This window comes from Alteromonas ponticola (assembly GCF_012911815.1).
GTDB lineage: Bacteria > Pseudomonadota > Gammaproteobacteria > Enterobacterales > Alteromonadaceae > Alteromonas > Alteromonas ponticola.
Genome location: NZ_JAATNW010000001.1, coordinates 346,030 through 461,372 on the forward strand (window position 1 = coordinate 346,030; position 115,343 = coordinate 461,372).

Annotated in this window: 107 protein-coding genes and 4 tRNA genes (2 of these 111 only partly in view); 40 read left to right on the top strand and 71 right to left on the bottom strand. The window is 46.6% G+C overall.

The window, feature by feature from the left end; all coding sequences use genetic code 11:
* Both rne and HCJ96_RS01430 read left to right on the top strand, forming a co-directional pair.
* On the top strand, positions 1 to 1,659 hold the 3' portion of the coding sequence (gene rne / locus HCJ96_RS01425; protein ID WP_169209241.1) for a ribonuclease E. Its footprint begins 1,281 nt before the window's first position; the window shows 1,659 of its 2,940 coding nt (coding positions 1,282–2,940); the start codon falls outside the window, past its left edge; it ends in the stop codon at positions 1,657 to 1,659.
* Positions 1,660 to 1,695: 36 nt separating this feature from the next.
* Positions 1,696 to 2,682 carry an oxidoreductase family protein gene (locus tag HCJ96_RS01430; protein ID WP_169209242.1) on the top strand — a complete coding sequence of 329 codons (987 nt, stop codon included), beginning with the start codon at positions 1,696 to 1,698 and terminating at the stop codon, positions 2,680 to 2,682.
* Between the two features lies 1 nt (position 2,683).
* On the opposite strand, the gene HCJ96_RS01435 is transcribed toward HCJ96_RS01430, so the two are convergent.
* The 14 genes from HCJ96_RS01435 to HCJ96_RS01500 all read right to left on the bottom strand — a co-directional run bounded on the left by HCJ96_RS01435 (position 2,684) and on the right by HCJ96_RS01500 (position 11,923).
* On the bottom strand, positions 2,684 to 3,415 hold the full coding sequence (locus HCJ96_RS01435) for a substrate-binding periplasmic protein (protein ID WP_169209243.1): 732 nt from the start codon (positions 3,413 to 3,415) through the stop codon (positions 2,684 to 2,686).
* A gap of 225 nt (positions 3,416 to 3,640) precedes the next feature.
* Positions 3,641 to 3,811: a KOW motif-containing protein gene (locus tag HCJ96_RS01440; protein WP_169209244.1), complete on the bottom strand. Its 171-nt coding sequence runs from the start codon at positions 3,809 to 3,811 to the stop codon at positions 3,641 to 3,643.
* A gap of 326 nt (positions 3,812 to 4,137) precedes the next feature.
* On the bottom strand, positions 4,138 to 4,374 hold the full coding sequence (locus tag HCJ96_RS01445; RefSeq protein WP_169209245.1) for a hypothetical protein: 237 nt from the start codon (positions 4,372 to 4,374) through the stop codon (positions 4,138 to 4,140).
* Between the two features lie 125 nt (positions 4,375 to 4,499).
* Positions 4,500 to 4,814 carry a DUF6122 family protein gene (locus HCJ96_RS01450; protein WP_169209246.1) on the bottom strand — a complete coding sequence of 105 codons (315 nt, stop codon included), beginning with the start codon at positions 4,812 to 4,814 and terminating at the stop codon, positions 4,500 to 4,502.
* Between the two features lie 354 nt (positions 4,815 to 5,168).
* Entirely contained in the window at positions 5,169 to 5,927 is a 759-nt protein-coding gene (locus HCJ96_RS01455; protein ID WP_246261053.1) for an alpha/beta hydrolase, read from the bottom strand.
* A 627-nt stretch (positions 5,928 to 6,554) separates the two neighbouring features.
* Positions 6,555 to 6,917 carry an MmcQ/YjbR family DNA-binding protein gene (locus HCJ96_RS01460; protein ID WP_169209247.1) on the bottom strand — a complete coding sequence of 121 codons (363 nt, stop codon included), beginning with the start codon at positions 6,915 to 6,917 and terminating at the stop codon, positions 6,555 to 6,557.
* An 89-nt stretch (positions 6,918 to 7,006) separates the two neighbouring features.
* Positions 7,007 to 7,546 carry a thioredoxin-like domain-containing protein gene (locus HCJ96_RS01465; protein WP_169209248.1) on the bottom strand — a complete coding sequence of 180 codons (540 nt, stop codon included), beginning with the start codon at positions 7,544 to 7,546 and terminating at the stop codon, positions 7,007 to 7,009.
* Between the two features lie 47 nt (positions 7,547 to 7,593).
* Positions 7,594 to 7,791, bottom strand: coding sequence for a hypothetical protein (locus tag HCJ96_RS01470; protein ID WP_169209249.1), 198 nt, complete (start codon positions 7,789 to 7,791; stop codon positions 7,594 to 7,596).
* Positions 7,792 to 7,896: 105 nt separating this feature from the next.
* The gene (locus HCJ96_RS01475; protein ID WP_169209250.1) at positions 7,897 to 8,109 is read right to left on the bottom strand and encodes a hypothetical protein; all 213 of its coding nucleotides are present in this window, start codon (positions 8,107 to 8,109) and stop codon (positions 7,897 to 7,899) included.
* A gap of 129 nt (positions 8,110 to 8,238) precedes the next feature.
* Entirely contained in the window at positions 8,239 to 8,676 is a 438-nt protein-coding gene (locus HCJ96_RS01480) for a hypothetical protein (RefSeq protein WP_169209251.1), read from the bottom strand.
* A gap of 1,317 nt (positions 8,677 to 9,993) precedes the next feature.
* Positions 9,994 to 10,344, bottom strand: coding sequence for a hypothetical protein (locus HCJ96_RS01485; RefSeq protein WP_169209252.1), 351 nt, complete (start codon positions 10,342 to 10,344; stop codon positions 9,994 to 9,996).
* Positions 10,345 to 10,459: 115 nt separating this feature from the next.
* Complete coding sequence (locus HCJ96_RS01490; RefSeq protein WP_169209253.1) at positions 10,460 to 10,831, bottom strand: hypothetical protein; 372 nt, start codon at positions 10,829 to 10,831, stop codon at positions 10,460 to 10,462.
* Positions 10,832 to 10,955: 124 nt separating this feature from the next.
* Entirely contained in the window at positions 10,956 to 11,462 is a 507-nt protein-coding gene (locus tag HCJ96_RS01495; RefSeq protein WP_169209254.1) for an SMI1/KNR4 family protein, read from the bottom strand.
* 125 nt (positions 11,463 to 11,587) lie between these two features.
* A complete protein-coding gene (locus HCJ96_RS01500; RefSeq protein ID WP_169209255.1) occupies positions 11,588 to 11,923 on the bottom strand; it encodes a hypothetical protein in 336 nt (111 codons plus the stop codon).
* Between the two features lie 146 nt (positions 11,924 to 12,069).
* Between HCJ96_RS01500 and HCJ96_RS01505 the strand changes: the two genes are divergently transcribed.
* Positions 12,070 to 12,255 carry a hypothetical protein gene (locus HCJ96_RS01505; protein ID WP_169209256.1) on the top strand — a complete coding sequence of 62 codons (186 nt, stop codon included), beginning with the start codon at positions 12,070 to 12,072 and terminating at the stop codon, positions 12,253 to 12,255.
* 141 nt (positions 12,256 to 12,396) lie between these two features.
* On the opposite strand, the gene HCJ96_RS01510 is transcribed toward HCJ96_RS01505, so the two are convergent.
* From HCJ96_RS01510 to topA, 7 genes are all read right to left on the bottom strand, one after another.
* Positions 12,397 to 12,792, bottom strand: a complete 396-nt coding sequence (locus HCJ96_RS01510; RefSeq protein WP_169209257.1) for a DUF7674 family protein — start codon at positions 12,790 to 12,792, stop codon at positions 12,397 to 12,399.
* Positions 12,793 to 12,910: 118 nt separating this feature from the next.
* Positions 12,911 to 13,351 carry a hypothetical protein gene (locus HCJ96_RS01515; RefSeq protein ID WP_169209258.1) on the bottom strand — a complete coding sequence of 147 codons (441 nt, stop codon included), beginning with the start codon at positions 13,349 to 13,351 and terminating at the stop codon, positions 12,911 to 12,913.
* A gap of 108 nt (positions 13,352 to 13,459) precedes the next feature.
* Entirely contained in the window at positions 13,460 to 13,975 is a 516-nt protein-coding gene (locus HCJ96_RS01520) for a hypothetical protein (protein WP_169209259.1), read from the bottom strand.
* Positions 13,976 to 14,431: 456 nt separating this feature from the next.
* On the bottom strand, positions 14,432 to 14,833 hold the full coding sequence (locus HCJ96_RS01525) for a hypothetical protein (protein ID WP_169209260.1): 402 nt from the start codon (positions 14,831 to 14,833) through the stop codon (positions 14,432 to 14,434).
* 130 nt (positions 14,834 to 14,963) lie between these two features.
* Positions 14,964 to 15,272 (bottom strand): hypothetical protein, encoded by a 309-nt coding sequence (locus HCJ96_RS01530; RefSeq protein WP_169209261.1) that lies wholly within the window; start codon positions 15,270 to 15,272, stop codon positions 14,964 to 14,966.
* Positions 15,273 to 15,649: 377 nt separating this feature from the next.
* Positions 15,650 to 16,201, bottom strand: coding sequence for a DUF2058 domain-containing protein (locus HCJ96_RS01535; RefSeq protein WP_169209463.1), 552 nt, complete (start codon positions 16,199 to 16,201; stop codon positions 15,650 to 15,652).
* An 11-nt stretch (positions 16,202 to 16,212) separates the two neighbouring features.
* Positions 16,213 to 18,846 (bottom strand): type I DNA topoisomerase, encoded by a 2,634-nt coding sequence (gene topA, locus HCJ96_RS01540; RefSeq protein WP_169209262.1) that lies wholly within the window; start codon positions 18,844 to 18,846, stop codon positions 16,213 to 16,215.
* Between the two features lie 368 nt (positions 18,847 to 19,214).
* Here topA and astB point away from each other — a divergent pair, with 368 nt between their 5' ends.
* Positions 19,215 to 20,555, top strand: coding sequence for an N-succinylarginine dihydrolase (gene astB, locus HCJ96_RS01545; protein WP_169209263.1), 1,341 nt, complete (start codon positions 19,215 to 19,217; stop codon positions 20,553 to 20,555).
* A 67-nt stretch (positions 20,556 to 20,622) separates the two neighbouring features.
* Here the strand turns inward: astB and HCJ96_RS01550 are convergent, their stop codons facing one another.
* Complete coding sequence (locus HCJ96_RS01550) at positions 20,623 to 22,854, bottom strand: Ig-like domain-containing protein (protein ID WP_169209264.1); 2,232 nt, start codon at positions 22,852 to 22,854, stop codon at positions 20,623 to 20,625.
* A 111-nt stretch (positions 22,855 to 22,965) separates the two neighbouring features.
* On the opposite strand from HCJ96_RS01550, the gene HCJ96_RS01555 reads away from it, so the two are divergent.
* The gene (locus tag HCJ96_RS01555; RefSeq protein ID WP_169209265.1) at positions 22,966 to 24,312 is read left to right on the top strand and encodes a dicarboxylate/amino acid:cation symporter; all 1,347 of its coding nucleotides are present in this window, start codon (positions 22,966 to 22,968) and stop codon (positions 24,310 to 24,312) included.
* A gap of 55 nt (positions 24,313 to 24,367) precedes the next feature.
* On the opposite strand, the gene HCJ96_RS01560 is transcribed toward HCJ96_RS01555, so the two are convergent.
* The 7 genes from HCJ96_RS01560 to dnaQ form a co-directional block, all read right to left on the bottom strand.
* Positions 24,368 to 25,600, bottom strand: a complete 1,233-nt coding sequence (locus tag HCJ96_RS01560) for a lipoprotein-releasing ABC transporter permease subunit (RefSeq protein WP_169209266.1) — start codon at positions 25,598 to 25,600, stop codon at positions 24,368 to 24,370.
* A complete protein-coding gene (gene lolD / locus HCJ96_RS01565; RefSeq protein WP_169209267.1) occupies positions 25,597 to 26,289 on the bottom strand; it encodes a lipoprotein-releasing ABC transporter ATP-binding protein LolD in 693 nt (230 codons plus the stop codon). Before lolD ends, HCJ96_RS01560 begins: the two co-directional genes overlap by 4 nt.
* A 94-nt stretch (positions 26,290 to 26,383) precedes the next feature.
* A tRNA-Asp gene (locus tag HCJ96_RS01570) sits at positions 26,384 to 26,460 on the bottom strand.
* 22 nt (positions 26,461 to 26,482) lie between these two features.
* A tRNA-Asp gene (locus HCJ96_RS01575) sits at positions 26,483 to 26,559 on the bottom strand.
* Positions 26,560 to 26,601: 42 nt separating this feature from the next.
* Positions 26,602 to 26,678 (bottom strand) — tRNA-Asp (locus tag HCJ96_RS01580).
* A gap of 166 nt (positions 26,679 to 26,844) precedes the next feature.
* Positions 26,845 to 28,338, bottom strand: coding sequence for a TIGR03503 family protein (locus tag HCJ96_RS01585; protein WP_169209268.1), 1,494 nt, complete (start codon positions 28,336 to 28,338; stop codon positions 26,845 to 26,847).
* Positions 28,339 to 28,364: 26 nt separating this feature from the next.
* The gene (gene dnaQ, locus HCJ96_RS01590; RefSeq protein WP_169209269.1) at positions 28,365 to 29,075 is read right to left on the bottom strand and encodes a DNA polymerase III subunit epsilon; all 711 of its coding nucleotides are present in this window, start codon (positions 29,073 to 29,075) and stop codon (positions 28,365 to 28,367) included.
* Positions 29,076 to 29,137: 62 nt separating this feature from the next.
* Here dnaQ and rnhA point away from each other — a divergent pair, with 62 nt between their 5' ends.
* On the top strand, positions 29,138 to 29,629 hold the full coding sequence (gene rnhA, locus HCJ96_RS01595) for a ribonuclease HI (RefSeq protein ID WP_425483726.1): 492 nt from the start codon (positions 29,138 to 29,140) through the stop codon (positions 29,627 to 29,629).
* A 26-nt stretch (positions 29,630 to 29,655) separates the two neighbouring features.
* Here the strand turns inward: rnhA and HCJ96_RS01600 are convergent, their stop codons facing one another.
* Both HCJ96_RS01600 and HCJ96_RS01605 read right to left on the bottom strand, forming a co-directional pair.
* Entirely contained in the window at positions 29,656 to 30,513 is an 858-nt protein-coding gene (locus HCJ96_RS01600) for a helix-turn-helix domain-containing protein (RefSeq protein WP_169209271.1), read from the bottom strand.
* Positions 30,514 to 30,587: 74 nt separating this feature from the next.
* Positions 30,588 to 31,565, bottom strand: coding sequence for an NAD(P)H-quinone oxidoreductase (locus tag HCJ96_RS01605; RefSeq protein WP_169209272.1), 978 nt, complete (start codon positions 31,563 to 31,565; stop codon positions 30,588 to 30,590).
* A 132-nt stretch (positions 31,566 to 31,697) separates the two neighbouring features.
* Between HCJ96_RS01605 and HCJ96_RS01610 the strand changes: the two genes are divergently transcribed.
* Entirely contained in the window at positions 31,698 to 32,888 is a 1,191-nt protein-coding gene (locus HCJ96_RS01610; RefSeq protein ID WP_169209273.1) for a class I SAM-dependent rRNA methyltransferase, read from the top strand.
* 39 nt (positions 32,889 to 32,927) lie between these two features.
* On the opposite strand, the gene HCJ96_RS01615 is transcribed toward HCJ96_RS01610, so the two are convergent.
* The 4 genes from HCJ96_RS01615 to HCJ96_RS01630 all read right to left on the bottom strand — a co-directional run bounded on the left by HCJ96_RS01615 (position 32,928) and on the right by HCJ96_RS01630 (position 39,240).
* The gene (locus tag HCJ96_RS01615; RefSeq protein ID WP_169209274.1) at positions 32,928 to 33,230 is read right to left on the bottom strand and encodes a PilZ domain-containing protein; all 303 of its coding nucleotides are present in this window, start codon (positions 33,228 to 33,230) and stop codon (positions 32,928 to 32,930) included.
* A gap of 111 nt (positions 33,231 to 33,341) precedes the next feature.
* Positions 33,342 to 37,241, bottom strand: a complete 3,900-nt coding sequence (gene hrpA / locus HCJ96_RS01620) for an ATP-dependent RNA helicase HrpA (protein ID WP_281358498.1) — start codon at positions 37,239 to 37,241, stop codon at positions 33,342 to 33,344.
* A 261-nt stretch (positions 37,242 to 37,502) separates the two neighbouring features.
* Positions 37,503 to 37,925 (bottom strand): CBS domain-containing protein, encoded by a 423-nt coding sequence (locus HCJ96_RS01625; protein ID WP_169209275.1) that lies wholly within the window; start codon positions 37,923 to 37,925, stop codon positions 37,503 to 37,505.
* A gap of 283 nt (positions 37,926 to 38,208) precedes the next feature.
* Positions 38,209 to 39,240, bottom strand: coding sequence for an isoaspartyl peptidase/L-asparaginase family protein (locus HCJ96_RS01630; RefSeq protein ID WP_169209276.1), 1,032 nt, complete (start codon positions 39,238 to 39,240; stop codon positions 38,209 to 38,211).
* A gap of 140 nt (positions 39,241 to 39,380) precedes the next feature.
* On the opposite strand from HCJ96_RS01630, the gene sbcB reads away from it, so the two are divergent.
* Complete coding sequence (gene sbcB, locus HCJ96_RS01635; RefSeq protein WP_169209277.1) at positions 39,381 to 40,820, top strand: exodeoxyribonuclease I; 1,440 nt, start codon at positions 39,381 to 39,383, stop codon at positions 40,818 to 40,820.
* A 90-nt stretch (positions 40,821 to 40,910) separates the two neighbouring features.
* The gene (locus HCJ96_RS01640) at positions 40,911 to 42,566 is read left to right on the top strand and encodes a flagellar assembly protein A (RefSeq protein ID WP_169209278.1); all 1,656 of its coding nucleotides are present in this window, start codon (positions 40,911 to 40,913) and stop codon (positions 42,564 to 42,566) included.
* Between the two features lie 426 nt (positions 42,567 to 42,992).
* Here HCJ96_RS01640 and HCJ96_RS01645 read toward each other — a convergent pair whose 3' ends face one another.
* From HCJ96_RS01645 to HCJ96_RS01655, 3 genes are all read right to left on the bottom strand, one after another.
* Positions 42,993 to 43,556, bottom strand: a complete 564-nt coding sequence (locus HCJ96_RS01645) for a hypothetical protein (protein ID WP_169209279.1) — start codon at positions 43,554 to 43,556, stop codon at positions 42,993 to 42,995.
* Positions 43,557 to 43,605: 49 nt separating this feature from the next.
* Entirely contained in the window at positions 43,606 to 46,713 is a 3,108-nt protein-coding gene (locus tag HCJ96_RS16425; protein WP_169209280.1) for a S8 family serine peptidase, read from the bottom strand.
* Positions 46,714 to 47,179: 466 nt separating this feature from the next.
* The gene (locus HCJ96_RS01655) at positions 47,180 to 48,355 is read right to left on the bottom strand and encodes a thiolase family protein (protein WP_169209281.1); all 1,176 of its coding nucleotides are present in this window, start codon (positions 48,353 to 48,355) and stop codon (positions 47,180 to 47,182) included.
* Between the two features lie 293 nt (positions 48,356 to 48,648).
* Here HCJ96_RS01655 and HCJ96_RS01660 point away from each other — a divergent pair, with 293 nt between their 5' ends.
* The 6 genes from HCJ96_RS01660 to HCJ96_RS01685 all read left to right on the top strand — a co-directional run bounded on the left by HCJ96_RS01660 (position 48,649) and on the right by HCJ96_RS01685 (position 55,639).
* Positions 48,649 to 49,056 (top strand): MerR family transcriptional regulator, encoded by a 408-nt coding sequence (locus HCJ96_RS01660; RefSeq protein WP_169209282.1) that lies wholly within the window; start codon positions 48,649 to 48,651, stop codon positions 49,054 to 49,056.
* Positions 49,053 to 50,222 carry an isovaleryl-CoA dehydrogenase gene (locus tag HCJ96_RS01665; protein WP_169209283.1) on the top strand — a complete coding sequence of 390 codons (1,170 nt, stop codon included), beginning with the start codon at positions 49,053 to 49,055 and terminating at the stop codon, positions 50,220 to 50,222. Before HCJ96_RS01660 ends, HCJ96_RS01665 begins: the two co-directional genes overlap by 4 nt.
* 80 nt (positions 50,223 to 50,302) lie before the next feature.
* Positions 50,303 to 51,910 (top strand): carboxyl transferase domain-containing protein, encoded by a 1,608-nt coding sequence (locus HCJ96_RS01670; protein WP_169209284.1) that lies wholly within the window; start codon positions 50,303 to 50,305, stop codon positions 51,908 to 51,910.
* Positions 51,911 to 51,926: 16 nt separating this feature from the next.
* Positions 51,927 to 52,727 (top strand): enoyl-CoA hydratase/isomerase family protein, encoded by an 801-nt coding sequence (locus HCJ96_RS01675; protein ID WP_169209285.1) that lies wholly within the window; start codon positions 51,927 to 51,929, stop codon positions 52,725 to 52,727.
* Between the two features lie 4 nt (positions 52,728 to 52,731).
* Complete coding sequence (locus tag HCJ96_RS01680; protein WP_169209286.1) at positions 52,732 to 54,744, top strand: acetyl/propionyl/methylcrotonyl-CoA carboxylase subunit alpha; 2,013 nt, start codon at positions 52,732 to 52,734, stop codon at positions 54,742 to 54,744.
* On the top strand, positions 54,737 to 55,639 hold the full coding sequence (locus tag HCJ96_RS01685; RefSeq protein WP_169209287.1) for a hydroxymethylglutaryl-CoA lyase: 903 nt from the start codon (positions 54,737 to 54,739) through the stop codon (positions 55,637 to 55,639). The genes HCJ96_RS01680 and HCJ96_RS01685 overlap by 8 nt, the downstream gene beginning before the upstream one ends.
* A 61-nt stretch (positions 55,640 to 55,700) precedes the next feature.
* On the opposite strand, the gene HCJ96_RS01690 is transcribed toward HCJ96_RS01685, so the two are convergent.
* Positions 55,701 to 56,237 (bottom strand): SRPBCC family protein, encoded by a 537-nt coding sequence (locus HCJ96_RS01690; RefSeq protein ID WP_169209288.1) that lies wholly within the window; start codon positions 56,235 to 56,237, stop codon positions 55,701 to 55,703.
* A gap of 233 nt (positions 56,238 to 56,470) precedes the next feature.
* On the opposite strand from HCJ96_RS01690, the gene glgC reads away from it, so the two are divergent.
* Positions 56,471 to 57,748 carry a glucose-1-phosphate adenylyltransferase gene (glgC, locus tag HCJ96_RS01695; protein WP_169209289.1) on the top strand — a complete coding sequence of 426 codons (1,278 nt, stop codon included), beginning with the start codon at positions 56,471 to 56,473 and terminating at the stop codon, positions 57,746 to 57,748.
* Here glgC and HCJ96_RS01700 read toward each other — a convergent pair.
* Complete coding sequence (locus tag HCJ96_RS01700; RefSeq protein WP_343034635.1) at positions 57,732 to 58,562, bottom strand: alpha/beta fold hydrolase; 831 nt, start codon at positions 58,560 to 58,562, stop codon at positions 57,732 to 57,734. The two genes, glgC and HCJ96_RS01700, sit on opposite strands and share 17 nt — an antisense overlap.
* Before the next feature lie 87 nt (positions 58,563 to 58,649).
* On the opposite strand from HCJ96_RS01700, the gene HCJ96_RS01705 reads away from it, so the two are divergent.
* On the top strand, positions 58,650 to 59,468 hold the full coding sequence (locus HCJ96_RS01705; RefSeq protein ID WP_169209290.1) for an acyl-CoA thioesterase: 819 nt from the start codon (positions 58,650 to 58,652) through the stop codon (positions 59,466 to 59,468).
* Here HCJ96_RS01705 and HCJ96_RS01710 read toward each other — a convergent pair.
* Together HCJ96_RS01710 and HCJ96_RS01715 are read right to left on the bottom strand one after the other, a co-directional pair.
* Positions 59,465 to 60,310, bottom strand: coding sequence for an HDOD domain-containing protein (locus tag HCJ96_RS01710; RefSeq protein ID WP_169209291.1), 846 nt, complete (start codon positions 60,308 to 60,310; stop codon positions 59,465 to 59,467). The two genes, HCJ96_RS01705 and HCJ96_RS01710, sit on opposite strands and share 4 nt — an antisense overlap.
* Before the next feature lie 152 nt (positions 60,311 to 60,462).
* Positions 60,463 to 61,503 (bottom strand): 2-dehydropantoate 2-reductase, encoded by a 1,041-nt coding sequence (locus HCJ96_RS01715; RefSeq protein ID WP_169209292.1) that lies wholly within the window; start codon positions 61,501 to 61,503, stop codon positions 60,463 to 60,465.
* A 65-nt stretch (positions 61,504 to 61,568) separates the two neighbouring features.
* On the opposite strand from HCJ96_RS01715, the gene HCJ96_RS01720 reads away from it, so the two are divergent.
* A complete protein-coding gene (locus tag HCJ96_RS01720; protein WP_169209293.1) occupies positions 61,569 to 62,807 on the top strand; it encodes a glycosyltransferase in 1,239 nt (412 codons plus the stop codon).
* On the opposite strand, the gene HCJ96_RS01725 is transcribed toward HCJ96_RS01720, so the two are convergent.
* The gene (locus HCJ96_RS01725; protein ID WP_169209294.1) at positions 62,798 to 63,211 is read right to left on the bottom strand and encodes a SufE family protein; all 414 of its coding nucleotides are present in this window, start codon (positions 63,209 to 63,211) and stop codon (positions 62,798 to 62,800) included. The genes HCJ96_RS01720 and HCJ96_RS01725 overlap by 10 nt on opposite strands.
* Before the next feature lie 12 nt (positions 63,212 to 63,223).
* Positions 63,224 to 63,622: a DUF2750 domain-containing protein gene (locus HCJ96_RS01730; RefSeq protein WP_169209295.1), complete on the bottom strand. Its 399-nt coding sequence runs from the start codon at positions 63,620 to 63,622 to the stop codon at positions 63,224 to 63,226.
* Positions 63,623 to 63,813: 191 nt separating this feature from the next.
* Between HCJ96_RS01730 and HCJ96_RS01735 the strand changes: the two genes are divergently transcribed.
* Positions 63,814 to 64,665 (top strand): hypothetical protein, encoded by an 852-nt coding sequence (locus tag HCJ96_RS01735; protein WP_169209296.1) that lies wholly within the window; start codon positions 63,814 to 63,816, stop codon positions 64,663 to 64,665.
* A 3-nt stretch (positions 64,666 to 64,668) separates the two neighbouring features.
* Entirely contained in the window at positions 64,669 to 65,130 is a 462-nt protein-coding gene (locus HCJ96_RS01740; protein WP_169209297.1) for a hypothetical protein, read from the top strand.
* 47 nt (positions 65,131 to 65,177) lie between these two features.
* On the opposite strand, the gene HCJ96_RS01745 is transcribed toward HCJ96_RS01740, so the two are convergent.
* Together HCJ96_RS01745 and HCJ96_RS01750 are read right to left on the bottom strand one after the other, a co-directional pair.
* Complete coding sequence (locus HCJ96_RS01745) at positions 65,178 to 67,538, bottom strand: EAL domain-containing protein (protein WP_169209298.1); 2,361 nt, start codon at positions 67,536 to 67,538, stop codon at positions 65,178 to 65,180.
* A gap of 9 nt (positions 67,539 to 67,547) precedes the next feature.
* Positions 67,548 to 70,115: an HWE histidine kinase domain-containing protein gene (locus HCJ96_RS01750; RefSeq protein WP_169209299.1), complete on the bottom strand. Its 2,568-nt coding sequence runs from the start codon at positions 70,113 to 70,115 to the stop codon at positions 67,548 to 67,550.
* Positions 70,116 to 70,195: 80 nt separating this feature from the next.
* On the opposite strand from HCJ96_RS01750, the gene HCJ96_RS01755 reads away from it, so the two are divergent.
* The 3 genes from HCJ96_RS01755 to HCJ96_RS01765 all read left to right on the top strand — a co-directional run bounded on the left by HCJ96_RS01755 (position 70,196) and on the right by HCJ96_RS01765 (position 72,346).
* Positions 70,196 to 70,813 carry a heme oxygenase-like domain-containing protein gene (locus HCJ96_RS01755; RefSeq protein WP_169209300.1) on the top strand — a complete coding sequence of 206 codons (618 nt, stop codon included), beginning with the start codon at positions 70,196 to 70,198 and terminating at the stop codon, positions 70,811 to 70,813.
* Positions 70,814 to 70,877: 64 nt separating this feature from the next.
* Complete coding sequence (gene xthA, locus HCJ96_RS01760; RefSeq protein WP_169209301.1) at positions 70,878 to 71,687, top strand: exodeoxyribonuclease III; 810 nt, start codon at positions 70,878 to 70,880, stop codon at positions 71,685 to 71,687.
* Between the two features lie 14 nt (positions 71,688 to 71,701).
* Entirely contained in the window at positions 71,702 to 72,346 is a 645-nt protein-coding gene (locus HCJ96_RS01765; RefSeq protein ID WP_169209302.1) for an energy-coupling factor ABC transporter permease, read from the top strand.
* 14 nt (positions 72,347 to 72,360) lie between these two features.
* On the opposite strand, the gene HCJ96_RS01770 is transcribed toward HCJ96_RS01765, so the two are convergent.
* A complete protein-coding gene (locus tag HCJ96_RS01770) occupies positions 72,361 to 72,924 on the bottom strand; it encodes a phosphoribosyltransferase (protein WP_169209303.1) in 564 nt (187 codons plus the stop codon).
* 89 nt (positions 72,925 to 73,013) lie between these two features.
* Positions 73,014 to 74,219: a lipoprotein-releasing ABC transporter permease subunit gene (locus tag HCJ96_RS01775; protein ID WP_169209304.1), complete on the bottom strand. Its 1,206-nt coding sequence runs from the start codon at positions 74,217 to 74,219 to the stop codon at positions 73,014 to 73,016.
* A 166-nt stretch (positions 74,220 to 74,385) separates the two neighbouring features.
* Here HCJ96_RS01775 and HCJ96_RS01780 point away from each other — a divergent pair, with 166 nt between their 5' ends.
* The 5 genes from HCJ96_RS01780 to HCJ96_RS01800 all read left to right on the top strand — a co-directional run bounded on the left by HCJ96_RS01780 (position 74,386) and on the right by HCJ96_RS01800 (position 81,081).
* A complete protein-coding gene (locus tag HCJ96_RS01780; RefSeq protein WP_169209305.1) occupies positions 74,386 to 74,976 on the top strand; it encodes a PilZ domain-containing protein in 591 nt (196 codons plus the stop codon).
* A 63-nt stretch (positions 74,977 to 75,039) separates the two neighbouring features.
* Positions 75,040 to 78,534 carry a transcription-repair coupling factor gene (mfd, locus tag HCJ96_RS01785; protein WP_169209306.1) on the top strand — a complete coding sequence of 1,165 codons (3,495 nt, stop codon included), beginning with the start codon at positions 75,040 to 75,042 and terminating at the stop codon, positions 78,532 to 78,534.
* Entirely contained in the window at positions 78,534 to 79,895 is a 1,362-nt protein-coding gene (locus tag HCJ96_RS01790; protein WP_169209307.1) for a CsiV family protein, read from the top strand. Before mfd ends, HCJ96_RS01790 begins: the two co-directional genes overlap by 1 nt.
* A gap of 2 nt (positions 79,896 to 79,897) precedes the next feature.
* Positions 79,898 to 80,425, top strand: coding sequence for a cob(I)yrinic acid a,c-diamide adenosyltransferase (locus HCJ96_RS01795; RefSeq protein WP_169209308.1), 528 nt, complete (start codon positions 79,898 to 79,900; stop codon positions 80,423 to 80,425).
* Between the two features lie 101 nt (positions 80,426 to 80,526).
* On the top strand, positions 80,527 to 81,081 hold the full coding sequence (locus tag HCJ96_RS01800) for a hypothetical protein (RefSeq protein WP_169209309.1): 555 nt from the start codon (positions 80,527 to 80,529) through the stop codon (positions 81,079 to 81,081).
* Positions 81,082 to 81,138: 57 nt separating this feature from the next.
* On the opposite strand, the gene nagZ is transcribed toward HCJ96_RS01800, so the two are convergent.
* A complete protein-coding gene (gene nagZ, locus HCJ96_RS01805; RefSeq protein ID WP_246261055.1) occupies positions 81,139 to 82,131 on the bottom strand; it encodes a beta-N-acetylhexosaminidase in 993 nt (330 codons plus the stop codon).
* Positions 82,132 to 82,221: 90 nt separating this feature from the next.
* On the opposite strand from nagZ, the gene HCJ96_RS01810 reads away from it, so the two are divergent.
* Entirely contained in the window at positions 82,222 to 84,507 is a 2,286-nt protein-coding gene (locus tag HCJ96_RS01810) for a penicillin acylase family protein (RefSeq protein ID WP_169209311.1), read from the top strand.
* Positions 84,508 to 84,580: 73 nt separating this feature from the next.
* On the opposite strand, the gene HCJ96_RS01815 is transcribed toward HCJ96_RS01810, so the two are convergent.
* From HCJ96_RS01815 to thrS, 8 genes are all read right to left on the bottom strand, one after another.
* Positions 84,581 to 85,153, bottom strand: a complete 573-nt coding sequence (locus HCJ96_RS01815) for a hypothetical protein (RefSeq protein ID WP_169209312.1) — start codon at positions 85,151 to 85,153, stop codon at positions 84,581 to 84,583.
* 197 nt (positions 85,154 to 85,350) lie between these two features.
* Positions 85,351 to 85,647, bottom strand: coding sequence for an integration host factor subunit alpha (gene ihfA, locus HCJ96_RS01820; protein ID WP_169209313.1), 297 nt, complete (start codon positions 85,645 to 85,647; stop codon positions 85,351 to 85,353).
* Between the two features lie 3 nt (positions 85,648 to 85,650).
* Positions 85,651 to 88,038, bottom strand: a complete 2,388-nt coding sequence (pheT, locus tag HCJ96_RS01825) for a phenylalanine--tRNA ligase subunit beta (protein WP_169209314.1) — start codon at positions 88,036 to 88,038, stop codon at positions 85,651 to 85,653.
* A 13-nt stretch (positions 88,039 to 88,051) separates the two neighbouring features.
* A complete protein-coding gene (gene pheS, locus HCJ96_RS01830) occupies positions 88,052 to 89,032 on the bottom strand; it encodes a phenylalanine--tRNA ligase subunit alpha (RefSeq protein ID WP_169209466.1) in 981 nt (326 codons plus the stop codon).
* Positions 89,033 to 89,235: 203 nt separating this feature from the next.
* Entirely contained in the window at positions 89,236 to 89,592 is a 357-nt protein-coding gene (rplT, locus tag HCJ96_RS01835; RefSeq protein WP_169209315.1) for a 50S ribosomal protein L20, read from the bottom strand.
* Between the two features lie 17 nt (positions 89,593 to 89,609).
* Positions 89,610 to 89,807 (bottom strand): 50S ribosomal protein L35, encoded by a 198-nt coding sequence (rpmI, locus tag HCJ96_RS01840; RefSeq protein ID WP_169209316.1) that lies wholly within the window; start codon positions 89,805 to 89,807, stop codon positions 89,610 to 89,612.
* 116 nt (positions 89,808 to 89,923) lie between these two features.
* Positions 89,924 to 90,463 carry a translation initiation factor IF-3 gene (gene infC / locus HCJ96_RS01845; RefSeq protein ID WP_169209467.1) on the bottom strand — a complete coding sequence of 180 codons (540 nt, stop codon included), beginning with the start codon at positions 90,461 to 90,463 and terminating at the stop codon, positions 89,924 to 89,926.
* Positions 90,464 to 90,581: 118 nt separating this feature from the next.
* Positions 90,582 to 92,495, bottom strand: coding sequence for a threonine--tRNA ligase (thrS, locus tag HCJ96_RS01850; RefSeq protein WP_169209317.1), 1,914 nt, complete (start codon positions 92,493 to 92,495; stop codon positions 90,582 to 90,584).
* Positions 92,496 to 92,743: 248 nt separating this feature from the next.
* Here thrS and HCJ96_RS01855 point away from each other — a divergent pair, with 248 nt between their 5' ends.
* From HCJ96_RS01855 to HCJ96_RS01865, 3 genes are read left to right on the top strand one after another with little or no spacing between them, the layout of a single operon-like run.
* Complete coding sequence (locus HCJ96_RS01855) at positions 92,744 to 93,625, top strand: fructosamine kinase family protein (RefSeq protein ID WP_169209318.1); 882 nt, start codon at positions 92,744 to 92,746, stop codon at positions 93,623 to 93,625.
* Positions 93,626 to 93,633: 8 nt separating this feature from the next.
* A complete protein-coding gene (locus tag HCJ96_RS01860; protein ID WP_169209319.1) occupies positions 93,634 to 94,380 on the top strand; it encodes a pteridine reductase in 747 nt (248 codons plus the stop codon).
* Positions 94,367 to 95,386 carry a DUF3080 family protein gene (locus HCJ96_RS01865; protein WP_169209320.1) on the top strand — a complete coding sequence of 340 codons (1,020 nt, stop codon included), beginning with the start codon at positions 94,367 to 94,369 and terminating at the stop codon, positions 95,384 to 95,386. Before HCJ96_RS01860 ends, HCJ96_RS01865 begins: the two co-directional genes overlap by 14 nt.
* Here the strand turns inward: HCJ96_RS01865 and HCJ96_RS01870 are convergent, their stop codons facing one another.
* Positions 95,387 to 96,475, bottom strand: a complete 1,089-nt coding sequence (locus tag HCJ96_RS01870) for a mechanosensitive ion channel family protein (RefSeq protein WP_169209321.1) — start codon at positions 96,473 to 96,475, stop codon at positions 95,387 to 95,389. It lies immediately after the preceding gene.
* A 276-nt stretch (positions 96,476 to 96,751) separates the two neighbouring features.
* Here HCJ96_RS01870 and HCJ96_RS01875 point away from each other — a divergent pair, with 276 nt between their 5' ends.
* The gene (locus tag HCJ96_RS01875; RefSeq protein ID WP_169209468.1) at positions 96,752 to 97,318 is read left to right on the top strand and encodes a DUF924 family protein; all 567 of its coding nucleotides are present in this window, start codon (positions 96,752 to 96,754) and stop codon (positions 97,316 to 97,318) included.
* Between the two features lie 16 nt (positions 97,319 to 97,334).
* On the opposite strand, the gene HCJ96_RS01880 is transcribed toward HCJ96_RS01875, so the two are convergent.
* The 4 genes from HCJ96_RS01880 to HCJ96_RS01895 all read right to left on the bottom strand — a co-directional run bounded on the left by HCJ96_RS01880 (position 97,335) and on the right by HCJ96_RS01895 (position 99,761).
* Positions 97,335 to 97,748, bottom strand: a complete 414-nt coding sequence (locus HCJ96_RS01880; RefSeq protein WP_169209322.1) for a rhodanese-like domain-containing protein — start codon at positions 97,746 to 97,748, stop codon at positions 97,335 to 97,337.
* Positions 97,749 to 98,024: 276 nt separating this feature from the next.
* Positions 98,025 to 98,101, bottom strand: a tRNA-Val gene (locus tag HCJ96_RS01885).
* A gap of 111 nt (positions 98,102 to 98,212) precedes the next feature.
* Positions 98,213 to 99,322: a patatin-like phospholipase domain-containing protein gene (locus HCJ96_RS01890; protein ID WP_169209323.1), complete on the bottom strand. Its 1,110-nt coding sequence runs from the start codon at positions 99,320 to 99,322 to the stop codon at positions 98,213 to 98,215.
* Between the two features lie 70 nt (positions 99,323 to 99,392).
* Positions 99,393 to 99,761, bottom strand: a complete 369-nt coding sequence (locus HCJ96_RS01895) for a VOC family protein (RefSeq protein ID WP_169209324.1) — start codon at positions 99,759 to 99,761, stop codon at positions 99,393 to 99,395.
* 287 nt (positions 99,762 to 100,048) lie between these two features.
* Here HCJ96_RS01895 and HCJ96_RS01900 point away from each other — a divergent pair, with 287 nt between their 5' ends.
* Entirely contained in the window at positions 100,049 to 100,435 is a 387-nt protein-coding gene (locus tag HCJ96_RS01900; RefSeq protein WP_169209325.1) for an ACT domain-containing protein, read from the top strand.
* Between the two features lie 86 nt (positions 100,436 to 100,521).
* Positions 100,522 to 100,959, top strand: coding sequence for a PTS glucose transporter subunit IIA (locus HCJ96_RS01905; protein WP_169209326.1), 438 nt, complete (start codon positions 100,522 to 100,524; stop codon positions 100,957 to 100,959).
* 98 nt (positions 100,960 to 101,057) lie between these two features.
* On the opposite strand, the gene HCJ96_RS01910 is transcribed toward HCJ96_RS01905, so the two are convergent.
* A complete protein-coding gene (locus HCJ96_RS01910) occupies positions 101,058 to 101,489 on the bottom strand; it encodes an OsmC family protein (RefSeq protein ID WP_169209327.1) in 432 nt (143 codons plus the stop codon).
* A 277-nt stretch (positions 101,490 to 101,766) separates the two neighbouring features.
* Here HCJ96_RS01910 and HCJ96_RS01915 point away from each other — a divergent pair, with 277 nt between their 5' ends.
* Genes HCJ96_RS01915 through HCJ96_RS01930 form a run of 4 tightly spaced genes read left to right on the top strand, consistent with a single transcriptional unit; the run spans position 101,767 to position 104,061 of the window.
* Complete coding sequence (locus tag HCJ96_RS01915) at positions 101,767 to 102,114, top strand: ArsC family reductase (protein WP_169209469.1); 348 nt, start codon at positions 101,767 to 101,769, stop codon at positions 102,112 to 102,114.
* Positions 102,111 to 103,238: a succinyl-diaminopimelate desuccinylase gene (gene dapE, locus HCJ96_RS01920; RefSeq protein WP_169209328.1), complete on the top strand. Its 1,128-nt coding sequence runs from the start codon at positions 102,111 to 102,113 to the stop codon at positions 103,236 to 103,238. Before HCJ96_RS01915 ends, dapE begins: the two co-directional genes overlap by 4 nt.
* Positions 103,235 to 103,912 carry a M15 family metallopeptidase gene (locus HCJ96_RS01925; protein ID WP_169209329.1) on the top strand — a complete coding sequence of 226 codons (678 nt, stop codon included), beginning with the start codon at positions 103,235 to 103,237 and terminating at the stop codon, positions 103,910 to 103,912. The genes dapE and HCJ96_RS01925 overlap by 4 nt, the downstream gene beginning before the upstream one ends.
* A complete protein-coding gene (locus tag HCJ96_RS01930) occupies positions 103,909 to 104,061 on the top strand; it encodes a DUF2897 family protein (protein ID WP_169209330.1) in 153 nt (50 codons plus the stop codon). Before HCJ96_RS01925 ends, HCJ96_RS01930 begins: the two co-directional genes overlap by 4 nt.
* Before the next feature lie 53 nt (positions 104,062 to 104,114).
* Here HCJ96_RS01930 and HCJ96_RS01935 read toward each other — a convergent pair whose 3' ends face one another.
* From HCJ96_RS01935 to seqA, 8 genes are all read right to left on the bottom strand, one after another.
* Complete coding sequence (locus HCJ96_RS01935) at positions 104,115 to 104,441, bottom strand: heavy metal-binding domain-containing protein (RefSeq protein WP_169209331.1); 327 nt, start codon at positions 104,439 to 104,441, stop codon at positions 104,115 to 104,117.
* Between the two features lie 4 nt (positions 104,442 to 104,445).
* Entirely contained in the window at positions 104,446 to 104,856 is a 411-nt protein-coding gene (locus tag HCJ96_RS01940; protein ID WP_169209332.1) for an HIT domain-containing protein, read from the bottom strand.
* A complete protein-coding gene (astE, locus tag HCJ96_RS01945; RefSeq protein ID WP_169209333.1) occupies positions 104,849 to 105,889 on the bottom strand; it encodes a succinylglutamate desuccinylase in 1,041 nt (346 codons plus the stop codon). Before astE ends, HCJ96_RS01940 begins: the two co-directional genes overlap by 8 nt.
* A gap of 96 nt (positions 105,890 to 105,985) precedes the next feature.
* The gene (locus HCJ96_RS01950) at positions 105,986 to 107,296 is read right to left on the bottom strand and encodes a putative bifunctional diguanylate cyclase/phosphodiesterase (protein WP_169209334.1); all 1,311 of its coding nucleotides are present in this window, start codon (positions 107,294 to 107,296) and stop codon (positions 105,986 to 105,988) included.
* A gap of 314 nt (positions 107,297 to 107,610) precedes the next feature.
* Positions 107,611 to 109,584, bottom strand: a complete 1,974-nt coding sequence (locus tag HCJ96_RS01955; RefSeq protein ID WP_169209335.1) for a carboxypeptidase-like regulatory domain-containing protein — start codon at positions 109,582 to 109,584, stop codon at positions 107,611 to 107,613.
* A 207-nt stretch (positions 109,585 to 109,791) separates the two neighbouring features.
* A complete protein-coding gene (locus HCJ96_RS01960) occupies positions 109,792 to 112,272 on the bottom strand; it encodes a glycogen/starch/alpha-glucan phosphorylase (RefSeq protein ID WP_169209336.1) in 2,481 nt (826 codons plus the stop codon).
* Between the two features lie 205 nt (positions 112,273 to 112,477).
* Positions 112,478 to 114,130 carry a phosphoglucomutase (alpha-D-glucose-1,6-bisphosphate-dependent) gene (pgm, locus tag HCJ96_RS01965; protein WP_169209337.1) on the bottom strand — a complete coding sequence of 551 codons (1,653 nt, stop codon included), beginning with the start codon at positions 114,128 to 114,130 and terminating at the stop codon, positions 112,478 to 112,480.
* Between the two features lie 26 nt (positions 114,131 to 114,156).
* A complete protein-coding gene (gene seqA, locus HCJ96_RS01970; RefSeq protein WP_169209338.1) occupies positions 114,157 to 114,726 on the bottom strand; it encodes a replication initiation negative regulator SeqA in 570 nt (189 codons plus the stop codon).
* Between the two features lie 322 nt (positions 114,727 to 115,048).
* Here seqA and HCJ96_RS01975 point away from each other — a divergent pair, with 322 nt between their 5' ends.
* A protein-coding gene (locus HCJ96_RS01975; protein WP_169209339.1) for an AAA family ATPase crosses the window boundary here: on the top strand, positions 115,049 to 115,343 show its beginning. 623 nt of this gene lie beyond the right edge of the window; 295 of the gene's 918 nt are visible here — the first part of the coding sequence; the start codon lies at positions 115,049 to 115,051; the stop codon falls past the right edge of the window.

Sequence of the window (115,343 nt, forward strand, 5' to 3'; positions counted from 1 at the left end):
GAAGAAGCGATCAAAGATAATACCGGTCAAATTGAAGCGCAGTTGCCGGTCTCGGTAGCCACCTATCTGCTGAACGAAAAACGTCGCTCAGTGCGCACCATCGAAAAACGCTATGGCGTTGAGCTGGTACTCATTCCTAACGCGAATCTGCAGACACCACACTATCAGGTCACCCGCAGACGCCCGGAAGAGAAAGTTAACGAAGTCAGCTATAACATTGAATTAGCGGAGCTGAGTGAAGCAGAAACCACTAAGCCTTCTGCCGCAATTGGTAAGCGCGAAGAGCCTGCGCTCCAGGGGCTGGTTGCGCCAACACAGGCACCAGTGGTTACCCAGACGGAACGAAAAGTAGAGAAACCTTCAGACTCATTGGTGAAGAAGATTTCTGGCTGGATTAAAAATTTGTTCTCTGCCGGTAGCGAGCAAGAAGAAAGTAAATCAACCAGCGACAATCGCAATAAGCCATCATCACGTTCCCGCTCACGCAGTGACGACGACAGAAAGCCACGTCGCCCACGTAGTAATAAGAACAAACGTAATGAGCGCCCCTCGCAGGACAGCCGAGACGATTCTAACCAGCGCTCAGATGATAAGCGTTCGCGTAATAAGAATCGTAACCGCAGAAACACGCAGGATGATAATGTAAAAACGCAGGATAATGCGGTAAAAGCGCAGGATAATACCGAATCAAAAGATGGACAGGACAAATCCTCATCCAATCGCAAGAAGCAGGTTGCCGAGCGTCGTAAGCGTCGCGATGGCAGACGCAGTGTTCGCGTTCAGGATGCTGACAGCAGTGTGGAAACTCAGCAAGTTGGCCAGGCCGAAGAATCCGTTGAAAAAACGGTGACTAAGCCCACCCGACAGGCTGAAAAACCTGCACCAAAACGTGCTGAAAAATCGACTGAAAAGCAACCGGAGGCAAAGCCTGCTGCTAAATCAGCACCAGAAAAGCCGGCAGCCACACACACAGATGCCAGTGAAGAAAAAGCTGAGCAGGTAACCGAGCCTGAAGTGGCTGCAAATGACCAGGACGAGAACGAAAGTGCAGCAGCTCGTAGTAGAAGCAGACGCTCTCCTCGTCACGTGCGCGCAGCGGGTCAACGTCGTAAAAAGACTGGCGATAAAGCAGACGGTGAAGAAGCCACCCCTGAGGCCACGACAGCCCGTGCTGAAGTCAAACAGGATGAGTTACAGTTTGACTTACCTGACGATACAGCAGTGCAACAAGCAGCAAAAGAAAACACTACATCTGAGGTTTCCTCACAGCAGGAAGAACCCAAGCAGGTTGAAATTGACCTTGCTGGTGAATCTGCCGTCGCGGCAGAACCTGAAGTGAAAGACCAGGTTGTTCAAAGCGACGCCGGGCAGGAAACTGTAACTGACGAGATCGTAGCGCCGGAGAAAACCAGTAAAGCGGTTGAACCTGGGTCTGGCAAGTCCACGGCCCCCGTCTGGATGGCAAGTAGTAAAGGCAAGGTAAATGTTTCACACCCTACTGCGCTTCCAGCAGAAGTTGAAGCAAGCTTTGGTGAAATAGCGCTAAACGCGCGCGCTGACTCGTCGCGTCCTTCACTTGACGTTTCAGGACGATTGGCCAGCATGGAGTTTAAAAAGTCTGGTGCCAATGCACCTATGACACTACCTCCAAGTCAATAACTGTGAATCGGCCACACTCATGGTGTGGCCTTTTTTATGTCTACACCCAATCATTTTGTCGACACCCTAAAGCAGCATCTGCCTCTCTTAGCCCATAATGATATTGAGTTAATTCAGCCATTGTGGAACGACTATGGCTACTGTGTTCGCTGCGTACTTCAGCATGGCGGCCCTGTTGTGGTAAAGATAGTAGAACTACCGCAATCAATAAGCCAACACCCTAAAGGTTGGGCAACTCAACACAGCCACTTACGCAAGTGCCGCTCTTTTGACGTGGAAATGCACTTTTACCGGTATTTTGCGAAACAGACCTCCCTCCCCCCATTACCACAGCCATATAGATTAAAAAAGTTAGACAACGGCTGGCTGTTCGCGTTAGCCGATCTTAAGGACCAGGGCTTTATACGCACGACCACCGAACTATCCGTCAACCAATGTTTCACCGTGTTGGACTGGCTGGCCAACTTCCACGCGCGTTTTTTACACCACCCTGCTGAGGGTTTGTGGCAACAAGGTGGCTATTGGCATTTAAGTACCCGTGAGGACGAATATAAACAGACGCAAGACGGTGAATTAAAAGCGGCTGCACACCGATTGGATGAGCTACAGCGTGCCTGCGCTTATCAAACGATCATCCACGGTGACGCCAAAGTGGCGAATTTCTGCTTTAGTGCTGACTTTGCCCGCTGTGCAGCGGTAGACTTTCAGTACCCCGGATGCGCGCCGGGCATTGTTGATGTGGCGTATTTTATTGGTAGTGCGTTAAGTGATGAAGATCAGCTAGCCTGTTGGGAAGCGTGCCTTGACCGCTATTTCTGTACACTTGCAGGTGCGTTGTCAGCAAGCCAGGAAGGACATCAGATAAAACAGCTGGAGCGTGCCTGGAGAAACCTGTACCCCATCGCTTGTGCTGACTTTCATCGCTTCCTGGCTGGTTGGTCACCCCAGCATTGGAAGATCAACGAACATCTGCAGCAACAAACGGCGCTTGCGCTAGCCATAATTGAAAAAGACAAGTGTTAGCTCAACGCTGACCTGAAGCGGGATCCCACTTCTGTAACAGCGCGTCGAACTTCCCTTCTTCGATGAACTGTGCAACGCCCTCATCAAATTGACGGGCAATAGCTGCATCCAGCGCAATGCCGCCATAGTGTTTGACCGGAAAAATGGGGTGCGTGGTCACTTCAAGTTCAGCGTGTTGCTCATTCAATATGTAATGAAGCAAGCGACTTTCGCCAACCACAATATCCGCCCGCTCAAAGGCAAGTAGCTTAACCTGCACCTCACGCTCTGCTAATTCAATATAATTAGAAAAAGAAACTGCCTGTTCAAACTCAGGGCCTAACACATGCTGTGCATGTTGATATGCCACAATACGCTTATTGCGCAGATCACTTATGTTCTCCAGCTTCACCCCATCAGCTTTACGGGTTATTGCGACATCATGATACGGGAGATAACGCACGGTGCGCGTCCCCACAGCGGACGCAAATGCTGCCGGGCTGGCAAAATCGAACTTTTGTTCGTTAAATTCTTTAATTAATCGGTTATAAGGCAGAACGGCAAATTGGGTGGTGTAACCTAATTCGGTAAATACTGCTCTGATGGCTTCAACATCGATACCGGTAGCATCACCGTTCTCATCATAATAGGCCCAGGGCGGACCCACATTAACTGCAATCATTAACGGAGTGTCTTTTGCCGAAGCAGAAAACGAAAATAGCACCAATATCGCAGAAATTAATTTAAATTTCATGAATGTTATTATTATTATTGTTACCGCTAGAGTAAGAGTATACCCCGACACATTCACCAATTGCTATTTTTTAATCACTTATAAAAGAGTACCTTAGCGATCAGGCGATAAAAATTTTATGCCATATGCAGAAAATACTATGTGTGACGGGGTTGAGGCATATGCGAAATATTCAGCATTTCAGTTAAGTCGCCAAAGGGAGCCGGGAATAAACGGCACAACATTTCACACCACCCTGACATTCTTAGCCAGCGTTTTAAACCGTCCACCATTTTTCTGCACTACCGTAATAGTCACATTGCCGCCTTTACTGGTATGCACATCACGCACTAAACCAGACTTGCCCTTGTGGGTGCCAGCGACCACCTCACAGGCATCGCCATCTTTAATTTCCATATTTCTCTCTTTACTTTACTGTCAAATGACCATGTTACTACCGCAATCACTTCTAACTTAACTGCTTATATTCCACATTACGGCAGTAAATAATTTATCGTGGTTAGCAGGTGTGATCACCCCTTCCCACGCTGTTTATCGCATTGCAGACGTGTTCTTTTATCAATTATAGCGGCACTTGACTGAATTGAGACGTAGGGTATTGAAATGACCAATCTATTTAACAGGGTAACTACGGGGTGGTCATTAGCGTTGCCAAACACTAGTAGAGGCGGCAACTTAAGCGATGGATGCAGTCGAATCTGCAGATCACATGGCTAGCACGTTTACTTCTTTGTAGTCTCATCGGCAGGCAAATCATTGCAAAGGTGACAATGAACATTTTTACGAAAAATATAAGCTCGGCGAAGGGCAAACACAGTGATTGAAAGCGTCGTCCAAAGCAAACCAAATTCGATACTATAAGCGATAGCGTGTCCTTTGAGATACTGTACCCCTGCAAGAAGCAAAAATATCAGTGGAAACGCAATGCTATATTGCACCAGCCATTTTGTTATCGGCATCGTATCTCCTCCGCACTGTTGATAATTTTTCTTCAGCATACAGCGTTAACATAGCAGTTTTTGAATGGCATACAAGCCCTACCGCGACAACCTTATCCTGATGCAAACACCTCTCAATTTGCAGATTAATTCGACCAGACGCCATTGGTCACCTGACAATCTACGGAGTCCAGCGCCATATGCAAGGTTAATCCCAATCCCACTAGCCTGCTTTTAGGGAACAAAATTAACAATATATACAGCGGTATTAACCACACTTTATGTAGCGGATGAAAACCAATACTACAGCGCTGGGGATCATATATTGGAGTAGCGAGAAGATGATCCAAATCTACCAGCATCGTCAGCATGAGGATCAGGTAAGCCCATTTCCAATTGTTTCGATAAAATGCAGCAACAATTAAAAGAGGAATAATAAAATGTAACGCCAAATGGACCATCTGCCTCTCCGTTAACGCAAAAAACTGGAGTGATTAATTTTTATTGCGGCTCACTGTGGCCAGATAATGCTACTTACTTCGCTTAATCGGGAATAGCCCGAACCAGAAAGCGCCTTCTAAGATAAAGCCCAGAATAATAAATATAAACATCCCCGTTTGATTACCCCAACTATACGAAGATATTGCTGCTATAAGTAACGCGAAAATAATAAAGTAACGGTAAATAGATTTCATTGTTTCACTGCTTAAAATTATGCCCATTCAAGGGCTGTGGCCACACAAGATTTAACAGAAACGAGACCAACAAGGCTGCTTCATGCCTGCTCCAGTAAATTTAATGACAGGTTTTAATGATCATTTTATACCGTTAACTCGCTGGTATTGATATAACCCTGATAGCGCATTGTACAACCCTGCCGCCATGGTGAAATCGTGCCCCACATCGTTAAATTCGTTCAGTCTTAAGGTTAAATCGATTGAACGGTTTTCCAAAATGGTAGCTGCAAATAAGTCATACACCGAGCGCATCTCGCCACCTTCACTGCCAATATTCATATACAGATAGGTGCCGACCTCGTTTTCTGCAACCACATACTGCTGGGCCGATTTGGCTGTCTCTCTTGCCCCCCACCAAACAGCGGGGCTAAAAGCCAGATGGGATTGAAAAAGGTGGGGCCGTGAATGAAAACTATGGATAACGGTCAGTCCCGCCACTGAGTGACCAGCGATGGTATTAAGCGGGATTGTTCGATAGTTCTCATTGATGCGTGGGATCAGTTCTTTTTCTATAAAGTCTAAAAAATTATCTGCTCCCCCTCCCTTTCCTACCGGCCCCCTTGGGTCCTTATTGATGGTCGGCGCAAATTCATCTAAACGATCGTTAACGTCTATGCTCACTACGATATGTTCATAAGAACCCGCTGATAAATAAAGCCTCTCAAGCATGCCTTTGAGCATGCTTTGATTTGCTCTACCGTCCAATAAGTAAATAACGGGGTAATTTTTCAACATCTCAGTTTCGTAGGACGGTGGCAGAGTAATATCCACCTGGGGCGACTGCGCATGCACGAGCGAGCAAAACAACATGGAGAGTAACAGATGAAGAGCTTTCAAATTAAGAAATTTCTTTTTCAAAGGTGATAACCAACGGCCGTTAACGTTCGGTAAGGTTTAAGTTATCCCACTATATCGTAAGTAACGGCTGTCGTCACCGCTCACATAAAGATTGAGAATCATACACTTAACCAGATCAAACTGGTGGCGGGGAAATATAGTAAATCGCGGCAGACACCCCTTCATTACAATGAACGGTACCGGTTCAAATAATGTACTTGCGCATGAGGCGCAAACGACAATTGGTCAGCCGGTAATAATGCGTCGGCTAATAGCATAGCTAATTAAGCGCGATATTTTAAAGGGTAACTCCAATCGTGCTGACAATTCACACGCGGCTGGTTTTGTTTAAAAGGAGCACCGACATAAACCCTAGAAGAGGTAATAACACCAGGGTTAAAAATTGCGGAGCATCCAAGATGGCTGCGGATAAAATTGCCGAGGCCCATAACAGGCTGATAGCACTATTTTTTTTATTGCATAGTTTCATCACACACTCCATCAAGAATTGAGATTACACCTGCTAACTTAGCAATTAATTTCAACCTTGCCTACTTTTTGCGCGTATTTTTACATATTAACGGCAGTGATATCCTTGAATATCAGTGGAACCAAATAATCATGCCATCACTGATTTAGTCCAAGTTCTTTTTGCATTTTCTTTGTAAGCCCCAGGGAAACAATCCTGTATGACTCTGAAAGATAATATTCAAGCTCATCGCCTTCAGCCAGGCTGCAGTCATAGAGTTGTATCCATTTCATGCCTCTCGATGCAAGGTAAGGCGCTGGCCTGAAGCCGGGTTTTGCCGCTAAAAAATGATAGTTTTGTTCGGATGTTTTAAATGTAAACGCTGCACTGCCTGTTTTTTCCCAGCCGCCAATCGCGAACACTTTTCCGCCTACTTTCCACACATCTGAATTACCCCACTGAACCACATGCGTTGTGGCTCGGAAAGCCTTGCAAAAAGAGTTGAATTCATCGTAATTCATTGGGTTACTCTGACGGGCAAATAATACCATCACAATAAATTAGCACATGTGGACAACACGTGAGCGAAGTGAATGTATTTATCCCTTCGCTATATTTTACTAGCTTCATTCAATGAGGCATTTTGAGAAATAATCGCTGACCATTGCTCACTTGTTTTAACTTCTGAACCGCCCTCAATTAATATCCCCTGTTGGTCTACTCGGATTATATAAGGAAGAGAACCGCTATAATTAGCGAAAAGCCGCTCACGAAGCACGGATTTAGCATCGGCTGACTTCCATACCTCTCCTGAGAACCCCGTTTTTGCTAACATTCTTTTAAGCTTAATCCAATCTTCGTCTAGGGATACGGCAACAATGCGAACAGTTGGCGGAGTATTTTTAATTGCTTTGTCTAAGTTTTCCAATGTTCCATAGCAAGGCGAGCACCAAGACGCAAAAAAGTAAGCGACTATAAATTCTCCCTGGAGGTTTTGAAAAGAAAATGACTGTTTATCTAAGGTGTAAAAAGTATGTGCTTGAACAGGCTTCCCGATAAGAGCTTTAGAAACTGCGACTTTTTCTTCATATGACTGGCCCCAGGAAATACTCGGGATAAATAAAAATAGTAACAACCTGACTTGTTTCACTACGACCTCCTAACTGTCAAAGTATAATGGTCAAAATGGTAATACCACTAATCCCTGATCCCAAATTTTTTGATTCGATCAAATCCTGCTTTATTGTGTTTAATCACTTCATTGTCAGACTCTGCCTCACCAACAGTATACATCTCTTCCATAAACCATTCGAAACGAATCTGACCGGTTTCCGTTATCTCATGAAAGCGCCAGTTAGTAAATCGGCTCACACCGTATGCGCCTAATATCTTCATGCCATCTAACTCTTTTAGTTTATACCGGCAATAGCTTGAGTGCTGTGTTTATGTCCCAGCGCGCCCCTGCGCGCGTGTTTAAGTTATTGTTATATGCCAACAAAATTAGCCCCAAAGAGTTAACTTAAAATAAAGCATTGATACAGTGAATGTAATAGCCAAAACACTAAGGCTACTGACGACATCAACCGTAGTCTTACTGCTACCAAAAATTACTAATGTTTTGCCGACTATCAGTCTGCCAATAAGCATTGACGAAATTGCGATAACACCAAGAGCAATTACGTGATTTAGCACAAAATTTAATATTTCATCCATGAACTGCGATCCTCAAAAAACCGTTGGCATATAACTATTGCTTAAACGGCACAGACCGTGGGGCAATAATGGCGCAGCCGCCCCGCGGTTTGTGTCCGCAGCGACCAACGGGAGCGTTTAAAGCCATTGTTATATGCTCTTAACACCGATCACGTCACCAGACATTAAAACAGCTACAAAATTCTTGGAACCGAACATTTTATTGCCGTCTAGAAGTGGATCGTACTCAATAACATAATACCAATACTCAGCTTCGAGAAAACCGCCAAAACAATGATATTTGACCAGCTCAATACTTCTGATTTCGATACCATCAAATTTCGGTAAACTGGTTACAGCCCAATCCTTTACCAATGTATAAGCATCGAATGTAGGTAGTGGAGGTGGAATCATTTTTTTAGGCGACCACGCCCCTGCCTTTTTAATTTTGCTTCCGGGAATAATTAAACCGTATTTTTCACCACCATGAGTTGCAGTGGTTCTAGGTGTGTGATCCTCACAAAACTCGGTATTCGCCTGAACGAATAATGGAATTAGTGTCAGTAGAATAACAAAAATTTTAATCACGAACTTTCCTTGAGCATATAACTTTGACTTAAAGGGCAGTAACACAGCGGCGATAATGGCGAAGCCGCCGCTGTGTTACTGTCCCAGCGCGCCCCGCGCGCGTTTTAAAGTTGTTGTTATATGCCAATTTACTTGTCATTTCCATTTTTTTGCTGATAAGTGTGCTTGTCCACAAAGTAACCTTGATGCGAGCTAAAAGAGTACAATAATGTGAGAGATAGAGTCGATGCGGCGAACCAATACATTGTTTTTTTGGGGCTTTAATCCCCTTGAAAAGACAAACAACTATATTGAGCAAATTACCTATAAATATGATGAGAAACAAGAACCCTAGAAAAAGTGTGAAAATTTGCATCGTTTAGTTAAATCAACTTGGCATAACTTTTACTTAACGGGCATAAACACAGCGCTACAATCGCGAAGCGGCATTGTGTTTTTGTCCCAGTGTGCGCCTGCGCACACGCCATTATTTGTTTGTTATACATACGTTCACAACCATACTATAAAAGAGGGAATAGAAACACGCTACAAGCAAACCAGCCCCAACAGATTACAACAATGTACGGCCTCTCTTTTACAAGATAGTTTGCACGCTTAGTTGCTTGTGACTCACCTTTTGTTACCAGATGAACTCCTACGAATATGACTGCTATTGCCAAAATGAAGAACAGGTATTTAACGAATTCCGATGATTGAAATACTAGATACAAGTCAAATGCATAGAGTATGACTTGGACATTTAGAAGAAGTGTCAAACTGGCGACTAGTTTTGCAGTGAAGAGGGAGTCACTGTCAAAGCGCTGGAGCAACGAATTAATACTTTGGATATAGACTTGAAGAATTGTACTCATTCCTTTGAATTTACCAGTATGTATAACTTTTACTTAACGGGCATAAACACAGCGCTACAATCGCGAAGCGGCGCTGTGTTTATGTCCCAGCCCGCCCCCAGGCGGGCGTGTTTAAGTTATTGTTATTCACCAACCTACTCCAACTTGCTTTGAAGTAAAAGAACATTGTGAAAAAGGCACCAGCAGAGACAACCTTTAAACCGAATTATTGGCGCTGAAAACGATAACAACATGCCAGGAAACGAGATGAGCAGCCAGCGGTGCTCGGATTTAAAAATTGCTACCATTGCTGATTAAAGCTTTAAAGCCGTTTGAGAAGAGAACTGAGCTAAGGGATTGTTTTTGATGATAATAGGGTTGGTGTATAACTTTAAACTAAAGGGCAAAAACACAATGCCACAATAGCGAAGCGGCATTGTGTTTTTGTCCCAGCAACCCGCCAGCGGGTTGCGTTTTAAGCGTTTTGTTATGCATCGGTGCTCACTATTGGTTGCCCAACTAAATCAATAATTACGGTATGACATTCTACATCGAACCATTGTTTGAACATATTTAGTGTTCGTTTTTTAGGCCACAGGCTCTCGTCTACATACCAACTAAAAAGCTCATTCTCAAAAAGTGATTTGTAATTGAGTTTTACCCACTGATTTACAATATCAGGTGTATCTGCATCTTCGTCTCGGATGAGGAAAACTGTTCTTTCCTCATTCACTTCCTCCAAAATAACTTTTGGTGAATTCGGAACGGGATCGGCAGAGTTAATCCAATCAATGGCAGGTTTCTTGTATTTGAGCATTATTGCAGCCCTATTGATCATGCATGTTTCTCCATCGATGCATAACTTTTAAATAAAGGGCAAAAACGCTGTGCTAGGCTTACAGCGGCACAGTGTTTTTGTCCCAGCGCGCCCCGCGCGCGTTTTAATTTTGTTGTTAGCTGCCATCACTTAAAATAACCGCAGGCTTTTGATTTAAAACAAATTGATAACCGAAAGCGCCCAAAATAGCAATTATACAAAGAACATTTAGCGCTTTAGATAGTTTTTTATAGGCAAATTCATTATCGCGTTGATCATAGTGATCGATGATTGTTAAAACTGCATTTGCGGATGCAATGACAAGAGCTATGATGAAAAATAGCAGAGGTAAACCTACAAAAGTTACCCCGTTACTGCTGGCGCGACCAGGAAAATATAAGCTGCCAGATGACCAACCATAAAGTGCTACTCCGAGTAAAAAACAGCACCACACCAAATTGAAAATGCGTGTGGATTTAGGAATGTGGTTTGGACGATATTTTTGCATGTTCCCTTTGGCAGCTAACGTTAAGCTAAAGGGCAAAAACACAATGCCATAATAGCGAAGCGGCATTGTGTTTTTGTCCCAGCAACCCGTCCCGCGGGTTGCGTTTTAAGCGCATTGTTAGGCACTACCTACACAATTCTTGAATCATTTTCTCAAAACCTGGATACCGCGCTCTTGCTTTTTGTATTATCTGTTTTGGGGTATCTTCGTGAGATGGGAACAACTCTTTAGCAAATTTCGAAAGCTTATCAATAGTTTTGCTTTCTAAAGAGGGAAAGGCTACGGCATCATATGGTCCGATACCATGCGCAAACAACCATACATAATCTCCAAAGTTTTCCGAAACAACTCCTAACTCGCCTTCAGAGCCAAAAAATACTATTGGTTGTTCCAGTAAATCATCAGTTTCTTTGGTTAGCCAAAATGCTACGTATCCACCAGACCCGTCCTGCCCAAAGATCAAAAATTCACGCCCATCGAGTGATTCGTTGCCTGTCCAGGCTTTGATCCAATGAGCTGTATCATCTTTTGAATTAAATTCCTCGTAAGGCTCAAAATCGATATCATGATGATAATAGTCTATTTCAATCTCATGCATTTTTTTCAATGCGTCCGGAAATCTTCTATTCAACTTATTAACTCCTTCGATTTAGATAGGTGCCTAACTTCTAAATAAAGGGCAAAAACGCTGTGCTAAGCTTACAGCGGCACAGTGTTTTTGTCCCAGTGCGCCCCGCGCACGTTTTAATTTTTTTGTTAGGTGCGTTCATTGCAAAATACCCTGTACGCAATTATTGAAGTCTCGTGATTTATTTTCAAACCGGTGCTGACTAATTCCCATTGCTTTTCAATGCCGCAGCCTTGGTCATTCGATTTAATAAAGTCATCAACAATTTTATTTCTTTTTTGCTCATCGTAAAAAGGGCTTGAGCGATTTAACTGAAATATACAAAGTGATGTAACTCCACTCCTTGAAATCGCATCAGATGGCTCTTCAAAGCAGGCATAACCAACTCCTGCGAAATCATTTTTTAGTTGAGTCGCACACGAACTCAGGAATAATATCAGCCCAACCACGATCAAAAATTTCATCGAGCACCTAACTTCCAAATAAGGGGCAATAACGGGCAGGCTATACTGCGAACGAAGTGAGTAGAGCCTGCATGTTATTGTCCCAGTGCGCCCTGGCGCACGGCTTGATTTGATTGTTATACGCAAACCGCTAGCAGATTGCCAGCATGGTTCAGCAACTTGAGAAAAGAGTGCCGGCAGAGAAGGGCGTTTTAGCCGTACTGTTACCAGTTAACTTTGAAAGCGTAGCGATGCTGAGCGAAGGTATGGTGCGCAAACCTTGTTTGACCCTGAAGATGCCGCTGCTTTTTGCTGAGAAGCGCCGAAAGGATTTGAGAAAAGCCTGCTGCTGAAGCTAATAAATTTACTGAAAAAGGGTTGGCGCATAACTTCCAAATATGGGGCAAAAACACAGCGCTACAATCGCGCAGCGGCGCTGTGTTTTTGTCCCAGTGTGCGCTCGCGCACACGCCATAATTTGCTTGTTATATGCCTTACTCACTTATTACCCTGCCTTCGCTCCAAAAGAGCGAAACCTTATGCCACCACAATCTAGTTTGAGGCAACAAAAATGGCTCGATTTTTTGCGGCATGCCATCACCTACAACAGCTGTATTTTGCAAGTCCTCTAATAGCCCTACAGTAGCAGCTTCTTTAACAAACTCATCGCCTTCTAAGTGCCACCTTTCCACTACTGAAAATATATCTCTAAGTTCTTCTTCATCTGAGTTTTCAACTAACGTTGATACATACCTAGCTAAATCTGATAAAGCTAAATACACAGGTAACTCATTTTCATCTGACCAATCATCAAGGAACTCTTTCCAAATAGGCTTAAAGCCATCGGCGACTTGGAGGATCGGTAACATCATAGTTTCTTTAGAGATCATCTCTCAAACCTAAGTGGCATATAACGCCTAAATATGGGGCACAAACTGGCAGGCTACAATGGCGAAGCCGCCTGCCTGTTTGTGCCCCAGCCCGCCTGCGGGCGACATGATTTTTTTGTTAGCTGCCATTGTAGTTTAAATAACCGACACGATATGAAGTTACCATCGCAGTTTCTATTGCATGTGGCAAAAAAATTTTTAGTGTGGCGCCGTTTTTTATTAACACTGAGTCCTGCTGGTTCTCTGGAACTCTATCCAGTTCAAGCGTATCGGGCATGGGTTTATTTGATTGAATTAAAACCAATCCATAATCATTTAAATTTGGGCTGACTTTAATAAATTCTGATGTGCTCATTTGTAGGTCGTAAATGACGTTCCTAACCTTTCCAGAAAACGAAGAATCTTTATTAATAGGAACGGATGTGTCCCACCATAGAACTGCTGGATTAGGCATATGGCCTAAAAGCCAAACATATGGAACGCTTTTATCCAGAAACTGAATCAAATCTGTAACAACAGCGCCGTGGATATAGATTGATTCGTGATGTTGATTAGGCATCTAATGCTCCAAGGCTGCTAACTTTAAGCTAAAGGGCAAAAACATGGGGCTATAATCGCGAAGCGACCCCATGTTTTTGTCCCATTTAAGCGCATTGTTATGTTCCGTTCATCCATATTTTTTCATCAGTCTCTTACAAAGATTATCCAACTGTGTTTTGCTGTTTTCTATATGATTTTTTGACTCTTGGTACGCAACAAAAGCTTCTCCAGCAGGAAGTGATTTGCGCCTATGTGCTATCTCCAAAATAGGCATTCGAGAGATGTGATAATCATCAGGTGAAAAGTCTTCTGAACGGAAATAGAGACCACAAATCATTTGCATTGTTGATATTGAGCCATTCAGTTTATACACGGTCTCAGTTGAGTATTCATAGGATTTGTCTAAATTTTTTAGGCCATTCCTTTGCAAGGTATCAAGCAAATCTCTACAAGCTGCTATATATTCATTTGACGCGGAAAACAATTCTTCGACTTTCCCAATAAGTAACTCTTTTCTAGCACGTCTTGATAATATCCATTGATTAAGAAGAACAACAAGAATCGCTACGATCGCGGATATTAAAATTGAAACTAACCTAGCTAGGTCCGATTTATCTGAAAATATCTCAACAAACCAAGTCAAATAAACCTCCAAGGAATATAACTTTTACTTAACGGGCATAAACACAGCGCTACAATCGCGAAGCGGCGCTGTGTTTATGTCCCAGCCCGCCCCTAGGCGGGCGTGTTTAAGTTATTGTTATTCACCAACCTACCCCAACTTGCTTTGAAGTAAAAGAATATTGTGAAAAAGCACCAGTCAAGACAACCTTGAACCTGAATTTTCAGCGCTGAAATTGATAACAACATATATAAGAAATGAGAAAAGCTACCAGCGGTGCTCGGATTTAAAAATTGCTACCTTTACTGATAAAAGCTTTAAAGCCGTTCGAGAAGAGAACTGAGCTAAGAGCTTGTTTTTGATGAGAATAGGGTTGGTGTATAACTTTTAAATAAAGGGCAAAAACGCAGCGCTATAATCGCGAAGCGGCGCTGTGTTTTTGTCCCAGCACGCCCCGCGCGCGTTTTAATTTTTTTGTTATATGGCTTTGTCTACGAAGTACAGCGCCAACATAAAAAAGGCCATCACAAAACATACCATTTGAGACCTATAAAACCACTGCTCTAACTTAGTTGGCTTTCTGCGGATCTCGATTGCTCCACTACTACTATTCTTTAAAGCGGCATTCATTTTATTTTGCGCATCTTCCAAATGGTAAATAGGCGTCATCATTATGCGATGCTGCACTAGTATTCCGAAAAGTAGAGAAGAGAATAATAGTGAAAATGAGATTGTAAAATACCAGTTTTTGGTGGTTGATGTTGCTGCCATAATGGTAATGCACGCAACAGTTATCGTTAACAGCAATCTAGTGAAAGCACAATATTCTTGGTGATGCTGATTTAACAGTTTGTATTCAAGTTCTCTAAAATCTTGCATGTTAAAGTGCCATATAACTTCCCGCATAACGGGCAAATATACGTAGGCTAAAATACCGAGCAAAGCGAGGGGAGCCTACGTGTATTTGTCCCCCGCGAGCGAAGCGAGTGTTTATGCGTTTGTTAGGCGATTAACGTCTCGCATAGTAGCTCGCATTTTCAAAAATAATAGATACGAAATTATCGGATTTTGATAACGACAGATCCGCTACCTTTTGCTTGGCTTCTACTTCGGAAAGCACTCCATACAGCACATCACGCGCCAACGGAACCGATTTGCCTATTAAACCTTCGATATAATTGATGGCTTCGGAAATTTCATCTTCCCAAAAGCACCGTAGTTCCTCACTTCTGGCTAACTCTTTGCAAAGTAGGTCATGCCGACACTTTTGAGTCCGGTGGTAAACAGGTAGAATTTGTTCGATTACAGATATTTCCATGTTCGCCTAACATATTATTAGACTCCATTTTCATGGTGTCTAAATACCCCAAAAACGGGGTAATTTATTCGTTTAATTATTTCAGTATGCCATAGCTTTCAGATTTTTATAGCGAAAAATCGGGTCCATTTACATTGTCGTGTTTAAACATACCAATATAGAAAAATACTAATATGGTCGAGTTAAAGGCGCTGAATATTTAAGATTTAATAGAATTTTTTGCAATAACAAGCGTAAGAAATGTGGCTGGCGGTTATTACAAAAAAGTAGAATAAGCGTTTTGCTTAACGTGATATCGAAGCTCCCTCCAGCACATTAAGGTGTGCTTTTGGGTCACTTCGATAAGGATAATAGAACGATTTCTGCAGCGACGATGCTTACCAGCTTAAATCGTCTGGAATTTGATAGTCAGCATACCAATCATCTTCTTCACTTGCCGATTCATCAGTGCTGGCCTGGGTGTCTGCACGATAAACGATGCTGGCTTCGTCGCGCTGGGCAATTTTATCCGCCACCGGAGTGGGAATAAGCTCATAACCCTCTTCGTGCTTCACCACAACCAGTTTACCTTTGGTCACCTGTTTGTGAATTTCTTCACTGACATGCATGCGCTTAATGACATTGTCGTGGGTAAAGTTTAACACCGTTTGTGCCGGCCCCCGCTGCTGAATATTGATGGAGATAAGCTGTTTGACCTGTGCCACAATAGAACGCTTTTCACGCTCTTGCTGCTGCGCTTCATTCAACGCACGGTCTTTGGCTTTCTTCTCTTCAGCAGCTTGCTGGGCGGCTAACGTGGCTTCATCGACTTCCACCACTTTCTGCTTGTTTTTCTGTTTCTGCTTTTTGCGCTTTTCGTTGCGCACCTGCTTGGCCTTGGATTTATCCGCAAGGCCAGCTTTAAGCAATTGCTCCTGTAATGATGCCATGGTTACCTCAGCTATGACTTCTTCCGGGAGTCTTTGACATCCCATTTGTTGTCTTTGTACCATGCTGACCAGCCGGTGGCTTTGCCATTGTCATTTTCTGACATGACATACTGTTGCTTGGTCTTGCGACTGTAGCGAACAATGGTTGGATTGCCATCCGGATCCTGCTGCGGGGCATCTGCCAGATAATAGAATTTTTCCGAAATACGGTCGCGGAAGCGTGCCAGCTCCGCCACTTTAGGCGCACGCGTTTCCCTTGATTTGGGGAAGTTATGTGCGGCCAGGAAAATACCCGATGCACCGTCACGCAGGACAAAGTGTGCATCTGATTTTTCACATTCTAATTCGGGTAAATCCACCGGATCTTCTTTTGGTGGCGCAGGCTCGCCATTGCGCAACAACTTGCGAGTATTTTTACATTCTTCGTTGGTACAGCCGAAGTATTTACCAAAGCGGCCGTTTTTCAGCTCCATGTCACTGCCGCACTTGTCACACTCTATCAGCGGGCCATCATAGCCTTTGATTTTAAAGGTGCCCGACTCCACATAAGTGCCTGAACACGTCGGTGCATTACCGCACACGTGCAGTTTTCTGGTTTCATCCACTAGATAGCTGTCCATGGCCGTACCACATACCTGACAACGACGTTTTGCCCGTAATGCTTCGGTCTCCAGCTCTTCTTCGTCAGCAACCTTCACCACTTCATCACCCGGGGTGAGGTTCATGGTATTAGTACACCGTTCTTTAGGCGGTAAGTTATATCCTGAACAGCCTAAGAAGACACCGGTGCTGGCCGTACGCACGTTCATTTCCCGTCCGCATTTACTGCAGGTAATACCTGCCGGGATCGCCTGATTGGGACGCATGCCGCCATCCTCGAGGTCCTTTTCAGCGGTCAGTAATTTGCTGTAAAAATCCTGATAAAACTCATCCAGTACCTGTTTCCAGTCTTTTTTCCCTTCCGCAATGTCATCCAGCCGCTGTTCCATATTAGCGGTGAAGTCATAACTCATCAGGTCTTCAAAGTTATCCTGTAAGCGGTCGTTAACGATTTCGCCCATTTTCTCGGCGTAAAAGCGTTTATTTTCCAACCGAACATAGCCGCGATCCTGAATGGTGGAGATGATGCTCGCGTACGTTGACGGACGGCCAATACCGCGCTTTTCCAGCTCTTTTACCAGCGAGGCTTCATTGAAGCGTGCCACCGGTTTGGTGAAATGCTGCTGCGGATCCAACTGGTTAAGCGTCAGCGTTTCGCCTTGTTTAACATCAGGCAGGGTAAGCTCTTCATCCCCTTTTTTACGAATTTGCGGCTGTACTTTGGTCCAACCATCAAAGCGTAATACGCGGCCTTTGGCGGTCAGTTCATAGTCACCCGCTTTGACCTTAATGGTTGTGGAGTCATATTTAGCTGGCGTCATCTGACAGGCAACGAACTGCCGCCAAATCAGCTCGTACAGACGCTGAGCGTCTCTTTCCATGTCACTTAATGCACTTGACAGCATATTGACGTTGGACGGCCTGATGGCCTCGTGAGCTTCCTGCGCGCCTTCTTTGCTGCCATAACGGTTAGGAGACTCGGGCATGTAGTTGTTGCCAAAATTATCACCGATATAGTCACGACAACTGTCTAGCGCTTCTTTACTTAAGTTGGTTGAGTCAGTACGCATGTATGTGATGTGACCCGCTTCGTACAAACGCTGCGCCATCATCATGGTTTTCTTCACCCCAAACCCCAGGCGCGTGCTGGCTGCCTGCTGTAAGGTGGAGGTAATAAATGGGGCTGAGGGTTTGCTTTGCGTGGGTTTCGACTCTTTCGATTCCACCACATAGCTGGCCGTCTGTAAGCGCTTTAAAGCTTCGTCGGCTTGCGCTTTGTTGCCTGGCTTGAACGGTTTGTCCTGATAACGGTTAACCAGCATCCGCAGCGCCTGTTTTTGTGCCGTCAGATCGGCGTGAATATCCCAGAATTCTTCTGGTACAAAGGCTTTAATTTCGCGCTCGCGCTCAACTACCAGGCGCACTGCAACCGATTGTACACGGCCGGCAGATAAGCCTCTGGCGATCTTTTTCCACAACAGCGGCGACACCATAAAGCCCACCACCCTGTCCAGAAAACGACGGGCTTGCTGGGCGTTGACGCGGTCAATATTTAACTCACCAGGCTGTGAAAAGGCATCCTGAATTGCGTTTTTGGTGATTTCGTTAAACACCACGCGCTGGAATGATTTATCTTTGGCACCCAATAATTCACGCAGGTGCCAGGCAATGGCTTCTCCTTCGCGGTCCAAATCGGTGGCGAGATAAACGGTGTCAACGTCTTTGGCCAGTTTCTTCAGCTCATTGACAACCTTTTCTTTGCCCTGCAGCACCTGGTAGTGCGCTTTCCAGTTTGCCTGCGGGTCAACACCCATGCGATCGACAAGCTTCTTGTATTCGTAATGCTGAAGATATTCCTGCTTATCAGCATCGCTCAATTGCTTTAATTCTTTGGCGCTTTTTTTCGCTTCAACTTTACCCAGTGCTTTGGTAGGTAAGTCGCGGACGTGGCCGACAGAAGATTTCACAATAAAATTTTTGCCGAGATATTTATTTATCGTTTTCGCTTTCGCGGGGGACTCGACAATGACCAGTGATTTTGCCATATAGATGAACTTAGCCTATTGATTTATATAGAGTATATGATGCTTACTCGATTCTGTTTCATCATTATTATGCACCCGAGGGGTACCCTTGCTTTTTTAACATATATCTACAAAGTGAATGGAAAACAAGATCTTCTTCATACTTATTCTCCTGTTTGCTGTATTACACGCCAATTCCTGCTCACTATTTAACCAGCATGATTGGCAAGGGCAGCAAAACCCGTATAATGCCGCCCATCAATGTCGATTTGATCGCTGAGATTGCAGGTTAGTGCTTGTCCATTATAGTTAATAATGACAAAAGTAAATGAATGAAGCGCTTTTCCAGTTTGCCGGCCATCACAAGCTAAAATTATGCGGAGGGATTTATGAAGCAATACGAAGTTAACTTTGACGGTCTGGTTGGGCCTACCCACAATTATGCGGGTTTGTCATTTGGAAATGTTGCCTCGCTCAATAATGCAAATGCGGTGAGTAATCCTAAGGAAGCAGCCAAGCAAGGGCTGGCAAAAATGAAAGCGCTGGCGGATATGGGCATGCAACAAGGTATTCTGGCCCCTCAGGAACGTCCTGACATCGCCATGTTGCGTCGTTTGGGCTTTACCGGCTCCGATGCTACGGTACTGGAGAACGCCGCTAAGAATGCCAAACAGGTGTTTTTAGCCTGCTGTTCGGCTTCCAGCATGTGGACAGCCAATGCCGCAACCGTCTCGCCCAGTGCTGATACCGCTGATGGCCGCGTGCACTTTACCCCCGCAAACCTGACCAATAAATTCCACCGTTCACTTGAGCCCAGAGTGACCGGCAATATTTTAAAGGCCACCTTTGCCAACGAAAAGTATTTTGCGCATCACACGCATCTGCCTGACAACGATCATTTTGGTGATGAAGGTGCGGCCAACCACACCCGTTTATGCACAGACTATGGCCACGCAGGCCTTGAACTGTTTGTGTATGGTCGACATGCATTTGATGCATCCAAACCAGCACCTACGCGTTATCCGGCCAGACAAACGTTAGAAGCCTGCCAGGCCATTGCGCGCCTGCATGGCTTGAGTGACGAATCGGTAGTGTACATGCAGCAAAATCCGGATGTAATCGATCAGGGTGTCTTCCACAATGATGTGATTGCGGTAGGTAACCAGAATGTGCTGTTCTATCATGAACAGGCCTTTTTACATACGCAGGCTTCACTGGATGAAATTCGCCACAAATTTGGTGAGCACCCACTGCACTTTATTGAAGTAAAAACCAGTGCTGTCTCGGTAGAAGACGCGGTGAAGACTTATTTATTCAACACTCAGATTATCACCCTGCCCGATAACACCATGGCCATCATTGCGCCCACCGAGTGTGAGGAAAACCCAGCCGTTCACAAGTATTTGCAGGAGCTGGTTACCCTGGGCACACCGATAAAAGAAGTGAAATACTTTGATGTAAAACAAAGTATGCGCAATGGCGGCGGCCCCGCATGTCTACGTTTACGTGTGGCACTGACAGAGCAGGAACTGGATGCTGTTAACCCTTACACGTTAATGAATGATGATCAGTTCAAGCGTTTAAATACCTGGGTGGACAAGCACTATCGTGACGCACTCACAGAGAACGACTTACGTGATCCGCAACTGCTGATGGAATCACGTGCTGCGTTAGATGAGCTGACCCAGCTGATGAAACTCGGCTCGGTGTATCCTTTTCAGAAAGACTAAGCGGTTGTAAAGCTTAAAAAAAATGCCGCGATTTATCGCGGCATTTTTTGTTTGTTTACGTGTTATTTTAGTCTGTCGTCGAACAGTCAGCACTCAAGCCATAAGGGCTGTTCGGCGGCGCTGAGGTTTCGTCAGCCAGGTCAGTTGACGCAACAGACAAACCATAATTCATGCTTTCGCTGGCTTCAGAGCCACCTGATTCGCTTCTGGCAGTAATCCTGACCGTTGCCCAGCCACCAAACTGCTTGGCGTAGCGAAGTGAGACAATAGCCTGGCCATTTTCATCAGTGGTAACCGTATCAGTTACCGAAGTCACGATGCCAGGGGTCAGCATATTGTCGCCATTGGTATCTTCGTTTACCGGACTTAAGTCTAGTATGCCGTTGTAGTTTACATCTTCGTTGGGGCAGCTTGCATTCACCTGTTGCTCCCACCTCCCGGCCACGTCATTGTACACCCAAAAGCCTTTTGAGTAGGTATTCCCTTCGGATGCTCTTAACGGCAACGCGGATAACGTAATTTGCGTATCAGCCACCGGGTTACCGTCACTGTCCACAACGAACACCGAAAACTCTTTAAGGTATGAAGAGTCGTTCGGAACCTGAATTAAACTGCCGGTTCCCAAAGTAATATCGAAGGCTCTGTCACCTACTGTTAATGTCGTTGAACCTGTCACTGACGTATTGTCATCGACGGTTGCTGTAATCACCACACTCTCGGTCGATGTTATGGCGTTTGACTGATACACCGTAGTGGCAATACCGCGCTTATCGGTGCGCGCTTGTGCATCGGTTAACGAGCCGTTTGACACATCATCCAGGGTGAAATTAACCAGCTTATTGCGTACTCGGTTACCGGTGGCATCGCGCACTACCGCCGAAATAGTGCTGGTTTGACCATCAGGACCAATCGCGTCAGGGGTTGCATCCACAATAATATTGTCCGCAACTTCTGCGATAAAGGCGATAGTTAAGCGTGTTGACACCTGTTCGCCATTATCATCGGTACCGGTAGCAACGATGGTGGCTTCGCCCGCATTGCTCGATTGAACGGAGACCGCCAGATTACCACTGGCATTGGTAGTGCCCGATGGTGTTATCGTTCCGCGTGATATGGTTAATGAGACGTCGCCGCCTGCGTAAGCCACGCCTTCCTTTTTCCATACCAGCGTTAATATTTCACTTTCATTTAACGGAATATCATCCTTCACATCATTAACATCAGGTGGGTTAACAAAGCGAAACTCATCTTGTTGCACGGTCACCAGAAACGATTCACTCGCCCCTAACGCCGAGGCCGTCACGGTAAAGTCGTCAGAGTTCGTGGAACTGAAAATGACATTGGCGCGACCGTCGTTATCGGTCGTGACAGTGGCTGGGGTTAACGTGTCGGCGGTAACATCGTTGCCCGCCGAGTCGGTGGCAACAATAGATACCGCTTCTCCGCGAACCCCCTTGCCGTCTGAATCCACCAGGCTGATAGTCAAACTGGCATCGTCACCGACAATGACAGACTCAGAGCCATTAATATTTATTGAGGTGCCGACTACAGAAATCTCAATATTTTGCGTCAGTTCAGGTTGGCTGGCGATCGAAGCAGTGGCCGTAATAATGCGGTTCTCAGAATCGCCACCGGTGCTTAAATTAACCCGGGCGATGCCACTTTCATCGGTGGTTGATTGTACATCCTGAATGGATGCATTGGCATTTGCGGCAAAGTTTACTTTGATGTTTGGTAACAAGACATTTTGCTCATTTTTCACCACCGCCCATAGCTCTATGGTTTCAGCGCCTGCGGAAGAGAGCTGAGACTGGCTGGCAAAAAAGTCTAATGAGGCCACACTGGTTTGTGCCACATCGGTGCCACTGGAGGTAAAGCCTGCCCTACCCGATTCGCCTGAGTCCAGCGTGGCGGTGACGGTACCGCTGCCCGAGCCTGCACCTACTTGCAGCCCGATGGTGGCGACACCGTCACTGTTGGTCAGGGCGGTGCCGGCATCATTAGTAAAGCTGGCAAGGGTGTCTGATGATAAGGTAAAGGTGATCAGTTCACCGGCAACGGCGTCACCGTCAGTGTCGGTAACGGTCGCCTGCACGGTTAACGGGTTATTGGCGTTAAGCTCGCTGCTGGTTTCCCCGTTTGCATCCACTAAAGTGACTGTCACATTGGTCTCACCTGTTGCATCGGGTGGCGGTGGCGTTCCTCCATCCCCATCACGTGTGATTTCTCCACCTCCACCACAAGCGTAAAGGAAAAGCAGCATGCTGAAAAATGCTAGAGACTTGGCAAATGCTTTCATAATTGTCTTCCTGGACCTCTTTTGTTCACTTTAGGGTCGTATTCGTGTTTAAAACTCAATAGAATCTGTATATCAGCAAATAACTAAAATCAGAATGCTCAGGGAACCTACATGTCTCAGTCATCACACAAATATAGTTTAACTACCAGAATCTTTATCGGCATGGTCGCCGGAATCATTATCGGCGCCATACTCCAGGCGCTTTTCGATGATAGCGGAGATTTACGCTTTTCGGTATTCTCATTCGAGATATCCACGTATAACATTCTGGTAGAAGGTATATTTTCAACTTTAGGCCAAATCTTTATCGCCAGTTTAAAAATGCTGGTGGTACCTTTAGTGTTTGTCTCCCTGATTTGCGGCACCAGCAGTTTGACCGAGCCCAGTAAGCTGGGTCGGCTGGGGGCAAAATCTGTGGCCTTGTATATTCTCACAACGGCGATCGCGGTGACACTGGCGATCAGTCTGGGTTTGCTGGTCTCACCGGGTGAGGGACTGAATCTGTCAACGGATGCGGAGTTTACCGCCAAACAGGCACCTTCGTTCTCGCAGGTTATTGTGGACATGTTCCCGTCTAATCCGATCAACTCCATGGCCAAAGGTAATATGCTGCAAATCATTGTTTTTGCGGTGTTATTCGGTATTGCGATGGCGATGGTAGGTGAAGCGGGCAAACGTCTGGGTGCATTCTTTGAAGACATCAACACCGTGATCATGCGCCTGGTCACTATCATCATGAACCTGGCACCGTATGGTGTGTTTGTGTTGATGGCGAAACTGTTTGCCACTATCGGTTTGGAAACCATCGGTAGTCTGGCTAAATACTTTGTGCTGGTGCTTGGTGTGCTGGCCTTGCATGCGTTTGTCACCTATCCAATTTTACTGAAAGTGTTTACCGGCTTGAATCCATTGTCGCTGTTCAAGAAAATGCGGGAAGCCGCGCTGTTTGCATTTAGTACATCTTCAAGCAGCGCCACCCTGCCGGTGACCATGGAGACCGCACGTAATAAGCTGGGTGTGGGTAAATCCGTCACCTCTTTCAGCTTGCCGCTGGGCGCCACTATCAATATGGACGGTACCGCCATTATGCAGGGCGTGGCTACGGTATTTATTGCTCAGGTGTACGCAGTGGATTTGTCGATCAACGATTACATCATGGTAGTGCTTACAGCCACGTTGGCGTCTATTGGCACTGCGGGTGTACCGGGCGTAGGTTTGATCATGCTCGCCATGGTGCTGCAACAGGTGAACCTGCCGGTTGAAGGCATTGCGTTAATTATCGGCGTCGACCGTTTACTGGATATGACTCGCACGGCAGTTAATATTACCGGTGACTGTACGGTCGCCTGTATTGTTGGCAAAAGCGAAGGTGAACTGGATGAAGGTGTTTACAACAACCCTGATGCTGGGATTGAAGAAGAAGAAGTGGATTTAAAGCACTTCGATAAAAACAGTTAACCACCAGTATTAAACGTGTGCTCACCCGGTAATGCGGGTGAGCTGATAACGCACGTTAACCGTTTAACGCCGCGGCTGGTGCAACCTTAGCGGCTTTGCTGGCCGGATATAGCGTTGCCAGTACACATAGCAACGTGGCAACCACCACGGTCATCACCACGTCGGCAAGGTGCAGTTCAGAGGGCAAAAAGTTAATAAAGTAGACATCACCTGATAACACCTTCACGCCCAGTAAATTTTCGATAAATCCAACTATCAGCGATAAATTAGGTGCCACCAGAAGCCCCGCAATCGTTCCCAGAAAAATGCCCATCAGGCCATTGAGTAGCCCCTGAGCAATAAAAATCTGTTTAATTAATCGATCTGATGCACCCATGGTTTTAAGAATCGCTATAGCACTGCGTTTCTCGCGTACTGCCATTACCAATGTAGAGACAATATTAAAACACGCCACCGCGATAACCAGCGTCAGCGCAATGTATACTACCACCCTGACCAGTTGGATATCTTCGTACAAGTGACCCTGGGTGCGCGTCCAGTCGGACATGTAGATGGCTTGTGGAAACGAGTAGCCGATCTCACGCATCACCGCGTTCGCTGAGAAAGGGTCATGCAGCATGAACCGCAACCCCTGTGCCCCTGAGGCTATTCCCATTTCGGCAGACGCGCTACTAAGGTGCATTAACCCCACCAGGTTATCCAGCTCGCCGCCAATAGTGATACTGCCCGCCACTTCCAGTGACACAGTCTGTGGCGCTTTAAATGATAAATCGGCGGTTCTGGTGGGTACCAGAAACTGAATACGATCACCTACCTGGATGTCCAGCTTGGCCATAATGCCCTTACCCAGCAGCACGCTGTAGGGATTCTGCTGAAACCGCTGCCAGGTGGCGTCAGTGACCTGGGTTAACCAGTTTTCAGGCTGTTGAGCGATCTCAATACCAGTGATTTCTGCAGCTTTCAGTTTGCCTTTAAACTGCACCATCCCGGTTATTTTTGTATACGGAGATACCGACTGGATCCGCGGGTCTTTCTCTAATTGCTGCTGTTGCCCCTGCCAGTTCTCGATGCCTTTGTCATCAAAGGCAAACAGCTCGCCATGGGGAATGAAGGTTAAGATGCGCTGGGTAAGCTCTCGTTCAAACCCGTTCATGATGCTTAACAAGACAATCAGCACAAAGCAGCCCAGGCCCACTCCCACAGAGGAAGAAAGGGAAATAAATGAAATATATTTATTGGCCTGTTTGGCGTTGCGAAAACGCGAGGCAAAAAATAGTGCCAGCTTCATGATGCCACTTTATCCAGTGGCTGCAGATGACCATCTTTCAGCGTCAGTACGCGGTCCATTTTATTGGCTAATTCACGATCGTGGGTGACCACAATGAAGGTAGTGTTTAGCGTTCTGCTGATATCCTTTAGCAAGGCATACACGCTTAAGCCGGTTTTATGATCCAGATTACCGGTGGGTTCATCGGCCATCACCAATTTAGGCTGGTTCACCAGTGCCCGTGCAATGGCTACCCGCTGTCTTTCACCTCCGGACAACGCTGCGGGTTTGTGCTGCAGACGATGCGCCAGCCCAACCAGTTCGAGCATTTTTTTGGCTTCAGCATTAGCGTTAGTGTGCGAACTCCCGCCAATTAAAAGTGGCATTGCGACATTTTCCAAGGCGGAGAATTCGCCCAGCAAGTGATGAAACTGATAGATAAACCCCATTTGCTGGTTGCGCACCTGATTAAGGGCTTTGGGTTTGAGCGAATCTAGCGGGCTGCCGTCAAACAGCACACGGCCATCTGAAGGTGTATCCAGTCCGCCCATGATATGTAATAAGGTACTTTTGCCTGAACCGGAACTGCCTAAAATAGCGATGTGTTCACCGGTTGCAACCGAAAAGGAGACATGACTTAAGACAGCAGTATCGTTTTCACCATCGTGATAGGTTTTACTGATGTCCTGACAAACGAGCAGGTCTTCCATGTAGTGTACTTTTTTGAATTTGAATAAACAGAATGGTGGGCATGTTATCGCGATAACCAGCCAAGGCCAACATTTTAACAGGATTTTTAAATGATGGCGGAGCGGACGGGACTCGAACCCGCGACCCCCGGCGTGACAGGCCGGTATTCTAACCAACTGAACTACCGCTCCAACAGGATGTAAGCTGAACTAATGGCGGAGCGGACGGGACTCGAACCCGCGACCCCCGGCGTGACAGGCCGGTATTCTAACCAACTGAACTACCGCTCCGAAGACCTTTAGTTTCAACTTATTGTCGCATTATTAAAATAGTGGCGGAGCGGACGGGACTCGAACCCGCGACCCCCGGCGTGACAGGCCGGTATTCTAACCAACTGAACTACCGCTCCAGTTATTTTAATAATTTCAGTAAGTTATAGGAATTGCTAAAATCCCCTGCCCTCACTGCGGCGCAGATAATAAAGTTTCACCCCCATAGAGTCAATGGTTTTTTTGCAGAAACTTTACTGTCCGCGTTTGTTTGCCTGAATATTCGCCACACTGTGCATGGATTGCTCAGTCCGGGCTTTTTTTGTTCTCTTCGGCTTTAGGCTTTTTCTTCACCATTGCTGCAACCTTTTGCTTGGTGTCAGCCAATTTCTCGCCCAGATTAAACCTGGCGAAAATACCTTTACTTTCAGTATCAGAAGAAGCCGGACGCCGACGCTGCCACACGATAAATGCCAGTGCCCCACCGCCTATCAGCAATATCATCCCGTTAACCAGCAGTACCGTTAACAACACATTATCTTCTTCTGGCGGTGGCGCTTGCTCAGCGGGTGCAGCAGGTTGCATGACCTGATCAGGGGACTGGCTGGTTTGTGCAACAGGCTTTCCGTTAGGCCCTACCAGCGGTTGCTCCACGATGGGGGGTTCTACTTCAAAATTGTACTCAGGTACATCAAGGATAAAGTCACGGCCATCTATGGTAGTGCCGTAAACCGTCACTTTGACGCGAAACAGGCCATCTTCAAACGCAACAATCTTATATCGTCGGCTATCGCCATGGGTTTCAGTTAAGGAGAAGTTTTGAATATCACCATTGGGGAAACGGACTTTACCATCAACCAGCAGTGAATTTATATCGACTAAATCCCGTTCAACATCCACTAATAAATTGTGGTAACCACGCTGACCATCGTCAAAGTCCACCTCCAGCTTAACCGGATTGCGATGCAAAATGATTAACGGGTCAATTTGCTCACGACTGTACATAGGAGTAACAACTTTGAATACAGGCTGCCACTCTCCTGCCGGAATGATCAGATTAAACTGGCCAGTGAACACGCCGTCTAATGGGGCTTCATCCATGCCCATGCCGTTATCCTGAAAGGTGGCAATAAGCTGATCATCAGCACCAAAATTATCGTAATTGGGATTGTTGGTGCTGACCAGCTCAATGGTAAGATCCACAGCATCCCTGAATTCTTTGTATTGAATGGGTTTATCGCCGTTGGTCAGACGTGCTGTCAGCTTTAAAATTTCACCTGAAAACAGAAGGTTAGGCAACGGTTCTGCGTGCAGCTTCACGTCCGATAAAATCATCACCCTACTGTCGGGTAACACCTGGCCGACCGCCTGCCAGGGGCCGGGAACTGGATTTTTCAATTTGATCATGTCGTAGGTGGCAGTGTCATACCATTCAACATTCTGCTCTTCAGCCTGACTCTGAAATATTTTCGATCCATCAGGCTTTACCAATACCACCGGCGCAGACCCATACTCACGGAAAAATACCATAGTTATTTCTTCAACGTGATGATCAACCCGGAAGCGGTTTCGTAACAGCTCAATGGAATTCTGAAACTCATCACCTAAGGTAGAAATGGGCGATGGCTGGGGGTCAGCCTGTGCTGTTCGAGCGGGTGTTGGCGTCTGGTTCTGCGCCTGCACTGACGATGTGCTGGCGATAATTAGCACCAGCCACACAGATAAATGCCCAAGGCAGGCCAGGGTTACCTTTTTTACACGGCTACTGAGGTGAACGGTTCCTGCTAGCAATTGCTTCATATAAAGGCTTTCAGTGACAAGGGGTGTTAGTTATTCCGCCACAGACATTGACCACCACTATTTTGCACAATGTCCAGACGCGCTTCGTGTTGTTCTAACTCATCGGCTGTAGCCTGGATAACCTTTAATTTATTTGCGTTGCGCTGAACTCTACGGATCTGTTCTGACTGTGAACCACTGCCGTCTCCCTGCTTACCAGCCAGATTAAGATTAGTCTGGCCGCCCGTCATCATCAGGTAAACGTCTGCCAGGATCTCCGCATCCAGCAACGCGCCGTGCAATTCACGGTGGCTGTTATCGATACCATAACGCTTACACAGCGCGTCCAGATTATTTTTCTGTCCGGGGTGCATCTGCCGCGCCAGCACCAGGGTGTCTAATACATCACAGACCTCCCTGGTGACCACACGGGTAGACGTTGGGCCCATGGCAAATTCATGATCCATAAAACCCACGTCAAACGGGGCATTATGAATGACCAGCTGCGCGCCTTTGATGAAAGCCAGAAAGTCCTCAGCAACCTCGGCAAATTTAGGCTTATCGATTAGAAATTCATTGGTAATACCGTGAACATCAATCGCTTCCTGTTCGATCTCGCGCTGTGGGTTAATGTAGACATGAAAATGGTTACCGGTGAGCTTGCGGTTGACAACTTCCACACACCCTATCTCGATAATTCTGTGGCCTTCTTTGGGCTCAATACCTGTGGTTTCGGTATCCAATACAATCTGACGCATGTAATTCTGCTCTTGGCTTACTTTTTTCTGATAGTATATCAGGCTGCTGCATTGAAGCTATGATGAGTTACAAAAAAGGGTCTTACGTGTCAAAAAAGTCAGTCAGAATCTACACCGATGGTTCGTGTTTGGGAAATCCGGGGCCGGGTGGTTACGGTGCGGTATTAATTTATAAGAAACATCGCAAAGAGTTGGCCGACGGCTTTGCCCACACTACCAATAATCGTATGGAGCTGCTGGCCGCGATAAAGGCCCTTGATAGCCTGAGTGAGGCCTGTGAGGTTACGCTTACCACCGATAGCCAGTATGTGAAAAATGGGATTAATCAGTGGATCCATAACTGGCGTAAGAACGGCTGGAAAACCAAAGACCGTAAACCGGTTAAAAATGCCGACCTGTGGCAACAACTTGACGAAGCGGTCAATCGCCACGAGATTGACTGGAAATGGGTTAAGGGCCATTCAGGCCATCCGGAAAACGAACGCTGTGACGAATTAGCCAGAGAAGCTGCCTCAGCTAATCCAACACAGGTTGACGCCGGATTTGGTGAGTAAACCCCGTTAGCTCCCTGCTCCTGCACTCACGTTTTAAGTGGCAGAAAAATCTTAAATTGTGCCTCATGATGCGGCACATCGGGGAACCATCGAAGTCGTTCGACGATCACCGGATGGCCATCATCCATCGGCTCTTTACATTCATCCACGAGGGCGTTGATTTGCGCGCCCAACTGCTGCTCATGACCGGTGAATAGCTTGCTGATGCAGCGCATTGCCGGGATCACACTCTTTATGACTCCTTGTTCATTTTGCTCTACGTATTTGGCACCGCTACAGGCAATCCCAAACTTCATCGCGCCATCCTTCCCGCTCTCTTCAAAAAATAAATTGAACGTGCGGCTTTTACCCGGTGGCAGATGATGGCGTTTTCGCCACTGAATAAATTGTTGAAGCGATTGGGGCAACATCTGATAAGCCCCTGTGTGTATTTTCAGGGCAATGTCAGTTTCCGGGAAAAGGACGACCTCCTCCTGCGTTATTTCTTCGTGCTGGCTAACAGTTCCTTCAATGGCTTTCAGCGGTTGCGAGAGTTCATCCCAGACCGTCCAGTCAGGTTGCGCACGAAACGCACCCGGGCTCTGACCACCGTACATTTTAAACGCGCGGCTAAACGCCTCTGAGCTGCCATAGCCTGCTTCGATGGCTATATCCAGTACGGTCGAGTCTGGGCGAAAAGCCAGCTGCCAGGCTGCTCTTCGTAGTCGGATCAAGCGCTGAAAGACATCAAGCGAGACACCGAATTGCTGTTGAAACTGACGATGAAAGTGATATTTGGAGACCCCCGCCACGCTTGCCAGTTCCGCCAGATCAGGCTGGTTGTCTAAATGCCGGGCCAGATAATCAATCACTTTTTTAGTTCGTTCTGTGGTTGCTGTTTTCACTTACACACCTAATGAGTTACCAGAAAGTCAGCATATCGAATTGCAAACGTAACACCATGATAGATATTGCGCTTTTACCATTTGATGATCAATTTTCCCTGCGAATCGTTATCATGTAAACGTTGATGGGCGATAGCAATATCGTCAATTGCATACACAGTATCGATATTGGCCACGAGCTTACGTTCAGCAAAGGCATCCAGACAATGATGGCTGAACTCTGCAATCAGGTGTGCTTTGTAGTCATCGCTTCTGTTGCGCAAGGTTGAAGCAGTTAAGGTGGCACGTTTGTTAAGCATCAGTCCCATATCCAGCTTATCGGCGAAGCGTCCTGCTAACATGGCCAGGTAAACCACGATGCCATCCTGTGCTAATACCGTTAGATTGCGATTAATGTAATCGCCGCCAATAAAATCCAGCACCATATCAACACCACCGCGAAAGTGCTGCTGTATCTGTTCAGCAAAATCCTGTTCCTGATAGTTAATCAACACGTCAGCGCCCATACTTTTGCATAATTCCAGCTTTTGTTTCGACGAGGCGGTGCACGCTATTCTGGCTCCCGAGAACGAGGCTAATTGCGTAGCGGCGAGCCCTACGCCACTGGCACCAGCATGAACGAGAATATGCGCATCGCGTTGTAGTTTGGCAACTAAAAACAGGCTTTGATAGGCCGTTAAGAACACTTCGGCAATGCCCGCCGCCTCCACCATGCTCAGATCACCTGGAATGGGCATCACATGATCAGCGTTAACAACGACCTGTTTTGCATACCCGCCGCCGGGTACCAGCGCGAAAACCCGCTCTCCTTTTTGCCATTGCGTGACCTGACTGCCCACAGCATCAACAATGCCTGCCACCTCTAAGCCGAGAATCGCACTTTCGCCGGGCGGAGGCGGATACTTGCCCAATCGTTGCAGCGTATCTGCGCGGTTTACCCCAAACGCCTGCACCTGAATTCTTATCTGGTGAGGGTTAACCTCTGGCGTTGAGCATTCGTCCTGATATAAGTCTTCAGGTTCACCACCTTGTTTAAAGTTAATAAATTTCATAAATAGCTGTCTCTGCACCATCAATTCATTCAGCCTAGCATGGCTTTCGAGCCCATTGAATTAAACTCTGGGTGCAATCGCTGATTAATTCGCTATACTTCGCCGCCATCAAGGTTAATCAGGTGAGCCACTATGTCAGCAACTGCAATCCTAGCTCCTCAAAGAGAGAAATCGCTTCTCCGTCGCCATCCCTGGGTATTCGCCAGCGCCATCGAAAAAATCAAAGGCCGCTGCAATAAAGGTGATACGGTGGATGTGGTCGACAGCAAGGGCAAGTGGCTGGGCCGCGGCGCTTATTCTCCTGACTCGCAAATTCGGGTTCGTATGTGGACGTTTGATCAGAATGAGATTATTGATAACGGCTTCTTTGTGCGTCGTATCGAGCAAGCCCTGCGCCTGAGGCAACGGTTGTTCGATCCCGCCATTACTAATGCATATCGCCTGATCGCCTCAGAATCCGATGGCCTGCCCGGCGTAACCATTGATGTGTATGCAAACGTAGCGGTATTGCAACTGCTGAGTGCAGGGGCAGATAAACATCGTGATAAAATTGTCTGGGCACTGCAAAAGCTGCTACCGGGAATAGCGTTATTCGAACGCAGCGACGTTGACGTGCGTCATAAAGAAGGCCTCGAGCCCCTTGTGCAGCCGTTAACTGACGATGTTCCGCAAAATGTCGACATCATCGAGAATGGCCTGAACATTCGTGTAGATATTGCCACCGGGCACAAAACCGGTTTTTATCTTGACCAACGGGACAGTCGCTTTGCCGCCATGCGTTACGCCAAGGGTGCCAGCGTATTAAACTGTTTCAGTTATACCGGCACATTTGCCTGTTATGCACTTAAGGGTGGCGCAACCCATGTAACCAATGTGGATGTGTCTCAGCCTGCGCTGGATCGCGCCAAAGAGCATTTACAGCTGAATCAGTTAGCCACCGAAGATTGCACCATGGTGAATGACGATGTGTTTAATGTGCTACGCCAATATCATGGCGACAAACAGCAATTCGATATGGTGATCCTGGACCCGCCTAAATTTGTTGACAGCAAAGCGTCATTGAATCGTGCCGCCAGAGGGTATAAAGACATCAACATGTATGGCATTCACGCCGTTAAATCGGGTGGATTACTGCTCACCTTTAGTTGCTCAGGGTTAATGAGCGCCGATTTATTTCAGAAGATTGTGGCTGATGCGGCATTGGATGCGGGTAAAAACATTAAAATTATTGAACGCCTGTCCCAGGCAGCGGACCACCCGGTGTCAGGCGCATTTCCTGAAGGGTATTACCTGAAAGGTCTGGTGTGCGAAGTCACAGACTAAACCAAAGGATCAGTCTGGTGTGACCAAACTGAACAGGGGCTATTTCATTTCTGAAATTTCAACCCCGATTACGCAACTGCTCTCAGACTCAGGCTCGCAACGCACTACCGTTGCCATGGCAGAAAGTGAAGGAATTTGAGAGCTGTTCGAATCGATGGAAACGTGTACCTGGGTACCCACTTCAACGGATGATTCCGCTACCTCTAATGACATCCCAGTGGCACTGATGTCTTTACACACTGCATGCAGGGTGCGGCTTGATTCTTCATCATTTACCTGCAATTCGCATGGGGAATTGACCATCATACGAAAAAAATTACGCTTATCATCGTATCCCAACATCTTACCTCTCCTGACTCGACTGATGTTTAATTGGTATAAACAAACGCTATGTACACCGTTATAGGGTGCTAGCCCCTGCTTGTCAATGTGAAAATAGCTTTAAAAAAAACATTAAAATTCCGCCAGCACATTTTGAATGCGTTTGGCGGAGACCGGGTAAGCGGCTTTCAGTTGCTGGGCAAACAATGACACTCTTAACTCTTCCAGCATCCACCTGACTTCGAGCAGCTCCGTGGGAACTTTTTCCTGCGCATACTTTTTCAGTACCTGCTGGTAGGCGTCGCTGACTTTCTCAACTTCCAGTTGCGCCAGGCGATCCTTATTCGGGTCTACCGGCAATTTTTCCAATCTTCTGGCCAGCGCTTTCAAATAGCGGTTCCAGTCATTTAATTTATCCGCCCCAAGCGCAAACACAAAGCCGGGAAACACCAGATTATTAAGTTGCTGTTTGACATCGCCCAGGGCGTTAATCATGTTAAGCGGCACGTTTCCTTTCATCTTTTTCTGACATTCATGGGCCACCGTCAGCCCTACTTCAACCTGCTGCGCGATGTCTAGCACAGTATCGTTAATGCGCCCGCGTATGTAATCTACGCAACGCTCGAAGGTCTGTTTGTCCCTTATCTGGGTGTTTTCCTGAGCAGAAAATTCCCGGGCAAGCTGATTAATGCCCGCCAGAATACAATCATCTATCAACGCATTGACCTGACCAAACGGATTGAAATACAAGCCCAGTTTAGCTTTGTTAGGCAGCTTGTTTTGCAGATAACTTAATGGAGACGGCATCGCCTTTTTAATCAGATGAGCCAGCCCTTCCTGATGTTTTTGGGCGGCCTTATCCTTATCATCGATTAACTCAATATTGATTTTATTTTGCCTGACCACCAGCGCGGGGAAGGCCTGAATTTCAAAACCGGCCATGCGCTGGGTAAAGGTATCCGGAAGCTCATCAAAATCCCATTGCTGAAGATCTTTACGCTCCAGCTCATCAGTGGCAGCCGCCTCAAAGGTTTGTTTGACCTGGCCCTGACACTTCTGTTTAAGGGTGGGTAAATCATCACCAGTTTCAATGATGGTTCCCTTTTCGTTGACTACCGCGAAATGCATTTTTAGATGCGATTCAAGCTGTACTTCCTGCCAGTCTTCGGCAGTGACCTGAATGCCCGTCATGCGCCGCAATTTATCCGATAGCGCATTGGTCAGCGTTATCGGGTTGCCTTTTTTGTCCTGCATGCTGATATCCGCGATGCATGCTTCTGCATAATTTGGTGCGGGTACAAAGTTTTTACGCAAGCGTTTGGGCAGCCCCTTGATTAAGGCTACAATTTTGGCCTGGCGCAACCCGGGGACTTGCCAGTCAAAGCCAACGTTTTCAATCTGATTCAGTACTGGTAGCGGGATGTGTACGGTAACACCGTCGACCGCGGAATTAGGTTCGAAATGGTAGCTCAAAGGCAACCGCAGGCGCCCTTGTCGCCACTCATCCGGATAGGCGTTCTCAATGGCCGCGCCTGGTTGTTCGTTTAAAATATCGGCTTCGGTAAGCTGTAAATCGACTTGCTTGTTTTGCTTAAGCCATTTTTTAAACGCAGCCTCGTTGTTGACATGCTCTGGAATCCGTTGCGCGTAAAAATCAATCAGCACCTGCTCTTCAACCATCAGATCCCGCCGCCGCGTTTTTTGCTCCAGCTCATCCGCCTGTTCAAGTAGTGCCATATTATGGCTTAAAAAATCGGCATTTAACTGGGTATGTCCATTCACCAGTGCTTCCTGAATAAAAAGGTTATGGCAAAGCGCCTGATCAATCTTGCTGTAGACCACCGCACGCTTCGCCACTATAGGTAACCCGAACAAGGTGACTTTTTCATAAGCAATGACGGCCCCACGCTTTTTCGACCAGTGGGGTTCCGAGTAGGACGATTTGGTTAAATGGCTCGCCAGTGGCTCTATCCATTGCGGGTCAATGCGCGCATTGAGGCGGGCAAACAATTTCGATGTTTCTACCAGCTCTGCCGCCATCACCCATTTGGGCTGGCTTTTAGCTAAACCGGAACCGGGAAAGATGGCAAAGCGCGTATTGCGAGCGCCCAGGTATTCGCGCTCTTTGTCTTTTAAGCCGATATGAGACAGCAAGCCTGCACAAATTGCGCGATGGATACTGTCGAAATCGGCTTCATGTTTCGCTATACCCAGGCCAATATCTGCCAACGATTTTTTCAACTGACTGACGATATCCTGCCATTCCCGCATGCGCAGATAGTTAACAAAGTAACTTTTACACCATTTACGTAACTGGCTATTACTCAACGCGTTTTGTTGCGTTCTGAACGCATTCCACAAATTAAGTAAACTGATAAAATCGGATGCTTTATCGTGAAATTCACTGTGTTTCTCGTCGGCCTGCTGTCGTTTATCCTGCGGCCGTTCGCGCGGGTCCTGAATCGACAGGCCAGCGGCAATCACCATCACTTCGCGCACCGCATTGGTGGCTTTTGCTTCAATCACCATGCGCGCATAGCGGGGATCAATGGGCAAACGGGCCACGTTTCTGCCAAGCTGGGTTAACTTTTGTTTGCCATGCTGGCGTGTGGTGGCCTGAATCTCTTCTAATAATCTGAAGCCATCGTTGATGTTGCGGTCGTCCGGCGGCTGCACAAAGGGGAATTTACCAATATCACCCAGCCCCAGCGCCAGCATTTGTAGAATGACGGAGGCTAGATTGGTACGTAAAATTTCCGGATCGGTGAATTCGGGGCGGCCGGTAAAATCCTCTTCGCTATACAAGCGAATGCAGATCCCATCCGATACCCTGCCACACCGTCCTGCCCGCTGATTAGCCGATGCCTGTGAAATAGGTTCAATAGGCAAGCGTTGCACTTTGCTACGAGCGCTGTAGCGAGAGATGCGGGCGGTGCCGGGGTCAATCACATATTTAATGCCTGGCACCGTTAACGAGGTTTCCGCCACATTGGTAGCCAGTACGATTCGCCTGCCACTGTGAGATTGAAATATACGGTTTTGCTCTGCCGCAGACAGACGCGCGTAAAGCGGGACTACTTCGGTGTGACGATACTGCCGCTTTTGTATCGCATCCTGCACATCACGAATTTCCCTTTCACCACTTAAAAACACCAGAATATCCCCCGGTGGTTCGTGGCCAAGTTCATCCACAGCCTGCATGATAGAATCAGCCAGATCAGGGGTATCTTCCTGCTCGGTAGGATCCCGGTAGCGAATTTCAACCGGATAGGTACGGCCGCTGACTTCTATAATCGGTGCGTCGTTAAAATGTTGTGAGAAGCGCTCAGGATCGATGGTGGCTGAGGTGATAATAAGCTTCAGTTCCGGGCGCTTGACTAGCAGCTGTTTGAGATAGCCGAGCAAAAAATCAATGTTAAGACTGCGCTCATGGGCTTCATCAATGATAATGGTGTCGTACTGATTTAAGAACCGATCCTGCTGCATTTCCGCCAATAAGATACCGTCGGTCATCAGTTTGATGTAGGTACTGTCGCTGACCTGATCAGAGAAACGGATTTTAAAGCCGACTTTTTCGCCCAGCGGCGTATTCATTTCTTCAGCAATGCGATTGGCAACACTGCGTGCAGCCAGCCTGCGTGGTTGCGTGTGTCCGATTAACCCGGCCACCCCGCGCCCCAACTCAAGACATATTTTGGGGATTTGCGTGGTTTTGCCCGAGCCTGTCTCACCCGCAATAATGACCACCTGATGCGCACTGATGGCTTGCTTGATATCGGCGCGTTTGTCGCTGACCGGAAGATCGGGATAATCAATGGCCGGAATATTCTGCTCGCGTTCGCTGCGCTTAAGGCGAGACTGCTCTATATCCACTGATAGTCGTTCAAGCTTTTGTGCGGTATCCGTTTGCTTTGTTTTTGATGCGAGATGATGCAGACGTCGTTTGAAGGCGAATTGTTCGACAATCATGCAACGATTGATGTCACGCTTAAGCTGACTGATAGACACAGACGACGATGATATTTCAGGCAAATCCGGACTCCTTTTACTCAAGGCTGCGATCCTAGAAGAAGCGGATTAGGAATACCAGAAAAGATTATCTTTGAGAGCGACCAACGCGCTTGATAATTCGCCAGATAGATTGGTATGTAACAATGAAATGACACTATCAAACCGGGAGCTATCGCAACCCCATTAATGCATGACGGGTTAAGCAGCACGAGTGAGAATGCTGCAGCCCGGTGAAGTTGTTGTCTTCGCGCTTTGGCTGAGCGCGTCTTATTGGCAGCGTGACTAGCCCGCCATTTTCTGGTAACCAGAGCGCAATTGTAAGTCAATTGCCCGTAACACTGCGGCACGATTGATAGTACCCACCAGCACACCATCATCGTCAACCACCGGATAGATGCGCGGTTTTGACTGTAACAGCATTTGTGCTAATTCCAGTACCGAAGAATAAGGTTTGACGGTGAGCGCTGGTGTTCGCATGACTTCTTTTACGCGACACACCTGCTCACGGTAATAACTGGATTCAATCATGCGTTGAAGGCAATCCTGTTCGGAAACAAACCCCACAACTTTGCCTTTTACATCAACCACTGGTCCGCCAGTCTGGCCACTTTGCAGTAACCTCTCAACGGCTTCAGCAACTGGCATTTCTACCCCCAGTTTTACCGGGTGGGTATTCATATAGTCGCTTACTTTTAACGATTCCATGCTGTTTCCCCTTAGACTTCATTGCGATGTTTTGAAATCTTGTACTTGTAATTATCATTACTGCTCATTGCATTGACAGGATTATTATTGAACGCATAATCTTCCCGGTACTTACACAACACGTAGCCAGGTTACCCAACAGGCTGAGTGAACGATTCTTGTTACTTGCAAGCTTAACTTAATAATGTGACAAGCAATTTTCAGGGAGCCTGTGCAGGCTATATTGTGTTAAATTAAGTTTAGTTGATATACCCCGCCGCAGCCATGTACAAATAGATTATTTTCAATTTTTCTGCCAGTCCTGCTCAAGCTGCCAGTTTTTGTAAATTCCTACTGCCATCTGGCCACTGGCATCAATTCGCGCACGGTACATGCCAGCCGAATTAAACGGCATGGCGATATTGCCTTTACCGTCAATCGCTATAACGCCACCCTCTCCTTTTACGTCAGCCAATACTGTGTTTATTACCTCATCTGCCGCCTCATTGAGGCTGACTTTTTGATATTTCACGCGGGCACAGATGTCCGCTGCCACGTGATAACGAATAAAAAACTCGCCATGTCCGGTCGCCGACACCGCGCAACTCTCATTGTCTGCATAGGTGCCCGCACCAATCACCGGCGAATCACCGATACGCCCGTAACGTTTCGCTGTCATGCCACCAGTCGAGGTACCGGCAACCAGATTACCCTTGCTATCCAGCACCACCGCACCCACGGTGCCAAAGCGCTCATTGCCCTGCTGCGCATCACGGTAAACACCCGCTTTTTCGATACGAGCTTTAGCCTCTTCTAGTGCCTGCAGACGATGCGGCGTATTAAAGATACTGTTAGCTACCATTTCCAGCCCCTGCTCTTTGGCAAACGTTTCTGCTCCGCTTCCAGATAGCATCACATGAGACGACTCATTCATTACCGCTCGTGCCAGGGTTATCGGACTTAATACGGTCTTCACACTGGCCACTGCGCCGGCGTTTTTAGTACCGCCGTGCATGATAGAAGCGTCGAGTTCGTGCTCTTCATCATAGGTATAGACCGCGCCTATACCGGCGTTGAACAAAGGCGATGACTCCAGAATTTTAATGGTTTCAACTACTGCTTCCTCTCCCGATTTACCTGCTTTGAGCAGGGTGTAACCCTGTTTGACTGCACGCGACAGTGTGCGGGTAAAATCAGCTTCCATCTCTGCGGTCATGTTTTCCGGTAGAATGGTGCCTGCACCGCCGTGAATGGCAATTGCTACGGGTGGACCGGCGTCTTCGGCAACAACCGCAAAACTGAAAAGCAAAGAAAACAAAGTTAGGGTAGATTTCATCAGAATAGGCCTCAATGTCGTTGTTTTACCCAAGGTTAGCATGAAATTAACAATTCGGGTGATTGGTGATTGGTATAGATTTAGGAAACATGTACACTGCCCGCTTTATATAATCAGATTCAATTGAGGAAAGCTTGCTGGTGAACACGCAGACGCCAAGTTTATTATTTCATGACTACGAAACGTTCGGCACCAGCCCTCAAAAAGATTTACCCTGCCAGTTTGCTGCCATTCGCACTGATTTGGATCTGAATATCATTGGCAAACCCATCAATATCATGTCTCAGATTGCCAATGATTACCTTCCCCATCCCCAGGCGTGTCTGGTGACCGGTATCACGCCACAGCAAACGTTGCGGGACGGCATGGTAGAAGCGGAATTTGCAAGCAAAATCCAACAACACATGAGCATTCCGAATACATGTGTGGTGGGCTACAACAGCATTCGCTTCGACGATGAGGTCAGTCGCTATCTGTTTTATCGTAATTTTTACGACCCCTATGCCAGAGAATGGCAAAACGGTAATAGTCGCTGGGATATAATTGATCTGGTTCGCGCCTGTTACGCACTCAGACCCGAAGGCATAAACTGGCCAACTCGTGAAGATGGTGCTCCCAGTTTCAAATTAGAAGATTTGACCGCGGCGAACCAGTTGGATCATGGTCAGGCTCACGACGCGTTATCAGATGTATATGCGACTATCGCACTGGCAAAATTAATCAAACAGAAGCAGCCAAAACTGTTTAACTGGTACTACTCGTTAAGACAAAAGCACACCGTGCTCAAGCAGATGAATTTCACCGAACCCAAAGTGTTGGTGCATGTGTCTTCACGAATTCCTGCCAGTCAGGGTGGATGCACCTGGGTGCTGCCAATTGATGTGCACCCTACTCAGCCAAATTGCGTTATCGCAATTGATTTAAACAAATCACTTGCGCCCTTACAGGATAATGATGCTGATACTATTCGCGGTATGCTGTACACCCCAACTGTTGAGCTGGAACAGGGATTGCGCCCGGGCATTAAGCTTATTCACATTAATCGCTCCCCATTCATTGCCCCGGCCAATTCGTTGGCCGATGAGATGGCTGAGCGCCTTGGCATCGACAAAGAACGTTGCGCAAATAATTTTAAACAACTGGCCACTGACGCTGCCCTGCGGGAAAAGATAGTTGATGTATATCGTCATGAAACCCCGCGCTTTAACGATGATGTGGATGTGGACCATGCGTTATACAGTGGCGGTTTTCTTAATAATGAAGATAAAAATTGGTGCCACCGTGTGCATGAGAGCGAACCGGAGCAGTTGGTTTCGCTGCTGGACGATACCCAAAATCCAACATTAAAGGCGCAATTGTTCCGCTATCGGGCAAGAAACTATCCACACACCTTAAATGATGCGGAAGTGCAAAGATGGCAGGCGCATAGAAGAGAGCGTCTGACCGACGGACACGCGGCGGGTTCGATCACCCTGGAGCCGTATTTAGTTGAACTGGAACAGCTTGCGGTGTTGCACCGCGACAACCCTGAGCGTATGGCGATTCTAAGGGCGCTGTATCAATATGCAGAAAACCTTTGACGTAAAGTTCGGCTTCACTATAAAGTATTACTAAAGTATTAGGGCGTACCTACCGTTAAAAGACTACCCCCTGTATAACAGGAAATGATCATGCAAGGCGTTACTGTTCACTTAGACGACACCAAGAATTATGTTGAGTTAAAACTTGAACCCAGTGTGTTCAAAAAAGAAGCGGACATGCGTGAAATCATGGCCGAGATCAACAATAGTGAGTTCGCTGAATATTACATCGCCGAAAGCACGTTAAAAACCGCCATTGATAAAGCCAATCATTACTACAAAAACAAAGAAGAAACGGTAGTCAGTGAACGTATCGGTGAAAAGCGCAATGCAGAAGTTGAGTTTCGTTTTGAAAATGACAACATGCTTGCAACCCTGGTATTGATCACACCCTTCGGCGGTAAGCTTCCTTCCATTCAGGCGTTACGTACGTTGGCGCAAAAAAACGATATTGCAAAAGGGCTAGGCATCAAACCGTTCAAAGCGGCGTTGTTGCAAGCCAGGCAGGCCAAACCCGGCACCGTTATAGAAAAGGTGTGCGCGAAGGGCCTCCCCCCACGCGACGGTAAAAATTCACGCTTTATTCCCCTTGTCCCTAATGCACTCGAGCGAGTACTGCGTCCACAAAATAGTGATGGCAGCCGGGTCGACATGCGTAATTTAGGTGAAGTAATTTGCGTCAAAGCACAAACTGAAGTGCTTAGAAGAACGGCTCCCACACCGGGTCGCAGTGGATTTGATGTTAAAGGCAATGTGTTAGAGGCGACGGCAGGCGAATGGCAAGACTTTAAAATGGGTGATAACACCGCCGTTAGCGAAAAAGACGATAACGTGCTGGTGGCAAGCATCGGTGGCATGCCCAAATGGCGTGACATGATCATGAATATCGACGACACCTATATTTGTAGTGGTGTAAACGTAGGAACAGGTCATATCAATTACGACGGTGCTGTGCTGGTCAATGGCGATGTCACTGAAAAAATGATCATCAAAGCCTCCGGCGATGTGACCATTAATGGGTTTGCGGAGTCTGCTCACATTGAATCCGGTGGTGACATCATTATTACCGAAGGTGCAATGGGTAAGGTGAACGAGAACGCCTCGTCCTACTCTTGTCAATTGCAGGCAGCGGGTAGCATCCATGTGCAGCATGGGCAGGGGTTGGATTTACAATGTGCAGGTGATATTACGGTCGGACGCCAGCTTGCTTACAGTCGCTTAAAGTGCAATGGCTCAGTGATTGTTGGGCAGATTGACAACCCGCAGGGTAACCTGTTCGCCTGCGACGTGGTTAGCCAGAACAAAGTGATTGCGGGTACCTTAGGTGCCGTCTCGGGCAGTACGTTAAAAGTCGATTTTAGTCCGGGCTTTAACTTACTGCTTGAGCGAAAAGATTCGCTGGATGAGTTGTTACGTCAAATTAAAGAGAATAACCTGCGCCATAAAGAAAGGCTGGACTTCATCAAAAAGAAAATAATCCCCTCCGATTTAAAATCAAAAGTGGATGAAGCGTTGGAGCTGCTGAAAAACGAAGAAGCGTTACTGCACTGGATTGAGTCTAAAGCTTCAATAATGAAAGAATCAAAAGAGAAATACCAAAGCGAAATCAGGCTTATTGCTAATAAACGCCTATATCCTGGTGTATCGGCAAAACTTAATAATCGAAACTGGCGCTCTGAACGCGAATATGATCGCTCACTGGTCAAATATGAAGGGCATCAGTGGCACTACGAGCCGTATGTTTAAACAGTAGCTCAGACTTAAGCTATTCGTTACCTTCTATTTAGATGGCGATACTAGATTTGATATGAGGTTAGTTGGTTATACCTACGTAAGCCTCAGATTATATCACTCCCCTGCTCAAGCTGTTGCGTCTGTTATTTAAGCTTACAGAGCTGGCATTGTTTGTCGCTTTCGTATGTAATCTGCAAGAAGATTTCTTACTAAGTTCTGCGCAACTACCACCCGTAAAATCTACCAAGCAACCACTTTTACCAGCGCATTTCTGGTCTCTGACCGGGGTTATTTGGTTTGTCTGTCTCCGTAATTCCTATTAGCCCATCGAATAAAAATTGAAAAGAGAAGTAAAAAGTGAGAGAAGAATTGATTAATAGTTTTATAAAAAAAAAGCCCTTTTTAAAAAAGGGCTTTGATAATTACTATTTCAAATTACTATTTCTGAGCGCGGCGGCGGCTGAACAGTACCAGTGCCATCAAGCCAGCAAGTGACAATGAAGAGGGTAAGGATACGTCAGATAAACGCGCTTGACCTAAGAATACATTTTCGCCGAACGCTACCAAAGAGCCTTGTGAATCAAAAATGTCAGCATAGTTCATATCTGTATTTGCAGCGTCAAATAACAGCTGATAGCTCCAGTTGTCTACAAATACGAATTCCTCAATATCGAAAAACAAGAATTCGATTCCCGCAAAGATATTGTCAGAATCTACACCTGCATCAAAATCAAAGAAATCAAAAATGCCGGTTGAACCTAATATTTCAAGTGACACTAGGCTGATCGCAGGAAAATCAAACGAGGTGTACAATAAGCCTTGCCCCGTGTTAACCACATCATTGTCGATTTCCACGGCGACCGTGCCTAGGTTGATTAGGCCGAAGAAATCATCTTCAATGAAAATGTCTTGTTCAATAATCGCAGCTTGCGTTTGAAAAGTTGCAAATAAAGAACAGCTGACTAGTGCGAGTGTGCTTAATAGATTTTTTAAATTTTTCATTGTATTTCCTTAGTTTAAAGGGCGCGAGCTACGCGCCCTGTACTGCCGATTAAGGGTTTAATTGAATTACTGTGGTACCTTGAGCAACACCTTCTTCATTGTAGAAGGTGACGCCGCCCATGTAGGTTTCTTCGCTGTCAAGACCACGAGTCAATACACGAATCATATTGAAACGGTCTTCAATGGCGCGCGAAGAGCCCATAACACGGGTATTTGGATTAGGTGCACTTGGTGTCCATACTGACATGGTATAATCAGTAGAAGCTTCACCTGCTAAACCAAACCCGAAGACTTGTGTTACATAGAATGCGTTACCTGCTCCATTTAATGGCTCTGGATTAACCAGTAACACTTCTTCGTTGGAATCGACATTACCTGACGACCCTACATTGACACAGTTACTTGGATACGGATTACAAGCAAAAACGTCCAGGTCTAAGTCTGCGCCTGCCACTGCCGTGTCTTCGTTAGACAGCTTAAAGCGCGCAACTTTTGTTCCTTCAGGTACAGCCCACCCCATCACACTATAGCCCTGGTCATTGACAGTAGCAGCGCTCTTAGTGGCAGGCACAAACCCAGCATAATCAAGACTGGTGCGACCTGAATACAGCATCTGCACAGGGAACGATGCACGTCCACGGTTCAAATCAAGTGACAAGTACTCTGGAACGTCAATGTCTTTAATCATTCCAACGTTGATGGCAACTGGGCTGCGCACAGTAGTGCCGTCAGCAGCTTCCAGTATTACTGCACCGAAATGGTAGCCAATAGGCGTAGCATCATCGCGAGTGAAAGTTATACTGTAGCTTGCTTTACCATCTGCAGTAACTTCAAGCAGATCGCTAGCAGTCTCAACACCGGCACCATCGTAAGTCGCAACTTCGACACCTAAGTCTTCCAGACCTTCGATGGAAACCGTGTAGCTGCCGCCCGCACCCGTCATGTCAGTAACGGTACGCGAAACAGTTTTCGAAGACAGCAAATCACCAATCGCAATAGACGGATAGTTCAACTGACTTGGATCCAGTGAGAAGCCGTTTGCCTGTAACTCAGCACAATTGGTTGCCGAGGTGTTTTCAACAAAGCCGGTATTGCCAACGCCACACAAGAATGCCAAATAGTCAGCATATTCTGTGTTATACGTCAGGCGTGGGTCCATTGCTGGAACCGGGTCAGCATGACCAGCACCAAAGTCGAACGGATCAGCTGCCACTTCACCACCTGCTCTCATTACATCTTGATAAGCAGTGGTCATTAGCGCTGACTTATGTTGCGCTGGCGTCCAGTCTGGATACTGTTCTTTAAGCAGCGCAGCCATACCCGCAATATGGGGTGATGACATTGACGTACCGCTTAAGTAACGAACCTGTTCGCCTTGTGCACCAAACATCGGTGTAGAAGACGTTGCCGCAAGAATGTTCACACCCGGTGCAGTAATGTCAGGCTTGATTAAATCGTAAGTAGACGCATTAGGGCCACGCGATGAGAAGCCGGCCATGATGTTGCCTTCTTCTGCTACTTCCATGAATGAACCTGCACTCATCAGTACGGTCATTTCCTCACCGCCTTCGATGGCGGCCTTCAGCGACTCACCTACAGCATTTGATACCATGCCGCCAGGGATTTCTGCTTCAAACTCACCACCCATCACGGTAATCGGACTGGTGGTGGTATAGACAACAACGCCCTTAGCACCTGCAAGCTGTGCACGCTCAACTTTTTGGTCAAATGCACAGGCTCCGCGGGAAATAAGTACAACATTTCCGTCGACTTCTGCCGCATTATCTAATGGAGTTGCTGTTTCGCCATCGGCGAAGCAGCCTAGCAGCGGTTCAGCGATTACCAGTGTTTCTTCAACTGGGCCAGACTCAAGTAGCGGCTTAGTAATAGCACCTTCAGTGAATGAATATTTGTCACTTGGGTCACGCGAGGTGACTTCCAGTGCGTTGGTTGCACGCATACCATCATAGGTAGACGCGGCTACTGACATAACCCATGGAGCTGGCGTACCAACCGTTTCCACATCAGGGCCTGAGTTACCCGCAGATACCGATACGAATACGCCTGCATCTGCAGCACGCAACATGGCGGCGGTGGGCGGAACAGTCAAATCTGTGCGGCTGCCACCGATTGAATAGTTAATAACATCGACGCCATCAGCTACCGCCTGATCGATACCGGCCATGGTATCGCCGTAGAAACAGCCTCTTTCATCATCACCTTCAGGTGTAGTGTAATCTGAGTTCCAGCACACTTTGTACATGGCAACACGCGCACGCGGGGCGATACCCGACATAACACCAATTTCTGCACCATTTTTAATAGCGGTAACACCTTCATTACCCGCAGCCGTACCTGCGGTATGGCTTCCATGGCCATCTGAATCGCGCGGCGATGCAGTTTCGCCCAATGCGTATTGTACATCGTACACAGATTCAAACGCGTCTTTGAAATAACGCGCACCAACTAATTTATTGTTACAGGCAAAAGTTGCATCTTCGCCTTGGTCGCACGCACCCGTCCAGCCTAGCGCAGCCGGGTCTGAATAAGAGCCATCATCGGCGAAACTTGGGTTTTCAGGTGTAATACCTGTATCTAAAATACCAACGAAGACATCTTCACCTTTGATACCTAAAGTATGTTGGCCACCGGCACCGGTCAGACCTAAAAACTCAGGAGTGTTGGATGTGGTAGGTTGATGTAATTCATCTTCCCATACGTTGGCTACATCAGGATGCTGACGCAATGCAGCAACTTGAGATTTGTTTAGTTTTGCTGAGAAACCGTTGAAACTGTGCACATAGTTGTGAATCACAGTCACGTTGCCAAGGTCTTTGGCCAATTTGTCCTGTTTAGCACTTAATGCCTTGGTGTAGGCTTTCATGCGTGACGATTGCGCGTTGTAGCGGTTTCCAACCTGCGCAACTAACTGGTTGCTTGGAATCAATTCGCCTAATGCTTCAGCCTGAGCAATACCGGCTGGTTGTTTTAGTTGTACGATATATAAACCAGAGGCTTTAACACCATTGGTGGCATTTGCGTTCTTGCTTACAATAGGGGTATTAGGAAGTACTTCCTGGGCGGATGCTGCTGCAGTGAGTGAAGCAGTAACAGCCAGGGACACCATTGTCCCAACAACACTTTTTTTGAATATCATTTGCGTCTCCCGATGACACAGTTTTTATCATTCTTATCAGGGAGGGATGTAGGGAATAAAGCCGATACGACTTCCATCAATACAACAACCCCGATGGCTCTTTGTGAATCTAACTACAAGATTCGGTTGGCTTATTTTTATTATTATTAGAATGTTATGTTTCCAGCTCGGTGCTGAAAAACAAATTTTTAACAAACATAAACCGTGCCACTTTAAAAATAACAAATAAAAACAGTGCGTTACTAAATCATGAAAAAATTTCAGGTTTTGATCTGTAAAATATACTGACAATGAGGAGGGGGTTTAATCTTCTGAATGATTAAATTGACGTAATAAACGAAATGGGCATTTCTATGATTAGAGTAAATTAGTATGAAACGGTTAATATTGGGATATTTAACGATCTTTTTACATGTCAGGAAATTTTACGACCCGCTGTATAGCAAGTAAACAGCGGGCCACAGAGCTACATCATCTCAACTGCAAGCGCGACAGCTTCGCCACCGCCAATGCATAATGTCGCCACACCTTTAGATAAATTTTTCGCTTTTAGCGCGTGAAGCAGGGTGACCAGAATTCGTGCACCTGATGCACCAATCGGGTGCCCTAATGCACACGCCCCTCCATGTATGTTCACTTTTGCTTCATCCAAACCCAGTTTGCTAATTGCTAACATGGTGACCATGGCAAAAGCTTCGTTAATTTCGAACAAATCAACGTCATCTTTGTTCCAGTTTGCTTTTTGTAGTACCTTCTCGACCGCGTCTACCGGGGCCACCGTGAAATTCTCTGGCTCAATTGAGTTGGTAGCATGGGCAACAATTCTGGCAATAGGCTGCATGCCCTGCTCTTTCGCCTTGGTTTCGCTCATTACCAGCAAAGCGGCAGCACCGTCAGAGATGGAGCTTGAGTTGGCGGCAGTGACGGTACCATCCTTTTTAAAAGCCGGACGAAGTTGAGGAATTTTATCAGGACGCGCTGAGCCTGGACCTTCATCGGTATCAACCACAGTCTCGCCTTTGCGAGAGGTAACGGTGACTGGCGCAATTTCATTTTTAAATGCACCTAATTCGATAGCCGCATTGGCTTTTGACAAAGAGCTCAGGGCAAATTCATCCATCTTTTCACGGGTAATGCCTTCATTATCAGCGGTAGCCTGCGCAAAGCAGCCCATGGCCTGGCCATCGTACGCGTTTTCCAGCCCGTCCAGCATCATATGATCGATAACCTGGCCGTGGCCCATACGATATCCCGATCTTGCTTTTGGCAGCATATAAGGTGCGTTTGACATACTTTCCATGCCCCCCGCCAGTACGACTTCTGCGCTACCTGCTTTTATCAGGTCACTGGCCATCATCACGGCTTTTAAGCCAGAACCACACACCTTATTAATTGTGGTGACACCCGCACCTAAGGGCAAGCCTGCTTTTAATGAAGCCTGACGTGCCGGAGATTGACCTAAACCTGCGGGCAGCACACAACCCATGATGACTTCATCAACGAGATTGACATCAACGCCACTGCAGGCAGCTCCAATTGCCACTGCGCCTAACTCTGTTGCTGATACGGAAGACAGACCGCCATTAAAGCTGCCCATTGGAGTTCGCTTTGCTGCGACAATCACTACAGAATCGGTATTCATACCATCTCCTCTTTAATTAATTCTGCTTAAAGTGTACTTAAGGCGTGAACACTCGCCTATAGTACTTAAGGTTTGTTCGTTGGCCCGTTATCGTAACGCTAGGTTGCCAGATATTGACGAACCGTTTGCGTTACTTTACCTTAACGTTAATTACAATTTACGTTAACGTAAACCTGAAGACTCTGCGTGTCAATTTCATCGTTTGTGGTAAAGCGCGGCGCTGTGTAAAAAGCTTTACAAGAAAAATCGCAGAACAAACAGAACGCATCCTATTATTGATGAGGTAGCCAGTCATGAGTAGCCAACAGCAGGAGCCAACTTTTTCGATTGGTGAACTGGCACGAGATTACGACATCACCCCCCGTTCTATTCGTTTTTACGAAGAACAGGGCCTGATGAGTCCCGAGCGTACAGGCCAGAACCGAATTTACACTGGCAAAGACAGAGTCCGATTGAAATTGATACTCAGAGGAAAGAGACTGGGATTTTCGTTAGCGGAAATAAAAAACTTATTCGAATTATACGATTCAAACCCGAATTCAGCGATGCAGCTTGAGACAATGCTGGCGCTGACCGAACAAAAACGTGCGGTTCTTCGACAACAGTTACACGATATTCAGATGTTGATGAACGAACTGGACGACGTCGAGGGACGTTGTCGCGAAGAACTGGCAGAATTGAAAAGAGGAAATATAGTATGAATGCCCCTTACCCTACGCTGAATTTTGATCTGGGCGAAGATATCGACATGTTGCGCGATCACGTCTACCAGTTTGCGCAAAAAGAGATCGCCCCCCTGGCCGAAAAAGCGGACGAAGCGAACGCTTTTCCAAATGAACTGTGGCCAAAGCTAGGCGACATGGGCTTGCTGGGTGTTACCGTATCTGAACAGTACGGTGGCTCGGACATGGGTTACCTGGCGCATACGGTCGCCATGGAAGAAGTCAGCCGGGCTTCCGCTGGGATTGGCTTAAGCTATGGTGCTCATTCTAACTTGTGTGTGAACCAGATCTATCGCAATGGTAACGATGCCCAGCGTGAAAAGTATCTGCCTAAATTGGTGTCGGGTGAGCATATTGGTGCGTTGGCCATGAGTGAACCTAACGCAGGTTCTGATGTGGTCAGTATGAAGCTGCGAGCGGAGAAAAAAGGCGATAAGTACATCTTAAATGGAAATAAGATGTGGATCACCAACGGCCCGGACGCACACACCTTTGTTATTTACGCTAAAACCGATCCGGCAGCCGGTCCCAAGGGGATTACTGCATTTATCGTCGAACGTGGTTTTGCAGGTTTCAGTCAGGCACAAAAGCTCGACAAATTAGGTATGCGTTCATCCAATACCTGTGAATTGGTATTCGAAGATTGTGAAGTACCGGAAGAAAACATTCTGGGCAATGTAGGCGAAGGGGTTCGCATACTGATGAGTGGTCTGGACTATGAGCGTTTAGTATTGTCTGGTGGCCCGTTAGGCATCATGCAGGCCTGTATGGATGCCGTAGTACCCTATATTCACGACCGCGAGCAGTTTGGAAAATCCATCGGTCAATTCCAGTTGGTTCAGGGTAAAGTGGCTGATATGTACACTCAGATGAATGCTGCACGCGCTTACGTTTATACCGTAGCCAAAGCCTGTGACCGGGGTGAAACCACCCGTAAAGACGCTGCTGGTGCCATTCTGTACTCGGCGGAGCTGGCCACGAAGATGGCGTTAGATGCGATTCAGTTGTTAGGCGGTAACGGCTACATTAACGAATACCCTACCGGTCGCTTGCTGCGTGACGCCAAACTCTATGAGATCGGCGCTGGCACGTCTGAAATTCGCCGCATGCTGATCGGCCGTGAATTGTTTAAAGAATCAGAATAAAACGCGATATAACGCACGTTAATGCTGCGAATACGCAAACAGTATTCGTGGCTTTTTTAGGATCAAAAGGAGGGTAACTCGTGCCCATTCTTCGTACTGCGGTAAATGCAAAATCTGAAGCGTTCGCAGAAAACGCGCAACATATGCAAAAGCAGGTTGATGACCTGCAGGAAAAGATTGCTCAAATTAAACAAGGTGGCGGTGAAAAATCCAATGAGCGCCATCAATCCAGAGGTAAATTACTCCCCCGGGACCGCATAAATGCCTTACTTGATAAGGGCTCACCTTTTCTGGAAATAGGTCAGTTAGCGGCTTGGGAAGTCTACGATGACTATGTGCCGGGTGCGGGTGTGATTGCCGGTATCGGCCGGGTTTCCGGGGTTGAATGTATGATTGTTGCCAATGATGCAACCGTCAAAGGCGGCACCTACTACCCTCTTACCGTTAAGAAACATTTGCGCGCGCAGGCGATAGCGGAAGAAAATCACTTGCCGTGCATTTATCTGGTCGATTCGGGCGGGGCGAATCTGCCGAGACAAGACGAAGTCTTCCCAGACAAAGACCACTTTGGCCGCATTTTCTTTAATCAGGCCAACATGTCAGCGAAAAATATTCCGCAGATTGCGGTGGTGATGGGCTCCTGTACCGCCGGTGGTGCATACGTCCCAGCCATGGCTGATGTGTCCATTATAGTTAAGGAACAAGGCACTATCTTTTTAGGTGGGCCTCCTTTAGTAAAAGCGGCAACCGGTGAAGTGGTTTCTGCAGAAGAACTGGGCGGCGGTGATGTGCATACCCGTACCTCCGGTGTCGCAGACCAGCTGGCCAATAATGATCATCACGCGCTGCAATTAGCCCGCGATGCTGTCGCCAGATTAAACCGCTCAAAGCAAATCAACATGGACATCAAGCCCAGTTGCGACCCGCTTTATGAAAGCAGCGAAATTTATGGCATCGTGCCCAAAGATGCGCGTAAAACCTTTGATGTAAAAGAAATTATCGCGCGGATCGTGGACGGGTCGGAATTTGATGAATTCAAACCCCTCTATGGGACTACTTTAATATGCGGTTTCGCGCGAATTTTTGGCTACCCGGTTGGGATTGTGGCTAACAACGGAATTTTGTTTGGTGAAAGTGCATTAAAAGGTGCGCACTTTATTGAGCTGTGCGCCACCCGCAAGATCCCGCTGGTGTTTTTGCAAAATATCACCGGCTTTATGGTCGGAAAACAATATGAAGCAGGCGGTATTGCCAAGCACGGAGCCAAGATGGTTACGGCAGTGGCCTGTGCACAAGTACCCAAGCTGACGGTGTTAATCGGCGGAAGTTTTGGTGCGGGTAACTATGGCATGTGTGGACGCGCATATGATCCGCGTTTCCTGTTTATGTGGCCCAATGCCAGAATCTCCGTTATGGGCGGTGAGCAGGCTGCCGGAGTGCTGGCCCAGGTGAAACGGGATCAGAAAGCCAGAGTGGATGAAAGCTGGTCAGAAGAAGAAGAGAAAGCATTCAAACAGCCAATTATTGATACCTATGAATCCCAGGGTCACCCCTACTACGCCTCAGCCCGCTTATGGGATGACGGCGTGATTGACCCTGCTGACACGCGCATGGTACTTGGGCTTTCATTATCCGCAGCATTAAACAAACCTATTGAAGACACCCGCTTTGGTGTTTTCCGCATGTAACGCGCAAGGAGTTGAAATGGACACTACAACAGAACAACCTATTCTCTACCGCGTTGATGAGCGCGGCGTGGCTTTTGTAACGTTAAACAAGCCAGCTAAACATAATGCATTTGACGATCATATGATTGCTTTGCTTACCGACACCTTCAAACAAGCGGGCGCCGACAATAAGGTACGCGCCGTTGTGCTTGAGGCGAAGGGCAAAAGTTTTAGTGCTGGCGCAGATTTAAGCTGGATGCAACGCATGGCCGGCTATAGCCACGCTGAGAACGAACAAGACGCGATGGCTTTAGCCACCATGTTACACACCTTACATACTTTGCCCAAAACCACCATCGCCCGGGTCCAGGGTGCTGCCTTTGGCGGCGCAGTTGGCCTGGTGGCGTGTTGTGATATTGCCATCGGCAGCAAGCTGAGCAAATTCTGCTTAAGTGAAGTGAAAATCGGCTTAATTCCAGCGACCATCAGCCCCTATGTTATTGAAGCCATGGGTGAGCGTATCTGTCGTCGCTATTTCCAGACCGCTGAAGTGTTTTCAGCACAGCGCGCCAGACGATTAGGTTTACTCAGTGAGGCAGTGACGGAAGAAGAACTGGACGTCACCATTGATCAGTTAATTGATCAAATCGTCAAGAACGGCCCTGACGCGGTCGCTCAGGCAAAGCAGCTGATACGCGAAGTAGCCAACCAGCCTGTCACAGCTGAATTAATGCAGCGCACCAGTAAAATGATTGCCGATATTCGCGTGTCAGAAGAAGGTCAGGAAGGCTTGCATGCCTTTTTGGAAAAGCGTCCGGCAAAATGGCAGGAGAGCTAACCACATGATTAAAAAAATTCTTATTGCAAACCGCGGAGAAATTGCCTGTCGGGTAATTAAAACCGCGCGCAGAATGGGCATTGCTACCGTTGCAGTGTATTCAGATGCTGACGCAAACGCACTGCATGTGCACAAGGCTGATGAGTCCATTCATATTGGAGCCGCGCCCTCCAAAGAAAGCTATCTGGTCGCGGACCGCATTATTGAAGCCGCTAAAAAACTGAATGTGGATGCCATCCACCCAGGTTACGGTTTTTTGTCTGAAAACGCGGCCTTTGCGGAAAAATGTAAGCAAAACAATATTATTTTCATTGGCCCCCCTACCTCAGCTATTGAAGCCATGGGCTCGAAGTCCGCGGCTAAGCATATTATGGAGAAGGCAGGCGTACCCTTGGTGCCCGGCTATCACGGTGATGATCAAAGTGAAAGTCTGCTGAAAAAATCCGCTGACGACATGGGCTATCCGGTCCTGTTAAAAGCCGCAGCAGGCGGCGGTGGTAAAGGGATGCGTCTGGTTAATGCGGAACAGGAATTTAAAGAAGCGCTGGCTGCCGCCAAGCGTGAAGCCAGCGCCAGTTTTGGTGACGATACCATGCTGGTAGAGAAGTACCTGACCCAGCCCCGCCATGTGGAAATTCAAGTCTTCTGTGATCAACACGGCAACGGTGTTTACCTGTTTGAACGGGATTGCTCGGTACAGCGACGACACCAGAAAGTGATTGAAGAGGCCCCGGCGCCTGGACTGGCGCCAGACATTCGCCAGCAAATGGGTGAAGCTGCGCTTAAGGCCGCCCAGGCGATTGATTATGTTGGCGCAGGCACGGTGGAGTTTCTGTACGACAAAGACGGCAGTTTCTATTTCATGGAAATGAATACCCGTCTACAGGTAGAACATCCGGTTACCGAATTCATCACCGGCGAGGATTTGGTTGAGTGGCAGATAAACGTGGCGCAAGGTCAACCCCTACCGAAAAAGCAAAACGAATTATCCATGCACGGACACGCGTTTGAAGCGCGTATCTACGCCGAAGATCCAGAGAATGATTTTCTGCCTTCAACAGGCCGTTTGTCATTGTTACAGCCTCCTCAGGAGGACAGACACGTCAGAGTAGACACCGGCGTTTTGGAAGGCGATGAAGTTTCCGTTTATTACGACCCCATGATCGCAAAGCTGGTGGTATGGGACGAGGACCGTGATAAAGCGCTGCAACGTCTGCTTAAAGCGTTGCGGGAATATTATATCGATGGCGTCGCCACCAACATCGAATTTCTATACAACGTGGCTGCCAGTAAGCCATTTCGCGAGCAGGATCTGGTCACCACCTTCATCGAAAAAAACAAGCAGATTTTATTCGCTGATGATGTGAGCGCAAATGTGGAAAAGCTGCCGATGATGGCGGCGTTGATGTTACTTTCAGAACAGCAGCAAACACTGAAGTCTGATGGCGACCCCACTTCGCCGTGGTCACTCCCTACTTCATGGCGCGCCAACGAATTGCATCAACAAACGCTTAAGTTACATTATGCAGGTAACGATTTTGAACTGAATGTCAGCGTGTTAAATGACAGACAGGCCGGGCTTACCACCAATACCTGGACGGTAAGTTATCGGTCAAACCAGTGGGTGATTTCCGGTGAACTGTCTGAACACAGCCTGATGGTTAATTTAGACGGACATCGCCAGCGCTTTACCTGGTCTCAACGGGATAACCAATTTGTCTTGTTTGCCGCGGACGAGGCGTATCACTTTACCCATCAGACACCTGACCTGGGTGTTGAAGATGACGCCGCCAGCGGTCAGGGTTTCAACGCACCAATGAACGGCACTGTCGTAGAATTAACTGTAGAAGCCGGACAAATCGTCGAGAAAGGGGCCACTCTGATGGTCATGGAAGCGATGAAAATGGAACATAGCATCAAAGCGCCAGCGAAAGGCAAGGTGACATCATTTTTCTATCAGGCCGGTGAGCTGGTTGACGGTGGTGCCCCATTGCTGGAGTTTGAACAGGATGAATAAGGCACACTACCCTGCTCAGGTCAGCATCGTTGAGGTTGGCCCCAGAGATGGACTGCAAAACGAAAAAGCCAGGGTTTCGACGCTGAATAAAGTCGAGTTGGTGCATAACCTGGCTAATGCAGGGCTGAAGCGAATAGAAACGGGTAGTTTTGTGTCGCCCAAATGGGTGCCGCAAATGGCCGATTCGGCTGACGTGTTTGCGCGTATTAAACGCAATAGTGCAATAACCTATTCAGCGTTAACGCCTAATATGAAAGGGTTCGAAGCCGCCATGGAAGCAGGTGCCGATGAAGTGGCCGTGTTTGGCGCTGCGTCAGAGAGCTTTTCGCAACGCAATATTAACTGCTCAATTGAAGAAAGCCTCACGCGCTTTGAGCCGGTAGTTGAAGCGGCCCACAAAGCGGGCGTAAAAGTACGCGGTTATGTGTCCTGCGTGCTGGGCTGTCCATACGAAGGCGCCATTGAGCCAAAGGCCGTGGCCGAAGTCAGTCAACAATTGCTGGATATGGGTTGTTACGAAATCTCACTGGGTGACACCATTGGTACTGGCACCCCGATTAAAACCGCGATGATGCTGGAAGCTGTGTTGAAACGGGTTCCTGTAAACCAGGTGGCAGCTCATTTTCATGATACCTATGGCCAGGCTCTTGCTAACCTGACCATTGCCTTGCAACATGGCGTTGCCACCATTGACAGCGCGGTTGCTGGCTTAGGCGGTTGCCCCTACGCAAAAGGCGCAAGTGGTAACGTGGCGACAGAAGATGTGGTTTATATGCTGGATGGTATGGGCATCAAAACCGGCATTGACTTACCTAAGTTGGTACATGCAGCGCGCATGATCAGTCAGGTTATTCAACGTCCTGCCTCGTCTAAGGTTGCCAATGCACTAGGCTGAGCCGCAAAACAACAAACAAAAAAATAGCGCCACTTGGCGCTATTTTCATTTACCGTTGTAATCAGCTTTGGTTCTCTGACACCGTTTTTAAATTTTCCAGACCTTTTTCAAAATCAGGCCCGAGCATGTCGTCCATCATCAGCACGAAATAACGTTCGACCGGGTTATTTCCCACTTTACCTTTATCAATCCAGGTCACGCGGGTGCCTTCCTCGCCGATGGGCTCCAGCTCAAACAAACCGGTAGAGCCCATATCGAATTCAGGAAAATACAGGCTGTAAACTACTTTTTTATTGTGCTCCAGCTCAGTAATTTCCATCTGGCCACTGCCCTCACTTTCACTCACCCACTCAGAACGCATGCCAATAGCACGATCAGGCCCTTCATAGGTAACTTCCATGGCAGGATCGCGCTTAAACCATACCCCCCATTTCGGCCACGCCTTTAAATCGACTACCTGCGAATAAATGGTTTGCGGTGGCGCATTGATAACGATAGTGCGCTTTACCTCATACTCTTTTGGCAAAGTAAAACCTACCACAACCGCAATCACAAACAGTGCAATGATGGCAATCAAAACTTTCTTTAACGCTGACATGACTCTCTCCATGTATAAGTTAACCCTACAACCTTATAACAACTCATTAACATTTGTCAGCAAAAAGCATCAACCCCGTAATAAAAAAAACCGAATCACTCGTTTACGAATCCTATCTTTTTGCTGCGAAAGGACTTTACTGGCTAATTTTAAGTTAGTGTGTAAGATAATTAAATAACAAGTGTTAAGTCTCGACACAGAAGTAACGTGTCATTTACAAGGAGCGCCGCCCCATGGTAGACAAAAGTTCACGTTATATCAGCAACTTAACTCGCGACACATACGCACTGATATTGGCAGGCGGCAAGGGTTCGCGACTGCATGAGCTTACTAACTGGCGCGCCAAACCGGCACTGTACTTTGGTGGAAAATTTCGCATCATCGATTTTCCTTTATCAAATTGTGTTAATTCAGGTATCCGTCGGATTGGTGTGGTCACCCAATACAAATCCCATTCGCTTATTCGCCATTTAGTCCGTGGCTGGGGACACTTCAAAAAAGAGCTGGGCGAATCAGTGGAAATTTTACCCGCCTCTCAACGGTTTTCAGAAAGCTGGTATGAAGGAACCGCTGATGCGGTTTTCCAGAATATTGATATCATACGCGATGAGCTCCCCAAGTATGTCATGGTATTATCGGGAGACCACATTTATCGCATGGATTACGGCCATATGCTGGCCCATCACGTTGAAAACAATGCCAAAATGACGGTTTCCTGTATGGCTGTGCCCATCCAGGAGGCGGCAGGTGCGTTTGGCGTTATGTCGGTGGACGAGAACTATCGTATTCATGGTTTTCAGGAAAAACCTGCCAACCCTACTCCATTGCCTAATGATCCAGACCGTTGTCTGGCTTCAATGGGTAATTACGTATTTGACACTGAGTTTTTATTTGACCAACTGTTGCGTGATGCACAAAATTCAGGCTCAGAACGCGACTTTGGCAAGGACATCATTCCTGCAATTATTAAAGATCACAAGGTGTTTGCATATCCATTTGAAAAATCAGCCGGTGGCGACGTGTACTGGCGGGATGTAGGTACCATCGACTCGTTTTGGGAAGCCAACATGGAAATGGTGGCGCCGGTTCCGCAACTTAATCTGTACGACCGAAAATGGCCAATCTGGACGTATCAGGAACAATTACCCCCGGCAAAATTTGTCTGGGAAGATCAGGATCGGCGGGGAGAAGCTATCAACTCTGTGGTCTCCGGAGGCTGTATTATTTCAGGCTCGACCTTAAGAAGAAGCCTGGTGTTTTCTAACGTGCGTGTGCATTCCTATGGCTTGATTGAAGAGGCGGTGATACTGCCTGACGTAGAAATTATGCGACACTGTAAGTTGAAGAAAGTGGTTATTGATCGCGGCTGTGTTGTGCCAGAGGGAACGGTAATTGGCTATAACCACGAGGACGACCGTGCAAGGGGGTTCAGAGTATCAGACAAAGGTGTGGTGCTGGTTACCCGTGAAATGCTGGGGCAACCCGTTGGCGGTCTTAACCCTGACCAATAGCACCATACCGCCAGCGATTTAGTGTGTCCTCGATAAGTTTGGCTGTTTGCTCTGGGTACTCAAGGGGAAACATGTGTCCACCAGGCGCAACTACGTGCGCTAACTGATTTTGTTTGATGAACAGATCGCGCATTGCAGGCATGCACACGGTCGATGATTCGCCAGTAACCAATAGCGCCGGACACGCCAGCTTACCAGCAAAACGATCTAGATTGTCAGCTACATTGCGAAAGATTGCCGCTTCGATATCATGGCGAAAAGTAAGTTGTGTACAGTGTTGCGAAGTTTGCGTAGCACTGCTGACGTAGTCTTCAATACATCGCTTATCCATGTTCACAAACAGCGCTTTATTTGAAAAATAGTCAACTATATCGGTGGTAGATGACCATTGAGTGTTGCGGGTTTTCGCTAATCCCGCTGGAGTGATTTTGTCAATTAAGGGGGTTTTCTTTAGCAGTTTTATTAAATAACTGCGCCATCCGGTCACTAACGGAGGATCTAACATCATCAACCCTGCCACCTTCTGTGGCATTTGACATGCTGCCATATACGAAATTACTGCCCCAAACGAATGTCCAACCAGGTACACTCTCTCGTTCGCCGCACTGTGCATACCAATATGCTCAATCAGTTCCTGCACTATATAGGGCCAGTTATTGCTCACTGGTAAATGCGGCTCATGTCCAAATTTTTCTTTTCCCGAAATTTGGAAATGCGGTGGTAGCGCATTGATAAGCGTGCGATAACTGCCAAGTGGAAAACCATTGGCATGGACAAATTGGATCGAAACTGTATTTTCATTCTGATTCATCATGGTGCTTAATTTCCGTCGTTCTGCTATTGGCGCACACCGGTTATTTCGTTATGATGCACCTTAACCCAACTCATCTGACCAGATCAAATGTTTGTAGACGACTTACTTGCTTTACCTCAACCCTCAACAATTTCTGACACTACTGTGGAATTTAATGAGCTCATGATCCCCAAAGACTGGGCTCAGGGACGCACTGCGTTTGGCGGTATTTCAGCTGCCCTGGTTTACTCGGCCATTGAGCAAGTAGTAAATGACGACCACAGGCTGTTACGCTCTTTCACCACTAACTTTATTGGGCCATTAGCATTAGATACTGAATTTTCTTTAAAGGTTACAAAGTTGCGCTCGGGTAAGAGCGTGTCTCAATATACGGGTGAAATTATTCAGCAAGGCAATGTCAGTGTCTTTTCACAAGCATGCTTTGGCCTGGCGCGGCAATCAAAAATAGCGGTAGAAAATACGCAGCAACATGCCATGTCCGCCCCGGCGAAGGGCAAGTACATTCCCCAGATCCCTAAAATTACGCCCAAATTTCTGCAGCACTTTGACCTGTCAATTGACCAGGGAGGCATTCCTTTCACCGGCAAGAAGACAGCCCAATACCATGGATTTATGCGCTTTAAAAAACCACCACAACAAATACGCGATGCCCATGTAATTGCCCTGATTGATGCGTGGCCACCGACCCTGTTGCAAATGTTGCGATGGCCTGCTCCAGCCAGCACCGTCAGTTGGAATGTAGAATTTATTCATCCACATCGCGAAATCAGTGGCGAAGACTGGTTTGCCTATCAGGCGCACACGCGACAGGCCGCAGACGGCTACGGCCACGTTGAAGCGACAATCTGGGATAAATACAATCAGGTAGTAGCGTTAAGTCGGCAGACGGTGGCTGTATTTGATTAATACAGCATAAATGCGCTGGGATTAAATAGCGAAATAACGCTCAGACATTGCAAGTTAGTGATATCCAGCGCATCTTCCAAATCATCCATTTCAAGTGCGAGCGACTCATGCAGATGAGGTTCGAGATTACTGTAGCTTGGATAGATTTCAGGATTCACATTATCCAGAGCCAGCACATAACTCAATTGCAATATTCGCTCATCTTCTACCGTCTTCTCGCTTACCGCTTGATGGATACGGTTTATCGGCCGGTAAATGCCTTCCGGTATGCCCCATTGTTTAACCAGCTCGGCTGACAATTCAGCATAAGTAAAGCCGAGAATAGCATGCTGCAATTCAGCCGGACTCACCCGCTCATTAAACGCCAGACAGCGTTCGGCTTGCTTTGGCTGCGATTGTGATATCACCAGCTCACCAATGTCGTGCAGCAGCCCTGCAACAAACAAGCGTTCGGGCTCTTTAATTCCCCGTTGCTCGGCAATAAACTTGGCTAACAGACCACATGAGACACTCTGTTCCCAGAACTTATCTAAATCAATAACCGATCCATCAACTTCACTGAACGCATGGCTCACGCCATATGCCAACGCAAGATCGTACGCTGCACGGGTACCAATTACCTGCAGTGCTTTTCCGATGGTTTCTATTTTATTGGGAAAACGATAAAGTGCACTGTTCGATACTTTAAGAATTTGCGATGCCAGCGCAGGATCGAACGAGATGATGTCGGCTATATCGTCAATTGACGCTGAATGGTCGTCGAGACATTCTTTTAAACGGGTGACCGCGTCTGGCAATACATAAATTTCTTTAGCATTTGCGGCAATATCTTGTACGCTCATTGACTAGCAACTCCGAAAGCAACCCTACTTCGAAAAGGGCCATATGCTCCAGCTCCTTTGATGATTGCGATTATCCTGAATACTACGTATAGGCTATATAACCAATCAGTTGCAACTATTTTACTGATTTTTTGAAAATAATCTTCACTAATTCAACTTTCAGCGCTATCTTTTTTCAGCTCTTGCATTAGTTTTTTTAATAAAGAGGACGCGTTCACTCCCTCATATTTACCCTGCTCAGCGGTCATTTCTTCGATTTTTTTAATTTCGTTTACCAAAAATGAATTAACCGGACATGCAACACCACACGTTTTTCCGGCCGTCACGACCGCACCATTAAGGTACGCAATTTCTGTTTGCTTGTGCGCTTGTAAATCCCACCACATCGAAGTTCTTACATCGTCATCAATGGCCAGCATTTGTTTGGCAATCCGCTTAAACAACCAATCAGGCGTGCAAAGCAGCAAAGGCAGATAACGACCATGAATCTTGGCAACTTTTGGTAGCTTGATGTCCATCGCATTAATCACATCAAGAAATTCCCGCATCGCTAAGGCAATGATGCGACGAAAATCTCGTTGTTCTAACATGGCTTTCACCGGAATATCAGCCAGCGCGTTAACGCTATTGCCCAAATTGAGCTGTAACTTGGCCCACTGCAGTGCATTAATATCAGGGGTGGTGGCAATCTGCATCAATGGCTGGCTCGCTGCCAGTAGATCACGTTCAAGTTCAGCAACATCAGCAGGCATCGCTTCAATAGTGAGCATTCCTTCTGATCCCCGGTGCAGCTGATTGGGTGATTTCAGTACTACATTGAACGGCACCATAGCGCGCAGCACCCGGTTTTGTGAAAAATGCTTCTGTACAAGTTGATGTGTTCCGACGCCGTTTTGACAACAGATAATTACCGTTTGCGCATGTACCAGTAGTTCAAGGTCACGAATCGCCGGAATGATTCCGGTGCATTTGGTGGTGAGCCAGATAACATCCGCTTTTTGGCCTGACGCCAGCAAAGGGTCAGCGTGTTTCACCTGTTGTAGATTGCCCGCATAATCAGACAATATCATTGTGTCGCGTAAGCGCGAACACCAGGGGTCGCGGGCGACAAATTTGACTTTCATATTATTGCTGGCCAGAACACCGCCTACAAAACAACCAATTAGTCCGGCGCCAAAAATGACATGTAACACACTGCTACTCCTTCGCAATTCTTTGATACAATTCTGTCCTAAATAGTGGTAATGCGGAAGAGTGCATGAACAAGCGCGTGTTAATAATCGGATTTGTCTGGCCTGAACCCAATTCATCAGCGGCTGGCCAGAACATGATGGGCATCATTCATGCACTTAAACAAGCGGATTGGGAGGTGCATTTCGCCAGCGCCGCCACTGACAGTTACCACAAAGCCGATATCAGCGCATTAGGTATCCACTGCGAGTCCATTACGCTTAATGACAGCAGTTTTGATAATTATATTGCACGCCTTACCCCGTCCGTAGTGATTTTCGACCGCTTTATGACAGAAGAACAATTTTCCTGGCGGGTTAAACGCACATGCGCTGAAGCGGTCCGTATTATCAATACCGAAGATTTACACAGTCTTAGACATACTCGCCATGAAGCGGTAAAGCGCAGTCACCCAACACCCTATGTAAGTGATATTGAAAATGAGATCACGCAACGCGAAATTGCAGCAATACTTCGCAGCGATTTAACGTTGATTATTTCGGAGCATGAACTGACCATGCTGACGGAGAAATTTCACATACCACACCAGCAACTGTTGCACTTGCCGCTACTTGAAACGGCTTTTCATTGTGAAAACCCCACCTTTGCTCATCGAAAGGATTTTGTCTGGATTGGCAACTTCAGACACGCGCCGAATTGGGACGCGACATTGCAGTTAAAGCAACATATCTGGCCAAAAATCCGGCAGAAATTACCTGACGCCAATTTAACCGTCTTAGGCGCCTACCCTCCCAAAAAAGCGACCCAACTAGACGACAACAAAAGCGGGTTCCGGGTTAAAGGCTGGGTAGAAGACATTTCCCGGGAATTGCCCCTGCATCGCGTTATGCTGGCACCACTTCGCTTTGGCGCGGGGATCAAGGGAAAGTTATTGGCCGCTATGCATGCCAATATGCCCAGCGTGACCACATCAGTAGGCGCTGAGGGTATTGCTTCAGCAAAGGAGTGGCCCGGGTTTGTCACCGATGACTGGCAGTTATTTGCACACCAGGCCGTTACATTATATGAAAACTCAAATTACTGGCATGAACAGCAGGCCAGAATTGCTGAAGTACTAGCCCCAAAGTTTGACACGAAGCACAATAAGGCGCGCCTCGTTACGCGGATAAGTCAGCTTGCTGAGCAGTTGGATAAACACCGCGCTGCGTTGCCACTGCAGTTTGTCATGTGGCAACAAAGCTTACGCAGCACACAATATATGTCGCAATGGATTGAAGAAAAAAATAAGACGAAAAGTCAGGTTTGAGTGGAGGCCAGTGTTTTTATGCGATCGATAACCTGACGCAAACCATTGCCTCTGGACTGACTTAAAAACCGTGACAGCGAGAGTTCATCACCGAACGCATCAAAATCAAATGTAGCAACAGCTTCTGGCGATAAATTATTTGTCTGCTCCAAAATGATCGCCAACACGCCCCTGATCACTTTACTGGGTGAATAAGCCATGAAGCATCCAGTGGTATCGTCACTTACCCTGTCGAGCCAGACATCACTGTCACAGCCTTTAACCTGATTTGTTTCCGTTCGCTGCCCCTGCTCAAGCATCGGCAGATGCTTAGAGGCCATTACCAAAGCGCGCATTTTATTGTCCCAGCCTTGCGCGTCCAGCAAGGTTAACGCAAGCGGCTTTAGCTCACCCGAATGAGTCATATCAATACCGGCTCAACGACTTTCAGTCAGGCTCAGCTTCAATTCCTCTGCCGTTAACAGCATTTCTGCTTCGTTTTCGGCGGCAGGGAAAATCGCGATCGCAATATTGTTTTTCTCTAAGCCGGGTAACCAAGTGAGTAAAAAATCATCCAGCGTGATAACTTGAGGTGTTGCATCCATTGTTTGCGCACGATGCCAGCACTGTACCAGTTGCGAATGAGGCCAGACAGGTAAACACTGCCCTTCCATAATTTCCATCATGACATAGCCATTTTCACCGACCAGAGCCCATACTTCATTAGCCTTGGACACATAAGTTAAAAACAACTCAACGCGTTCCTCAGCCGATAAGCCTGCGGCCTGTTTAATTATATGTTCAGGTAACGATTCAGAAACTGTATCTGGGAACACTTTATCACTCCGCTTTAAAAAACGGTCAGATTATAATTTTATACGCGATGAATAACCACCCAAATCCCATTATTTCCTTGTAGGGACCCTATTTGAATTCGGGGACTGTTTCAGGCTAAATTAAGGTTGTAATTTTGTTTCATTTGAAAGCATGGTAATCTCTTTCAAGTATTTGAAGTAGCCCATAGTTGATGGATTCCGAATTTTATATTGTGTCTCGCAAGCAGGATGCCCGACTTGCGTTAACTCAAGAACAGTTTAAAGAGCTTAAACGTGCGCGTAAAAGGCTCTCGTCTGCTTATGCCATCTCGCATAAGCATCGCCTGGTGTTATCCAATTATGAGCTTATTCTCGAAGCCATGCGTTCACTCGGCGAACAATATGTCAGACAGGAAAATATACACGCTATTGAAGAGGGCAAGGCCCGCTTAAATGCTAACATAAACAATTATGTGTTAAGCGCACGCATTTTTACCAGCCAACTGAAACGCCATGTCCAGGGATGTGTTCCTCAGGATCGTGAATTGGTGAGTGTACTAACCAGGAAAATGGAAAGTGAGTACAAGCGATCCTTTTCCTATCGATTTATCGACTCGCTGTATGATTATGTTGCGCATTATGGATTGAGCATTCACACAATAAAAATTGTCAGTGAGGTGAAACTCAACGATGCCGCAGAATATGAGCGGCAATATCGTGTTAATGCGTATGTGGAAAAAGATTATATTGGCGGACCGGCAGAATTTAGAGCGTCAGTTTTTGATGAAGTGGGCGGTACAGTCGACCTGATTGATATGTTAAGCACGTTCAATCAAAGCCTTACTCGCTTACATGATCAGGCTATGGACTTGATCCAGCACGTATTTGTAAAGGCAAATGAGTTAGTGAATGAATTTATCGGGGTGTTCGTTAGTGAGCATGGTAACAAGCACGCTAACTTATTTGTCGTACACGGCACCCGGATGGCCAGTGACAAGGTATACGATAAATTTCCCATTTCGATGTATGCAAATAACCATAACTTTGGCAAAGAATACGTATAACTCATGCAGCTTCATAATGTAAAAACTCAGTTTAATTTGCCCGCCCGCTTCGATAGTAAAGATACGGTAGGCATTAATTTTCGGCATTTTATTCTGTATTTACGTGACGATATCGCTTCTGAAATAAAAGGAGAAATTGTTGAAGTTCGTTTTTTATGGACAGACGAAGCGATTGAGCAAAATCGTTCGGAGCGACTTAACTCATTTCCCAGACATGCTTTGAGCATGTTAGAACTGATTGAAGACCGCATAGAACACCTGCCCTGTACGGTAGCAGTTTGCGAGACATCAAAATCAGCCTGTAGTGTTGCCATTGCAACGCAGTCGTCTCAGCAGATCCACCAGCTAATCGGCGCAATGGTTTGCCCGAACAAATTTACCATGCCAGTGTTGTACGACCATGCTATTTCAGCCACAGAGTTTATTGCCCAGCGCCTGAACAGTTCTGAAGGCAAAGATGTGTAAAATCCAACCTCATTGATATTTGCCCCATCAGACTGGCTGGGTTTGCGCTATTTTTGCTGAATAAATGAAATTACATCGGTCAGGCTGAGCGGCTCGGAAAAATAGAAACCCTGCATATAATGACATCCGGCTTGACAGGCAAACTCAGCCTGCTTTTGCGTTTCAATGCCTTCCAGTAGAATCGCTTTGTCCAACCGCTGACACAATTGAATAATGCTTTCGGCAATAATGTTCTTCTGACTGGATTTATCCTCTCCTGGCGCAAGCGACTTATCCAGTTTTATAATAGACGTGTACGATTCGCCCAGTTCAGATACGGACGCATAGCCGGCACCAAAGTCGTCCAAAGCAATGGTGAAACCTGATTTAGCAAGTTCTCGCAACACCTTTCGAGTTCCAATGTCATGCATCGCTGACTCGGTTACTTCCAGCACCAGTGAGGACGGTTTAACATCGAAATCATGCAGGTACTCTAAAAACTGACTTACCATTAATTTTGAGTTCAATTGCAGAATCGATACATTCACGTGCACTTTAATATGCCCAAGACCAGCCTCATTCAGCGTTACACTGGCGATACACACTTCTTTAAGCATCTTAAGTCCCAACGCGTTGATCATACCGGTCTCTTCAGCAATCGGGATAAAGCTTTCTGGATGGATGTCACCAATATCCTGACTGCTCCAGCGGCATAAGGCCTCTAACGCGACTACCTGGTGTTCGGTGTCCACAATGGGTTGAAAACGGGCATGCAGATCTTTGTTTTCAATTGCATTGAAAAGCCCTTGTTCAACATATAAGCGGTATTCGATGGCATCGTTTTGTTCGCCCGAGAAAAACACCACCTGATTCTTCCCCTTGCGTTTGGCTTCATACATCGCAATGTCAGCATGCTTAAGCAGGTTTTCAGGCTCTTGGGTATCGTCCATTTGAGCAATGCCGATACTGGCACTGATCCTTAGCTCTGTATCACTGACTTCTATTGGATCGGAAAACACCTCTAGTAAGCGACTGCCCAACTGCGCAAGATCGCCTTTTTCCTGCACCAGGATGACAAACTCGTCACCCCCATGGCGAATAAATGTATCTTCATTGCGTATGACTGAACGTATGCGGGAAGCGCATTGCGAAAGAAGTTCATCGCCCACATTATGGCCATAGGTATCATTGACTAATTTGAAACCATCCAAATCAATAAAGATTAACGCTTGTACAGATTCAGCATACGACGCTTCATTTAAAATAAGTTTGAGATAATTTCTGTTGCCCGCGCCGGTCAACTGGTCGGTGAAAGCCAGTGATTCCAGTTTTCTTTCTGCTTTGCTTAAATCGGAAATATCTGAAAAGGTGGCAACATAACAAATTTCTTCATGCTGTTGGTCTAACTCAGAGACGGTAACAAAAGCCGGAAATTCAATCCCATCAGTGGTGATCAATATGGATTTTTTGCGTACGATTTTTGTGCTGGCCAATGCGCTTTTCAGCTCAGAGGAATTCAGCCCAAACTGAAAAATATCGCGTTTTTTCAAGCTCTTTGTTGTGAATCTGAGCAGGGTTGACAGAGCTTTATTGCAATCAATGATGGAAAAATTCTTGTCCAGCAAAGCCACCCCTTCCACCAATTGATCCAGAATGATGTTAGAGAGACGTAGTTGTTTGATTTGGCGCTGCTTGTCAGTAACATCAATGACTGCACCTATGATTACGTCATTGTTATGAAAATCAACTTCGCTAAAAACAATATCAAGATATTTGCGTCCCGAGTCACTGCCCTCCAGCACAATGGTTTTACGCAAACTGGCGCGCTTTTCGAGCGTGCTGATGATATCCTTACGCTCATGTTCAGGAAACAGCGCTAAAAACTGCTCACGCGCTATCTGCGTCCCAGCACCGAAACGGTTTTGCAGACTTTTTGCCCCATCGAATGAAAACGTTTTGCCTTTGCCGTCTAATTCAACAACTCCAAACTGAGCAGCCTCGGCGGCAACTTTAAACCGCTTTTCCGAATTGACCACCTTTTGCTCAAGCGAAAAACGATGCAACGCGGTTTCACAGGTTACCTTGATGGTTTTCGTATCAAAGGGCTTGACAATATAGCCATACGGAGACGCCTTAAGAGCACGAGTTACCGTATCATCGTCAGAATAGGAAGTGGTGAACACAATCGGAATAGCGAACTGTGAATTTATCTTCTCTGCCGCTTTGATGCCGTCACTGCCGTCTGCAAGATGGATATCCATCAGGATCAATTCTGGTGATTCAGCATGCGTCATTGCGATCGCCTGCTCTTCAGAGCGTGCCAGGCCAACGACTTCTGCGCCCAGTTTTGCCAATTCACGTGCCAGATAAGTGGCAGCAATTGTCGTGTCTTCGACAATTAATACACGGCGGTTTTCTATCAACTTCATTACCACGGCTTATTTATTCTCCTGAAACATGGAATTAAGTAATCGTTTCAGCTCATTTTCCGATACAGGCTTGGTTAAAATGGGAACTGAATCAAATTCCTGAGGTAATTGTAACTGATCACCGTAGCCACTCATAATTACACAGGGTTTATTGTCAGCCAGTACGGTCTGGATCAATCCTAACGAGGTGTCTTTGCCCAGATGAATATCAAATACTACCAGACCAAAGTTATCATCTTCGTAAATTTGTCTGGCGGTTTTAACGTTGCCTACCACCGATACATTATTCACCCCCATGGTTTTTAATTTACGTTGCATATCCATTGCAATGACCAGACTGTCTTCGACAATCAGGGCGCTTTGGGGTAACGCAGAAGCCTGCAACTTTATTTCTTTTCTTTCCGCTTCAACGGTCATGGCATCACGCTTGACTTCACTCACGTAACGTCTCGGAAAACTGAATCGAACCTGAAGACCATGCGGCGCAAATTCAACGTCGGCATCGCCCTGAAGTTCATGAGGAATAACAGAGTGAATCAGGGTCATGCCAAAGCCCTCACGCTTGGGTGGCGATACCGGTGGCCCACCCATTTCACGCCAATGTAACACCAGCCCATTATCATCGGCGAAAAACCATTCTATTTCTACTTTACCGCCATGCGAACGAGAAAGCGCTCCGTATTTGGCAGCATTAGTAAAAAGTTCGTGCATCACCAACACGACTGGCGTGGCAGCATCGGGGTGAAGGTTAATATTGGGACCTGAACGAACAATACGTTTATCTGCATAAAGATAGGCCTGGATCTCTGTATCCAGCAGTTCATCTAACGAAATTTCTGTCCACTCAGAGGCAGTTAACTGATCATGCGCAGAGGCCAGCGCAGACAAACGCCCGGTAAGCACCCTGACAAATTCTTCAGTATCCCGTTCACTTTGGTCAGTCTGTAGAATGATAGCGTTGACCAGATTAAGAATATTTCTGACTCTGTGATTCAACTCAGAAATTAAAATTTCGTGTTTGCGACCTGCCTGTTGCAAAATGGTGTCGCGTTCCTGCACATGTCGTAACATGACTTCAAGCAATGTCACGCGTAACGACTCTCCGACCATTTCGTCCTGCTCGGTCCACTCGTGACAATGATCACTATGAGTTTCCTGCCACAATTTAAAACTGCCCCGGGGCAGCAATCTCGAACCATTTGGCCCCATAGAGGCGGCCTTCTGCGGGTTGCCGGCCCAGTTGATGGTTTTGGTTTGGGGCTGACGGAAAAATAATAAATAATCGCGGGGGGTTTTTGACACCGGAATGGCGAGAAGACCCGCAATATTGTGCACCGCGGTTTCGTATTGCGGCACGACTTCAGCCAACGAGTTGACCCAAATAATCTGACTGGGTGGCTGACTATTGAGGTAGCGCACTACCCTTCTTAATTCATCTTCGGGTAAGGTAATCCCGGTACTACTGACCTGCCCTTCGATAATAACGGTGATACCGTCATTCTCAATTAATTCATTGAGTGCTCTGAATTGATTGGTAAGAATATCAATCAACGCCCCGTCCGAGGCGATAGTGGACATGATTTTATTGTGCACCTTACGCACCCGAAGACTTTCAGTCTCCCTGTCCCGGGCCAGGCGCGATGATAGCTCTAGCGCAAACACTTCGGCAAACAGTTCAAGCTCGGTACGTTGAAAGTAAGACGGAACTTTGGGTGAATAATGATGACAGGCTATCAGACCCCATAACTTGCCATTTACGATAATCGATACAGAAAGCGAGGCCACTACCCCCATATTTTTCAAATATTCAATATGAATAGGCGAAACCGCTCGCAAGGTGGAAAACGACAAGTCGATCGCGTCATCCTGCCCTCTGACAGTGGGAAAAATAGGATAAACGGGTGCATTTACATCGCCAATCACCCGCAATAGATTCTTCAGATAAAGTGTCCGGGCCTGCTTTGGAATGTCTGAGGCGGGATAACGTAACCCCAAAAACGCGTCAAGTTTCTGGGATTTGGCTTCTGCAATAACGGCACCGGAGCCATCAGATAAAAATTTATAGATCATTACCCGGTCATATGACGTAATAAGCCGCAATTGTTCTGCTACCGTCTCGAAAAGCTCTTCGGTATCAGCAGCGCGGTAAAATTGACTGAGTAATGAGCGTACAAAGTGATCGGTGGTATCGCGGTTTTCCTCAACAGGTTCAAATTCGACGATGGTGAACTCACCGTTATGATGCACAGAAATATCAACTTCAAGTTTGGTTGCATCGATAAACTGATTAAATAATCGCTCATTACGCCCGGTAATCATTGATGATTGTAAACCCGAACGGATGTGATGTAGCGTATCTTTGTCCAGCCAGTTCTTTATGGCTTCACCGGCTATTTTGTCGGGTGCAGTTCCGAAGTACTGTTCAGTGTTTTGCGAGCAATACGCGACAAACCAATCAGAGCGTAACGCCAGCAGACAGCCGTGGCTTTGAATATTGCCCAGCAAATGAATGGGTTCACGATCGCAGTTGGATAAATCGACTTTTTCAGGGTAGGCTGGTGTTTCATATGTGGCCATGATTTATCCATTTTTGATGATGTATAGTAATGCGTACCTAGTCTACCCACACTTATTAGGATCAGATCAATAAATTTTGTATGATAAACACCAGTTTTTTTGACCAAATCAAAGGTAAAACCTCTAATTCTCACAAACACTTAGAGGAAACTTATCCCTTCTCGACCCTGATGCGTTCAGATGAATTCGATGAGCAAAGTTATCATCAGGTTCTGAATGTAATGGCGGCGTTTCACCAAAGCATTAATTTGTTTGCAACCAGCCAGTTGAAAGGCGAACTCGCAACATTATTAGACACCACAACCACATGTAACGCTTTACGTCTTGACATAAACCAGTTGCAGCAGTCATTTACCCCCATTATCTGCCCGACACTCGATGTTACCGAGGATGATACACATTCGTTGTTGGCTTATGCTTATGTGTGGGCGGGCTCAAGCATGGGCGCACAAATTTTAATTAAATGGCTACAAAAAAATGCCCCGTCACTGCCCACTCGCTATTACCAGCAAATGGCTGCGCAATCGGTAAACTGGCCGTTGGTGAAAGCGCTGTTAAGTGCACAGGTAGAAAAACCCGATGTTGATTCAACCTCCATTATTCGCTGCGCCAACACATGGTTTGAGGCAATTATAGCGCATGCTCAATCATACCCAGCAGCTTTGGCAGGCGACCTAAGACACGTTGAGTCGCTTTGATTCATGCTGATATCTGGTAGTATGCTGCCATTGCGAATTGAATTTTTCGAGAACTATAAAATAGATGAAAGTAATCTCATTTAACATTAACGGCATTCGCGCCCGCTTGCATCAATTGGAAGCATTGATCGAAAAACACCAGCCGGATGTTATCGGCTTGCAGGAAATTAAAGTGCATAACGATCAGTTCCCCCTCGAAGCGGTCGAGCAGCTGGGTTATCACGTTTTCTATCACGGTCAGAAAAGCCATTATGGGGTGGCAATGTTGACCAAAGATAAACCCCAGAAGGTTGTCTTAGGCTTCCCCACTGACGAGGAAGATGCACAACGTCGCATGATTATGGTTACCTTGAAAGGTGCCTCAGATAAACAAGTTACCATTTTGAACGGCTATTTCCCGCAAGGCGAGAATCGCGACCATGAAACTAAATTTCCGGCTAAGCGCAAGTTTTATCAGGACTTAATGGGTTATCTGAATGCCTCTCATCAACCTGACGATAATGTTATTGTGATGGGTGATCTGAACATTTCACCTGCGGATAACGATATTGGGATTGGCGAGGAAAATAAAAAACGCTGGTTGCGCACGGGCAAATGCAGCTTCTTACCCGAAGAGCGTGAATGGTTGAATACAGTCTATCAATGGGGGTTGAAGGACAGCTTCCGCGATCTGCATCCGCATACTGACGATAAGTTCAGCTGGTTTGATTATCGCTCGAAAGGATTTAACGATAATCGTGGGTTGCGTATTGATTTAATATTAAGCACCTTACCAGTACATGAAACCCTGCAAAATGCCGGCATCGATTATGAGCTACGTGCCATCGAAAAGCCCTCAGATCATGCGCCGGTCTGGGCTGAATACGACCTTTAAGTAGAGAGCTGGCGGTGACAATACTGCAAATTTTTAGTCTGGCCGCGTTCCTTCTGGTCGTCGGTCTGATACTGAAAAACATCCATTTTGAACAGTTCCGCAGCGATAGCCGGCGTCAGCATATTGTGTTTGGCGCGGCGGCTTCAGTGTTTTTTTTATGGATTTTCAGGGCAGGCATATTTCCGGGGTTAGACGTACACTTTCTATGGTTACCCGCGTTGGCGCTTACCTTAGGCTTTCGTTTTGCTTTGCTTACCGCCACCATTGCACTAGCCGGCACCACGCTTGTTGGTCTTGATGACTGGGCCATGTTTGGTGTCAATGGCTTACTCGGCGTGTGTGCGCCAATCGCACTGACTTATCTGATTTACATCATTTCGTTTCACCGCATTCCACGAAATCTTTTTGTCTATATTTTTGTATGTGCGTTTTTTCCCGGCGCAGCGATGATTGCAATTAAGATGGGCTTACTTGGCGGCTATTATTTTGTCGACGGCATTTATGACTGGGACGTGATACGTGATAACTATCTTATTTTGATTCCATTGCTCCTCTTCCCTGAGGGAATGCTAAATGGAATGACCATCACACTGTTGACAATCTACAAACCCGAGTGGGTGTACACGTTTCACGATAAGTTTTATATCGATAAAAAATAAGCGCTACAGCACGCTTATTTCTTAAATAAGATATCCATAACGCTGCTCAGTTCGGTTTTCCCTTCGCGAATTTCTTCTTCACTCAGACCGGTAATTTCATGGGGAAACACTAACCATTCTTCGCTACTGTTGATGTAATAGTCAGGTTTGATATCCGTTTTATTGTTAGCTGGTTTAAACCAGGGACAGGCAATACGAATGTCCTGCGGCACGTTCAAACGCATAAGTTTTTTAATTTGCTTTATCAGCGCATCAACGCTGCGACCCGAATCGAACACATCATCAACAATTAACAATGAATCGCCAGCATTCGCATTTTCTACCAGGTAGTGCAGGCCGTGCACGCGGATTTCCTTGGACTGCTGATTGATTCCGTAATATGACGACGTGCGCACGGCGATATGATCGGTGGGGGTATTTCTGAATTCAAAAAACTCCTGAACCGCGATACCAATGGGGGCACCGCCACGCCAAATCCCAATAATAAAATCAGGACGAAATCCGTCGTCATACACCTTAGCAGCTAGGCGAAAACTATCCTCTAATAAAGACTGGGAGGTAATATAATGCTTTTTCATACTGACTTCTGCGCAATTGTTAAAAGACCGGGAGTATAGTGAATTCGTGCTTGTTTTGCACGGCCAAAACGAAATCTTGTTGGCCGGCTTTACTCGTTTTGTAATGCACTGGCGGGCTGTACCGACATGGCTTTGAACGCAGGGTACAGGCTTGCTAAGACGCAAAGAATGAGAGAAAACACCATCACCCAACTAATTTGCTCCCAACGTAAGTCGATGGGAACCCCACGGCCATCATCGGCAAAGGCAATCGGTACATTGATTAAGGCCAGTAAATTATTAAGTTGGGTTGATAACAGGATCCCTAACACCCCACCTATCAGCGCACCTTTCATGCCATTAAACACGCCGTTAAACACAAATATCCGCATTATCTGACCACGCGCCATGCCCTGCGTGCGTAAGATAGCAATATCGCCTTGTTTTTCGGTGACCACCATCACCAATGACGATACAATATTAAATGCAGCGACCGCGATGATCAGTAGCAGCATCATAGACATCATGTTTTTTTCCATCTTGACGGCGTCGAATAAGGGTCCTTGACGACTACGCCAGTTATCACTTTGCAGCTGTAATTCGGCTAACGCTTGCACCACCGGCTCATATTCAAAGGCATCGGCAAGAAATAACCGACTGTCACGCGCTTCTAATGGCGAGATTCGTAACAATTTCTGCAAATCATCGACATGCATAAATATGGCTTTATCATCCAGTTGCGAGCCCACATCATAAATACCGCTGATGGTAACTAAACGCTGTGCAGGCATGCGCCCGAACGGTGTATAGATACTGGCTCCTGCGACTAATAAACGTAATTTGTCCCCTATTTGCAAATCAAGCTGTACCGCAAGTGCTCTGCCCACTATTACATGGTACGAAGCGGGCGTGAGTTGACTGAACTGTCCGCTCAGCATTTTTGACTGCACAATACTGTGTTGCTGCATAATGTGTGGTTCGATTCCCTGCAATTGCACTCCGCGTAGTCCGCTACGCGACTGAATGACACCTTCTGACTCAAGGAAGTCCATGGAGGTTACGACCCCAGGTATAGAAGAAAACGGATATTCGCCAGTTGATTCACTGGTATTGACGACAATATGTGGAGCAATGCCTAAAACCCTGTCTTTTAATTGCCCTTCGAATCCATTCATCACGGAGACCACCACGATCAGCGCCATCACACCTAACGCGATGCCTGCCACAGAAAAACGATTTATAAAGGCAACAAAGCTTTTGTGCTTTCCAGACGTTGAGTAGCGTAGTGCAATAAAAGCAGGTAAGGAATTTAACATGGCGTTAGAAATGATCACTTTCTCAAGTCAAAGCCTATACTTATATTAATTATCCTGCCTCAAACGAAGGCCATATAAGCGCACAGGCAACAATAGTAAACTGAATATACTACGTGTAAGCTAGCGCACTAACAAGTTGAGAAGTGAGAAGTATCAGGTAAAGCAGATGGACAACTTAACGCTGGAACAAAAAAAGGTGCAATTTGACGAGTTTTTCATGATTGCCCATCCCATAAAGATCAATATCAAATTATTGAGTAATGACGTTGCATTGCCTGACGTTGACCAGCTCGACGAGGTTATGCCTTATGCATTTCGTATTGCCAATGAAATGTCCACGGTACAGTCACAAGCACTCAGACCATTACGCGGGCTAAGCGATCATGCCTCTGACCTGGTAGATTACCTTAATCTACAGACGCGCAAAATCGATTTAATGATGTCATATATTCTGCAACAACAGGATGAGCCAGACACCCGCTTTGAAGCGGTTAAATTTGGTGGCGGCGGTCTGGTCACCCATCATCATACTGACATTCCGGTTGGCACCAATGCCGAATTAAAATTGTTTTTAACTGAAGAGGCAGCGGCTATTTTCTGCTACGGTGAAGTTATTACTTGTCAGCAGGCTGAAGATGAATACCATATAGCGTTCATCTTTAATCGTATCCGGGAAGAAGACCAGGAGTTATTAGTCAGAGCGAGCCTGCATCTGCAAACACAGCAATTGCGTAAACGCTCGCAGCAGCGGAATTAAAATTACTATTCGCGCTGATTAAGCTTCAAACCACACGATACCACTAACTTGTAACAGGGTGACATGACTGCCTCACGTAATTCGCTTCCTTTACCTAAAATCAAGTCACAGGCCAGAATCGGCGACCACCAGCAATGGGGGCAGTTGACCAGCAGCAGTCGGGCGATGGTGGTCGGTCAGGCATATACCCAACATGATGGCCCCCTGCTGGTGTTAACTGCTGATACCCCATCGGCAATGAAGCTGGAGCGGGAACTGCGCTTTTTTCTAAACGATGAGTCGGCGACCATCACGTTGTTCCCTGATTGGGAAACCCTCCCCTACGACGCATTTTCACCCCATCAGGATATTGTTTCGCAACGATTGGAAACCCTTTTTTACCTGTCGAATAAAGCGAAAGGCATTTTTATTGTTCCGGTAAACACACTGATGCAACGCCTTGCACCTACCGATTATCTGAACAAATACCTGTTAATGCTTAACAAGGGTGAGTCGCTCGACCGCGACAATTTCAGAAGGCGACTTGAGCAAGCGGGTTATCTACACGTAAATCAGGTGATGAGCCACAGTGAGTTTTCGATCCGTGGCAGCATCATCGATTTATTTCCGATGGGCAGCAGTAAACCTTATCGTATCGATCTGTTCGATGACGAAATTGACTCTATTCGCTATTTTGATCCTGATAGCCAGCGCTCAAGCAAAGAGGTCAGCGAGATCCGTTTGCTCCCAGCGCGTGAATTCCCTACAGACAAAGACGCCTTATCCTTATTCAGACAGCAATTTCTGACCCGGTTTGATGCCAGTAATGCGCGCGAATCCATTTTCTATCAGGTCAATAAAGGAACCTTACCAAGCGGTATTGAATATTATCTGCCGTTGTTTTTTGAACACACGGCAACCCTGTTCGACTACCTGCACCCACAATTTGTGGTGTTTTTAAACGGGGATATTTTCAAAGCCAGTGAAACCCATTGGGATGACATTTGCGAACGCTACGAACAGTTGCGTTATGACTTAACCCGTCCGCTGCTTCCGCCAGAAGACGTCTTTATACCGGTTAACGAACTCTTCGAAGAAATTAAAAAATGGCCGCGGGTGACCTTGCAAAGCGAGTCGCTCGCCGATAAATCGGGTCATTATAATGCCGGGTTTTCAACGCTCACCGACATCGCCTTTGAACCGCAAAAGAAACACCCCGCAGAACGGCTGAAAAGACTGCTGGAAGAAACCCAGGCCCAAGATGACCGCGTGCTCTTTTGTGCAGAATCTCAAGGTAGACGGGAAAATTTGTTAACCCTGCTGGCCAAGGCAGGCATTCGTCCAAAAGCAGTATCGGGATTCAACGATTTTGTTAACGGCGATGACTTAATTGGCATTACAGTTGGTCAGGTTGAGAACAGTTTTATCTGGCAAACACCCAAACAGCGTATTTTGGTGATCACTGAATCGGAGCTGCTGGGTCATAAAGTCAGCCAGCGGCGCTTACGTGAAAAGCGCGCCGCAACGGATGAAAACGCGGTCATTCGTAACCTGGCAGAACTCTCCATTGGCCAGCCTGTGGTTCATCTTGATCACGGGGTTGGGCGCTATTTGGGATTGCAAACCCTGGATGCCGGAGGGGTCACTACCGAGTATCTGTGTATCGAATATGCCAAACAGGCGAAATTATATGTGCCTGTGGCCTCACTACACCTGATTGCCCGCTATACCGGTGGTGATGTAGACCATGCTCCCATCAATTCACTGGGCTCTGATGCCTGGAGCAAAGCCAAACAAAAGGCCGCAGAAAAAGTACGCGATGTCGCTGCCGAATTACTCGATGTTTATGCCAAACGGGCGTCTAAACCGGGCTATGCGTATCCCATTAACTGGGATGAATACCTTTCTTTTGCTGACAGTTTTCCGTTTGAAGAAACCCCGGATCAGCAACAGGCGATCACCTCGGTTATTCAGGACATGGGTAACCCGCAGGCAATGGACAGATTGGTGTGTGGTGACGTTGGTTTTGGTAAAACCGAAGTGGCGATGCGCGCCGCTTTCCTGGCGGCCAATCAGGGTAAACAGGTGGCGATTCTGGTTCCCACTACCCTGCTCGCCCAGCAACATTATGACAACTTTGTCGACCGCTTTGCCAACTGGCCATTCAACATTCAGGTCATGAGTCGGTTTGTTAGTGCTAAAGGGCAAAAAGAGGTGGTTGATAACATTAGTCAGGGCAAGGTAGATATAGTTGTGGGAACACATAAGTTGCTGCAAAACGATATCAAGTTTGCTGATTTGGGTCTGGTGATTATCGATGAGGAACATCGATTCGGCGTGCGTCAGAAGGAAAAATTCAAGTCGTTGCGTGCTGATGTCGACATTTTAACCCTCACCGCAACGCCCATCCCACGCACGCTCAATATGGCGCTCTCGGGAATGCGCGACTTATCCATCATCGCCACCCCGCCGGCGAAGCGGCTATCCATTAAAACGTTTGTGCAACAACGCAATAAAGCGACCATTCGTGAAGCCATCATGCGTGAAATTTTGCGCGGCGGTCAGGTTTACTTCTTACACAACGAAGTTGATACTATTGCGAAAACCGCGGAAGAAATTGCAGAAATCGTACCTGAAGCACGCATTGCTATCGGTCATGGGCAAATGCGCGAACGTGAACTGGAACAGGTGATGAGTGATTTTTATCACCAGCGGTACAACGTACTGGTGTGCACTACCATCATTGAAACCGGAATCGATGTACCCACCGCCAACACCATTATTATGGATCGCGCCGACCATCTGGGTTTGGCGCAGCTGCATCAACTGCGCGGACGGGTGGGACGCTCGCACCATCAGGCTTACGCTTATTTATTAACCCCGCATCCGAAACGGATGACCAAAGATGCGGCAAAACGCCTTGATGCCATAGCCGCGTTGGAAGATTTGGGCGCAGGTTTTGCGTTGGCTACCCACGACCTGGAAATCCGTGGCGCGGGCGAATTACTAGGTGAAGGCCAGTCAGGTCAGATTGTCAGCATAGGATTCAGCTTATACATGGACATGTTAGATCAGGCTGTTACCGCGCTGAAAGAAGGGCGTGAACCCACCCTCAACGATACGCTTTCCAGACAAACCGAAATAGAGCTGCGCATTCCCGCATTGTTACCTGAAGATTACATAGCTGATGTTAATACGCGACTTTCGCTGTACAAGCAGCTAGCCAGCTGCGATACAAAAACAGAGATCGATGAGTTCCAGATTGAGTGCATCGACCGCTTTGGCTTGCTACCCGATGCTGCGAAGAATTTAATTGCAGTGGCCGAATTAAAACTGATCGCAAAAGATTTAGGTATCCTTAAGATGGATATGACCAGCGTTGGTGGTACTATTGAATTTAGCGAAAATGCCAAAGTCGACCCGGGATTCATTATCAGGTTAGTGCAAACACAATCCGACACATTTAAGTTTGAGGGAAGCCAAAAATTGAGAGTTGTTAAACAAACGGAGTCTGCCAAAGCAAGGTTGACGTTTGTCAGCGAGTTGCTGGAGTCATTCGCCAAGGGAACCAAAAAATAATGATATTTCGATGTTTGTTGGCGTGTTTTCTCGTTTCTGGCTTCGCTCACGCGCAATCTGACGACCAATGGTGGTTTGATGTCGAAGTCATTTTATTCGACCGTTCAGTGTCACTGACTGAACTTGATGAGCAATTCGCGTTATCTGATAATTTACGTCCTGTTGCAACGGAGCTGGACGTCATAACTGACCTGCTGCATCCAGACATTAGTGGATTAAAACAAAGCCTGCCTATTTGCGGGATACCTCACCCCCTTTATCTTTCAGAGCCGCCAACGCTTGAGTCTATTTTACAAAGCCATCAGGCGTGGGAATTACGCAACCAGCAAGGCAATTCGTCGCATGAGGAGACTGTCCAAGACGTCCCATCGGCAAATCCATCTGGGTTGACCGCAGCCCCCTATTCTGATGCAAGCTCAAATGATTATTTCAGACAGCAAAATAGCCAGGCGCTACCTGCTGTAAAGCCAGAGCCAGTTGATGTGTCAGACCAGGAGATTGCGCGTTTATGGCTTGAAAACGCTCTGCCTCCTATGCCTGCCAGCCCCCGCGTTACAGCGATGCAATTTTGTCGTGAAGAAACCCCCTGGCTATCATGGGAAAAGGGCAAGTGGAAATGGCATCGTGAGAACAATTCGATCCCCTACCCGGATGAAATCAAAATTGAACTGTCCGGCAGTGAAAAGCCACACGCCCGATTTGCCCGAATTCTGCCAGAGTCGGCGCGTGAACTGAGTAAACTGTCTCAGCAGATTCGCCAGACACGCGGTCTGAACAGATTACTGCATATGACATGGCGACAGCAGGTCAGGTTTGGTCAAAATAAAGCGGAAAAAGTCAGATTGTTTGCCGGTAATGATTACGCCGCCCAGTTCACTCTCACCGGTGATGAAATTAACGATGATTTAGATGATTCAGGCTCGCCCACGGGAAGACTTGCAGATAGCAGTCAGAATGACGTGTTCAACCATCTTGAGCAACAACTGGCGAATCCCAGACCAGTCCCATTTGCCAGTATGATGGCCGCGGTTAAAGATAATGAACGCAAGGCTAAACAAGGTGTCACTGATAAGTCTGCTTTCGCTCATATTCCCATTTGGAAACTAGACGGGTACATGAAAGTGTATCTTAAGTATATCAACCGCGTGCCTTATCTTCATATTGAAAGCGAGTTGTTGTATCGCCAGCCGGTTCCGTTAAATACCGAGGAACAAACCGACAATCCAGAGTATAGGTTGGTGTCTGTCCCTTTCCAACAAATGCGTCGCGTCATCAGCCAGCAGATTCATTATTTCGATCATCCCTTATTCGGTATGATTGTGCAGATAAGACGCCATCAACTTCCAATGGATGACAACTAGTCATGGTTAAAATTTACACCAAAAAAGGCGACGCTGGACAGACTCAGATATACCTGAGTAAAGCCGAGCGCGTGGCGAAGTCAGATGAAATTCTGCAGGTCTATGGCGATCTGGATGAACTGAATTGTCACATCGGCTTGTTGATCAGTGTGAGCAAGGCACCGAATCGGTTACTGTCGACGATCCAGAATCAGTTATTTGAGGTCGGATTTGCCATCTCAGCAACCACGTCCCTCACAGCGGAGGATGTGTCTGCGATTGAGAATGAAATTGATCATCTCAGTAGGCGCTTAGCTGAGCAACGTTCATTTATTCTGCCTGGTGGAACCACTGCTGCTTCGCAAAGTCATGTATGCCGGGCAGTATGCCGTCGCGCCGAGCGGGCTCTGGTAACACTGAGTGAACAGCATCAGGTCCCCGCTGTCATATTGCAGTTTATTAATCGGCTTTCAGACTACTTTTTCGTACTGGCTCGCTATGAGAATGCCATAAGCGGAGTAGACGATATTGAAAAAGTGGCTCGCCAATAAGCAACTGCGTTTTTAAATTAATTATTTTCTGACTGCTACAACTTTCACGATACTGGCTGCGACTTAGTTAATAGCTTGAATTAACGTGAACAGGAATAATCATGATGAAATTGAATAAAATTGCAGTTGTAGCATCTGTAGTCGCGGCATTTACTACCCATCTATCTCTGGCCAATAATGGTGAGTATCACCTGATAGCTTACGATGATTGTAACGTGGTAGCAGATCAAACATTGACTCAAAGCCAGATCGAGGCGTACCTGGCGCTCAAAGACTCTGAAGACAGAATGCAAACCATTTCTGCGCCAATCCATTTAATTCAAGGCGATATTGACAATTTTACCGCGCAGATAGGCGAACTCACTGATCGCGCTATCCAGGATAGTGGTAACGAATTATACATCGACAAAGCCTTATTGCGTGAACAGGAGGCCCTTACTAAAGAGCTGGAGTCCCTGATAGAGTCTCATGAGGCAGACTTTGCCGCGCTGGAAAAAGAGGGGCGCCTCATTGAAGAAAGAGCCAAAGCGTTTGAGAAGCAAATTCAGCCGTTCCTGAAAGGCGTCAATCACGACTTCGTACGTATTATCGGGCCGGACACAGGTAACGAAAAATACTCGTGTAAAGACAAAAATATTGCCATGTTCAGTCTGTAAAACACACCAAGTGGGGCAAGGCTGGTTGAGTTCTCCTTTGCCCCGACCTATTGGTTTTTAATTACTAGTCTGTTTAAACGTATTCAGGGTATGAACCGCTGCTTCGTACAGCGCCTGGCTGTTTTTAGGCAGGTTTCGATGTATGAGCTGACTTAATCGTGGATTACCAATATAGCTATGCGACAGGTTATCTAGAATATGCACGGCACCTGCCTGATTATTGCACGCCAGGATCATATCGCAACCTGCACGCAGGGCAGCCTGACCTCGCTGGCAATAGTCGCCTGCGACACGCGCACCTTCCATCGATAGGTCGTCTGAAAAGATCACGCCTTTAAAGCCAAATTGCTGACGCAGCAGGCTCTTTAGCCAGTAAGAAGAAAAACCCGCCGGCTCTTTGTCGACGGATGAATAGATGACGTGAGCCGGCATAATGGCATCAAGCAAATTCTCGCTAATACAGGTTTTAAACACTGCCGTATCGTTTTCTAATATTTCGCTTAGTGGACGATCATCAACCGGGACAGCGATGTGTGAGTCGGCCTCGACGCTGCCATGACCGGGAAAATGTTTCCCCGTTGTAGGCATATTGATTAACCGCATACCCACCAAGAGTTCTCTTGCCAGCACCGTGACTTCATCCACGTTGTCTGCCAGCCCGCGATCCCCGATCACATTTGAGATGCCGTTAATATCCAATACGGGGGCAAAACTAAAATCAATGTTCATTGATTTTAGCTCATAGGCCATAATCACGCCGCACGCTTTAGCAAGCTGCCCCGCTTCCTGGATAGAACGGGTAAGCTCACTTAATTTGCCCATTGCGGGCAGATGAGTGAACCCTTGCTTGAAACGTTGCACGCGGCCACCTTCGTGATCAACAGCAATAACCACCTGAGTCGCGGTGGCTGCACGAATCTGGCGAATTAATTCCTGGAGCTGAGAAACGTCGTGATAGTTACGCGAAAATAAAATTACCCCTCCTACCAATGGATGAGCAATCATTTCTCGTTCTTGCGCTGTTAACAACTCTGCTGAACAGTCCATCATTAAAGGACCCATCTCTTACCTCTTTAAAAAAGATTCTTCTCATCACGTAACGTGTTGGTTAGGATAGTTTAAAAAATGGGAGTTTAACACGTGACGCATTGGATCAAGTGGCTGTTTATTGGATTCGTCAGCATAATTTTAGCGGCTGCTGTTACCGTTGTGGTGGTCTTGCGATTGAGCTTACCCCAGCTTGACGGACAGCTGGAAGCTTCGCACATCGAGACCGAAAGTACGCTACTGCGGGATGCGCTTGGCCAGGCAGTCATCGTCGCTGAAAGCCGTGAAGATGCAGCTTACACTCTTGGTGTGGCCCACGCACAGGATCGTCTGGTGCAGATGGACTTACAGCGAAGAGTTGCCGCGGGCGAATTAGCCCAATGGCTTGGAAGTCAATTGATTAACATCGATGAAGACGCGCGCTTTCACCAATTTCGCCAACGGGCCGACGAGGTTTTCACCGCTCTCGATGACGACGATAAAGCGATGCTTACTGCGTATGCCAACGGGGTTAACCTAATCATTGATAATCTGTCAGCACCGCCAATGGAGTATCTGCTCACCGGCTTTTCACCTGCTCGCTGGACGCCGCAGGACAGTATTCTGGTTGCCTTTTCAATGTACATGGATTTGCAGCTTGGTCAGGTTGGGCTTGACCTGGCACGCACCGGTCTGGCCCGTTATTTCGGTTCGTCGATGCTCGATTTTTTTACTCAGCCGAGCCCATATCAAGCCGCGTTGGATGCAAGCCTCATTAAAAAGGCCGACGCGCCAATACCTGAACTGAACGCCGTTACAACGACCACTTCAGTGTCTACCCAGGAGCCGCTGGATATCGGTAGTAACAACTGGGCGGTAACCGGTGAGTTAACGCAATCTGGCAGTGCGATGCTGGCTAACGACATGCATCTGGGTTTACGGGTACCTATTATCTGGTATCGCACTCAGCTAAATTACCAGCGTTTAGGTCAGCAGGTTCAGGTTACCGGCGTCACGCTTCCTGGCTTGCCGGGTATTGTAGTAGGTACCAACGGCACGGTGGCGTGGGGCTTCACAAATTCGAATCTGGATAACGTGGACTGGGTAGCGCTGTCTGAGTCCACTCAAACAACCACGGTGGTAGAAAAAATTGCCGTGGGCAATCACTATCACGAATATGAAGTGGAACTCAGCCCCTACGGCCCCGTAAGGGACATCGATGGTCAACGTTATGCATTGACGTGGGTAGCGCATTTTCCTTATGCCGTAAATTTAAATATCACCGATTTAGACTTAGCGGGGTCAGTCGATGAGGCGCTTGATGTGGCAACAACGATGGCGATACCCGCACAAAATCTGGTCGTTGTGGACGCAAACGGCAATGCCGCCTGGACGCCAGGCGGCGCAGTAACATCGCGCTCGAACCCAAGTTTCACCGCAATAAGTGAGAAACAGTGGCAAAGCGAATGGAGCCAACGGGAACAAATGCTGCCAGTGGTTAAGAACCCGCTAACCAATCGAATCTGGACAGCCAATGCGCGGGTGATTTCCGTCGAGCAATTAGCGCGTTTTGGTGATGGCGGCTATGCCCTGGGTGCCAGAGCCAAGCAGATTGAGAAACGCTTATTTGAAAAACAGCAATTTACCGAGCAGGATTTCTATGCCATTCAACTAGATAATAAAGCGGAGTTCTTAATTCCCTGGCACACGCACTTGCTGGAGCTATTACGGACCCAACAAGCAACTTATCAGGAAGACATCGTCGCCCTGCAGAATTGGCAGGAATGCGCCTGTGCTTCGTCTGTCGGGTACACGTTGGTAAGACGCTACCGCTCTACCCTGATTGATGCGCTCTTTAACCCTGTATTTGCTACTTTAAAAGAAAAGGGAATAAACCCGTCCCAGTTACATCGCAAAATAGAGCCAGCTGTCTGGCAACTACTCGAACAACAGCCTGCTAGCTGGCTACCGCACAACCAATCATCCTGGGCCAGCTTTATGCTGGCGCAGTATGACAAAACAAAAACGACATTGTTTGAAAGGCACCAGACTACCTCCCTTGATGATTTAAGTTGGGGAGATGTCAACACGCTAAAAGTCAGTCATCCATTTGCGTCGCAAGTCCCGCTGCTGGGCGGCTATCTAAATATGGACGCAGTCAAAGGCTATGGAGATAGTTATATGCCGGCCGTGCAATCACCCGATTTTGGCGCTTCACAACGTTTCTTCATTCAACCCAAACAGCTTGAAAACGCAATTATGGCCTTACCTGGGGGCCAATCAGGCCATCCGTTGTCGCCATTTTATAAAGCAGGTTTTAACGATTACGCACACCATCGGTCAACGCCATTGTTGCCCGGTAAGTCAGCGCATAAGCTGATATTAACACCGAAAAAATGAACGGGCAGCGTCACGCTGCCTAAGTCACTCACGCCAAGTGCCTGGAAGGATTAACGCCCCTTGCGGGTGAGGATTATTGAGTTAACTCGTCACTTTTCTCGTTCTGTGTTTGCTGCTGGTAACGCTCCATCCACATTGACTTGGCTTTTTTAATTTCGGCCGGACCAGGCTGTGCGCCATCTGAAAGCGTGGAAGCAATATTCATAACAATCTGGTCCCGTTTAGCAAGTAAACGTTCAGCGTTAGCAAATAAATCTTTCGCTTCCGGGTATTTGTCTTTTAGTGATTCAATACCTTGGAGGGTGTAAAAGCGCTGTTCGAATTCGTCGTTGAACAAAGTTCGTTTAGCATTGAATTTTACATACTCTTTCGCCTGACGAGAATTAAGATACGCCAGATCAGATTCCGGCAGCTTCGCTTCTTTGGCAACGTCACGCGCTTTTTCCAGCCAATACTCTACCTGGTCAGGATCATCTTCCAACACACCTTGCTTAATGCCTTCCTGCAAATCAGAGGCATGGAGGATGTCCATCACAGTAATGACAGGAACCACTTCCTCGTAGGCTGAATCTCTAGATAACCAGCCAAACCACCCTACAACGCTAAGCGCCAGTATTAGCAAGCCAATCAGAGCAACACGCTTCATGTAATCTCCCAAATCCTGAATATCGAGGTGACAATTTACCACAGTTTGAAAATAAAAAATCGTCTGCTCCTGCGTTGTTAAACGAGTAAATCAGTAGAGTAGTCGAAAAGGGGCGGATGTGCTGAAAGGATAAAACGAAAAAAGCAGCCGAATTAATTCGACTGCTTTAAAAGAAAAACCATTACTTAAGTAGAAAATTACTCGTTTGGTTTGGTGTTTTCAACCCGGCTTTTTAACTTTTGACCCGGTCTGAAGGTTACCACCCTTCTTGCTTTAATTGGGATATCTTCGCCTGTCTTGGGGTTTCGCCCCGGACGCTCATTTTTATCCCTCAGGTCAAAGTTACCAAAGCCTGATAGTTTCACTTGTTCACCGGATTCCAGAGCAGCCTTTATTTCCTCAAAAAAGGCTTCTACTAAATCTTTTGCATCACGCTTGTTTATGCCTAACTTTTCGAATAAGTGTTCAGCCATCTCGGCCTTGGTTAATGCCATAGTTTACTCTCTTAACGCTGCCTCAAACTCCGACTCCAGCCCTGAAATAACTACATTAACAGCTTGTTGTATTTCAGATTCTTCCAAAGTTTTGTCTGTATCTTGCAAAATCAGTGTCATTGCCAGGCTTTTATAGCCAGGTTCAATACCACTTCCTTTATATACGTCGAACAAGTTTAGGCCAACTAGTTGATTTACGCCAATTTTTTCTACAAATTTTAGTATATCCCCTACCGCGATGTGATCTTTCACTGTAATGGCGATATCACGACGGTTTGCGGGATAGCGAGAAACAGGTTTTGCTTGTGGCAAATTACGCGTATTAATCTCGCTAAGATCAAGTTCAAACACAAAAACTCGACCATTTAATCCCAGCAACTTCATGAATTGTGGATGAATTGCGCCAATCACGCCAACTTTTTTACCATTAAATTCGATGTCTGCCGCCATTCCCGGATGAAACGCAGAATGATGAGAGATAACGAACGAAAAATCTGATGCTTGTCCAGATAACGCCAGTAAAGCTTCTACGTCACCTTTGATGTCGTAAAAATCAAAGGTATTATCATCCAGATCCCAATGCTCATCATGTCGTTTGCCTACGATCAGACCGCCAATCACGGGCGTTTGTGATACGCCGTTGGGGGCGGTGTCATCAGCAACAAATTTTAATCCTGTTTCGAAAAAACGAATACGAGATTGTTGTCGCTTCTGATTGTACGCAGCCGCGCCCAGCAAGCCAGGGATAACACTAACCCGCATCACCGACATATCAGAAGAGATAGGGTGAGGCAGAGTCAACGAGGGTGTATCTGGGAATAGTGCCTGTTGAATTTTGGGATCCACAAACGAGTACGTGATCGCTTCCTGATAGCCTCGCTGCAACAGTACCGACTTGAACTGACCATCAGATAATCTGGCTTCCTGTGCAGGTAACATACTCAGGTGCGCAGTCGGAGCAACGTCTGGAATATTATTATAGCCATAGATACGTGCAACTTCTTCAATTAAATCTTCTTCAATTGCAATATCGAATCGATAGCTCGGCACAATCGTTCGCCATTTTCCATCAGCGAATGTGGTTGCCAGCCCTAGGCGGGATAACAGTTGAGTTACTTTATCTGCATTGATGTCTATGCCTAAAACACGCTTCAACCGATCCTGACGCAGCGTGACTTCATTCACAGAAGGTAAAGATACCTCGTCTACCGCTTCTATAACAGGTCCCGCTTCACCCCCACATATTTCCAGCACCAAGGCCGTAGCCCGCTCCATCGCTTTGTGCTGAAGCTGCGGGTCCACGCCTCGCTCGTACCGATGGGAGGCATCGGTATGTAATCCATACTGTCGTGCACGTCCCATAATCACATCGCGGCTGAAAAAAGCACTTTCCAGCAGGATATGTTTGGTTTGCGCAGAAACACCAGAATCCAGCCCGCCAAATACGCCCGCCATTGCCAGTGCTTTTTTATCGTCGGCAATCACCAAGGTATTGTCTGAAAGCTCGACCGTACTTTCATCCAGCAACGTCAACGACTCACCGGCATTCGCCATTCTGACCTGGATGTCCCCATCAATCTTATCTAAATCAAACGCGTGCATGGGCTGACCCAGTTCCAGAAGAACAAAGTTTGTCACGTCAACAATCGGATCGATACTGCGTACACCACAGCGGCGCAATTTCTCGGTTAACCAAAGGGGGGATGACGCTGCTACGTTCACATTCATCAGCACCCGTCCCAGATATCGAGGGCAACCTTTTGGTGCTTTAAGCGTAACGCTAATTTTATCATCGCAGGAAGGCTCAACAGCAGCCACCTCTGGCTCGTGTAGATCAAGCTCGTTAAGCACTGCCACTTCCCGTGCCACACCACGGATACCCAGACAATCAGCACGATTAGGTGTTAAATCGACTTCAATCGTTGAATCATTCAGGCTCAGATACTCACGAATATCCTGACCAATCGGTGCGTCAGCAGGTAATTCGATAATGCCGGAATGATCCTCACTAATGCCTAACTCAGAAAAGCTGCACAGCATGCCCATAGACGGCTCGCCACGCAGTTTGGCCTTTTTGATCTTAAATTCGCCGGGTAACACTGCACCGACAACAGCCACCGCTACCATGAGTCCCTGACGGCAATTTGGTGCCCCGCAAACGATATCCAGCAGTTCACTTTCACCCACATCCACCTTGGTGACGCGCAACTTATCTGCATTTGGGTGTTGCCCACATTCAACAACCTTACCTACTTTGACGCCACTGAACGTTCCCGCGACAGGTTCAATTCCATCCACCTCAAGGCCGGCCATACTCAATTGCTCAGACAAGGTCGCCGTAGTTACTGCCGGATTAACCCATTCTCTTAACCAATTTTCACTGAACTTCATGTACTTGTTGCCTTTAGTTGAATTGCTTGAGGAAACGTAGATCGTTTTCGAAGAAAGCGCGCAGGTCAGTCACGCCGTAACGAAGCATGGTCAGGCGCTCTACCCCCATACCAAATGCAAAGCCGGTGTACTCTTCCGGATCGATATTTACAGCTTTAAGTACGTTGGGATGCACCATTCCACAACCCAGTACTTCCAGCCACTGACCATTTTTACCCATCACGTCAACCTCAGCCGAAGGCTCAGTAAAGGGGAAATAAGATGGACGGAAACGTACCTCCAATGACTCTTCGAAGAAATGGTGTAAGAAGTCGTGCAAAATCCCTTTTAACTCTGTGAAGCTGACATTCTTATCCACCATCAATCCTTCGACCTGATGAAACATGGGCGTATGCGTTTGATCGTAATCATTTCGGTATACGCGGCCAGGAGAAATAATGCGCAGGGGGGGGGCTTCCACTTCCATGGTACGTATCTGCACGCCTGAAGTTTGCGTGCGTAACATTACGTCAGGGTTGAAGTAAAAGGTATCATGGTCAGCACGAGCTGGGTGGTTGGCAGGAATATTCAAGGCATCAAAGTTATGGAAGCCATCTTCCACTTCCGGACCGTTTTTAACTGCAAAACCTAACTGAGAGAAGAACGATTCGATGCGCTCAATCGTGCGGCTTACCGGATGCAGATTGCCCGCCACCTCACTCCTTCCTGGCAAGGTGATGTCGATCGCCTCTTCCGCTAATTTCTTGTTCATTTCAGCCGTACGCAATGCATCACCCTTGACACCAATTGCCTGCTGAATTTCCTGTTTGGCCTGGTTAATTTTCTGACCCGCTGCCGGGCGTTCTTCAGCCGATAAACGACCCAACCCTTTTAACAGATCGGTAAGTTTACCTTTCTTACCCATGAACTCAACCCTGACCTGGTCAAGTGATGCTGCATCATTTGCAGTTTCAATCTGCTCTTTGGCCTGATTGATAATTGCTTCAAGCTCCATGATTTCCCCGATTGGCATGCTAACGGCTAATTGTCAGCCTAAAAATTCAAAAAGCGTAGTTTACACGACAGGCTGCGACCATCGCTACCTGTTGAACAAGATATTCGATATTTTTCTGTAATTATTTCCCCGTCACAACGAAAAACGGCGAACCATCCTGGCTCGCCGTTTTCCGAAAGAACTTAAACTTAATTAGTTAATAATTAAGCTAATGCGCCTTTAGCCGCTTCGACTAATGCGCTGAATGCTGCTTTGTCATGTACTGCGATGTCGGCAAGGATCTTACGATCAATTTCAACAGACGCTTTCTTCAAACCGTTGATAAAACGGCTATATGACATACCATTGTGACGTGCTGCCGCGTTGATACGTGCAATCCACAATTGGCGGAATTGACGTTTACGCTGACGACGGTCACGGTAAGCATACTGACCAGCTTTAGTTACAGCTTGCACCGCAACGCGATATACGCGACTACGAGCACCGTAGTAACCTTTAGCTTGCTTTAATACTTTTTTATGACGGGCACGTGCGATGGTACCGCGTTTTACTCTAGCCATTATTCAGTCTCCTCGTCTTAAACGTATGGCAACATACGCTGTACCAATTTGGTATCAGCAGCATGAACCAGCTTCTTGCCACGTAGGTGACGTTTACGTTTAGTACTCTTCTTCGTCAGAATGTGACGCAGGTGAGACTGCTTGCTTTTAAAGCGACCAGAGCCAGTCTTTTTAAAGCGCTTGGCTGCTCCGCTGTTACTTTTCATTTTAGGCATTGCTAAAACTCCGCATTGTTTAATTTCGGCTTATGTGATGTGCAGTCATCATTCACCGGTTACATTTGCAGCAGGGTGTTTCAGGGTTGCAGAATCCTGAAAACTTTAGACCACAACTACTTCTTAAGTGGGGCTAGCACCATGATCATCTGTCTGCCTTCTACCCTTCTAGGGAAAGACTCACAGTTAGCAACGTCCTCTAATTCGGCTTTAACCCGATTTAGCAAATCGATACCAATATCCTGGTGCGCCATTTCACGACCGCGGAAGCGGATAGTGACTTTGGCTTTATCACCGCCTTCCAGAAAGCGACGCAGGTTGCGCAGTTTTACCTGGTAATCGCCTTCATCAGTGCCAGGGCGAAATTTAATCTCCTTGACCTGAATTTGCTTTTGCTTTTTCTTTTGCTCTTTCTGAGCCTTACTTTTTTCGAAAAGGAATTTGCCATAGTCCATAACTTTACAGACTGGCGGCTCAGCATTCGGACTAATTTCAACCAGATCCAGATTGACTTCCTCTGCCTTTTTCAAAGCGTCTGAAATGGGTACTACCCCAATCTGTTCACCTTCTACACCAATGAGTCGTACTTCATTGACTTTAATTTCATCGTTAATGCGGGCTTTGTCGCCCTGAGCCTTATTATTAGCGCCTTTAATGTGCTATTCCTCCAAAAATTCATATTCAACGTCCAAAACCCGATCCTTTCAGGTTGCAGACACCGTCGTGGTAAAAGCAAGTATACCACTTATCTCAATCTATTTTCAGATTAAGATATTAAATCAATTTTTCAGCAATTTCCTGCTGAATTTTATCCATAAATGCATTCAGTGACATTTTACCCAGGTCTTCACCTTTGCGTGTTCGCACGGCAACTTCGCCTGCTTCCACTTCTTTATCACCGATAACCAGCATATAAGGTACTCGTTTAAGAGTATGCTCGCGGATTTTAAAGCCAATCTTCTCATTTCTCAAGTCAGACTTTGCTCTAAAGCCAGAATCTTGCAATTTTTGTACACATTCTCTGACAAAATCAGCTTGTTTGTCAGTAATGTTCATTACCGTGACCTGTTGCGGGGCTAACCAAAGTGGGAACCAGCCAGCAAATTCTTCAGTTAAAATACCAATGAATCGCTCAATAGACCCTAATATGGCTCGGTGTATCATCACCGGTACTCTGCGTTCCCCATCTTCAGCTACGTACGTAGAGCCTAGGCGGTTTGGCATTGAGAAGTCTAACTGCACCGTACCGCACTGCCAGGCGCGGTCGAGACAATCGTACAAGGTAAACTCTATTTTAGGTCCGTAAAAAGCGCCTTCGCCAGGTAAATAAGCAAATTCGATGTTTTTGTCATGCAACACGTCAGCCAGGGCTTTTTCAGATTTATCCCATATCTCGTCACTGCCTACTCGCTTTTCTGGACGGGTAGACAACTTAACCGCAATCTTTTTAAAGCCAAAGGTCTCATAAGCTTCGTAAACCATGTCGATACAACTGCCCACTTCCGCCTCAATCTGTTCTTCGGTACAAAAAACATGCGCGTCATCCTGGGTAAATCCCCGTACACGCATCAACCCGTGCAAGGCACCTGAGGGTTCATTACGGTGACAGCAACCGAATTCAGCCATTCTTATCGGCAGATCACGGTAGGATTTCAGCCCCTGGTTGAAGATCTGGACGTGACCAGGACAGTTCATAGGCTTGATTGCATACTCACGTTTCTCAGACTCGGTGGTGAACATGTTCTCTGCGTACTTGTCCCAATGACCGGACTTTTCCCACAGCGAACGGTCCATCATTAAAGGCCCTTTGACTTCATCATAACTGTACTTGCGTAACAGTCCGCGTACGAATTTTTCCAGCTCGGTATAAATGCTCCAGCCATCGTTATGCCAAAATACCATGCCTGGCGCTTCTTCCTGCCAGTGGAATAAATCTAATGCTTTGCCGATTTTACGGTGGTCTCGCTTTTCCGCTTCTTCAAGACGGTTCAAATAGGCTTTCAGCTGTTTCTTATCAGCCCATGCTGTGCCGTAGATGCGCTGCAGCATTTTGTTCTCGTTGTCACCGCGCCAATAGGCACCGGCCACTTTCATTAGTTTGAAGTGGTGACAAAAACGCATGCTTGGTACGTGTGGACCACGACACATGTCTACGTATTCTTCGTGGTGATACAGCCCAGGACGATCATCCTGACTAATATTTTCATCAAGAATTTCAATCTTGTAGGTTTCTCCGCGCTGTGCGAAGGTTTCACGCGCCTCTGCCCAGCTGACCTTTTTCTTGACCACATCGTAATCAGTTTTAGCTAACTCAAGCATGCGCTTTTCAAGCTTTTGCAAATCATCCTGAGTCAGACTGTGCGCCATGTCCACATCGTAATAAAACCCATTGTCGATGGTTGGTCCAATGGCCATCTTGGCATCGGGCCAAAGCTGTTTTATGGCGTGACCTATCAGGTGAGCACAGCTATGGCGAATTATTTCCAGGCCGTCATCATCTTTCGCAGTTATAATTTGTAAATTTGCATCGTGCTCAATCAAATCAACGGCGTCAACCCGCTCACCATTCACTCTTCCGGCGATGGTGGCTTTGGCCAGACCGGGACCAATATCTTTGGCTACATCGAGTACTGAAACTGGGTGGTCGAATGCACGTTGACTTCCGTCAGGGAGTGTAATTACAGGCATGAAAATTCCTTAACAGTGGTGACACCTACTCTGTGCCACTTGTATTCTATCTATTTGATTTACCGCTAACTGCGAAACGTACGGGCGAGTACGCCCGGGAACAACGGATTATAACGGTAAGCTTTCGTTATGCAATGGTATTTCCAGAATATCTTAACATTCATTAAAACTAACGCTGGGCATGCTGGAAATGCAGTCAATCTTTGTCATACTTTTCTAATATCTTTCACCAATAACAACATCAAACTATGTGGCATTTCATAAGCGAACATATCAGTGAACAAACGCATATTGATTTTGTAGTACAAAATTACCATCGCGTTGCAGGGGGTGACACGCATGATTGCTTTATCGTTAAGGATGACACGCATAGGTATTTCGTCAAAACGTCAACAGTTCTCCCGCTTATTGCGTTTACTCAGGAAGCCGAAGGGCTGGCGGCTATTCGCGAAACACAAACGCTGGAGTGCCCGAACGTTATATGCGTTGGCGAGATCACTAAAAACGAGTTTCCAGTCCGTTATCTGGTGCTGCAACATATCAAGTTTCAGACTGGTACCGATGCAGCATGGTCGGCTTTTGGCGAAAAACTGGCTGACATGCATCAATCCACTACGCCGAGCCAACACTTTGGTTGGGGTCAATCTAACTATCTTGGTGCGACCCTGCAAACAAACGCACCAAGGGCAAGCTGGGCGCATTTTTTTGCTGAACAGCGCATAGGAACTATACTGGAACGGCTTGCGCGCAAAGATATTCGCATAATTAACCCGGACCAACTGGTTGAGCGCGTACTTATTTTCCTTTCCGACCATAAACCTCAGCCTGCACTGGTGCACGGTGACTTGTGGTCGGGCAATATTGGCTTTAACAAACAAGGGCCGGTGATTTTCGACCCCGCCATCCATATCGGTGACGCGGAGACAGATATTGCGATGACTGAACTGTTTGGCCGATTCAAAGACAATTTTTATAACGCTTACTACAACAAGCTACCGCTTAAACCTGGCTATGAGGCCCGCAAGCAAATTTATCAATTGTATCACTTGCTTAATCATGCCCTTTTATTCGGCGGCGATTATGTGTCATCCTCTCAGTCTATTATTCAGCAATTTCTTCACCAGTATTAGGAACCTGCATGACCGATTCACCCGTAGCGTTAATCACCGGGGCGGCCAAACGTATTGGCAAAACAATGGCCACAAGCTTACATGAGGCAGGATACCGTGTAATTGTGCACTATCATGCGTCGAGTGACGCCGCCGCAACGTTAAAAACCCAGCTTAACGCCAAGCGTGCTGATTCTGCCGAAATTATGCAAGCTGATCTGTGTAATGTTAAAGAAGTTGAATCGATGGCAACACAGGCATTAGCATGCTTCGGAAAAGTTGATGTGTTAATCAATAACGCTTCCGCCTTTTACCCTACCCCGTTGGGCGAAATTAATCAGACGGTCTGGGACGAACTGATTGGCAGTAATGTCAAAGGCGCACTATTTCTGGCACAGGCACTAAAAGCAACCTTGCAGCACCAAAATGGATGCATCATCAACTTGACCGATATGCACATTGATCGACCGCTACCGGCATACTCGGTGTATTGTTTAGCCAAGTCAGCGCTAAGTTCTCTGACCCGCTCACTTGCCACGGAACTAGCTCCGGCGGTACGCGTTAATGCCATTGCCCCCGGCCCTATTTTATGGCCTGAACGTGAAATGAGTAGCGATGAAAAAGCTCAGCTTATCAATACAGTTCCGCTAAAAAGGCTGGGTACGCCTGAAGCAATTGCGAACGCCATGCAGTTTCTTATTCAAGCCGACTACATCACCGGACAAACGCTCTACGTTGACGGGGGCAGAAGCGTACAATCCAATGCCACGGCTTAAATTATTACTCATCGCATTAGCAGGTTTCACCTCATGTAGCTTCAAACCCACGCTGGAAACAACGTTGACAGATTATCAACAGCGTCTCCAACGGGTGCTTGATATCGACGTGATCACACCAGTACCCAGAACTGAATTTACGTTTCCCAAAATTACCGCCAATACCGAAGACTTTGCCGAAGCCAATATTAACCTGATTGATTACAGCCGACTGAGCCACTGTGAGTTGTCATCATTGATTGCCCAACGCAACACCACTTTGGGCAAAGTGCAGCCTTTGTCTCAACGGTTCGTTTACGAGGCAAAATTACTGACCTTGCTCGAACGTTGCGAAATATCTCTGGCACTGACAGACGTTGCACTGTCGCGAAAAATTGGCGACATTTTTGATTTAAAAAATGAACAGTTTTCAGCGTTATGGGGGCTGTTAATTCAAAAAAGCGATGAAGTGAAAATTGCATTGAGTGTTAGCAATACTACATTAGTGGATACAACAGAGCACACTGACATGAATTCAGTGATCGCGCTTTCGTATTTAAACTCGCTTAAAGATAAACCACTGGAAGTGGTGAATAAAGAAGTCGAGTCCAGCCTGGCAACCTTACAACTTTCGAGACTACCGGCAAAACTGTGGCGAACTCAGGCCGTTCTAGCCACGCAACTAGCCAATATCACGCCTGTGATACGGCCAAAACTTGAAGCGTTAGATTGTAGCAAGTCTACCGATTTCAGTAAGGCCGAGATCTTACGCAATATCTTTCAATTATTTTTTATCCAACGAATACAACCCGTAGGTAGCCAGCTAAACCATTATCACTATCAACTGCAACCGGTGTGGCTAAATTGGATAAACAATGATTATTTAAGCATGCCGTTCAAAGATTACATCCGCAAACACACGCAAGCTGGCTTTGCGGACTATAAAAGTCACATGCAGGATCACGTCAAAATGTGGCAAAGCTTCTTTAAACAATGTGGTATTGACGTCGCTACCGCCACTAACTAATTACAGTATATTTTCACCACTTTTAGGGTCAGTCGTCTGTGCCGCCTGTTGGCGAATAGAATTGGCTTCGCTGCTTACATCATCAAGAGCGTTTGCGGGCGCTTTGGCCCTGGCCGCGTCTACCGCTCGCGAAATCACGTCAGTTTCTTTGGGCTGGGTGGCCTTTGTAGTTTGTCCGGGTTTATCCGAATGAGTAACATGAATACCTTCAGGAAAAATAATTTCGCGCGCATCGTCCGGCATGCTGATGCCATTGTCGTCGAACAAAATCACCAGGTCGCGCATTAACACCGATGACATTTTCAACACACTGACCACTTCGACATTTATCCAGAAATAAACTTTCAGGTTCAATGTTGAAGAACCCAGGCTGTCAACTAGCACCTGTGGTTCAGGCTCGTCCAGCACGTGGGGATGATCAGCAAGCAGCTTACCTGCAAGCTGTTGCGCTAACTTTGCATCGTTATCGTAACCTATGCCTATAACAAAACTTCCGCGCATCCTGTGATTGGTGGTGAAATTTTTGATCACCCCTTTGTAGATGGTCGCATTGGGAATTTGAATATGATTACCATCAAAATCGACAAGTGTCGTCGCTCTGGTGGTAACCTTTTGCACCACGCCGGTATACTCATTAACGTTGATGATATCACCCAGTTTAAATGGCCGTTGCACGGTAAGCAGCAGACTGGAAATAAAATTTTCTGCAATATCCCGAAACGCAAAACCAAGGATCAATCCCAATACCCCCGTTCCACTGATGATCGCTACAGCAAACTCAGTCAATCCAGCGAGTTTTAAAAACAGGTAACACCCTAACAAAATGATCAACAGGGAAACTGCGCGACGCGATACCGACCGAATCAGATCACTCTGGGTAACGTAATTGAATGGTTTAAGCACTAAACGGGATAAAGGCGCTGCCAGCAAAATCAGGCTGAGTAACAAAATCGCCCCTAATGCAAGACTGGGGATACGCTCTAATATGGAAATACTAATCTCGTGCAATCCCACTTTAATGTTGATGAATGCATCGGTTAGTAACGTGTTTTGTGCTTTTACTTTTACAAACTCAGTCAAATTGTTCAATTCACATCCCTTATTTTTTGACTGGCAACTTCCAGGCCCTTATCTACAACGATGCCTTAATGGTTAAGCTATTTGCTCTTAGTCACATTGCGCAAGCAATCTTGCCTTTTAACTGTGCAGTGAACTTATTTCCGCCAGGCGTATCAGATATATTTACGTCAAAATCTCAGCTACGTATCAAAAGTATTGATCTATTTAATCTTTTTACAAATACAAAGTCAGCGGTACAAAAATTCATCAGCGCTGGAAATTGGTAACTTTGGGAAATGAATGAATATGGTTGAAAAAGTAAGTATTCCCATCGAAGAAGCATCGGGTGTGATAGCATTCTGGTTTAACGAACTTTCTCCTGAGCAAAAGTTTAAAAAAGATCGCAATGTCGATAAATTGATCGAAACGCGGTATGGCCACGTTCATGCTGCGGCCAGTCGCTGTGAACTCTGGCCCTGGCGCGTGACGCCCGTCGGCCGACTGGCCGAAATTATAGTATTGGATCAGTTCTCCAGAAACATTTATCGCGACGATGCCAGGGCCTTTGCCAATGATACCCTGGCACTGGCACTATCGCAGGAAGCGATAAGCCTGGGTATTGATAAGCTGCTAAGTAGTGAGCAGCGCGCATTCCTTTACATGCCTTTTATGCACAGTGAGTCACTTCATATTCATGGTATCGCAATGGAGCTTTTTGCTGCTGAAGGGCTGGAAATGCATTTAAATTTTGAAAAACAGCACCGCGAAATCATCCGCAGATTTGGTCGCTACCCTCACCGTAATGCTGTGCTGGGCAGAGAGTCGTCCAAGGAGGAAAGTGCTTTTTTGAATGAGCCTGGCAGTGCTTTTTAGGCCTGATGCAGGCCTGCTATTTGAGTACCAGCGCTTCCCGGGCGACAGGTTCAACCGGGAAACCCGACATCGTCCAGCCCTTGAAACCACCCTCAAGGTAGCTTACTGACGTTAAGCCCATTTCCAGAAGTGTTGCAGTGGCTAACGTTGAACGCCAACCTGAATCACAATACAGAATGAACGACTTCGCTTTGCCAAAAATCGGTTTAAAATAAGGGCTCTGTGGGTCTACCCAAAACTCAAGCATACCCCGTGGTGCATGTAATGCCCCCGGAATCTGTCCGTCTTGTTCTAATTCCCTGATATCGCGAATATCCACAAGTACCACGTCGGGGTTATACATACCCTGACTCGCCTGGTCGACTGAAACAGGTGAAACCTGACTTGCTGCCTGTTGTAAGAGCGTGCGATAGCCTTTTTGTAACGCCATAGGATTCCCCTGGTTAATGTATGCTCACCCACCCTACTGGCTAAAAAAGCAGCAAACAAATTCAGCTAAAAAATAATCAATATAAAATAAAAAAGCGATAAACAGTAAAAACTGGCAAGGCACGTGAATACCGAGGATTAAATCTGCTGATTAAACGACAATCAATGATAAAAAAATTTACTAGCGGTTATTGCGATGCTTTTGGCGATCGGGCGCACTACATTGGTTCTGCAATATTGATGAAATCGACTTAAACCATGATTGAAAAGTGGAAGATGGTGCGTCTACCCTGACTCGAACAGGGGACCTCTACCATGTCAAGGTAGCGCTCTAACCAACTGAGCTATAGACGCATTAAAATCTGTTGCAGATGTTCCGGCAACGGGAGTTGTTGGAACGGCGCGTATAATAACGATGCTCCCGCTGTGACGCAAGCACAATTTAATACGAAACCGTTTAACTGTTTAAACGGCGCTCAGTTTTGACTTTTTTGCGCTTGGAAAACAGTCAAATGGCAGGGGTTTGATCAGGTCTACAATTGACTGGTCTTCGGTTATTTGCATGAAATAATCCCCCAATCTGTCTGATTCCTGAATAACAGTTTCCCAATAATTTATGCGGGTTTTATCATCCATCTTTTTAAAGTCTTTGCGATCGGGGATTTTTTTAAATGGCAGCGAATCGATAAACTCGGCTGAAGGCACTAACATTACGGTGTTATCGTAACTACTCGCATGGGGTAACCGGCCTTTCATCCCTTTATCAAACCATCCGGTAATAGGTCGTGGATAAAAATGAGGGTACAATACCAGCCCAGGCTCAGGCCCAAAATTCAGGTCAAAATGGTAATCAATTATGCCTCCATCCCGATACACGCCTGCAGGTGCATCCACAATGTGCTCCACACCTCGCATGATGACAGGGATAGAGCCTGAAGCCAGTAGTACGTCTTTGACATTGTTATAGCCAAGTTCAAGATGCTCAGTCATTAGATCGTAAGGATCATTAATCTCAAATCTGCTTTTCGGCGCTGAGAAAATAAAACGGGTAAATTGTTGTTGCAGGTGACGTCGGTTAATCGCGTTCCCGCTGGCGGCCATCGTCAATCCGCCTAATTGCGCTAACCGACCCTGATTTTCCATCATCCCGTGGCACCTGGCCACAAACACATGCAGTTTGAAGCGCTCATTCGTCAACACGTTCATAATGCCATCACGACCCAGCATATTGTTGATTATTCGTTTGGCACTGTTAGATATGTCAAATTCGTTGGTTTTATTAGGGTACGTAGTATTTGCGTAACAGTGAGCTAATCGATTGATTGCCTTTAGCGGATCGTTCTGCACAAAGCATGCTGCGCGAAACGCACCCGCGGAGGACCCTATTACATGAACCTGACCTCCCCGGCGCTGAAACCACTCGGGAAAAATAACGCGATCCAGGCCCGTCAGGACAAACCATTTCGGTCCGCCTGATGCGCCGAGAAAATACTTGAAGAGTAGAGGGTAAAATCCATGTTGTTTCAATGTCGCCAGGGCCGAAGGCCCGGCGTAGATTTCCAATGGTGCTGCCAACGTTATCCTTCCCGTTATTTAATTCATTGGGTCGGCTAATTTAACAGGTCGCTTTGACAATTCAACTGTTTTAAGCCGCTTGATAAAGCGCACAGTAGGCCCCACTTGGATCTTTAATCACACAGAACTGTGCATCACCGTGTGAACGCACCTGCCCTATTTGTTCGCCGCCATTCGCCACGGCATGGTTAAGTGATGCCGCTAGATCAGGCACGGTAAAATACTGGATCCAACCTGTTGGATACGATGCATTGGACCCTCTGGCGTGGCAAATTCCGCCGATGACATTATCATTTGAGTCTTTCATGATGTAGTCGTCGTAATCTCCCATACTGCAGGCTTCGGCGGTCCACCCCATGACTTTTTCATAAAAGCTTACCAGAGATTCGGCGTCTTTTACCGTTATATCGCGCCAGGACGAGACTGTTTCTGTTGACATGTTTTTGATTCCTTTTTTCGTGCCAGAAGGCTAACAATAACCTACAAAACTAAAAAAACTCTACAATAATTATAGACATCTGCTTAAAAAGATGGTTGAAATGTAACATACACTTGTATTGAACAATGAATAATCAGCTATTTTAATTCAATCATTTCAGCAAGTTACAAATCAACCCCATACTACTTAACAAACTTATCCACAGAATAAGTGGATAACTGGTGATAACTATGGGGTCGTCAAAACAGAAATAACGAAGATTTTGATTCACCAGAAAAAGGAATGATATGTCAAAACAGACATTGGCCGTTTTACCTATGGAGTTCACAATACATAGTCTGGACTCGGATGCGACAATTCCTGAAGAAGTATTATCAAGCCCGCTGTTTTTTCTGGGTAAAACCAGTGAAGAGCTATCCATCGTTGTACCGTCAAACGTACCTGTCGAATCACTTGACTCTGACGTACAGTGGCGTGCACTTGAACTGATTGGTCCGCTTGCATTATCCATGGTTGGCATTATGGCGCAGATAGGTGATGTACTTGCTAAAGCGAAAATCAGTATTTTTATTGTTTCTACGTTTGAAACAGATTTTTTTCTGGTAAAAAATAATAAACTGAATGATGCTATTCGTGCCCTTCGTAAAGCGGGTTACACCGTAAATGTTGAATAATGAATAAGAGCGAATAGGTACTGATTATTTTTCCCTTAGCCTCAGTTGCACCAGGTACAACCTCCCATCAACTGCCCATTTTATCTGTGGTAACGGGCACGCGAGTCGATCCCGATGATGCCGCCAATGCGCTGTTTACCAGTGGCGCGCTGGGAGACGGATGCGCTGTTCGCGTAACAGGCAACACCGTGTTTGCACCACTCAATGCACAAGTAGACGCGTTTCCTGAAACAGGCTATGACATTACACTGAAAATCGCTCCAGGCTTAAGGCTGCAAATAAAAATAACCACATCCGCCCACCGCCTAATGGGAGAAAAGTGTCAGAAATGCGTGACCAAGGGAGCTCACGTCAAGGCTGGTGAACCATTGATGCACGTTAACCCAGTATGGCTGAAATCCAAGGGTATTGACCCTTTGTGCTTCATTACGCTGCGCGGGAGTGCCAGTCTCCGGGCCCTGGTCCCTGCCACGGGCAAACACGTTGTTGCCCTTGAAGATTCACTATTTACACTTTATTGGTAGCCGTTAGCTGCACAGACATAAAACGAATGCCCGTTCAGGCACGTCGCTTTACGTCATGGCAGTTAATACCAATACTTAATGTCAATTATGCACTTATGCTAGTTTTGAAAACTGTATTCCAGGGTAATTTCTGCGTTAAGCAATTTTGATATAGGACAGTTGTTCTTTGCATCATTGGCAACGGCTTCAAATTCCTTTTCGTCCATGCCATCTACTTTTGCATTTAATACCAGAGCTGACTGAGTAACAGTAAACCCATCGCCATCTTTTTCCAATGTGACGGCGGCATCCACATTCAACTTGCCGGATTCAAAGCCAGCTTCTGCCAAACCGAAGGAGAGCGCCATTGCATAACAACTTGCATGCGCAGCAGCAATCAACTCTTCCGGATTAGTGCCCTGCTTATCTTCAAAACGGGTGTTGAAACCGTAAGGCTGTTCAGAAAGTACGCCGCTACCCAGTGATACGTGCCCCTGACCATCTTTACCTAACGGCTGATATTGGGCGCTTGCAGTTCTAACCATAGACATAGTAGTTCCTTATATTTTATTCATGTCCCCGACGTTGCTGCACAGTTCATGCCTTTATTTTGGTTAGGTTATCCCCGCTAGCCCGCTTTTCTGCAACGAAAATAACCCTATGATAATTATGCGAAAAATAATATTGCTCAGCACTGCCTTAATAAATTTGCTGAAAAATAATTTGCGCGGTCTGTAACGCTTGCAAGCAGTGCTGCATTTTTTGCATCAGTTACTTGGGCAGGATAAACTGATCCCACACTTACACAGATATTTTTACGACATCGCTATGACAACGATCTTTGGTATTCCAAATTGTGACACCATTAAAAAAACAAAAAAATGGCTGGAAGAACATCAAATCAGCTACGATTTTCATGACTATCGAAAAGACGGCGTCACGTTGGAATGGTTGCAGACCGTCGAACCCCATCTGGGCTGGGAAAAAATGTTGAACAAACGTGGCATGACATTCAGACAATTAAGTGACAGTGATAGGCAAAACATAGACAAGGAAAAAGCCTTATCACTGTTAGCTGATAACCCGGCAATGATAAAGCGCCCGATTGTTGAGCACGCAGGCCAATACCTGATTGGTTTTTCAGCCACCCAGTTTAAGGACACCTTTGACGAATGAGTGATGTTATTGAACTGACTAAAGCACTGATCAATAAGCCGTCAGTTACTCCCGAAGACGCCGGTTGTCAACAACTCATGCAGCAATGGTTGAGTGAATCGGGTTTCGAAAATGAAACGATGGTCTTTGAAGACACGACCAATTTGTGGTCGCGTAAAGGTTCCCACGCACCGCTATTCTGTTTTGCTGGTCACACTGACGTGGTGCCAAGTGGACCGGAATCGGCCTGGGACACGCCGCCTTTTGTCGCCACTGAAAAAGCGGGGTTCATCCATGGGCGTGGCGCCGCGGATATGAAGGGAAGCCTTGCTGCCATGTTAGTCGCGACCAGAAACTTCGTTCGCGACTATCCTGATCACAAAGGCAGTATTGCATTTCTGATCACCAGTGATGAAGAAGGCCCCTTTATTAATGGTACCACCCGTGTTATCGACACTCTGGAAGCCCGTGAAGAAAAAATTGACTGGTGTCTGGTGGGCGAGCCGTCCAGTACCGATAATGTAGGTGATGTTATTAAAAATGGGCGCAGAGGTTCACTGACGGGTGATTTAATTATTAAAGGTATCCAGGGCCACGTTGCTTATCCCCATCTGGCCAAAAATCCGGTACATCTTGCTACCCCCGCGTTGGCCGAGCTGGCATCGATTGTGTGGGATGAGGGCAATGCCTTTTTCCCACCAACCAGCTTTCAAATTTCTAATATACACGCTGGCACCGGTGCGGGTAATGTCATACCAGGTGAATTACACGTTTGTTTTAACTTCCGCTTTTCCACAGAAGTAACGGATAGCGAATTGATCAAGCGAGTTACCGAAATTCTGCATCATCATGGGTTAGAATTCGACATTAAGTGGACTCACAACGGCCAGCCATTTTTAACGGGTAGTGGTGAACTGGTTGAGTCAGCGCAAGCTGCAATTGCTAAAGTCACGGGCAAAAAGACTAAGCTAAGTACTGCTGGTGGCACCTCTGATGGTCGTTTCATCGCCCCTACCGGAGCGCAGGTAATTGAGTTAGGTCCGGTAAACGCCACGATTCACAAAGTGAATGAGTGCGTTAAAGCAGAAGATCTAAAATTGCTAACGCAGATGTATTATCACATTTTGGTCAGGTTGCTGGCATGATTAATGATGATGAATGGCTGGGGCTATCACACTCCCGCCTGCTCAGACTGAATGAGCGTCACCAGTTACATCAGGCTGTAGTGACACCGTTCAAAACTATGCAAATAGCTGCCAGAAGTGATGGCGTGGATTGCCAGCTCGTCAGCAGCTACCGCGGATTTACTCGCCAACTTACTATTTGGAACAGAAAATGGGAGGGCGAATTGCCATTGTACGATACGCAAGGCAATTTGCTTGATACTGCTGAGCTGACAGCAGATGAGAAAATTGACGCTATTCTGTCATGGTCAGCTTTGCCCGGGGGGAGTCGACATCATTGGGGAACCGATTTTGATGTCTACGATAGGGATTCGGTAAAACAACGTGACTGGCAGTTTGAGCTGGTAGTCAGTGAATATGCAAAGCTGGGCCCCTGTTACGAGCTGGCTTGCTGGCTGAATGAAAACGCCGGTAAATTTGGTTTTTTCAGGCCGTTTGAGGTTTACACAGGAGGTGTTGCTGAGGAGCCCTGGCACCTGAGTCATCAGCGGACTGCATCCAATTTTGAAAAGGTAAGAAACCGTCAAGCGCTGAAAGATGTACTGATTAACAGTGACATTCGAGGTAAAGATGCCATTATACGTCGATTGGACGAACTGTTTGAACGCTATGTATTGAATCGGGGAACGCTATGAGCCTTGGCTGGATAATTTTAATTGTGTTACTGGTGTTTGGTGTGGTGTTAGGCAATGTAATGCTGTTACGCTATAGTGCTCGTTTCAAAATCCCTAAAGATTTTAAACCCAAACCGCAAAAAGATAAGGATGAAGACGATACCTGGTAGATATCGTCGTGTGGCCATCTGATTGGTATTAAGTATGCGCAGTTAGTGGAGGGTTAAGCTTCGACCACTTTAACCGCTGTGCCGCTGATACTGACCATTAACATACTACCTTTGTCACCCAGCACTTCATAGTCGATATCTACGCCAACCACGGCATTCGCGCCCATACCCCGAGCTTCGTTGGTGAGCTCGGTAAAAGCGATTTGACGCGCCTTGGTCAGCTCATCTTCATAAGACCCTGAGCGTCCGCCCACGATGTCTCTAATTGAAGCGAAAATGTCTTTTACAATATTTGCGCCCATAACCGCTTCGCCCACCACAATTCCATAATACTGCTCAATCTTTTTGCCCTCGATATTCGGGGTAGTGGTAATAATCATAAAGTTACTCCTCCATGCTTAGTTTTTTTCGTAACTGTGTTAATTGGACTGACGCCTGCTCTGATGAGTAAGGTACTGCAGGTTGCCTGCCCCAAATGGGTTGTGGCCATGCACAATCATTAACAAAACGCGCAACGTGGTGCAAATGCAGTTGTTTGACGACGTTACCTAGTGCTGCAACATTGAGCTTATCTGGCGAAAACAATGCCAGCATAGCTTCGCTGACCTGGTGAGATTCTTCCCACAACTGCACTCTGTCTTTTGCGTGGAGTTGACAAATCTCAACGGCGTTGGCAAGCCGGGGCACCAGAATGACCCAGGGAAACTGCTTATCGTTCATTAACAGGACGCGGCAAAGCGGTAAGTCACCCACCACCAGAGTGTCTTGTTCGAGTCGGGTATCCAGCCTAAACATCAAACTTTTCCAGCACGGTCGGAACAACCGTTAACAATGCACGTTGACCGATCGCCACTTTAGCATTGGGAAACACGATCGCTTCACCATCCTGTTGGGCCTTATAGATTTTGCCAGGCTCTGACGCAAGCACGGTTCCTTCAGAATAGTCGGTAAAATTCGGCGTATCGCCATCAAAATGCAACTGAAAGTTCTCATGTTCACGGTTAATCACCTGATTAACCCGGTAAATCAGCATATTTTTCTCAGGGTATTCTGGTGCAAAATCCTCTTCAGTAATAAGTCTGGTTAACGATTGTTTTGCCTGTTCGAACCGGCTCATGTCGTTTTCACCAAATGGCCTGACCTGACCAAGCTCAACGGTAAAAGCGTGGGCATTATGTTTATGCGATGAATAATAACTGAACGTGGTTGTGGCGCTCTCTGAGAGTAAGATGGTCTTCACCCCACATGCTGCCATAAAGGCCAGTTGAGACTTGCTGTGGGTACGTTCATGCAGGTAAGGATAAACGGCGAACTTCTCGTTTTTTGACTTCCGTATGGCGGTGTGCAGGTCGTAATGTATCCGAGTTTCGCCCTGCCCTGCATCAGCAAAGAATGCGGTAATCGAGTCTTCCAGCAATTTCGCCCGCTTGCGTTCGTCATTCACCAGTCCCGGCGGCGCTGAATGCGCACCACTGAATAAACGGTTCATGTTTTCTTCAACAAAGCGTTCAGCAATGTCCATCGCCGCTAAATTCCCGAATAAAAACAACACCCGGTGCTTAAGCGTCAACTCACTGGTCAGGATACGCTGAACCAGGTCATCACATATTTCGATAGGTGCTGTCTCGTTACCATGGACACCACTGGATAATACAATATGCTTGCAAGAATAGTCTGCACCAAGCGGCGGCGAAAACTGAATGATTCCCGGCGCGATAACATCGACCTGCGTATCATTTTTTAGCGTAAAGGACGTGGTCGTATTAAGAAGTTCAGGTTCGCGGCGGGAAATTTCCAGAAATTTTCCAGTCTCAGTCAGACGTTGCATCGTTAATCCATCTAGAAAAGTAATGGCGATAGTTTAACGGTAAGCGCAGGGAATTGCCAAAATGAAAAAGAAAAAGGATACGCAAGTACGGGTTGGTTACCCCAGGCGCTTTCGCAATGGCGAGTCACCCACGATAATTTCTTCATTGGTTAGTTCAATAAATTCGTTTAACGGGATGGCCTTTGAAAACAGATAGCCCTGCCCCATCGTCAGACCAATATCGCGCAAGATGTGGAGTTGCTCTATGGTCTCTATGCCTTCAGCAATAACATCACACTGTTTGGCTTTACCTATTACCCTGGCAGCTTCAATTATGGCCCGGTTGATGGGGTTATCACACAGTTCCAGCACAAAACTTTTATCAATTTTTAACGCATTGATGTCGAGATCGCGTATATAGGCTAAGTTTGAATATCCCTTGCCAAAATCATCAACCGAAATACCCACCCCCAATTGACGCAACTGCGACAGCTGCTTTTTCACCATCAATGAATTAGTTAACGCGATATCTTCAGTAAGCTCGAATTCAACCCGTTTTAGATCGACGCCATAGCAATGGCTGAGGTATTTAAGGTGATTAATAAGCTTACTATCGTACAGTTGTGTGGGCGAAATATTGACCGACATCATAATATCGATGCCTTTGGAATTTAATTCTGCTACGCTGTTAAATGCCTTATCAAATGTCCAGTAAGCCAGTTCCTGCATCATGTTGTATGACTCAGCCGCTTCAATTAAGGGCCCGGGAAACAGGATCCCATCCAACGGATGATTCCAGCGCAACAAACATTCAGCGCCAATAATTTTGAGCGAATCTAAGTCTACCTGTGGCTGAAAATATAACTCCAGCTCGTCATTTTGTAACGCGCGTTTCAAATCGGCTTTCAGTGCGAGGCTTCTACCTGTGGCTGGCTTCTCGTGACCGTTAATAAAATAGTAATTTTCGTACTTATTTTCTTTCGCTTGTTTAAGTGCCGTCTCGGCACGAGAAACAAACGCTGTCAGGTTAAAGTTTTGGGTCGAGGCGCTTGCCACACCCACATTGAAATCAGCAATAAACGCGTGGTCATCGTAGTGCATTGGGGTTTTAAAATGCTCAACCAGTCGCTCGAATCTGCCGCGCAATTGCGTTTGGTTTTTTTCGCCGGTAAATATCACCCCGAAAACGTCACCACTGATGCGGCCAATTTCAACCTCGTTACCAAATAAAAAACGGATACGATTGGCAATTTCCAGCAGGAAACGGTCACCTACCTTAATCCCCAGACTGGTGGTAACATCAGAAAAGCGCACCACGTCGATCAGCATTAACGAAATATGTGAGTCAGCAGATGCACAGCGGTCGACCGCATCGATAAAGGCATATCGATTGGGTATAGTGGCAAGCGATGTGTGCAAACTACTCATTGACCGAAAACTTCCTGCGCAACAAATTGCAGTAAAATATTAGCTATAGCTTATCAAACCATGAGGATATATAGCTGAGCAACTTAATCTAAGTATTAAACTGCATACGAGCGTATATCGGATGAACGCCAGCATAAATACTAATTAGAAAAGTAGCAAGCCCAACCCTGTTGGAATTTCGCCCTTAGCCACAACGAGCCTGGCAATATGCCAAAAAACGCCAGTGATGGCCTGCATGACGAAGCTGAACAGTCGCCCTCGGCATTCTTAGCTTATTGGAAGTGAGCTAAATGATGCAAAGGGCTTATCCGCGTTTACAAGTGTGTTAAATCCACTGGCGCCTCGGGCGTTTTGTGCAAACGTCGAAGATCCCAGCGTATACCATCAGTGGACCCAATGTCGCCATAGATATTTTCAAAATAGACGTGATCATTGTTTAACAGAAAAAACGCATTATCTTGCTGATTAATCAGTTCCAGTTCACGCTCGTGGTACAGCAGGCATGCTTGCTGATCGGCAAGAAAACCTGGCGTTCTGCACGCTTCACTGCGCTCGCCGCCACGTAACATCGTTTGCGTTATCATTAGCTGATTATCCTGAAGTGTCCAGCGCCCGTAATCTCTGGTTACTTCCTCTTTCACAAGTGCGCCATCTTTGTTGCGATCTTGAGTGTAAATGGTATCGGCATCACCATTTTCATGCAGTACAAAATAATGCTGATTCAATGGCGAGCCATCATAATCAAATTCAAACGCATAAATTCCCGGGATTTCATCCGGCTTCCAGGTGACCTGTTTTTCATTCAGACTGGCCTGATAGACATTACCGAAAACATCTTCACCGTTGGCGTCGTTGAAACTGATCTGCACTTTATCTACAAAATTGTCATTAGAGACTTTCCGTATCGCCATTGAAGTGAATGGAAAACCATAGTCGCTGATCCAGGAATTGGTACTGCTGATAAAGTCGAGAACCAGTGCATCTTCATCGAACGTCCAGCTAACGGTGATCCCTGTTACTTCACCTACTGCAGTGCCGTCAGCATTGAAGGTGAAGCGGTCAGCCAGTACATCATAATCGACTTCATCAGTATTGAGCCTCAACCCTTTGTGCTCACCCGCATCCGCCAATGGGATGTGTAACGTACTGGGCGTTGCGAATGAAATGAGGTAGGTTTGCATGGTAGCAGTAACCAGCGCTGAGGTTTCCTGTAGTTCACTGTCTCTTTCGGGGTGATCAGGAAACTGAGACTCGATAGTATATTGCACGGCCAAGCCAAGGGTCTCTTCCGTTTCGCTTACTATTCTCAGGTTAATATTTTTAAAACCGGTCAAACGACGGATACTTTTCTGAGAACTGTCTTCAAAAATAAAGTTTTCCTTGTAGGTTTGTTCAGCAAATGCGATATCGATGGTGCTGCCGTTATGTTCCCAGGTAAATGCTACGTTCTGGTATTTTCCAGTATTATCAGCATTAAATTTAAACGCGTGGTTGGCCTGATCATTACCGTCAAAATCTACGAAATACAGCTCGAAGGAGGTAGGGAATGTTAGCGTACTGTCATAAATACTGGGATCGTCTAATGTTTCTTTCTGCGCTTCACTAAATTCGTCACTCAGCAGAACGGAATTAACGTATTCGTTCATCACCTCGCTATAGCGCATAAGCTCCAGGGTATGATCAAACCCGGGTGGCAGGGCTAGCTCGGGATTATTACCTGCCTTATCGATAGCTACTTTGATCGCCGTCGCTAAAGTAAGGATGTTATGCTGCGAGAAACTGTCAGCATACTGCTTGAGTATAGCCTTCGAATGCACCTCTTCGCTCTCATGTGCTTCAACAAGTAAACCATACTTTGCAGTTGTAATATGACTCACCGTAACCGCGAAATTTTCGCTGGCGACCAAAATTTCGTCTGCTCCGGCATCTTCGACCAGCTCTTCCAGTTCACCGACTAACGAGATCAACCCTGCGGTAGCTTGCGGTCCGGTACCCATCGCTTTTAGGCTGACAAACTTATCCAAATCACTTTTTAAGAATTCAAGTTTAATTGAATAATTTCCGTCATTATCCGTAGTCGTCAAAATATCGGTATCAACCCCATCAAGCATTAATGTGACATCTGCACCCGCTAACGGGGCATCGGTAGCAATACCGTTGATGGTTAGAGTTTGTTTTTCTTCAGCAGGAGGCGTTTGAACAACATTTTTTGAGGAACTGCCACCGCCGCCGCCACATCCCATAAGTGAAAGCGTAAGTGCGCTGAGCACAAAAATAGCTCGTTTCATATTTTATCCTTAGGTACTACTTGTCCAGACCAACCCAATCAAAGAACAGTCAGACGCATCGATTAACGTTATAAATGATGACTACAAAGTCGGCGAAGGGATTCTAGAAGGATTAACGCAGAGGGTAAAGGGAATTTGTTATCGAAAAAGTAAACGATGAGTGTAAGAAAGGCGCTGGGAGATGCCTCCCAACGCCTTATTTTAGTTCTACTTCACTTCACAAGCACGCAGCTTCCATATCTTATCAACGTAATCCTGAATTGAGCGGTCAGAAGTAAATTTACCCATTTTCGCGGTGTTGATGATGGCCATTTTCGCCCAGCGCTCCTTGTCCCGGTACGCTTCATCCACTTTGGCCTGAGCATCAGAATAAGCACGGTAATCTGCCAGTACCATGTAAGCATCGCCCTGTTCCAGCAGACTTTGCTTGATTGATACCAGTGCACCAGGTTTTCCAGGGGTGAAGTAATCGGTTTCGAGCCAATCGAGGATGGCTTTAATTTCAGCATCGCGATAGTAGTAATCGTGCGGGTTGTAACCTTTCGCTTTTAAGGCTTCAACTTCTTCCACGGTCATACCGAAAATAAAGATGTTGTCATCGCCAACTTCTTCCGCAATTTCAATGTTTGCACCATCCAGCGTGCCGATAGTTAAGGCACCATTTAGCGCCAGCTTCATATTACCTGTACCGGACGCCTCTTTGCCCGCTGTACTGATTTGCTCAGATACATCGGAGGCGGGGATCATCTTTTCAGCCAGTGACACACGATAGTTAGGTAAAAATACCACTTTAATTTTGTTTTTCACCCGTGGGTCGTTGTTGATTTTATTACCCACCATATTGATGGCGTAAATAATATCTTTGGCTAATCGGTATCCTGGCGCAGCTTTGGCGCCAAAAATGAACACACGCGGGTGCATATCGTAATCCGGATTTTCCAGAATACGACGATACAGCGCCATGATGTGAAGCAAATTTAAATGCTGGCGTTTATATTCGTGCAGACGCTTTATTTGTACGTCAAAAATCGCATTCACATCGACATCAATATCCAGGGTCTGCTTTATTTCGTTGGCAAGCAACTGTTTATTTGCTTGTTTGACCTGCATAAACTGTTTCTGGAACGTCTTATTGTTGGCGTGCTTTTCCAGCCCTTCCAGCTTTTTCAAATGCAGCGGCCAATCGTCGCCAACCTTTTTGTCAATTAGCGCCGACAAGGCAGGATTACAGGCTTTTAACCAGCGACGAGGTGTAATGCCGTTAGTTACATTGGTAATCTTACCCGGCCACAGTGCTTCAAATTCAGGAAACAGATTCTGTTTGACCAAACGGGAGTGAATTTCTGCCACCCCGTTTACCGCAAACGAGCCAATAACGGACAAGTTACCCATGCGAACCATTTTTTCGCTGCCTTCCTCAATGATTGAAAGTTTGGCTTTCTTTTCATTGTCTCCGGGCCACTTTTTATCAACCAAATCCATAAAGCGATGATTGATTTCGTAGATGATTTCCAAGTGGCGCGGCAGAATCTTTTCGATCATTCGTGCAGGCCATTTTTCAAGGGCTTCAGGCAATAAGGTATGGTTAGTATAAGCAAATACCTGAGTAGAGATATTCCACGCTTTTTCCCAGTCCAGCTCTGCGCGATCTACTAAGATGCGCATTAATTCAGGAATGGCGATAGCGGGGTGAGTGTCGTTAAGCTGAATCACTACCTGCTCAACAAACCGGCTCCAGTCATCGCCGTGAGCACGTTTGTAGCGGCGAATGATATCTTTCAGTGAACAGGAGCAGAAAAAGTATTGCTGGATAAGACGCAGCTCTTTACCTGCTTCGGTTTCGTCATTGGGATAAAGCACTTTGGATATGGTTTCTGCATGCACATTTTCCCGTTGCGCATCCACATAACCACCCGCATTGAATACGTCCCAGTTGAAGTAATCTGACGCTTCACTCTGCCACAAACGCAACACATTAACGGTTTTGCCTTGATAACCTACCACGGGAATATCCCATGGTACGCCTTTAACTGTAAGACCCGGGTGCCATTCTTTTTGAATTCGTCCGTTTTCGCCGTACTTAGTTTCTACATAACCATATAGCGATACTTCCTGAATAGATTCAGGCCGACAAATTTCCCATGGATTACCGTAATCACGCCAGCTGTCAGGACGTTCGATCTGCGCGCCACTTTTGATTTCCTGTCGGAACAAACCATGCTCGTAATGTATACCATAACCAATGGCGGGTAGTTCCATGGTTGCCAGAGAATCAATAAAACACGCGGCCAGACGACCCAGACCGCCGTTGCCCAGCGCCATATCTGGTTCTTCTTCCATGATATCGGTAAGTTCGACCCCCAATTCCTTTAACGCTTCCTGTGCAGTATTAAACAAGCCCAGGTTGTGCATATTGTTGGACAGTAAACGCCCCATTAAAAATTCTGCAGACAGATAATGTACTGCACGGGTATCGTTGAGGTAGTGGGTTTTTTGCGTTTTACGTAAGCCTTCCAGGACATTTTCCTGAATAGCCGAACAAGTGGCTTTCCACCACGCATGGTTGTTGGCTTTGTTTTCGTCTGTGCCTAAGGTGCAATGAAGATGACGGATGACCGCATCTTTGAAGACATTTTTGTCATTGGCATTTTCGGCTATTTTTGATGGAGCTTTTGCTTTACGACTCATGAAATGATTCTCACCGTGTTAGTTACCATCGTGAAAGTGGTAATTTAGTTACGAAATCTGGTCAATGAAAATCAATATAGCAGCGTTTACGCACAAAATGTGTTAATGAAAAGTTAAAATTCGCATTTTTTTGCATGAAAACGTATGCAAAACCTCAATTTTTAACTTCTCATTAACATAAGTGATGTAAATTTGTTACAAATCCCTAATGGATAATACTGTCGACTAACTTTTGCGCCTCGTCTAACAGTAATTGCAAGTGGTCCTGGCCCTTGAAGCTTTCCGCATATATTTTGTATATTTGCTCGGTTCCCGATGGCCTTGCTGCAAACCAGCCATTTTCTGTAACTACCTTTACGCCACCAATGGCGGCGTTATTACCGGGTGCGTGCGTTTGCACCGTCATTATTGCTTCTCCCGCTAGCTGTTTATCTTTAATAACAGTTGCATCCATGGCTGAGAGTTTGTTTTTTTGCTCCAATGTCGCCGCGACATCTTTTCTAAAATAGACCGGTTCGCCGAAGTGCGCGGTTAACGCCTGGTAGTGCAATCCAGGATCGCTACCGGTTACCGCTAGAATTTCAGCGGCAAGTAAGCACATGATAAAACCATCTTTATCGGTTGCCCACGTATCGCCATCCCGTTGCAGAAAAATGCCACCTGCACTTTCTTCACCGGCGAAACCAATGTCACATTTTGCCAGCCCTTGTACAAACCACTTAAAGCCCACTGGCATTTCGGCCAGCTGTCTATCCAATCGCGCGACCACACGATTAACCATGCTGCTTGAAACCAGCGTTTTACCCACTTTCAAGGTCACTGGCCATTGTTTGCGATGGCGATATAAATAATCAATCGCCACTGCCAGATAATGATTGGGATTCATCAAACCGACACTTTTACAGACAATACCGTGGCGGTCAAAATCTGGGTCGTTACCCCAGGCAAGATCAAACTTATCTTTAAGTTCTATCAACCCTGCCATGGCATAAGCAGAGGAACAGTCCATGCGCAACTTGCCGTCTTTATCGCGGCGCATAAAGGCAAATCGTTGATCAACGTTTTTATTCACGACCGTAATATCGAGACCGTATTTTTCAGCGATACGCTCCCAGTAGCCCACTCCCGCGCCACCCAAAGGATCAGTGCCTAATTTGAGGCCGGCGTCTGCGATTGCCTGCATATCGATGACTTTCGCCAGGTCATCGATGTAGGGGTCCATAAAGTCATCTTCCTTAACCCGCCCTGATAACCAGGCTTGTTGTAACGACAACATTTTCACATTTTTATTCTGCTCAGCCATCAGCGCATTAGCTCTGGCCTGAATCTGGTTTGTCACTTCACTGTCTGCAGGGCCGCCATGCGGAGGGTTATATTTAAAGCCCCCATCTTCCGGTGGATTGTGCGAAGGTGTGATCACCACACCATCTGCTGTGGCATGGTCAGCAGTAAGATTGTGGCGAATTATGGTGCGCGAGATCACCGGGGTTGGGGTAAAACCCTGACTGGCGTTATCCTTCAATTGAATGACAACATCAACCTCGTTCGCTGCCAACACCTGAATGGCGGTGAGCATGGCGGGTTCAGACAACGCATGGGTGTCCTTACCAATAAATAATGGGCCGTTAATGTCTTCTGCGTGGCGATACTCAGCTAACGCCTGGCAGATAGCCGCAATGTGCATTTCATTAAAGGTACGATTGGCTGCACTACCGCGATGACCAGAGGTTCCAAAACTTACCGCTTGCTCAGGAGCAGACGCATCAGGCGTCAAGGTATAGTATTGACTTACCAGTTCAGCGACATTAATCAGTTGTTCTGGTGCGGCTGGTTGCCCGGCCTTTTCGTGTAATGCCATCTCACTTCCCTTAATGCGTTTTTGAGTTACTTGTCTACGGTTTCCGGCGCAAAGCGACCAATTATTTCATCAATTTCCTGATGAGCGTAGCCCAGTGTTTCTAACACTTCCTTTAACATGGCTACTTTTTTCGCTGAGTTATTATTGGTTACCACCCAAAACGGACTATCAGGGATAGGCTTCGGATTAGTACTAGAACCATTTTCCAATAATGCCTCTTTACTGCGGGCAAAGTAGATTCTGTTTTTGCCCCGAATCTGTTCTACTTTTGCAAAGTCGTCGCCGTGATGCTGAAACAGTTGTGCTAACACAAATAAAAACTGGTCGACGCGCTTGGTGAATCTGGCCAACGCAGTGGTAGAAATTGTATCCAGCACGTCAGTACTGTCGACACTGTCACCGTCTGCTTTGGTAGGTGCTTCATGTCGAGTTTGCTCAACCTTTAGCGCAGGTTTAGCCGCTATATCTTTATGCACGGGAGCGGGTGTTTCCGGCATGAGCAGGCGACGTAAAATATCTGACGCACTTTCACCGATATGTTTAGTCTGGGCTGCGATAAATGCGTACAAATCATCATCAATATCAATTGTTTTCATAAATACTTCCTATTGAGAACGCCCCATTATAGACAACCTGAAAAAATGCTGCAGTAGTTAAAACAATCAATTTCACACAAAGGGTAGTTCATCGCTAATTTAAACGGAAGTGGGTGCCTATTCAGCAAGGCTAAATTGATGGGTTTACCGTGTGCAAATTAGCAACCTTAAGCTAACACTGTCAGTGGGTTGGCGAGATACTGCGTTGGATTTTCATCATTTACAGTGGGCATACCCTATACTCAGGTATTAGTGCACTCACCTATTCTTGCAAACAACTTGCTAGGATGTGACCAATTGGAGTTGATGTCTGGACATGAATATGAACGCGCGTTTTCACGCAGTAGTAAAAGCTTTGGGTCAGCATATTATTGGTAAACAAGAGCAAATCAAACTGGCCATTACCTGTTTGATCGCTAATGGCCACTTACTTATTGAGGACTTGCCCGGAATGGGCAAAACAACGCTTTCACATGGTTTGGCGAACGCGTTTGGGCTAGATTTTTCGCGAATTCAGTTTACTTCCGATCTGTTACCTGCCGATATGCTGGGGGTGAACATTTTTGACAGTCAGCGTCACGAGTTTTCGTTTAAACCCGGTCCGCTGTTTAATCAAC

What these genes read in the sequence shown, in the direction of transcription:
- HCJ96_RS01855 (WP_169209318.1), top strand. Translation starts at nt 92,744, where the DNA reads ATGTGGCATTTCATAAGCGAACATATCAGTGAACAAACGCATATTGAT.
- HCJ96_RS01655 (WP_169209281.1), bottom strand. Translation starts at nt 48,355, where the DNA reads ATGAATACCGATTCTGTAGTGATTGTCGCAGCAAAGCGAACTCCAATG.
- HCJ96_RS01700 (WP_343034635.1), bottom strand. Translation starts at nt 58,562, where the DNA reads ATGATGAATCAGAATGAAAATACAGTTTCGATCCAATTTGTCCATGCC.
- HCJ96_RS01550 (WP_169209264.1), bottom strand. Translation starts at nt 22,854, where the DNA reads ATGAAAGCATTTGCCAAGTCTCTAGCATTTTTCAGCATGCTGCTTTTC.
- HCJ96_RS01445 (WP_169209245.1), bottom strand. Translation starts at nt 4,374, where the DNA reads ATGCCGATAACAAAATGGCTGGTGCAATATAGCATTGCGTTTCCACTG.
- HCJ96_RS01605 (WP_169209272.1), bottom strand. Translation starts at nt 31,565, where the DNA reads ATGAAATTTATTAACTTTAAACAAGGTGGTGAACCTGAAGACTTATAT.
- HCJ96_RS01735 (WP_169209296.1), top strand. Translation starts at nt 63,814, where the DNA reads ATGGATTCCGAATTTTATATTGTGTCTCGCAAGCAGGATGCCCGACTT.
- HCJ96_RS01690 (WP_169209288.1), bottom strand. Translation starts at nt 56,237, where the DNA reads ATGTCAGCGTTAAAGAAAGTTTTGATTGCCATCATTGCACTGTTTGTG.
- HCJ96_RS01960 (WP_169209336.1), bottom strand. Translation starts at nt 112,272, where the DNA reads ATGAGTCGTAAAGCAAAAGCTCCATCAAAAATAGCCGAAAATGCCAAT.
- HCJ96_RS01470 (WP_169209249.1), bottom strand. Translation starts at nt 7,791, where the DNA reads ATGAAGATATTAGGCGCATACGGTGTGAGCCGATTTACTAACTGGCGC.
- HCJ96_RS01640 (WP_169209278.1), top strand. Translation starts at nt 40,911, where the DNA reads ATGCAAGGCGTTACTGTTCACTTAGACGACACCAAGAATTATGTTGAG.
- HCJ96_RS01680 (WP_169209286.1), top strand. Translation starts at nt 52,732, where the DNA reads ATGATTAAAAAAATTCTTATTGCAAACCGCGGAGAAATTGCCTGTCGG.
- HCJ96_RS01490 (WP_169209253.1), bottom strand. Translation starts at nt 10,831, where the DNA reads ATGCAAAAATATCGTCCAAACCACATTCCTAAATCCACACGCATTTTC.
- HCJ96_RS01930 (WP_169209330.1), top strand. Translation starts at nt 103,909, where the DNA reads ATGAGCCTTGGCTGGATAATTTTAATTGTGTTACTGGTGTTTGGTGTG.
- HCJ96_RS01460 (WP_169209247.1), bottom strand. Translation starts at nt 6,917, where the DNA reads ATGAATTACGATGAATTCAACTCTTTTTGCAAGGCTTTCCGAGCCACA.
- HCJ96_RS01555 (WP_169209265.1), top strand. Translation starts at nt 22,966, where the DNA reads ATGTCTCAGTCATCACACAAATATAGTTTAACTACCAGAATCTTTATC.
- HCJ96_RS01630 (WP_169209276.1), bottom strand. Translation starts at nt 39,240, where the DNA reads ATGAAATCTACCCTAACTTTGTTTTCTTTGCTTTTCAGTTTTGCGGTT.
- HCJ96_RS01725 (WP_169209294.1), bottom strand. Translation starts at nt 63,211, where the DNA reads ATGACTCATTCGGGTGAGCTAAAGCCGCTTGCGTTAACCTTGCTGGAC.
- HCJ96_RS01685 (WP_169209287.1), top strand. Translation starts at nt 54,737, where the DNA reads ATGAATAAGGCACACTACCCTGCTCAGGTCAGCATCGTTGAGGTTGGC.
- HCJ96_RS01525 (WP_169209260.1), bottom strand. Translation starts at nt 14,833, where the DNA reads ATGCAAGATTTTAGAGAACTTGAATACAAACTGTTAAATCAGCATCAC.
- HCJ96_RS01915 (WP_169209469.1), top strand. Translation starts at nt 101,767, where the DNA reads ATGACAACGATCTTTGGTATTCCAAATTGTGACACCATTAAAAAAACA.
- xthA (WP_169209301.1), top strand. Translation starts at nt 70,878, where the DNA reads ATGAAAGTAATCTCATTTAACATTAACGGCATTCGCGCCCGCTTGCAT.
- HCJ96_RS01790 (WP_169209307.1), top strand. Translation starts at nt 78,534, where the DNA reads ATGATATTTCGATGTTTGTTGGCGTGTTTTCTCGTTTCTGGCTTCGCT.
- HCJ96_RS01880 (WP_169209322.1), bottom strand. Translation starts at nt 97,748, where the DNA reads ATGGCGTTACAAAAAGGCTATCGCACGCTCTTACAACAGGCAGCAAGT.
- HCJ96_RS01430 (WP_169209242.1), top strand. Translation starts at nt 1,696, where the DNA reads ATGTCTACACCCAATCATTTTGTCGACACCCTAAAGCAGCATCTGCCT.
- HCJ96_RS01485 (WP_169209252.1), bottom strand. Translation starts at nt 10,344, where the DNA reads ATGATCAATAGGGCTGCAATAATGCTCAAATACAAGAAACCTGCCATT.
- HCJ96_RS01705 (WP_169209290.1), top strand. Translation starts at nt 58,650, where the DNA reads ATGTTTGTAGACGACTTACTTGCTTTACCTCAACCCTCAACAATTTCT.
- lolD (WP_169209267.1), bottom strand. Translation starts at nt 26,289, where the DNA reads ATGGAAGACCTGCTCGTTTGTCAGGACATCAGTAAAACCTATCACGAT.
- HCJ96_RS01675 (WP_169209285.1), top strand. Translation starts at nt 51,927, where the DNA reads ATGGACACTACAACAGAACAACCTATTCTCTACCGCGTTGATGAGCGC.
- HCJ96_RS01530 (WP_169209261.1), bottom strand. Translation starts at nt 15,272, where the DNA reads ATGGAAATATCTGTAATCGAACAAATTCTACCTGTTTACCACCGGACT.
- pheS (WP_169209466.1), bottom strand. Translation starts at nt 89,032, where the DNA reads ATGGAGCTTGAAGCAATTATCAATCAGGCCAAAGAGCAGATTGAAACT.
- HCJ96_RS01625 (WP_169209275.1), bottom strand. Translation starts at nt 37,925, where the DNA reads ATGGAATCGTTAAAAGTAAGCGACTATATGAATACCCACCCGGTAAAA.
- HCJ96_RS16425 (WP_169209280.1), bottom strand. Translation starts at nt 46,713, where the DNA reads ATGATATTCAAAAAAAGTGTTGTTGGGACAATGGTGTCCCTGGCTGTT.
- HCJ96_RS01955 (WP_169209335.1), bottom strand. Translation starts at nt 109,584, where the DNA reads ATGAAACGAGCTATTTTTGTGCTCAGCGCACTTACGCTTTCACTTATG.
- HCJ96_RS01750 (WP_169209299.1), bottom strand. Translation starts at nt 70,115, where the DNA reads ATGGCCACATATGAAACACCAGCCTACCCTGAAAAAGTCGATTTATCC.
- HCJ96_RS01815 (WP_169209312.1), bottom strand. Translation starts at nt 85,153, where the DNA reads ATGAAGCGTGTTGCTCTGATTGGCTTGCTAATACTGGCGCTTAGCGTT.
- HCJ96_RS01795 (WP_169209308.1), top strand. Translation starts at nt 79,898, where the DNA reads ATGGTTAAAATTTACACCAAAAAAGGCGACGCTGGACAGACTCAGATA.
- HCJ96_RS01770 (WP_169209303.1), bottom strand. Translation starts at nt 72,924, where the DNA reads ATGAAAAAGCATTATATTACCTCCCAGTCTTTATTAGAGGATAGTTTT.
- HCJ96_RS01935 (WP_169209331.1), bottom strand. Translation starts at nt 104,441, where the DNA reads ATGATTATTACCACTACCCCGAATATCGAGGGCAAAAAGATTGAGCAG.
- HCJ96_RS01865 (WP_169209320.1), top strand. Translation starts at nt 94,367, where the DNA reads ATGCCACGGCTTAAATTATTACTCATCGCATTAGCAGGTTTCACCTCA.
- HCJ96_RS01440 (WP_169209244.1), bottom strand. Translation starts at nt 3,811, where the DNA reads ATGGAAATTAAAGATGGCGATGCCTGTGAGGTGGTCGCTGGCACCCAC.
- rplT (WP_169209315.1), bottom strand. Translation starts at nt 89,592, where the DNA reads ATGGCTAGAGTAAAACGCGGTACCATCGCACGTGCCCGTCATAAAAAA.
- topA (WP_169209262.1), bottom strand. Translation starts at nt 18,846, where the DNA reads ATGGCAAAATCACTGGTCATTGTCGAGTCCCCCGCGAAAGCGAAAACG.
- HCJ96_RS01665 (WP_169209283.1), top strand. Translation starts at nt 49,053, where the DNA reads ATGAATGCCCCTTACCCTACGCTGAATTTTGATCTGGGCGAAGATATC.
- HCJ96_RS01775 (WP_169209304.1), bottom strand. Translation starts at nt 74,219, where the DNA reads ATGTTAAATTCCTTACCTGCTTTTATTGCACTACGCTACTCAACGTCT.
- HCJ96_RS01535 (WP_169209463.1), bottom strand. Translation starts at nt 16,201, where the DNA reads ATGGCATCATTACAGGAGCAATTGCTTAAAGCTGGCCTTGCGGATAAA.
- HCJ96_RS01475 (WP_169209250.1), bottom strand. Translation starts at nt 8,109, where the DNA reads ATGGATGAAATATTAAATTTTGTGCTAAATCACGTAATTGCTCTTGGT.
- rnhA (WP_425483726.1), top strand. Translation starts at nt 29,138, where the DNA reads ATGAGTTACAAAAAAGGGTCTTACGTGTCAAAAAAGTCAGTCAGAATC.
- HCJ96_RS01450 (WP_169209246.1), bottom strand. Translation starts at nt 4,814, where the DNA reads ATGGTCCATTTGGCGTTACATTTTATTATTCCTCTTTTAATTGTTGCT.
- glgC (WP_169209289.1), top strand. Translation starts at nt 56,471, where the DNA reads ATGGTAGACAAAAGTTCACGTTATATCAGCAACTTAACTCGCGACACA.
- HCJ96_RS01610 (WP_169209273.1), top strand. Translation starts at nt 31,698, where the DNA reads ATGTCAGCAACTGCAATCCTAGCTCCTCAAAGAGAGAAATCGCTTCTC.
- HCJ96_RS01910 (WP_169209327.1), bottom strand. Translation starts at nt 101,489, where the DNA reads ATGTCTATGGTTAGAACTGCAAGCGCCCAATATCAGCCGTTAGGTAAA.
- HCJ96_RS01435 (WP_169209243.1), bottom strand. Translation starts at nt 3,415, where the DNA reads ATGAAATTTAAATTAATTTCTGCGATATTGGTGCTATTTTCGTTTTCT.
- HCJ96_RS01510 (WP_169209257.1), bottom strand. Translation starts at nt 12,792, where the DNA reads ATGATCTCTAAAGAAACTATGATGTTACCGATCCTCCAAGTCGCCGAT.
- HCJ96_RS01780 (WP_169209305.1), top strand. Translation starts at nt 74,386, where the DNA reads ATGGACAACTTAACGCTGGAACAAAAAAAGGTGCAATTTGACGAGTTT.
- HCJ96_RS01925 (WP_169209329.1), top strand. Translation starts at nt 103,235, where the DNA reads ATGATTAATGATGATGAATGGCTGGGGCTATCACACTCCCGCCTGCTC.
- HCJ96_RS01515 (WP_169209258.1), bottom strand. Translation starts at nt 13,351, where the DNA reads ATGCCTAATCAACATCACGAATCAATCTATATCCACGGCGCTGTTGTT.
- HCJ96_RS01860 (WP_169209319.1), top strand. Translation starts at nt 93,634, where the DNA reads ATGACCGATTCACCCGTAGCGTTAATCACCGGGGCGGCCAAACGTATT.
- HCJ96_RS01560 (WP_169209266.1), bottom strand. Translation starts at nt 25,600, where the DNA reads ATGAAGCTGGCACTATTTTTTGCCTCGCGTTTTCGCAACGCCAAACAG.
- HCJ96_RS01585 (WP_169209268.1), bottom strand. Translation starts at nt 28,338, where the DNA reads ATGAAGCAATTGCTAGCAGGAACCGTTCACCTCAGTAGCCGTGTAAAA.
- seqA (WP_169209338.1), bottom strand. Translation starts at nt 114,726, where the DNA reads ATGAAAACAATTGATATTGATGATGATTTGTACGCATTTATCGCAGCC.
- dnaQ (WP_169209269.1), bottom strand. Translation starts at nt 29,075, where the DNA reads ATGCGTCAGATTGTATTGGATACCGAAACCACAGGTATTGAGCCCAAA.
- HCJ96_RS01800 (WP_169209309.1), top strand. Translation starts at nt 80,527, where the DNA reads ATGATGAAATTGAATAAAATTGCAGTTGTAGCATCTGTAGTCGCGGCA.
- HCJ96_RS01895 (WP_169209324.1), bottom strand. Translation starts at nt 99,761, where the DNA reads ATGTCAACAGAAACAGTCTCGTCCTGGCGCGATATAACGGTAAAAGAC.
- mfd (WP_169209306.1), top strand. Translation starts at nt 75,040, where the DNA reads ATGACTGCCTCACGTAATTCGCTTCCTTTACCTAAAATCAAGTCACAG.
- HCJ96_RS01755 (WP_169209300.1), top strand. Translation starts at nt 70,196, where the DNA reads ATGATAAACACCAGTTTTTTTGACCAAATCAAAGGTAAAACCTCTAAT.
- HCJ96_RS01645 (WP_169209279.1), bottom strand. Translation starts at nt 43,556, where the DNA reads ATGAAAAATTTAAAAAATCTATTAAGCACACTCGCACTAGTCAGCTGT.
- rpmI (WP_169209316.1), bottom strand. Translation starts at nt 89,807, where the DNA reads ATGCCTAAAATGAAAAGTAACAGCGGAGCAGCCAAGCGCTTTAAAAAG.
- HCJ96_RS01720 (WP_169209293.1), top strand. Translation starts at nt 61,569, where the DNA reads ATGAACAAGCGCGTGTTAATAATCGGATTTGTCTGGCCTGAACCCAAT.
- HCJ96_RS01940 (WP_169209332.1), bottom strand. Translation starts at nt 104,856, where the DNA reads ATGTTTAGGCTGGATACCCGACTCGAACAAGACACTCTGGTGGTGGGT.
- HCJ96_RS01900 (WP_169209325.1), top strand. Translation starts at nt 100,049, where the DNA reads ATGTCAAAACAGACATTGGCCGTTTTACCTATGGAGTTCACAATACAT.
- pgm (WP_169209337.1), bottom strand. Translation starts at nt 114,130, where the DNA reads ATGGCATTACACGAAAAGGCCGGGCAACCAGCCGCACCAGAACAACTG.
- thrS (WP_169209317.1), bottom strand. Translation starts at nt 92,495, where the DNA reads ATGCCTGTAATTACACTCCCTGACGGAAGTCAACGTGCATTCGACCAC.
- HCJ96_RS01500 (WP_169209255.1), bottom strand. Translation starts at nt 11,923, where the DNA reads ATGAAATTTTTGATCGTGGTTGGGCTGATATTATTCCTGAGTTCGTGT.
- HCJ96_RS01660 (WP_169209282.1), top strand. Translation starts at nt 48,649, where the DNA reads ATGAGTAGCCAACAGCAGGAGCCAACTTTTTCGATTGGTGAACTGGCA.
- HCJ96_RS01615 (WP_169209274.1), bottom strand. Translation starts at nt 33,230, where the DNA reads ATGTTGGGATACGATGATAAGCGTAATTTTTTTCGTATGATGGTCAAT.
- astB (WP_169209263.1), top strand. Translation starts at nt 19,215, where the DNA reads ATGAAGCAATACGAAGTTAACTTTGACGGTCTGGTTGGGCCTACCCAC.
- HCJ96_RS01745 (WP_169209298.1), bottom strand. Translation starts at nt 67,538, where the DNA reads ATGAAGTTGATAGAAAACCGCCGTGTATTAATTGTCGAAGACACGACA.
- astE (WP_169209333.1), bottom strand. Translation starts at nt 105,889, where the DNA reads ATGCAACGTCTGACTGAGACTGGAAAATTTCTGGAAATTTCCCGCCGC.
- HCJ96_RS01710 (WP_169209291.1), bottom strand. Translation starts at nt 60,310, where the DNA reads ATGAGCGTACAAGATATTGCCGCAAATGCTAAAGAAATTTATGTATTG.
- dapE (WP_169209328.1), top strand. Translation starts at nt 102,111, where the DNA reads ATGAGTGATGTTATTGAACTGACTAAAGCACTGATCAATAAGCCGTCA.
- ihfA (WP_169209313.1), bottom strand. Translation starts at nt 85,647, where the DNA reads ATGGCATTAACCAAGGCCGAGATGGCTGAACACTTATTCGAAAAGTTA.
- pheT (WP_169209314.1), bottom strand. Translation starts at nt 88,038, where the DNA reads ATGAAGTTCAGTGAAAATTGGTTAAGAGAATGGGTTAATCCGGCAGTA.
- HCJ96_RS01505 (WP_169209256.1), top strand. Translation starts at nt 12,070, where the DNA reads ATGGTTCAGCAACTTGAGAAAAGAGTGCCGGCAGAGAAGGGCGTTTTA.
- nagZ (WP_246261055.1), bottom strand. Translation starts at nt 82,131, where the DNA reads ATGATGGACTGTTCAGCAGAGTTGTTAACAGCGCAAGAACGAGAAATG.
- HCJ96_RS01740 (WP_169209297.1), top strand. Translation starts at nt 64,669, where the DNA reads ATGCAGCTTCATAATGTAAAAACTCAGTTTAATTTGCCCGCCCGCTTC.
- HCJ96_RS01875 (WP_169209468.1), top strand. Translation starts at nt 96,752, where the DNA reads ATGGTTGAAAAAGTAAGTATTCCCATCGAAGAAGCATCGGGTGTGATA.
- HCJ96_RS01950 (WP_169209334.1), bottom strand. Translation starts at nt 107,296, where the DNA reads ATGAGTAGTTTGCACACATCGCTTGCCACTATACCCAATCGATATGCC.